94 protein-coding genes and 1 tRNA gene (1 of these 95 cut by a window edge) are annotated in these 115,343 nt (G+C 38.0%); 60 read left to right on the top strand and 35 right to left on the bottom strand.

Translation table 11 applies throughout. The annotated features are described in order from the left end of the window. Positions 1–308: 308 nt before the first annotated feature. The 6 genes from SJY23_RS02220 to SJY23_RS02195 all read left to right on the top strand — a co-directional run bounded on the left by SJY23_RS02220 (position 309) and on the right by SJY23_RS02195 (position 3,630). Positions 309–527 carry a YgjV family protein gene (locus SJY23_RS02220; RefSeq protein WP_013751230.1) on the top strand — a complete coding sequence of 73 codons (219 nt, stop codon included), beginning with the start codon at positions 309–311 and terminating at the stop codon, positions 525–527. A 159-nt stretch (positions 528–686) separates the two neighbouring features. Continuing rightward, complete coding sequence (locus SJY23_RS02215; protein ID WP_013751231.1) at positions 687–911, top strand: hypothetical protein; 225 nt, start codon at positions 687–689, stop codon at positions 909–911. Positions 912–973: 62 nt separating this feature from the next. Continuing rightward, a complete protein-coding gene (locus SJY23_RS02210; RefSeq protein ID WP_396597286.1) occupies positions 974–1,435 on the top strand; it encodes an RNA methyltransferase in 462 nt (153 codons plus the stop codon). 139 nt (positions 1,436–1,574) lie between these two features. After that, positions 1,575–2,459 carry a GTPase Era gene (era, locus tag SJY23_RS02205; protein ID WP_035335803.1) on the top strand — a complete coding sequence of 295 codons (885 nt, stop codon included), beginning with the start codon at positions 1,575–1,577 and terminating at the stop codon, positions 2,457–2,459. A 61-nt stretch (positions 2,460–2,520) separates the two neighbouring features. Then, positions 2,521–3,057, top strand: coding sequence for an RNA methyltransferase (locus SJY23_RS02200; RefSeq protein WP_396597285.1), 537 nt, complete (start codon positions 2,521–2,523; stop codon positions 3,055–3,057). A gap of 84 nt (positions 3,058–3,141) precedes the next feature. Beyond that, positions 3,142–3,630, top strand: a complete 489-nt coding sequence (locus tag SJY23_RS02195) for a DUF4199 domain-containing protein (RefSeq protein WP_035335805.1) — start codon at positions 3,142–3,144, stop codon at positions 3,628–3,630. Between the two features lie 71 nt (positions 3,631–3,701). Here the strand turns inward: SJY23_RS02195 and SJY23_RS02190 are convergent, their stop codons facing one another. Beyond that, positions 3,702–4,265 carry a hypothetical protein gene (locus SJY23_RS02190; protein ID WP_396597284.1) on the bottom strand — a complete coding sequence of 188 codons (564 nt, stop codon included), beginning with the start codon at positions 4,263–4,265 and terminating at the stop codon, positions 3,702–3,704. A 322-nt stretch (positions 4,266–4,587) separates the two neighbouring features. Here SJY23_RS02190 and rplU point away from each other — a divergent pair, with 322 nt between their 5' ends. The 3 genes from rplU (at position 4,588) to SJY23_RS02175 (ending at position 6,239) form a co-directional block, all read left to right on the top strand. Next, entirely contained in the window at positions 4,588–5,250 is a 663-nt protein-coding gene (gene rplU / locus SJY23_RS02185) for a 50S ribosomal protein L21 (RefSeq protein ID WP_396597283.1), read from the top strand. Between the two features lie 40 nt (positions 5,251–5,290). Next, on the top strand, positions 5,291–5,551 hold the full coding sequence (gene rpmA, locus SJY23_RS02180; RefSeq protein WP_013751238.1) for a 50S ribosomal protein L27: 261 nt from the start codon (positions 5,291–5,293) through the stop codon (positions 5,549–5,551). 133 nt (positions 5,552–5,684) lie between these two features. Further along, positions 5,685–6,239 (top strand): hypothetical protein, encoded by a 555-nt coding sequence (locus SJY23_RS02175; protein ID WP_396597282.1) that lies wholly within the window; start codon positions 5,685–5,687, stop codon positions 6,237–6,239. Here SJY23_RS02175 and SJY23_RS02170 read toward each other — a convergent pair whose 3' ends face one another. Further along, positions 6,240–6,938, bottom strand: a complete 699-nt coding sequence (locus SJY23_RS02170; RefSeq protein ID WP_396597281.1) for a DUF6503 family protein — start codon at positions 6,936–6,938, stop codon at positions 6,240–6,242. It lies immediately after the preceding gene. Between the two features lie 85 nt (positions 6,939–7,023). Between SJY23_RS02170 and SJY23_RS02165 the strand changes: the two genes are divergently transcribed. Next, positions 7,024–7,656 (top strand): hypothetical protein, encoded by a 633-nt coding sequence (locus SJY23_RS02165; RefSeq protein WP_396597280.1) that lies wholly within the window; start codon positions 7,024–7,026, stop codon positions 7,654–7,656. A 73-nt stretch (positions 7,657–7,729) separates the two neighbouring features. Here SJY23_RS02165 and SJY23_RS02160 read toward each other — a convergent pair whose 3' ends face one another. The 3 genes from SJY23_RS02160 to SJY23_RS02150 form a co-directional block, all read right to left on the bottom strand. Further along, positions 7,730–9,250, bottom strand: coding sequence for a GH3 auxin-responsive promoter family protein (locus SJY23_RS02160; RefSeq protein ID WP_396597279.1), 1,521 nt, complete (start codon positions 9,248–9,250; stop codon positions 7,730–7,732). A gap of 150 nt (positions 9,251–9,400) precedes the next feature. After that, entirely contained in the window at positions 9,401–10,561 is a 1,161-nt protein-coding gene (locus SJY23_RS02155) for a M12 family metallopeptidase (protein ID WP_396597278.1), read from the bottom strand. Positions 10,562–10,821: 260 nt separating this feature from the next. Continuing rightward, a complete protein-coding gene (locus SJY23_RS02150; RefSeq protein ID WP_396597277.1) occupies positions 10,822–11,259 on the bottom strand; it encodes a retropepsin-like aspartic protease in 438 nt (145 codons plus the stop codon). 121 nt (positions 11,260–11,380) lie between these two features. On the opposite strand from SJY23_RS02150, the gene SJY23_RS02145 reads away from it, so the two are divergent. The 12 genes from SJY23_RS02145 (at position 11,381) to SJY23_RS02090 (ending at position 38,349) form a co-directional block, all read left to right on the top strand. Further along, positions 11,381–12,157, top strand: coding sequence for a TatD family hydrolase (locus SJY23_RS02145; RefSeq protein ID WP_396597276.1), 777 nt, complete (start codon positions 11,381–11,383; stop codon positions 12,155–12,157). A 70-nt stretch (positions 12,158–12,227) separates the two neighbouring features. After that, the gene (locus SJY23_RS02140; protein WP_396597275.1) at positions 12,228–13,349 is read left to right on the top strand and encodes a 1-acyl-sn-glycerol-3-phosphate acyltransferase; all 1,122 of its coding nucleotides are present in this window, start codon (positions 12,228–12,230) and stop codon (positions 13,347–13,349) included. Continuing rightward, a complete protein-coding gene (locus SJY23_RS02135) occupies positions 13,346–14,368 on the top strand; it encodes an asparaginase (RefSeq protein WP_396597274.1) in 1,023 nt (340 codons plus the stop codon). Before SJY23_RS02140 ends, SJY23_RS02135 begins: the two co-directional genes overlap by 4 nt. A gap of 166 nt (positions 14,369–14,534) precedes the next feature. After that, positions 14,535–14,619: transfer RNA gene (locus SJY23_RS02130), tRNA-Ser, on the top strand. 496 nt (positions 14,620–15,115) lie between these two features. Further along, on the top strand, positions 15,116–31,810 hold the full coding sequence (locus SJY23_RS02125) for an Ig-like domain-containing protein (protein WP_396597273.1): 16,695 nt from the start codon (positions 15,116–15,118) through the stop codon (positions 31,808–31,810). Between the two features lie 32 nt (positions 31,811–31,842). Beyond that, the gene (locus tag SJY23_RS02120; protein WP_396597272.1) at positions 31,843–32,757 is read left to right on the top strand and encodes a type IX secretion system membrane protein PorP/SprF; all 915 of its coding nucleotides are present in this window, start codon (positions 31,843–31,845) and stop codon (positions 32,755–32,757) included. 10 nt (positions 32,758–32,767) lie between these two features. Continuing rightward, on the top strand, positions 32,768–34,726 hold the full coding sequence (locus tag SJY23_RS02115; RefSeq protein ID WP_396597271.1) for an OmpA family protein: 1,959 nt from the start codon (positions 32,768–32,770) through the stop codon (positions 34,724–34,726). A gap of 441 nt (positions 34,727–35,167) precedes the next feature. Then, on the top strand, positions 35,168–35,962 hold the full coding sequence (locus SJY23_RS02110; RefSeq protein ID WP_396597270.1) for a MotA/TolQ/ExbB proton channel family protein: 795 nt from the start codon (positions 35,168–35,170) through the stop codon (positions 35,960–35,962). A 31-nt stretch (positions 35,963–35,993) separates the two neighbouring features. Beyond that, positions 35,994–36,428, top strand: coding sequence for a hypothetical protein (locus SJY23_RS02105; protein WP_035335830.1), 435 nt, complete (start codon positions 35,994–35,996; stop codon positions 36,426–36,428). Between the two features lie 2 nt (positions 36,429–36,430). After that, on the top strand, positions 36,431–37,045 hold the full coding sequence (locus tag SJY23_RS02100; protein WP_035335831.1) for a biopolymer transporter ExbD: 615 nt from the start codon (positions 36,431–36,433) through the stop codon (positions 37,043–37,045). A 24-nt stretch (positions 37,046–37,069) separates the two neighbouring features. Next, the gene (locus tag SJY23_RS02095; RefSeq protein ID WP_035335832.1) at positions 37,070–37,543 is read left to right on the top strand and encodes a biopolymer transporter ExbD; all 474 of its coding nucleotides are present in this window, start codon (positions 37,070–37,072) and stop codon (positions 37,541–37,543) included. 122 nt (positions 37,544–37,665) lie between these two features. Next, complete coding sequence (locus SJY23_RS02090) at positions 37,666–38,349, top strand: porin family protein (RefSeq protein WP_396597269.1); 684 nt, start codon at positions 37,666–37,668, stop codon at positions 38,347–38,349. Between the two features lie 35 nt (positions 38,350–38,384). Here the strand turns inward: SJY23_RS02090 and SJY23_RS02085 are convergent, their stop codons facing one another. From SJY23_RS02085 to SJY23_RS02070, 4 genes are all read right to left on the bottom strand, one after another. Continuing rightward, on the bottom strand, positions 38,385–38,990 hold the full coding sequence (locus tag SJY23_RS02085; protein ID WP_396597268.1) for a hypothetical protein: 606 nt from the start codon (positions 38,988–38,990) through the stop codon (positions 38,385–38,387). Continuing rightward, positions 38,990–40,435, bottom strand: a complete 1,446-nt coding sequence (gene rpoN, locus SJY23_RS02080; protein WP_035335836.1) for an RNA polymerase factor sigma-54 — start codon at positions 40,433–40,435, stop codon at positions 38,990–38,992. Before rpoN ends, SJY23_RS02085 begins: the two co-directional genes overlap by 1 nt. A gap of 134 nt (positions 40,436–40,569) precedes the next feature. Then, on the bottom strand, positions 40,570–41,388 hold the full coding sequence (gene kdsA, locus SJY23_RS02075) for a 3-deoxy-8-phosphooctulonate synthase (RefSeq protein WP_035335839.1): 819 nt from the start codon (positions 41,386–41,388) through the stop codon (positions 40,570–40,572). Positions 41,389–41,469: 81 nt separating this feature from the next. Then, positions 41,470–42,117, bottom strand: coding sequence for a flavin reductase family protein (locus SJY23_RS02070; RefSeq protein WP_396597267.1), 648 nt, complete (start codon positions 42,115–42,117; stop codon positions 41,470–41,472). Positions 42,118–42,137: 20 nt separating this feature from the next. Here SJY23_RS02070 and SJY23_RS02065 point away from each other — a divergent pair, with 20 nt between their 5' ends. Next, positions 42,138–42,941 carry a class I SAM-dependent methyltransferase gene (locus SJY23_RS02065; RefSeq protein ID WP_396597266.1) on the top strand — a complete coding sequence of 268 codons (804 nt, stop codon included), beginning with the start codon at positions 42,138–42,140 and terminating at the stop codon, positions 42,939–42,941. Here SJY23_RS02065 and msrA read toward each other — a convergent pair. From msrA to SJY23_RS02050, 3 genes are all read right to left on the bottom strand, one after another. After that, positions 42,938–43,594: a peptide-methionine (S)-S-oxide reductase MsrA gene (gene msrA / locus SJY23_RS02060; protein WP_396597265.1), complete on the bottom strand. Its 657-nt coding sequence runs from the start codon at positions 43,592–43,594 to the stop codon at positions 42,938–42,940. The genes SJY23_RS02065 and msrA overlap by 4 nt on opposite strands. A gap of 209 nt (positions 43,595–43,803) precedes the next feature. Further along, a complete protein-coding gene (locus SJY23_RS02055) occupies positions 43,804–44,583 on the bottom strand; it encodes a zinc ribbon domain-containing protein (RefSeq protein ID WP_035335847.1) in 780 nt (259 codons plus the stop codon). 3 nt (positions 44,584–44,586) lie between these two features. Then, positions 44,587–45,681: a Nif3-like dinuclear metal center hexameric protein gene (locus SJY23_RS02050; protein ID WP_396597264.1), complete on the bottom strand. Its 1,095-nt coding sequence runs from the start codon at positions 45,679–45,681 to the stop codon at positions 44,587–44,589. Positions 45,682–45,714: 33 nt separating this feature from the next. Between SJY23_RS02050 and lpxK the strand changes: the two genes are divergently transcribed. After that, positions 45,715–46,725, top strand: coding sequence for a tetraacyldisaccharide 4'-kinase (lpxK, locus tag SJY23_RS02045; protein WP_396597263.1), 1,011 nt, complete (start codon positions 45,715–45,717; stop codon positions 46,723–46,725). Between the two features lie 27 nt (positions 46,726–46,752). On the opposite strand, the gene SJY23_RS02040 is transcribed toward lpxK, so the two are convergent. The 4 genes from SJY23_RS02040 to SJY23_RS02025 all read right to left on the bottom strand — a co-directional run bounded on the left by SJY23_RS02040 (position 46,753) and on the right by SJY23_RS02025 (position 51,694). Further along, positions 46,753–48,975 (bottom strand): response regulator, encoded by a 2,223-nt coding sequence (locus SJY23_RS02040; RefSeq protein WP_396597262.1) that lies wholly within the window; start codon positions 48,973–48,975, stop codon positions 46,753–46,755. 32 nt (positions 48,976–49,007) lie between these two features. Continuing rightward, positions 49,008–50,009, bottom strand: coding sequence for a type I glyceraldehyde-3-phosphate dehydrogenase (gene gap / locus SJY23_RS02035; RefSeq protein WP_396597261.1), 1,002 nt, complete (start codon positions 50,007–50,009; stop codon positions 49,008–49,010). Between the two features lie 4 nt (positions 50,010–50,013). Further along, entirely contained in the window at positions 50,014–50,889 is an 876-nt protein-coding gene (lipA, locus tag SJY23_RS02030) for a lipoyl synthase (RefSeq protein ID WP_051583839.1), read from the bottom strand. A 73-nt stretch (positions 50,890–50,962) separates the two neighbouring features. After that, entirely contained in the window at positions 50,963–51,694 is a 732-nt protein-coding gene (locus SJY23_RS02025) for a biotin--[acetyl-CoA-carboxylase] ligase (protein WP_396597260.1), read from the bottom strand. A gap of 83 nt (positions 51,695–51,777) precedes the next feature. On the opposite strand from SJY23_RS02025, the gene rsfS reads away from it, so the two are divergent. The 6 genes from rsfS (at position 51,778) to SJY23_RS01995 (ending at position 56,571) form a co-directional block, all read left to right on the top strand. Next, the gene (gene rsfS, locus SJY23_RS02020) at positions 51,778–52,149 is read left to right on the top strand and encodes a ribosome silencing factor (protein WP_035335856.1); all 372 of its coding nucleotides are present in this window, start codon (positions 51,778–51,780) and stop codon (positions 52,147–52,149) included. 13 nt (positions 52,150–52,162) lie between these two features. Next, the gene (ftsH, locus tag SJY23_RS02015; RefSeq protein ID WP_396597259.1) at positions 52,163–54,139 is read left to right on the top strand and encodes an ATP-dependent zinc metalloprotease FtsH; all 1,977 of its coding nucleotides are present in this window, start codon (positions 52,163–52,165) and stop codon (positions 54,137–54,139) included. 112 nt (positions 54,140–54,251) lie between these two features. Then, positions 54,252–54,866: an LUD domain-containing protein gene (locus tag SJY23_RS02010; RefSeq protein WP_035335858.1), complete on the top strand. Its 615-nt coding sequence runs from the start codon at positions 54,252–54,254 to the stop codon at positions 54,864–54,866. A 1-nt stretch (position 54,867) separates the two neighbouring features. Beyond that, entirely contained in the window at positions 54,868–55,671 is an 804-nt protein-coding gene (locus SJY23_RS02005; RefSeq protein ID WP_396597258.1) for a phosphatidate cytidylyltransferase, read from the top strand. Further along, positions 55,661–56,311, top strand: a complete 651-nt coding sequence (locus tag SJY23_RS02000) for a phosphatidylserine decarboxylase family protein (protein ID WP_396597257.1) — start codon at positions 55,661–55,663, stop codon at positions 56,309–56,311. Before SJY23_RS02005 ends, SJY23_RS02000 begins: the two co-directional genes overlap by 11 nt. Then, positions 56,311–56,571, top strand: coding sequence for an acyl-CoA-binding protein (locus SJY23_RS01995; RefSeq protein ID WP_035335863.1), 261 nt, complete (start codon positions 56,311–56,313; stop codon positions 56,569–56,571). The genes SJY23_RS02000 and SJY23_RS01995 overlap by 1 nt, the downstream gene beginning before the upstream one ends. A 75-nt stretch (positions 56,572–56,646) precedes the next feature. Here the strand turns inward: SJY23_RS01995 and SJY23_RS01990 are convergent, their stop codons facing one another. After that, positions 56,647–59,280 carry a valine--tRNA ligase gene (locus tag SJY23_RS01990; protein ID WP_396597256.1) on the bottom strand — a complete coding sequence of 878 codons (2,634 nt, stop codon included), beginning with the start codon at positions 59,278–59,280 and terminating at the stop codon, positions 56,647–56,649. A 180-nt stretch (positions 59,281–59,460) separates the two neighbouring features. Between SJY23_RS01990 and SJY23_RS01985 the strand changes: the two genes are divergently transcribed. The 3 genes from SJY23_RS01985 to murB all read left to right on the top strand — a co-directional run bounded on the left by SJY23_RS01985 (position 59,461) and on the right by murB (position 62,191). Next, entirely contained in the window at positions 59,461–59,847 is a 387-nt protein-coding gene (locus SJY23_RS01985) for a DUF1573 domain-containing protein (protein ID WP_298347708.1), read from the top strand. Between the two features lie 134 nt (positions 59,848–59,981). Next, entirely contained in the window at positions 59,982–61,172 is a 1,191-nt protein-coding gene (locus tag SJY23_RS01980) for a pyridoxal phosphate-dependent aminotransferase (RefSeq protein WP_038597271.1), read from the top strand. Next, on the top strand, positions 61,172–62,191 hold the full coding sequence (gene murB / locus SJY23_RS01975) for a UDP-N-acetylmuramate dehydrogenase (protein WP_396597255.1): 1,020 nt from the start codon (positions 61,172–61,174) through the stop codon (positions 62,189–62,191). The genes SJY23_RS01980 and murB overlap by 1 nt, the downstream gene beginning before the upstream one ends. A gap of 63 nt (positions 62,192–62,254) precedes the next feature. Here the strand turns inward: murB and SJY23_RS01970 are convergent, their stop codons facing one another. Further along, positions 62,255–62,767, bottom strand: a complete 513-nt coding sequence (locus SJY23_RS01970; protein ID WP_396597254.1) for a fasciclin domain-containing protein — start codon at positions 62,765–62,767, stop codon at positions 62,255–62,257. Between the two features lie 123 nt (positions 62,768–62,890). Between SJY23_RS01970 and SJY23_RS01965 the strand changes: the two genes are divergently transcribed. The 14 genes from SJY23_RS01965 (at position 62,891) to SJY23_RS01900 (ending at position 77,255) form a co-directional block, all read left to right on the top strand. Then, positions 62,891–63,445, top strand: coding sequence for an RNA polymerase sigma factor (locus SJY23_RS01965; RefSeq protein WP_396597253.1), 555 nt, complete (start codon positions 62,891–62,893; stop codon positions 63,443–63,445). Continuing rightward, positions 63,442–64,209 (top strand): anti-sigma factor domain-containing protein, encoded by a 768-nt coding sequence (locus tag SJY23_RS01960; RefSeq protein WP_396597252.1) that lies wholly within the window; start codon positions 63,442–63,444, stop codon positions 64,207–64,209. The genes SJY23_RS01965 and SJY23_RS01960 overlap by 4 nt, the downstream gene beginning before the upstream one ends. A 70-nt stretch (positions 64,210–64,279) precedes the next feature. Next, positions 64,280–64,477, top strand: coding sequence for a hypothetical protein (locus SJY23_RS01955; protein WP_035335877.1), 198 nt, complete (start codon positions 64,280–64,282; stop codon positions 64,475–64,477). A 12-nt stretch (positions 64,478–64,489) separates the two neighbouring features. Next, positions 64,490–65,605: a glycosyltransferase gene (locus SJY23_RS01950; protein WP_396597251.1), complete on the top strand. Its 1,116-nt coding sequence runs from the start codon at positions 64,490–64,492 to the stop codon at positions 65,603–65,605. Further along, positions 65,596–66,165, top strand: coding sequence for an RNA polymerase sigma factor (locus tag SJY23_RS01945; protein ID WP_035335879.1), 570 nt, complete (start codon positions 65,596–65,598; stop codon positions 66,163–66,165). Before SJY23_RS01950 ends, SJY23_RS01945 begins: the two co-directional genes overlap by 10 nt. Next, positions 66,162–67,397 (top strand): Nramp family divalent metal transporter, encoded by a 1,236-nt coding sequence (locus SJY23_RS01940; protein WP_396597250.1) that lies wholly within the window; start codon positions 66,162–66,164, stop codon positions 67,395–67,397. The genes SJY23_RS01945 and SJY23_RS01940 overlap by 4 nt, the downstream gene beginning before the upstream one ends. 78 nt (positions 67,398–67,475) lie before the next feature. Further along, positions 67,476–68,606, top strand: coding sequence for a tRNA guanosine(34) transglycosylase Tgt (gene tgt / locus SJY23_RS01935; protein WP_035335881.1), 1,131 nt, complete (start codon positions 67,476–67,478; stop codon positions 68,604–68,606). After that, complete coding sequence (locus SJY23_RS01930) at positions 68,607–69,683, top strand: LptF/LptG family permease (protein WP_035335883.1); 1,077 nt, start codon at positions 68,607–68,609, stop codon at positions 69,681–69,683. Continuing rightward, entirely contained in the window at positions 69,670–70,575 is a 906-nt protein-coding gene (locus SJY23_RS01925) for a DMT family transporter (protein WP_396597249.1), read from the top strand. Before SJY23_RS01930 ends, SJY23_RS01925 begins: the two co-directional genes overlap by 14 nt. Positions 70,576–70,655: 80 nt before the next feature. Then, positions 70,656–71,609, top strand: coding sequence for an acetyl-CoA carboxylase carboxyltransferase subunit alpha (locus tag SJY23_RS01920; protein WP_035335887.1), 954 nt, complete (start codon positions 70,656–70,658; stop codon positions 71,607–71,609). A gap of 167 nt (positions 71,610–71,776) precedes the next feature. Continuing rightward, on the top strand, positions 71,777–73,333 hold the full coding sequence (gene dnaB, locus SJY23_RS01915) for a replicative DNA helicase (RefSeq protein WP_396597248.1): 1,557 nt from the start codon (positions 71,777–71,779) through the stop codon (positions 73,331–73,333). 288 nt (positions 73,334–73,621) lie between these two features. After that, on the top strand, positions 73,622–75,364 hold the full coding sequence (locus tag SJY23_RS01910; RefSeq protein ID WP_396597247.1) for an alkaline phosphatase D family protein: 1,743 nt from the start codon (positions 73,622–73,624) through the stop codon (positions 75,362–75,364). A 95-nt stretch (positions 75,365–75,459) separates the two neighbouring features. Further along, a complete protein-coding gene (locus SJY23_RS01905; protein ID WP_396597246.1) occupies positions 75,460–76,719 on the top strand; it encodes an asparagine synthetase B in 1,260 nt (419 codons plus the stop codon). A 5-nt stretch (positions 76,720–76,724) separates the two neighbouring features. Continuing rightward, positions 76,725–77,255, top strand: coding sequence for a hypothetical protein (locus SJY23_RS01900; RefSeq protein ID WP_035335893.1), 531 nt, complete (start codon positions 76,725–76,727; stop codon positions 77,253–77,255). Positions 77,256–77,344: 89 nt separating this feature from the next. On the opposite strand, the gene SJY23_RS01895 is transcribed toward SJY23_RS01900, so the two are convergent. After that, positions 77,345–77,881 carry a DUF2911 domain-containing protein gene (locus SJY23_RS01895; protein ID WP_035335895.1) on the bottom strand — a complete coding sequence of 179 codons (537 nt, stop codon included), beginning with the start codon at positions 77,879–77,881 and terminating at the stop codon, positions 77,345–77,347. Between the two features lie 257 nt (positions 77,882–78,138). Here SJY23_RS01895 and asnB point away from each other — a divergent pair, with 257 nt between their 5' ends. After that, positions 78,139–79,806, top strand: a complete 1,668-nt coding sequence (gene asnB, locus SJY23_RS01890) for an asparagine synthase B (protein WP_396597245.1) — start codon at positions 78,139–78,141, stop codon at positions 79,804–79,806. Between the two features lie 85 nt (positions 79,807–79,891). Here asnB and SJY23_RS01885 read toward each other — a convergent pair whose 3' ends face one another. The 3 genes from SJY23_RS01885 to SJY23_RS01875 form a co-directional block, all read right to left on the bottom strand. Beyond that, positions 79,892–80,962 carry an L-dopachrome tautomerase-related protein gene (locus tag SJY23_RS01885; protein WP_396597244.1) on the bottom strand — a complete coding sequence of 357 codons (1,071 nt, stop codon included), beginning with the start codon at positions 80,960–80,962 and terminating at the stop codon, positions 79,892–79,894. A 117-nt stretch (positions 80,963–81,079) separates the two neighbouring features. Next, entirely contained in the window at positions 81,080–82,243 is a 1,164-nt protein-coding gene (locus SJY23_RS01880) for an ATP-grasp domain-containing protein (protein WP_396597243.1), read from the bottom strand. 30 nt (positions 82,244–82,273) lie between these two features. Further along, entirely contained in the window at positions 82,274–82,891 is a 618-nt protein-coding gene (locus SJY23_RS01875; protein WP_035335900.1) for a MarC family protein, read from the bottom strand. A 192-nt stretch (positions 82,892–83,083) separates the two neighbouring features. Between SJY23_RS01875 and radC the strand changes: the two genes are divergently transcribed. The 6 genes from radC to SJY23_RS01845 all read left to right on the top strand — a co-directional run bounded on the left by radC (position 83,084) and on the right by SJY23_RS01845 (position 88,623). Beyond that, entirely contained in the window at positions 83,084–83,797 is a 714-nt protein-coding gene (gene radC / locus SJY23_RS01870; protein ID WP_051583841.1) for a DNA repair protein RadC, read from the top strand. Between the two features lie 14 nt (positions 83,798–83,811). Continuing rightward, positions 83,812–85,095: a polysaccharide deacetylase family protein gene (locus SJY23_RS01865; RefSeq protein WP_035335901.1), complete on the top strand. Its 1,284-nt coding sequence runs from the start codon at positions 83,812–83,814 to the stop codon at positions 85,093–85,095. Continuing rightward, positions 85,088–85,771, top strand: a complete 684-nt coding sequence (locus tag SJY23_RS01860) for a YjjG family noncanonical pyrimidine nucleotidase (RefSeq protein ID WP_035335902.1) — start codon at positions 85,088–85,090, stop codon at positions 85,769–85,771. Before SJY23_RS01865 ends, SJY23_RS01860 begins: the two co-directional genes overlap by 8 nt. Positions 85,772–85,876: 105 nt before the next feature. Continuing rightward, entirely contained in the window at positions 85,877–86,386 is a 510-nt protein-coding gene (locus tag SJY23_RS01855) for a hypothetical protein (protein WP_396597242.1), read from the top strand. Position 86,387: 1 nt separating this feature from the next. Continuing rightward, positions 86,388–87,794, top strand: coding sequence for a DUF5723 family protein (locus SJY23_RS01850; RefSeq protein ID WP_396597241.1), 1,407 nt, complete (start codon positions 86,388–86,390; stop codon positions 87,792–87,794). Positions 87,795–87,801: 7 nt separating this feature from the next. Then, positions 87,802–88,623, top strand: a complete 822-nt coding sequence (locus SJY23_RS01845; RefSeq protein ID WP_396597240.1) for a hypothetical protein — start codon at positions 87,802–87,804, stop codon at positions 88,621–88,623. Positions 88,624–88,630: 7 nt separating this feature from the next. Here the strand turns inward: SJY23_RS01845 and SJY23_RS01840 are convergent, their stop codons facing one another. Then, complete coding sequence (locus tag SJY23_RS01840; protein ID WP_035335907.1) at positions 88,631–89,908, bottom strand: replication-associated recombination protein A; 1,278 nt, start codon at positions 89,906–89,908, stop codon at positions 88,631–88,633. Between the two features lie 99 nt (positions 89,909–90,007). On the opposite strand from SJY23_RS01840, the gene SJY23_RS01835 reads away from it, so the two are divergent. Beyond that, a complete protein-coding gene (locus SJY23_RS01835) occupies positions 90,008–90,763 on the top strand; it encodes a rhomboid family intramembrane serine protease (RefSeq protein WP_396597239.1) in 756 nt (251 codons plus the stop codon). Here the strand turns inward: SJY23_RS01835 and rlmB are convergent. The 12 genes from rlmB to SJY23_RS01775 form a co-directional block, all read right to left on the bottom strand. Beyond that, complete coding sequence (gene rlmB, locus SJY23_RS01830; protein WP_396597238.1) at positions 90,758–91,504, bottom strand: 23S rRNA (guanosine(2251)-2'-O)-methyltransferase RlmB; 747 nt, start codon at positions 91,502–91,504, stop codon at positions 90,758–90,760. The two genes, SJY23_RS01835 and rlmB, sit on opposite strands and share 6 nt — an antisense overlap. Beyond that, the gene (locus SJY23_RS01825; protein ID WP_396597237.1) at positions 91,488–91,811 is read right to left on the bottom strand and encodes a hypothetical protein; all 324 of its coding nucleotides are present in this window, start codon (positions 91,809–91,811) and stop codon (positions 91,488–91,490) included. Before SJY23_RS01825 ends, rlmB begins: the two co-directional genes overlap by 17 nt. A 34-nt stretch (positions 91,812–91,845) precedes the next feature. Next, positions 91,846–92,679 carry a hypothetical protein gene (locus tag SJY23_RS01820; RefSeq protein WP_396597236.1) on the bottom strand — a complete coding sequence of 278 codons (834 nt, stop codon included), beginning with the start codon at positions 92,677–92,679 and terminating at the stop codon, positions 91,846–91,848. 57 nt (positions 92,680–92,736) lie between these two features. After that, positions 92,737–93,648: a hypothetical protein gene (locus SJY23_RS01815; RefSeq protein ID WP_396597235.1), complete on the bottom strand. Its 912-nt coding sequence runs from the start codon at positions 93,646–93,648 to the stop codon at positions 92,737–92,739. 7 nt (positions 93,649–93,655) lie between these two features. Beyond that, positions 93,656–95,347 (bottom strand): SusD/RagB family nutrient-binding outer membrane lipoprotein, encoded by a 1,692-nt coding sequence (locus SJY23_RS01810; RefSeq protein ID WP_396597234.1) that lies wholly within the window; start codon positions 95,345–95,347, stop codon positions 93,656–93,658. 12 nt (positions 95,348–95,359) lie between these two features. Next, positions 95,360–98,554 (bottom strand): SusC/RagA family TonB-linked outer membrane protein, encoded by a 3,195-nt coding sequence (locus tag SJY23_RS01805; protein ID WP_396597233.1) that lies wholly within the window; start codon positions 98,552–98,554, stop codon positions 95,360–95,362. Positions 98,555–98,880: 326 nt separating this feature from the next. Next, positions 98,881–100,485, bottom strand: coding sequence for a SusD/RagB family nutrient-binding outer membrane lipoprotein (locus SJY23_RS01800; RefSeq protein ID WP_396597232.1), 1,605 nt, complete (start codon positions 100,483–100,485; stop codon positions 98,881–98,883). Between the two features lie 4 nt (positions 100,486–100,489). Beyond that, positions 100,490–103,696, bottom strand: coding sequence for a SusC/RagA family TonB-linked outer membrane protein (locus SJY23_RS01795; RefSeq protein WP_396597231.1), 3,207 nt, complete (start codon positions 103,694–103,696; stop codon positions 100,490–100,492). A gap of 478 nt (positions 103,697–104,174) precedes the next feature. Further along, positions 104,175–105,026 (bottom strand): DUF1735 domain-containing protein, encoded by an 852-nt coding sequence (locus tag SJY23_RS01790; RefSeq protein ID WP_396597230.1) that lies wholly within the window; start codon positions 105,024–105,026, stop codon positions 104,175–104,177. A gap of 18 nt (positions 105,027–105,044) precedes the next feature. Further along, the gene (locus SJY23_RS01785) at positions 105,045–106,496 is read right to left on the bottom strand and encodes a RagB/SusD family nutrient uptake outer membrane protein (protein WP_396597229.1); all 1,452 of its coding nucleotides are present in this window, start codon (positions 106,494–106,496) and stop codon (positions 105,045–105,047) included. A 13-nt stretch (positions 106,497–106,509) separates the two neighbouring features. Further along, positions 106,510–109,539, bottom strand: a complete 3,030-nt coding sequence (locus SJY23_RS01780; RefSeq protein ID WP_396597228.1) for a SusC/RagA family TonB-linked outer membrane protein — start codon at positions 109,537–109,539, stop codon at positions 106,510–106,512. A 198-nt stretch (positions 109,540–109,737) separates the two neighbouring features. Next, positions 109,738–111,429 (bottom strand): POTRA domain-containing protein, encoded by a 1,692-nt coding sequence (locus SJY23_RS01775; RefSeq protein ID WP_396597227.1) that lies wholly within the window; start codon positions 111,427–111,429, stop codon positions 109,738–109,740. Between the two features lie 184 nt (positions 111,430–111,613). Here SJY23_RS01775 and rpsL point away from each other — a divergent pair, with 184 nt between their 5' ends. The 5 genes from rpsL to rplC form a co-directional block, all read left to right on the top strand. Next, the gene (gene rpsL / locus SJY23_RS01770) at positions 111,614–111,988 is read left to right on the top strand and encodes a 30S ribosomal protein S12 (RefSeq protein WP_013751318.1); all 375 of its coding nucleotides are present in this window, start codon (positions 111,614–111,616) and stop codon (positions 111,986–111,988) included. Between the two features lie 25 nt (positions 111,989–112,013). Next, positions 112,014–112,490 carry a 30S ribosomal protein S7 gene (gene rpsG, locus SJY23_RS01765; protein WP_013751319.1) on the top strand — a complete coding sequence of 159 codons (477 nt, stop codon included), beginning with the start codon at positions 112,014–112,016 and terminating at the stop codon, positions 112,488–112,490. Positions 112,491–112,493: 3 nt separating this feature from the next. Beyond that, positions 112,494–114,620: an elongation factor G gene (gene fusA, locus SJY23_RS01760; RefSeq protein WP_396597226.1), complete on the top strand. Its 2,127-nt coding sequence runs from the start codon at positions 112,494–112,496 to the stop codon at positions 114,618–114,620. 11 nt (positions 114,621–114,631) lie between these two features. Continuing rightward, positions 114,632–114,937 carry a 30S ribosomal protein S10 gene (gene rpsJ, locus SJY23_RS01755; RefSeq protein ID WP_013073266.1) on the top strand — a complete coding sequence of 102 codons (306 nt, stop codon included), beginning with the start codon at positions 114,632–114,634 and terminating at the stop codon, positions 114,935–114,937. A 155-nt stretch (positions 114,938–115,092) separates the two neighbouring features. Continuing rightward, on the top strand, positions 115,093–115,343 hold the beginning of the coding sequence (rplC, locus tag SJY23_RS01750; RefSeq protein ID WP_035335925.1) for a 50S ribosomal protein L3. It continues 361 nt past the right edge of the window; the window shows 251 of its 612 coding nt (coding positions 1–251); it begins with the start codon at positions 115,093–115,095; the stop codon falls past the right edge of the window.

The raw sequence follows: 115,343 nt of genomic DNA, 5'->3' as shown, positions 1-115,343 counted from the left end.
CTATCGATTTACCCATATATAATTCAATTTTATGTAAAATTAATAGTATTAAAATATGCTCACAGTAACTTATGTTACAAAGCGAAATCAAAAAATGTAATTACAAAATGCCAAACCGAATGTAACTGGCAAATTTTAAAGGTGTTTCTAGGTGTAATGGTATGATTGTCTATCAATTAGTTTTAGTCAAGGTGTTTGATAGGTGTAGTGAAAAGAAGTAGCCTTTTTAAATTTGTGACGGACGAGATTGTAAAGTATCTTCGCGCGTTCATGTCAGTACGCGTTACGTGCTAAAACAATAAAAAATAATGGAAATCAATCCTACAGAAATTGTCGGTTATCTAGCAAGTCTTTTTGTATTGCTATCATTTTTAAATAAAGATTTACGCAAGTTGCGTATTGTAAACTCTATAGGCTGTGCATTATTTGTAACGTATGGAGTGTTATTAGGTAGTATTCCTATCATTATTACTAATCTTGCAATACTATTTGTAAACGGATATTATCTCTTTGTAAAGAAGGATTAATGTATCTCTCTGTTTTACAGTGCTTATCGTGAGTGAGGAGAGCCATAGTTTAATTTATGCTTTTTGATTCTACAAATGAATATTGCTAAACATAAATTTGCATAAATCCTTGTAAATTAGTATGAGTTCGCTTATATTCGCCAAAATTTGAAATACTGTATGAAATTAATGGAAGAAGCGGTGGCTTTTGAAAATGCTTCAATGAGCAATATGTCCACCAGTGATCGCGTTGCTGCTTCAAGAGAGGCAAAACGACTCATTCTTGCACTGAATGAGATTTTTAAAGAGACAAAAGACTCTGAAATAATGGATGCTATGAAGCGTCTCACCGAAAAGAAAAAAAAGATAGAAAAACGCTTGAAGGGTAGACCTGATAGTATGTAAAATAAAAGAGGCCTCACTTGTGACGGTCTCTTTTTTATTGAACCCCTTTTAAGCGTGTGGCTATGCAACCAGACAACTTTACAAACGAATTTTTTGGGATTGGGATACAGAATGGTAAGACACCAGAAAACTTGGGTGTTTTGTGGCGCTCTGCTCAAAACCTAGGAGCCAGTTTTATTTTTACCATCGGTAATCGATATGCTAAGCAGGCGAGCGATACTCACAATGCTGTAAAGTCGATGCCGTATTATCATTACGATACTTTTGAGGATTTTTTTAAACACCTTCCTAAGGGTGTGCGTATTGTAGGTGTAGAGCTAGATGATCGTGCTGAGATGCTTGAAACCTTTCATCACCCGCGGCGTTGTGTTTACTTACTTGGTGCCGAAGACAATGGTCTTACTAACGAGGCAATTGCAAAGTCGCATTTTCTTATAAAATTCCCTTCTACCTTAAGTCTCAATGTTGCAGTGGCGGGAAGTATCGTACTTTACGATAGGACTAGGATAAAGCCTAGATCTTGATGCATTACGCTTTCGCGAAAGCGTACTTAAGCAATTTTCAAAACTCTTATCCTATAATTATTAATCTATAACCGCAGTTCTCGCTTGGTAGCGAGTGCAGCGAGGCAAATTAAAGTATCTTTGCCTAAAATAAAGTATTATGTCTCATAAAGCAGGATTTGTAAACATCATCGGTAACCCTAATGTGGGTAAAAGTACGCTTATGAATGCCTTCGTAGGCGAGCGTCTTAGTATCATTACTTCAAAAGCACAAACTACGCGTCACCGTATTCTAGGTATTGTAAACGGTGAAGATTTTCAGATGTTATTAAGTGATACACCTGGTATTATCAAACCGGCATATGAGTTGCAGGCGTCTATGATGGACTTTGTAAAAAGTGCCTTTGAAGATGCAGATGTGCTTTTATATATCGTCGAGCTCGGTGAAAAAGAGCTTAAAGATGAGGCATTCTTTAATAAAATACGAGGCTCAAAAATCCCTGTTTTATTGCTTATTAATAAGATAGATAAAGGAAATGAGGAGCTACTAGGAGAGGCATTAAAGTTATGGTCTGAAAAGGTTCCTAATGCTGAGGTATTTGCCATTTCTGCCCTAGAGAGCTTTGGAGTGCCGCAGGTGTTTAATAGAATTATTGAGCTTTTACCAGAGTCCCCACCTTTTTACCCTAAGGATCAACTTACAGATAAGCCTGAGCGCTTTTTTGTAAACGAGATCATCCGTGAGAAAATCTTAATGCACTATAAAAAGGAAATCCCTTATGCGGTAGAGATTGATACCGAAGATTTCTTTGAAGAGGATGAAATTATACGCATGCGATCTGTAATTATGGTAGAGCGTGACAGTCAGAAAGGTATTATTATTGGTCATAAAGGTAGTGCGCTTAAGAGAATAGGTGTAGAGGCTAGAAAGGATTTACAGAAATTCTTTGGTAAGCAAGTACATATAGAGCTCTACGTAAAAGTAAATAAGAACTGGAGGAGTAACTCTAACCAGCTTAAACGTTTTGGTTATAACCAGAAATAATATAAGTGCGCTTTCGCGAAAGCGTAAGTTTATAAAGTATTACGGCTACACCAACTGACACATGAATAGGAAACTTAAAAATAGCGAACTCAACCGAAAATCTGTTGCCGACTTTAAGGAAGCAGAAAAGACGCCTATAATTATTGTACTTGATAATATACGTAGTCTTAATAACGTGGGGTCTGTATTCCGAACTGCAGATGCTTTTTTGATAGAGAAAATATATCTCTGTGGTATTACTGCAACGCCACCGCATCGAGATATACAAAAGACAGCGCTAGGAGCTACCGATACTGTTACTTGGGAGTATGCCGAAGATAGCGTTGCTCTTGTACAACAATTAAAGAAAGACGGTGTTCATGTCTGTGCGATAGAGCAAGCAGAGGGAGCAGTGATGCTTGATAAATTTATGCCTATTACAGGCGAGAAGTATGCCGTTGTTTTTGGTAATGAAGTAAAGGGTGTTCAGCAAGAAATCGTGTCCTTAAGTGACACGGTAATTGAAATTCCGCAAGTGGGAACTAAGCATTCTCTTAATATTTCTGTGAGTGCTGGAGTAGTTATCTGGGACTTGTTCAGCAAGTTAGGTGTTTCTTAATGGTTTGTTAAGCTGTTATTTAACAGTGAGTTAAGATTGTGTCTTTTTATTTTGTTTATCTTTATTAAATAAAAACTAAACAAGATGTCAAAATTCACAATGCCAATCAGATTTGCTTTTGCAATGAGCGGAGGCCTCATAGCGTACTTCTTAGTACTTTCTCTTTTTAACTTACATACTAATATTTTATTCTCGCTTTTTAATGGAGTGATTGTAGGTTTTGGTATTTACGAGGTTATAAAATACACGAAGATTAAAAACGAATCAAAGTTTACCTACTCGCAGGGTCTTACTAATGGGGTGGTCTCAGGATTTGTAGCCACTATATTATTTACAGGATTTTTTGCGCTATATGCGGGTAATATAAATCCAGAATTTTTAGATGGATTGATAGGCCCATGGGAGCAAACATATAATACAAGTATAGGCTCTGTTGTGTTTACAGTAGCGATTGCAGGTTTTGCAACTGCAGTGTGCTTGTCACTTTGCTTCATGCAATTATTTAAACCAAGCTGGAATACAGAAGGAACTAAGAAAGTTCTAAAAGATAGAGGTAACTCTGTAAGAGCTTAATTTACGCCCATGCAATAAAATAACAAAAACCGCCAATTGGCGGTTTTTTTATGGTTCTATGCTAGAAGGCTCTAGTTTACTCTAGCGTAGGTTTGTACTACGTTTATTGTATAAGACAGTCCGTCTACTCCTAAATTTTGTTCCTCATTAAATCTTAGCTCTAACGTTGTTTCGTTCAGAGTTTCAATAGTAAAAGAAGGTTCTATGTCTGCTTGGATAATTTGAAGATCTCCAGCTGCAATGAGTTGTTCTCCTTCAAAAGTAAGTTGATCACCGTCTAAAGTCCATTCAGCCTGTTCGTCGTTAGTTGTAATAGTTTGGGTTTCTGTAGACACATTCCCATTTATATCTGATGTAATTGTTTCATCGTAAGTTCCATTTGCAGAAAATGTATTGTCGTTATTAAATACAACGGTAAAGTCAAAGTTAGATCCAGTTGATGTGATTGTTGCATCTACTTCATTGCCTTGTGCACTACCACTAAAGCTGATTTCTTGAGATGTTGCTGTAAGTGACCAGGTGCCTATCAGATTTTCTTCACTTACATTGTTGCTTCCACCATCATCATCTGTAGAACAAGATGCGAGGGTGAATGTTATTACGATTAATGTGATGATTGATTTTAAATGTTTCATTTTTAATTGATTAGTTAAGTGGGCGAAAATATATCTACAATAGTTAAGAGGCAAGCAATTACATTAAAACATTCGATATTTATAGATTTATGAAGTTTATGACGTTTTCTAGGGTCAATAAATTGATTTTTTATTGCTCAGTTTTGAAGGTGTTGTAGGTTGTGTTTTAATATTTTGTAATAATTTCTAGAGAGGACTGGTATTATTATGTAAAAACAAATGATGCTTATTGTAAATCTGAAGATAAGTAGTATATTTGCACCCGCTTAAACTGAGAGGTTTGGGCTATTATTAGTGTAATAACAATATTTAATTAATCGCTATGTACGCAATTGTAGAGATAGCAGGGCAGCAATTTAAAGTTGCAAAAGACCAAAAAGTCTTTGTTAACCGCCTATCTACCGAAGAAGGAAAAAAAGTCGATTTCGACAAAGTACTTTTGGTAGGAGACGGATCTAACATCACTTTAGGCGCCCCAGCTATAGACGGAGCTCTAGTAGGAGCAAAAGTCTTAAGACACCTTAAGGGTGACAAAGTAATCGTTTTCAAGAAGAAAAGACGTAAAGGATACCGTGTAAAAAACGGACACCGCCAGTCACTTACTGAAATCGTAATTGAAAGTATCGCTACTTCTGGAGCTAAGAAAGCTGCTCCAAAGAAAGAAGAGAAAAAAGCTGAGCCTAAAGCTGCTGCTCCTGCAAAGGAAGCTGCTCCTAAAGCTACTGCAAAAAAATCTTCTAAAGCAGACGATCTTAAGAAAGTAGAAGGAATCGGACCAAAAATCGCATCAACTCTTGTTGAAGCTGGTATCGATACATTCGAAAAACTTGCAAAAACTGACGCTGCTAAGATTTCTGAAATCATCGCAGGTGTACGTGGAAACCACGTAACTGACACATGGCCAGCACAAGCACAAATGGCTGCAGATGGTAAGTGGGATGAGCTTAAGAAATGGCAAGACGAATTAGACGGTGGTAAAGCTTAATTGCTATACTATCAAGTATAACTTATAAAACCGAAACAAGATGGCTCACAAAAAAGGAGTTGGTAGTTCTAAAAACGGTCGTGAATCAGAATCGAAACGCTTAGGTGTTAAGATCTTTGGAGGACAAGCTGCAATCGCAGGGAACATCATCGTACGTCAAAGAGGTAATACGCATCACCCAGGTGAGAACGTATACGGAGGGAAAGATCACACACTACACGCAAGAGTAGATGGTGTTGTAAAATTCCAGAAGAAAAGAGACAACAAATCTTACGTTTCTATCGTGCCTTTTGAGGCATAATAAACGAGGATAATTTCTCAATTATTATATGAAACCCTTACCGAAATTCGGTAAGGGTTTTTGTGCTTGCACCTATCTTAATGGGAGCGGGGTTTTTGGTATATTGTTTGATGTTTTGTCTAAAACACATGAAATGAGGTATTTGTTAGGGTTACTCTGTTTAGTTATTTTACAATCTTGCTTTCCAGTAGCAATAGCTCCTGATTTGAGTAATGGATCCATTAAAAAAGCAAAAAAGTTCAATAAAAAGCTACCTAAAAGATATTCGTACATTTTTACAGACCCAAAAGCTGCCGATGAGTTTTATACCTACGTAAATACAAAGTATGACCTAAAGCACAATTACGTAGAAGATAATGTCCCAGTAGTCCTGGATGGAAATAATTATTACGTCTCGTTTTATGAAGTAAGTAAAAACACTAAAACTGTTAACTTACTTAGGCCTATGGCTAATAAAATCATGGAAGAAAACGGAGTTCCAGCCATATTTAATGATGATCCTGTAAGAGATTATGGCGATACGTGGTATATCGCTTTACTTATCTCAGACGAGGAGTTTAATGATGGTCTTAATCCATCTTATGCAAATTTTGCAAGGGTAGAAGAGTTTGCTTCCTCATTGCACAAAGAATATTATAGTATGCGCAACTATAAGCAGGCTATTTTGACCGTGCAAAAGGATAAGTGATTAATCTTTTATAAGTATATCTGTTCCTAAGTATCCATCATCCTTGTTGTAATACCAAGCTCGATTTTTCGGCATTTTAATTCCTTCTATGACTGCTATGTCATTAAGAAGAATATACTCGCCTGTAGTCTCATCTGTGCCTTTGAAAAATTGATATACTTCTAGAGCATACGTAGATGGGTTAAAGTAAAATTGCCAAACATCTGAACCTACAGCTTCGTCATAGGTCACTTTTACCACGATGTACTTTTTTCCCTTGAAAGTGATGTTTTTAACCGTAGGATCTATCTGAGTACCTGGATCATTAAGCTTCATAGCAAGCCCGTATAAGTAGGAGTAGTAATCCCGATACATTCTTGTTCTCTCGCACTCATCGCTATCGGTGGTAGTGGTGATGACTTCTTCAGCTTCAGCTGTATATTTACAGGTATCATTACTTATCTCTCTAAATGATGTGTCACCATCTTGTTCTGTGGTGAGATTAAAATATTCATTTGGAATGTCTAGTGTAATGACACTTTTTCTAGCAGCCTTTTCAGGCATTTCAAGTGACAAGGTGAATTCTCCTTTAAATGTTTGCCAGTGACCATTTGGATCGTGGTATGCTATAGACTTTTTAATGATTTCAGTACCTGTGACTGGTCTTAATGATTGTGCGTGTGCTAAGTCCGCTTTCGCGAAAGCGAGACAAAAAAACAATACTCGTTATTAATAATTTTTTCATACCTATGTTTTGAAGATGAAGATATACATTGCTTTTTGGATTATCCTAACTAACTTTAGTATGCTCTTAACAGCACAGGGAGAAGATAAACCTTACTTTAAAAGCATGATAGAGAAAGATGTAATACCTACTGAAGATGCGGTTCTCAATCTTGAGAATAAAGTAATCCCCAAAGAAATATATGATGAAGCCATTCTTGCTTTAGAACACTATCCAGAGTTGTGGAATACTGCAATTACTTTTCAATTTAAAGATAACATAAAGAAATCTACCATGCAGGCGCAACCGCGATGGGCAAGCTTCTTGAAGTCTCGTAAAAAGCGTGAGTATATCATTCTTATATCAAGAACAATACAAATTGACCAAGATGAACTTAATTTTTCTGAAGTGCCCAGTGATGTGGTTACTGGATGGCTAGGGCATGAGCTTGGTCATGTGATGGATTATAGAGAACGTTCTGGGTTTGCGATGTTGGTTTTTGGGCTGAAGTATTTGTATTCTGGCGCTCATATTAAAGAAGTAGAGCGCACGGCAGATGTATATGCCATTACTCATGGAATGGGTACTTATATCTTAAAAACTAAAAACTTTATTCTAGATCACGCAAATATCTCTGAGGCTTACAAAGAACGTCTGCGTAGTCTATATATGTCTCCAGAGGAAGTGATGCATTTATTAGAAGAGCAGCATTAAGCTTTAGTCTAAGTATATGAGAAACGGCTATAACTTTAAAGTTATAGCCGTTTCTTAGTTTGTAAAGTTGTAGTTATTGTTTTGACACAAAGTCTTCAAAGGCTTTAAACTTCTCTTCATCCATCACTTTTTCCATTTTTACCTGGCCTCCTTTTTTCTTGTTTTGACCACTCCATTCGTGGAAAATATTAGGGTTCATTGTGGTGACTTTTACTCCTTTAAGAGATTTTCCTCTTGCGACTTTGTAATTCTTATTTGCTTCTTTTAAACTTTTATCTAGAGCTTCTGCAAGTTTGCTTTCATTTGTAGTCGCCGTAGTGCCTAGATACCAACAGTGATAAAACTCTCCGTCTATCTTTTTTGCACTTAATGTGAACTCAGGTATTTTAATATCAAATTGTTCTTCAAGTTCTCTTAAGGCTGTTTCCATTTTATTCACAGAAAGTTGAGAGCCTACTACATTTAAGAAAAACTTAGTACGTCCTGTTATTTTGATCTCTGCTCTTTCAACATCAGTAAATGCGATGGTGTCGCCTATGAGATATCTCCATGCGCCAGAGACCGTACTTATTATAAGCACATAATCTACGTCTGTTTCTACTTCTTTTAATGTAAGAGATGGTGCATCTTGTGATAGTGAGCCATCATTATTAATATACTCAGGTGTAAAGGGTACAAATTCAAAGTAAATACCAGCATTTGTAGAAAGCTTCATGGCAGTTGTCTCTGGCCTGCTCTGGTAAGCCATAAATCCTTCTGATGCAAGGTAAGTGTCGATTACAGTAATATCTCTACCTAGGAGCTGTCTAAAGCTCTTCTCATAAGGCTTGAAAGCAACGCCTCCACTCGTGAAAACTCGTAGGTTAGGCCAGATCTCATGTATATTATTTACACCATGGTATGCGATAACTTCTTTAAGCATAAGTTCCATCCACGATGGGATACCACTTAGTGCGCCTATGTCCCATGTTTTTGCTCTCTCTGCAATAGTTTTTACACGTTCGTCCCAGTTTTCTATTTTAGCAATATCTTCTCCAGGCTTGTAGAATCCTTTAAACCAAAACGGAATATTACTAGCTGTAATACCACTTATTTCGCCTTCTAAGAATTCATCATTTTCATTAAGATCTGTAGAGCTTCCCAATGCCATTACTTCCTTGTCAAAAAAATCTGTTGGTAGGTTATAATGCGCTAGGGCAGATACTTGAGCAAGACTGGTGCTTCTTATGGCAGCAATCATTTCTTCAGTGACTGGAATTCTTTTGCTCGTTTTTCCAGTAGTACCACTAGAAAGTGCAAAGTAGTGAGGTTTTCCAGGCCATGTTATATCTTCTAATCCATGTTTTATGCGATCCCACCACATACTGTCCATCTGGTTATAATCGTGGTAAGGAACCATTTTTGAAAATGCAGCTGCTTGATCTTCTTCTTCTAGTAGTTGAGAAAACCCATAATACTTTCCAAAGGCAGTATCCTTTGCAGTATTCAGAATATCTGCTAGAACCTGTTCCTGCTCTTGAATAGGATTAATGTCTGAGGATAATGTATCCTTTAAGTCAATTGCACTTTTTATTATAGATCCTAGAATTGCCATGGTTGTGGTTGTTTTTACAAATATGTTAAATCTCACTATAAAGTTAATATAGATTGTAGCAAGTTTAACCCGATGTTAAGGAAGAATTGTGAAAAGAAATAGCCACTCTTTGCAGAGTGGCTATTGATGTTGTTAGATATTTATGAAAGCCTAACCACAGTCACCTATACGATCCCAGCTAGTTGATAAACGTTCATAAAGTCCGCCTTGGTAGGTCACAAAATCACCTACACTATAACTTTGATTACCATTGTATGCTGGCACACCTTCGCATATATCTGCTGGCGGTTGATTGCTTCCGCAAGGACCTAGGTTTGTCCAACCTCCATTTACACGTTCATAAAGATTGCCTTGGTAAGTCACTTGATTGCCTATAGTATAATTTGTGTTGCTATTGTATGCAGCTACACCATCGCAAATGTCTCCACTATTGCCTCCGTCGCCACCATCACCTGGGTACATGATATTGATGCCAGTAATATCTCCATTAGAGAGTGCTGTGCGGTTTGTAGTATATGTGGAACCATCTTTTTTTGTGATGGTAGGTTGGCCATTTTTGCTAAAAGCAAAAGAGCTATAAAGCATTACAGAATTAAAGTCAAGCTGGGCTGTATATTCTGTTCCATCTTGTCCTTGTGCAACATATGTTAGAAAGTTATAATCCACTCCATCTTGTACATTGTTTAGGTTGATGGTGAGGTAGTCGTCACGATCTGCGCGACTTTGTTCGTGCCATAAACCTACGGCGTGACCTATTTCATGAATGGTGCTACCCGTAGAGCAAGCGCTTGCAAGTGTAATGTCTTGGCGACCGCCTATTCTTCCTACATATGAAGAACAACCGCTACCAGGAGTGAAATACACGTAGTCCGATTGGTTTGTGCGTTGTACAAAACGTACAGAAGTGCTCGCTTCCCAGTTTGCTATGGCATTTGTAACACGAGCTTGATTAGGAAGACTAGGATTTATAGCATAATACACGGTGTTGTTTGCCCATCTACCTCCAGTGCGTCCAGTGCTACGAGTAGCATCCGTGCTTTCTTGTAGTTGATTTTTTGAGAAGATTATATCTCCTTCAAAGACATAGGTGTCGTTTATAGTCGCGACTTCTAGACTATGTAATCCGTAAAATAGATTTTGTGATTGTCCTTTTTGACCTGGGAAAGCTTCTTCTGCTTTCTCAATGTCATTTGATTGGATTTCTACAGTGGTGTTTTCTGCTTCGCTGATTTCATTAATGTCTTCTTTCTCACAAGAATTAAAAAGACATAATGATAAGGCACAGGCGACTGCTAGATGAAAATTTTTCATAATTGGATTTTAAATTAAAAAGGTTAATTCCAAAATCACTTATCGCGGCCGCAGAAAGTTGTCTTGAATGTTTGTATGAATACAGTAAAAAAATACTGTAATGGTTACAAATATTTAAACGTGAGAAAATTCTTATTGGATTATATGAATTTTGTTAAAAAATATAGATTGCTGATTAACAATTATTTAAAGTACATAATCGTTAAAGTTTTAACATTTAACGTGGATTTACGAGAAGATGTAATGCTTAAAATGTGCACTTATTTTAAATACAAGCAATTATATTGATAATCAATAATCCCTTTTCCTGCATTGAGTACATCTGCTCCTAGAATTCCGTGTACGGGTTCGGCATCGTGGTTTCTCAGTGCTGTATTTACATGTGACATATCAAAGAGGACGATGTCTAATTTTTTATACTCCCATTTTTGAATGGTAATGGTATTTTTTCGCGAAAGCTTAGTAATCATATCAGTTGCGCCAGCACCTGCAGCTAGGACTTCACTGTCTTCAGAAAGTAGCCCAAACAACGCTGTAAATTCAAAGTCTATGCACGAACTAGAGGCTCCTGTATCAAGTATAAAGGAACCTTCTACACCATTAATTTTTGCTTTCATTTCAAGATGATTAGTCACGGTAGGGAAGAGGCGTGAACGGCAATATTTTTTTGAAAGTAGAAACTCGCGTAATGACGGCATATTTATTAGTGTATTACTCAAAAATACTACAATCCTATAGACTTGTAGCTTTGTGAAGCATTGCTCAAGTTTATGTGTTTTCCCTTCTCTCTTTTCTATGCGCTAGCTATTTTTGTGGTCTATGAATTTTACAGATACCCATACCCATTTATACAGCGAGTCTTTTGATGAAGATCAAGACGTGATCATACAACGAGCAATTGATGCTGGTGTAAATAGATTTTTTATTCCTGCGATAGACTCTGAGTATACAGAGCGTATGTATGCGTTAGAAAAAAACTATCCAGATCATATGTTTTTAATGGCGGGTCTACATCCTACGCATGTTAAGGAGAATTACGAAGATGAGCTGGCGCATGTGGAGGCGCAATTTGCCGCTCGTGATTTTTATGCAGTAGGAGAGATAGGGATAGATTTGTATTGGGATAAGTCTACTTTAGAAATTCAGCGAGATGCTTTCAAACGACAAATACAATTGGCCAAAAAGTATCAAAAACCTATCGTCATACACTGTCGAGAAGCATTTGACGAAGTTTTTGAAGTGCTAGAAAGTGAGAAAGGAGATGATCTCTTTGGGATTTTTCACTGCTTTTCTGGAACTAAAGAACAAGCAGAGCAGGCCATCAGTTACAACATGAAGCTTGGGATAGGTGGCGTAGCAACTTTTAAAAATGGTAAAATAGATCAATTCCTAGCAGAGATACCATTATCCCATATTGTACTAGAAACAGATGCACCCTATTTAAGCCCAGTGCCGTATCGTGGTAAACGCAATGAGAGCAGCTACGTAGTTTTGGTAGCCGAAAAGCTGGCTACAATCTATCAAAAACCTTTAGATGAAATCGCGGCAATAACTACTAGTAATGCAGATGAAGTATTTTTTACAAAGCGTGCATAGTATCTTCTCGTAAATAGTAGATGAAGACTCAAAATATTTTGTTCTTTTGTGACAAACAATCCAGACTATTTTGAATAGATTCGATCATATACGCCCTTATAATGATAATGAAGTAAACCAGGCATTACTTCAGGCAGCAAGACATCCTATGTTTAGGATTTTACTGCAATTTACATTTCCAGATAAAACACAAGAAGAAATTGAAGAGGTTCTGAGTACCTGTTTTTCAATAGCCGACTTTCAAGAAAAAGTCATCTATAAATCGGTAACAAATTTACTTGATAAAAGCGCCGAAGATTTTACGTGTAGTGGGTTTGATACGCTTTCGCGAAAGCGGTCTTATCTATACCTGTCAAATCATCGTGATATTGTACTTGACACGTCATTACTTAATATGACGCTTATAGATCATGGTCTTGTAACAACAGCCTCTGCAATAGGGGACAACCTTGTGCAAAAAGATTTTTTAATGGAGCTGTCTAAGCTTAATAGAAATTTCTTGGTGCTAAGAGGACAGTCACCACGTGAGATGTTAATGAGCTCAAAGCTACTGTCGGAATATATAAAACACTTACTAGTATCAAATAGGTCTGTGTGGGTAGCACAGCGAGAAGGAAGAACAAAAGACGGACTTGATAAAACACAGCAAGGCGTACTCAAGATGATCACCATTGCTCGTGGCAAGACGCCACTAATGGAGTATCTCAAAGAGCTCAACATAGTAGGAGTTGCCATCTCTTATGAGTATGATCCTACAGATATTTTAAAGGTGCCAGAGGTTGTGGCAAAACAAGAGAATGTACCTTACATAAAAACAGCAAACGAAGATTTTAATAGCATCCTTAAAGGTGCGCTAGGAAATAAAAGAAATATACATATTGCTGCGGCACCAATGCCAGAGGAGATTTATGATCAAATTGCTCAGGATTATGCAAGTGATAATGATAAGCTACAAGCATTTGCCAGCGCTTTAGATACTATAATATGGAAGCATTATAAGTTGTGGCCGTCTAATTATATTGCATATGATCTATACCATAAAAGCAATAAGTACAGCGCTCATTATGATGAGAAAGAATTACGTCATTTTGAACGTAGGTTAGAAGTGCGAGTAGATAAAGAAAAGCAGATAGAGGTAGACAGTTTCTTATTAATGTATGCAAACCCAGTAGTACAATCAGAAAAAGTATGAGCAAGGCTAAAATTCTCTTAATATATACAGGTGGTACTATAGGTATGATCAAAGATTATGAAACGGGAGCTTTAAAAGCTTTTAACTTTGATGAATTACTTGAAAAAATCCCAGAGCTTAGATTGCTAGATTGTGAGATAAGCACCGCCTCATTTGATACCGTGATTGATTCGTCAAACATGAACCCTACCTATTGGAACGAGCTTTGTGATTTTATTAAAGAGGGTTACGATATCTATGATGGTTTTGTAGTGCTGCACGGTAGCGATACCATGAGTTATAGCGCATCTGCCATAAGCTTTATGCTAGAAAATCTATCTAAGCCTGTGGTGTTTACGGGATCACAGCTTCCTATAGGAGATTTGCGCACAGATGCAAAAGAAAATTTAATTACTGCAGTTCAAGTAGCTGCTTTGAGAAAACGTAATAAACCACTTATAACTGAAGTGTGTCTCTACTTTGAGTACAAGCTATACAGAGCAAATCGCACCTCAAAAATAAGTGCCGAAAATTTTGAAGCGTTTACTTCTCCTAATTATCCAGAACTCCTCACCTCAGGAGTACATCTCACTATTAATGAAGATGCACTCTGGAAACCGAATAAAAAAGCACTTAAAGTTCACAGAACCTTAGTTACAGAGATTCTATTACTTAAGATTTATCCTGGTATTTCGCAGTGCTTAGTAGAGGCAATGCTTAATATTCCTTGTACGCGTGGCGTGGTGCTAGAAACCTTCGGGGCAGGAAACACCTCTACGCAACCGTGGTTTGTAGATGCGCTTAAAGCAACTATCAAGCGAGGAGTCCCTATCGTAAATATCACGCAGTGTATCTCTGGCAGTGTGCACATGGGTAATTATGAAACTAGTGTCGCTTTAAAGAAAATGGGTGTTATCAATGGAGGCGATATGACTACAGAAGCCGCTACTACAAAAATGATGTATTTACTAGGGCAGGAGCTCGGGCCTAAAGTGTTTAAAACCGTCTTTGAAACTTCTTTACGAGGAGAGCTCACATAAAGTGTGTAACTCTTGAATGAGTTATTATTTTTTTGTTATTTCGCAATCCTTTAGAAAGAGTATGATTTATACGCTTTCGCGAAAATTTGAAACACCTACAACAGTGAGTTGTAATCAGATGTCGTTAAGGATAAATATATGTAGAGCACTCGCTTTACAATAAAATAGAGAGGTGGCCGAGTGGCTTAAGGCGCACGCCTGGAAAGCGTGTATACGGCAACGTATCGAGGGTTCGAATCCCTTCCTCTCTGCTGTAAGTGCTATACTTTAAAGTGTAGCACTTTTTTTTTGACATGTATATTATATGTTTAGATCTGTAATATAGATGATAGTATCTAGGATCTTACCAATCACACTCTAAAGTAGCTTCTTGAGCTGGTGGTAAGTACGTGTGGGATATGTGAGTCTTAATTGAAGAATTTTCTTCAAAACAATTAGTTGTCAATTTTGCAAAATGAGTATTGAATTTGACCATCGTGTAAATCATCTTCTGAAATAAAAGAAAGTAATTCTTAATTGCTAAAATTTTAATTGTAATTTATGTGTAACTATCATGAATGCGTCATTTAATCTATTGAAATCGATTTTTTGTCGCAATTGTCAGATTGACTGTTGATAACTTCTAATAATTTTTTGTAATGATTTAGAAGTTGTTTATCTTTCTCCCTTGAAAAAAAATCTAGTGTCAAAACATTGAATACTAGTTCACAGTTCTAACTGACCCAAATCCTTTTAAAATCATCACGTATGATTCATAAAACTACCCATTCAAAATTTCTATCGTTCTTGTTTCTTTTCACAGCTCTTTTTGTGTGTGGATTGAATGCTTATGCACAAACTCAGACTTTAGCTGAAATTCAATCTAAGCCAGGTTGTGCGACAATAACTCAAGCAATTGTTAATGAATTTTATAGTCCTATTCCTGCTGGAGGCGCAAATCCAGGAGATGCAGGTATCGTTGTGGATATAGATATTACAAATGAAACACCTGCTGGAGCAGCTACTTCAGGTAACTATGAAGCGGTAACTGCTGGAAATTTAACAGATGCTCAATATTGTCAAGTAGGAACAGAGGGGCCTGATTTTCTATATAATTTTTCAGTTCCAGCAACGGAAACAGTTACTTGCTCAAGTGCAACTACGGTAATTAGTACCCAAGGTGACTTTAATAGTGGTACAGAGTGGATTGTGGTCATAGATGAAAACAATGAAATAATAGGTGGGATACCTCCAAGTGGGTTGGGCGAATGTACGGGTACTGTAAGTACAATTACTATAGAATTAATAGGTGATGACATATCAGCGCTAGCAGTTGATGGTATTGTAAGTTTAGAATTGAGGTCAAAAGGTGGTACAATTGGAAACAGCGCAAGTGAAACTGACGGTCCCTGTGCTTCACCAGGAAATTGTGCACGTATTGATAGTATTACGTGGGACGTACTTTCTGAGCCAATTTTAAATAATCCTCTTGGGTCAACAGATTTATGCCCAGGAGAATCTACCACAGTTACTGCAGATTCATCTGGAGATAGACCTATAATATATTCATGGTCAGTAGGTCAAGGTGATATTACACTCACGAATACAAATCAACAAACTGTCACCGTTACCGCTGGTACTACGTCAGGTATTTATGAACTCCTTTTAGAGATGACATATGCGGGAGAACCCGGATGTACAGAAACTTTTTCAGATTCTGCAACAGCGAGAGTGTTGCCGCAGCCTACAGTTAGCTCTACGACTATAGAAGAGTGTCAGCAATCACCAACCCAAACCCTTGATGCCAATTTTTATCTCTCACTACAACCTGGAGAGAGCGTAACTTGGTATGATGCTCCTACTGCAGGTGTTATTATTCCAAATCCAATTCAGGACTCAGTTGGCTCTTCTACTTATTATGGAGAAATAACAAATAGTGATGGTTGTTCAAACCCAATTCGTTCAGACGTCACTTTAACAATTTTTCAAGCTCCATCTAGTACAGACGCTTCAGATGCAGTCTGTTCTGATGAGTTCTATTCGAGAGATCTTACTACGCTTTCTACAGGAAATAGCTTTACGTATAGTGCAACATCTTCAAACCCTGGAGTAATTCCGGCTCCTGCAAATGGTTCTGGAAATGTTATTTCAGGAACATTTACTAATGAAAGTTTAGCTCCTATAACTCTTACATATACAATTACTCCTACAGGTCCTGCACCTAATAACTGTCCAGGAGAAACTTTTGAGCTTGCAGTTACAGTAAATCGGCAACCGCAGCTCACTTCTTCACAGGATTTAACAGTTTGTACTGCTACAGACCCTCCTCCTCCAGCAGATTACTTGAGAGCAAATGATGCAATTGTAGTAGCCGCAGGGACGACGGTTACTTGGTATGATGCGTCAACTGGTGGGAATGCAATTCCCGGAAATGATCCAGAACTTACCACTATAGGCTCCATTTCTTATTTTGCTGAGATTAGTGATACAGGAACTGGATGTGTTAATCCTATTAGAGAAGAGGTGAACCTTCAGATTGCTACACCACCATTTCCAGCCTTATCAGAAACTGTATGTTCAGGAGAGGAATTAAATATAGGCTTGAATACTTTTGATACCACTTATACTGTTTCTTCTTCAGATCAGGGTAATGTTCCTGCAGGAGCAGATCGTACAACCCCAGTGACAGACAATATTACAGATACGTATATAAATACAACGGCAAATGTTGTTACTATTATATATACCGTTACCTATGAAGATCCAGGAGCATGTAACGGAAATGTCTTTGAAATAGCAGTCACCGTTAATCCTGAACCAGTTGTGTCTAATTTGCTCGACACAACGGTATGTAGCGATATACCTATCGGTGTAAATCTTGATGTACGAACCACAAGTGTCGCAGCTGAATCGTGGAGGCTCGTTAGTGTAACTCCACAAGCGGGATTAATTCCTGCAAGTTCTAATGCATCAGTCGCACCAGTTTTATTTTCGAACGCAATTGCTAATGATGTATTTACAAATACAACAGCAGGAGATTTGACGGTAGAGTATGTAGTCCAAGCAACCTCAAATTCTGGATGTGAAGGAGAAACGGAAACAATTACCGTAACTATTGCGCCTGCACCAGAAGTGGATGCTGGTCCAGCCTCAGCGGTCATCTGTTATGACGAGATATATACAGTAACTGGAAGCACATCTAGTAATGGAACGATAATATGGAGCAGTAGTGGATCTGGTTCATTCTCAGATAATACAATTGATAATCCAGTATATACTGCGAGCACCTTAGACGTGGATGCTGGTGTAGTGACTTTAACTAAAACAGTAACTGGTGAGGATTCTTGTTCTACAACTAAGGTCTCAGATACTGTTACTTTAACAATCAGTGAAGAGCCAACAGTAGAAGCTGGAGCAGCTACTTCTTTATGTTCTGATAATGGCGCGTATACTTTAAGTGATGCTACCATCGGTGGTGGAGCAACTACGGGAACTTGGGCACTAACTACAAGTCCTGCAAGTGGTGATGGAGCATTAAGCTCAACAGCCGCAACAGCTACTCCAGAAACAGTAACTTTTACAGCAACGGTACCTGGAGATTATGTATTAACATTAACAAGTGACTCTACAGCACCTTGTGTCGCTGCAACGGATATGGTAACTATCACTGTAGTAGATCAACCTACGTCTAATATAGGTACAGAAAATACAGCAACTATTTGCTCTAGTGCAATGTATTCTTTTTCAGATGGAACATCATCAGGTGGTGACATTTCGTGGACGACTAGCGGTACAGGGGTATTTAGCAATGCCTCTATAGAAAACCCAACATATACACCAAGTGATGCAGATGCATCTGCTGGGATGATTACTTTAACAAAAACAGTAAGCGGTAACGGAGTATGCTCTGGAAGCACGGCTACCGCAGATTTTGATTTGACTATTGTTCAAGAGGTTGAAGCAGGCACACTTTCTGGTGATGCTGAAATATGTTCAACGGGAAGCACAACTATTATTAGTGATGGTGATATAGGCGGGACATTTACAAGTTCGCTGCCAAGTGTTGCGACAGTAGATGCGAGTTCAGGTCTTGTAACAGGAGTAGCCGTTGGAACGACAACAATCACCTACACGGTAACGGGAGCTGGTGGCTGTCCAGATGACAGTGCTATATTTGATGTAACGGTAACTACAGCTGCAGATGCAGGGACATTATCAGGAACTACAGACATATGTTCAACAGGTACAACCACGATTGCGAGTGATGGTGATGGTGGAGGAATATTCACAAGTTCAAACACCGCTGTTGCTATAGTAGATGCAAATACAGGTTTAGTTACTGGAGTTGCAGCAGGAACAACTTCTATCATGTATACAATTACTGGAACAGGAGGCTGTCCAGATGATGTTTCAAGTATTGATGTAACGGTAACAGATGCAGTTGAGGCAGGCACACTTTCCGGTGATGCTGAGATGTGTTCAACGGGAAGTACAACTATTATTAGTGATGGTGATATAGGCGGGACATTTACAAGTTCGCTTCCAGGTGTTGCGACAGTAGATGCAAGTTCAGGCCTTGTAACAGGAGTAGCTGTTGGAACGACAACAATCACCTACACGGTAACGGGAGCTGGTGGCTGTCCGGATGACAGTGCTACATTTAATGTAACGGTAACTACAGCTGCAGATGCAGGTACATTATCAGGAATTACGGACATATGTTCAACAGGTACAACCACGATTGCGAGCGATGGTGATGGTGGAGGAATATTTACAAGTTCAAACACCGCAGTAGCTATAGTAGATGCAAACACAGGTTTAGTTACTGGAGTTGCAGCAGGAACAACTTCTATCATGTATACAATTACTGGAACAGGAGGCTGTCCAGATGATGTTTCAAGTATTGATGTAACGGTAACAGATGCAGTTGAAGCAGGCACACTTTCTGGTGATGCTGAGATATGTTCAACGGGAAGTACCACCATTATGAGTGACGGTGATACAGGCGGAACATTTACAAGTTCGCTGCCAAGTGTTGCGACAGTAGATGCAAGTTCAGGTCTTGTAACAGGAGTAGCCTTTGGAACGACAACAATCACCTACACGGTAACGGGAACTGGTGGCTGTCCGGATGACAGTGCTACATTTGATGTAACGGTAACTACAGCTGCAGATGCAGGGACATTATCAGGGATTACGGACATATGTTCAACAGGTACAACCACGATTGCGAGCGATGGTGATGGTGGAGGAATATTTACAAGTTCAAACACCGCTGTTGCTATAGTAGATGCAAACACAGGTTTAGTTACTGGAGTTGCAGCAGGAACAACTTCTATTATGTATACAATTACTGGAACAGGAGGCTGTCCAGATGATGTTTCAAGTATTGATGTAACGGTAACAGATGCAGTTGAAGCAGGCACACTTTCCGGTGATGCTGAGATATGTTCAACGGGAAGTACAACCATAATGAGTGACGGTGATACAGGCGGGACATTTACAAGTTCGCTTCCAAGTGTTGCGACAGTAGATGCGAGTTCAGGCCTTGTAACAGGAGTAGCTGTTGGAACGACAACAATCACCTATACGGTAACGGGAGCTGGTGGCTGTCCGGATGACAGTGCTACATTTAATGTAACGGTAACTACAGCTGCAGATGCAGGGACATTATCAGGGATTACGGACATATGTTCAACAGGTACAACCACGATCGCAAGCGATGGTGATGGTGGAGGAATATTTACAAGTTCAAACACCGCAGTTGCTATAGTAGATGCAAACACAGGTTTAGTTACTGGAGTTGCAGCAGGAACAACTTCTATTATGTATACAATTACTGGAACAGGAGGCTGTCCAGATGATGTTTCAAGTATTGATGTAACGGTAACAGATGCAGTTGAAGCAGGCACACTTTCTGGTGATGCTGAGATATGTTCAACGGGAAGTACCACCATTATGAGTGACGGTGATACAGGCGGAACATTTACAAGTTCGCTGCCAAGTGTTGCGACAGTAGATGCAAGTTCAGGTCTTGTAACAGGAGTAGCCTTTGGAACGACAACAATCACCTACACGGTAACGGGAACTGGTGGCTGTCCAGATGACAGTGCTACATTTGATGTAACGGTAACTACAGCTGCAGATGCAGGGACATTATCAGGGATTACGGACATATGTTCAACAGGTACAACCACGATTGCGAGCGATGGTGATGGTGGAGGAATATTTACAAGTTCAAACACCGCTGTTGCTATAGTAGATGCAAACACAGGTTTAGTTACTGGAGTTGCAGCAGGAACAACTTCTATTATGTATACAATTACTGGAACAGGAGGCTGTCCAGATGATGTTTCAAGTATTGATGTAACGGTAACAGATGCAGTTGATGCAGGCACACTTTCTGGTGATGCTGAGATATGTTCAACGGGAATTAGCACCATTATTAGTGATGGTGATACAGGCGGAACATTTACAAGTTCGCTTCCAGGTGTTGCGACAGTAGATGCAAGTTCAGGCCTTGTAACAGGAGTCGCCGTTGGAACGACAACAATCACCTACACAGTAACGGGAGCTGGTGGCTGTCCGGATGACAGTGCTACATTTAATGTAACGGTAACTACAGCTGCAGATGCAGGGACATTATCAGGAATTACAGACATATGTTCAACAGGTACAACCACGATTGCGAGCGATGGTGATGGTGGAGGAATATTTACAAGTTCAAACACCGCAGTAGCTATAGTAGATGCAAACACAGGTTTAGTTACTGGAGTTGCAGCAGGAACAACTTCTATCATGTATACAATTACTGGAACAGGAGGCTGTCCAGATGATGTTTCAAGTATTGATGTAACGGTAACAGATGCAGTTGAAGCAGGCACACTTTCCGGTGATGCTGAGATATGTTCAACGGGAAGTACAACCATAATGAGTGACGGTGATACAGGCGGGACATTTACAAGTTCGCTTCCAAGTGTTGCGACAGTAGATGCGAGTTCAGGCCTTGTAACAGGAGTAGCTGTTGGAACGACAACAATCACCTATACGGTAACGGGAGCTGGTGGCTGTCCGGATGACAGTGCTACATTTAATGTAACGGTAACTACAGCTGCAGATGCAGGGACATTATCAGGGATTACGGACATATGTTCAACAGGTACAACCACGATCGCAAGCGATGGTGATGGTGGAGGAATATTTACAAGTTCAAACACCGCAGTTGCTATAGTAGATGCAAACACAGGTTTAGTTACTGGAGTTGCAGCAGGAACAACTTCTATTATGTATACAATTACTGGAACAGGAGGCTGTCCAGATGATGTTTCAAGTATTGATGTAACGGTAACAGATGCAGTTGAAGCAGGCACACTTTCTGGTGATGCTGAGATATGTTCAACGGGAAGTACAACCATAATGAGTGACGGTGATACAGGCGGGACATTTACAAGTTCGCTTCCAAGTGTTGCGACAGTAGATGCGAGTTCAGGTCTTGTAACAGGAGTAGCCGTTGGAACGACAACAATCACCTATACGGTAACGGGAGCTGGTGGCTGTCCGGATGACAGTGCTACATTTAATGTAACGGTAACTACAGCTGCAGATGCAGGGACATTATCAGGGATTACGGACATATGTTCAACAGGTACAACCACGATTGCGAGCGATGGTGATGGTGGAGGAATATTTACAAGTTCAAACACCGCTGTTGCTATAGTAGATGCAAACACAGGTTTGCTTACTGGAGTTGCAGCAGGAACAACTTCTATTATGTATACAATTACTGGAACAGGAGGCTGTCCAGATGATGTTTCAAGTATTGATGTAACGGTCAATGCATTACCAATGGCACCAGTATCTGATGGTGATGTTACCGAATGTGAAACAGATCCAACTCAGACGTTAACTGCATCTGCAACTTTAATAGATGGGGATACTATTACTTGGTATACTGCAAATGTGGGAGGAACGATTGTTAGTCCGCCAACACTAAATACGGTAGGAACAATAACCTATTATGCCGAAGCTAGAAATAGTGTGACAGGTTGTATTTCGGACGAAAGAACAGCAGTTACTCTAAGTATATTGGATGCGCCCGAAGCGCCTGTAAGTTCAGGTAACGTTGTTGAGTGTGAAGAAAGTCCAATCCAAACATTAGATGCCAATGATGCAATTACAACTGCCTTAGGTACAACGACTGTTTGGTTTGATGCGGCTACTGGAGGAAATTTGGTTAACAATCCTATATTGGATATGGTTGGAACTGTAACTTATTTCGCGGAAGCAATTTCTAAAGATAATAATTGTTCAAGCTTGACAAGAACAGAAGTTGTATTGACAATTAACGCTGCGCCAAATAACATTGCTGACCAAACAGATAATATTTGTTCTGACGAAGTCTTAGATTTCGATTTATCGGTATTAGCACCCGGAGGTGAATTTACATATACTGTAACATCTTCAGATGAAGCGAACGTGCCAGCAGGAACAAACAGAACAATTGGAAGTGCAGCTAATATTACAGATACATATAATAATATAACACCAAATTCGGTGACTATTACTTATACGGTTACTCCAACCGGGGGAGCTCCAGGAGTTTGTGAAGGAGTGCCTTTTGACGTTGTAGTCACTGTCAATCCAGAACCAGTAGTTGCAAACATATTAGACACTACTGTTTGTAGTGATGAAAGTATTGGTGTTAATTTGGCGGTTGCCTCAACAAGTACGGCAGCTTCAGACTGGGAATTAGTTGCTGTGACAGTAGAATCAGGTTTAATTGCTGATGGAGGAAACGCCACTCCAGCTATGGGAATACCGTCTAATGCTATAGCAAATGATAGTTTTACAAATGCAACAGGCAGTTCATTGACCGTGACCTATGAAGTTATCCCAACATCATTAGCGGGTTGTCAAGGAAATTCTCAAATATTTATAGTGACTATTGATCCTACTCCAGAGGTGAGTGCGGGTTCTGATGAGTCTATATGTGCAGACGGGGGAAGCTTTGACTTAGCTACATCAACAGTTCCTCCAAGTGCGACTTCGGGAACGATACAATGGTCGACAAATGGAGATGGAACTTTTGATGATGCTTCTACTGAAACTCCAGTATACTCTTTAGGTAATGATGATCAGTTAGCCACTTTGGTTCAATTGACGATGACAGTTACGGGTGTCGGTACTTGTGATACAGAAGTGTCTGATACAATGAATTTAATTATAGATCCCTTACCAAACCCTACAATTACAGCACCTACTAATGTTTGTACAGGAGAGTCAGCACTAGATCTGACTACTGTAGTTTCTCCTGCTTTTGCGACTGGAGGTGTAGGAACAACTATTACCATAGATGGTGTAGCAAATACAACCTTTGATCCAGCGATTGAAACTCCTGGTCCACACACAATAGAATATACTTTCGTAGACGCTGTTACTGGATGTACAAATTCAGTTACAACTACGATTATTGCTTGTGCACCATCACTCGACCTTGTGAAAACAAGTGCTTATGCAGATACCAATGGTGATGGTGTGGTAAGCCCTGGAGATATGATTGCTTATACCTTTGTGGTGACAAACACGGGTAATGTGACAGTAACATCGATTGATGTAACAGATACTAATTTGACACCAAGTTTAGTCGGTACAATTGCGAGTCTAGCTCCAATGGCTAACCAAACACTTACGGCTAGTTATACCATTACTCAGGCAGATGTAAATGCAGGAGAGGTAATCAATGAGGCAGTTGCTTCTGGTGAGGATCCAAATGGAAATACGGTAAGTGATGATTCTGATTCTGGTAACCCAGCAGATGATTCTGGAGCTGGTGATGATGATACGGTAACACCGCTACCATCTTCTTCAGAGCTTACACTTGTTAAGAGTTCAACTTTTGATGCGGCGACTAATAGTATTACCTATACATATACTGTTGAGAATACAGGTAACACTACCGTAAATGACATTACGATTGCAGAGACTACATTTACGGGTACAGGCACAACACCAACGCCAGTTTATTCGGCTGGAGGTTTTGATTTGGATGGTGATGCAGATGCTTTTGATGCAAGTCCTGGAGATGTGCTACAGTTTACTGCTACCTATGTATTGACTCAAGCAGATATTGATGCTGGAGTTGTAGATAATGAAGCTCTTGCCAGCGGAACAGATCCAGCAGGAACAACAGTAACAGATGCTTCTGATTCTGGAAATGCTGCAGATGATACTGGAGCGGGAGATGATACGACGAGTACTCCAATCCCTGCAATGCCAATGATTGAGCTTGTAAAATCAAGTACGTATGTAGATAATGCACCTGCCGGACTTACAGTAGGAGATCAAATCGATTATATATACACTGTTGAAAATACAGGAAACGTAACTGCTAGTGATGTGACGGTAGCTGAAACTAGCTTCTCGGGAACTGGAACAACACCTACACCATTATACCAAATGGGTGGTGGAGATCTTGATGGTGACAGTGATGCATTTGATGCAGCACCTGGCGATGTACTCACATTTACTGCGAGCTATATCTTAACACAAGATGACATCAATGCAGGAACGGTAGTGAACGAAGCAACAGCTTCGGCAACAGATCCAAGTGGTAACCCAGTAACAGATGCTTCAGATTCTGGTAACGCTGCTGACGATACTGGAGCGGATGATGATGCTACTGTGACGCCACTTCCTGTGGAGAGTGAGATAGCTTTCGCGAAAGCGGTATCGGCACTTACAGATACCAACGGCGATGGTTTATTAGGAGCAGGAGATCAAGTGACTTATAGCTTTACAGTAACAAATACTGGAAGTACAACAGTTAGTAATCTTACTGTAAACGATGCAACGATAGGACTTAGTAATGCGGTGGTAACGCCATCTACATTACAACCTACGGAGATGGGAAGTGTAACAGCCGACTATACCTTAACTCAAGCCGATGTAAATGCTGGAAATGTAGAAAACACAGCAACGGCAACAGGAACGGATCCAAATGGAGCTGCTGTAACCGATGTGTCTGATAGTACAAATCCTAATGATGACGAAGGTCAACCAGGAAACTCAGATGCAGATGCAGATGATACGAATGATCCAACGAACTTACCAATACCTGCAACACCTGCACTCGACCTTGTAAAAACAAGTGCTTATGCAGATACGAATGGAGATGGAGTGGTAAGTCCTGGAGATATGATTGCTTACACTTTTGTGGTAACAAACACAGGTAATGTGACAGTGACATCGATTGATGTAACAGATACTAATTTGACACCAAGTTTAGTCGGTACGATTGCGAGTCTAGCTCCAATGGCTAACCAAACACTAACGGCTAGTTATACCATTACTCAGGCAGATGTAAATGCAGGAGAGGTGATCAATGAAGCAGTTGCTTCTGGTGAGGATCCAAATGGAAATACGGTAAGTGATGATTCTGATTCTGGTAACCCAGCAGATGATTCTGGAGCTGGTGATGATGACACGGTAACACCGCTACCATCTTCTTCAGAGCTTACACTTGTTAAGAGTTCATCTTTTGATGCGGCTACTAATAGTATTACCTATACTTATACTGTTGAGAATACTGGTAACACTACAGTAAATGATATCACAATTGCAGAGACTACATTTACGGGTACAGGAACAACGCCAACGCCTATGTATTCTGCTGGAGGTTTTGACTTGGATGGTGATGCAGATGCTTTTGATGCAAGTCCTGGAGATGTGTTACAGTTTACTGCTACTTATGTATTAACTCAAGCAGATATTGACGCTGGAGTTGTAGATAATGAAGCCCTTGCTAGCGGAACAAATCCAGCAGGAGCGACAGTAACAGATGCTTCGGATTCTGGAAATGCTGCAGATGATACTGGAGCGGGAGATGATACGACCAGTACTCCAATCCCTGCAATGCCAATGATTGAGCTTATAAAATCAAGTACGTATGTAGATAATGCACCTGCTGGACTTACGGTAGGAGATCAAATCGATTACATATACACTGTTGAAAACACTGGAAATGTAACTGCCAATGATGTTGCTGTAACAGAGACTAGCTTCTCGGGAACTGGAACAACACCTACACCATTATACCAAATGGGCGGCGGTGATTTTGATGGTGACGGTGATGCGTTTGATGCAGCACCTGGCGATGTACTTACATTTACTGCGAGCTACATCTTAACACAAGATGACATCAATGCTGGAACGGTAGTAAACGAAGCAACAGCTTCGGCAACAGATCCAAGTGGTAATCCAGTAACAGATGCTTCTGATTCTGGTAACGCTGCAGATGATACTGGAGCTGATGATGATGCTACTGTGACGCCACTTCCTGTGGAGAGTGAGATAGCTTTCGCGAAAGCGGTATCGGCACTTACAGATACCAACGGCGATGGTTTATTAGGAGCAGGAGATCAAGTGACTTATACCTTTACAGTAACAAATACTGGGAGTAGTACAGTTAGTAATCTTACTGTAAACGATGCGACGATAGGTCTTAGTAATGCAGTGATAACGCCATCTACATTACAACCTACGGAGATGGGAAGTGTAACAGCCAACTATATCTTAACTCAGGCCGATGTAAATGCTGGGAATGTAGAAAATACAGCAACGGCAACAGGAATAGATCCAAATGGAGCTGCTGTAACCGATGTGTCTGATAGTACAAATCCTAATGATGACGAAGGTCAACCAGGAAACTCAGATGCAGATGCAGATGATACGAATGATCCAACGAACTTATCAATACCTGCAACACCTGCACTCGCTCTTGTAAAAACAAGTGCTTATTCAGATACTAATGGAGATGGTGTGGTAAGCCCTGGAGATATGATTGCTTATACCTTTGTGGTGACAAACACGGGTAATGTGACAGTAACATCGATTGATGTAACAGATACTAATTTGACACCAAGTTTAGTCGGTACAATTGCGAGTCTAGCTCCAATGGCTAACCAAACACTAACGGCTAGTTACATCATTACTCAGGCAGATGTAAATGCAGGAGAGGTAATCAATGAAGCAGTTGCTTCTGGTGAGGATCCAAATGGAAATACGGTAAGTGATGATTCTGATTCTGGTAACCCAGCAGATGATTCTGGGGCTGGTGATGATGATACGGTAACTCCGCTACCATCTTCTTCAGAGCTTACACTTGTTAAGAGTTCAACTTTTGATGCGGCGACTAATAGTATTACCTATACCTATACTGTTGAGAATACAGGTAACACTACAGTAAATGATATCACAATTGCAGAGACTACATTTACGGGTACAGGAACAACACCAACGCCAGTTTATTCTGCTGGAGGTTTTGATCTAGATGGTGATGCAGATGCTTTTGATGCAAGTCCTGGAGATGTGCTACAGTTTACTGCTACCTATGTATTGACTCAAGCAGATATTGATGCTGGAGTTGTAGATAATGAAGCGCTTGCCAGCGGAACAGATCCAGCAGGAGCGACAGTAACAGATGCTTCGGATTCTGGAAATGCTGGAGATGATACTGGAGCGGGAGATGATACGACGAGTACTCCAATCCCTGCAATGCCAATGATTGAGCTTGTAAAATCAAGTACGTATGTAGATAATGCACCTGCTGGACTTACGGTAGGAGATCAAATCGATTATATTTACACTGTTGAAAATACAGGAAACGTAACTGCCAGTGATGTGACGGTAGCTGAGACTAGCTTCTCGGGAACTGGAACAACACCTACACCATTATACCAAATGGGTGGTGGAGATCTTGACGGTGACGGTGATGCGTTTGATGCAGCACCTGGAGATGTGCTCACATTTACTGCGAGCTATATCTTAACACAAGATGATATCAATGCTGGAACGGTAGTAAACGAAGCAACTGCTTCGGCAACAGATCCTAGTGGTAACCCAGTAACAGATGCTTCTGATTCTGGTAACGCTGCAGATGATACTGGAGCTGATGATGATGCTACGGTAACACCACTTCCTGTGGAGAGTGAGATTGCTTTCGCGAAAGCGGTATCGGCACTTACAGATACCAACGGCGATGGTTTATTAGGAGCAGGAGATCAAGTGACTTATACCTTTACAGTAACAAATACTGGAAGTACAACAGTTAGTAATCTTACTGTAAACGATGCAACGATAGGTCTTAGTAATGCGGTGGTAACGCCATCTACATTGCAACCTACGGAGATGGGAAGTGTAACAGCAAACTATGTCTTAACTCAGGCCGATGTAAATGCTGGAAATGTAGAAAACACAGCAACGGCAACAGGAACGGATCCAAATGGAGCTGCTGTAACCGATGTGTCTGATAGTACAAATCCTAATGATGACGAAGGTCAACCAGGAAACTCAGATGCAGATGCAGATGATACGAATGACCCAACGAACTTACCAATACCTGCAACACCTGCACTCGACCTTGTAAAAACAAGTGCTTATGCAGATACTAATGGTGATGGAGTGGTAAGTCCTGGAGATATGATTGCTTACACTTTTGTGGTGACTAACACAGGTAATGTGACGGTAACATCGATTGATGTAACAGATACTAATTTGACGCCAAGTTTAGTCGGTACAATTGCGAGTCTAGCTCCAATGGCTAACCAAACACTAACGGCTAGTTATACCATTACTCAGGCAGATGTAAATGCAGGAGAGGTAATTAATGAGGCGGTTGCTTCTGGTGAGGATCCAAATGGAAATACGGTAAGTGATGATTCTGATTCTGGTAACCCAGCAGATGATTCTGGAGCTGGTGATGATGACACGGTAACTCCGCTACCATCTTCTTCAGAGCTTACTCTTGTTAAGAGTTCAAGTATAGACATTGCTTCAAATACAATTACTTATACATACACGGTAGAAAATACTGGAAATGTGGCGGTATTTGATATAGTACTGGTTGAAACGGCCTTTTCGGGAACAGGTGTTATTCCAGTCCCTGTTTACACAGGTGGTGGTAGTGATATTGATGGCGATACAGATGCTCCTGATGCAAATCCAGGTGATACGCTTTTATTCACAGCTAGTTACTTATTAACCCAAACTGATATTGATGCAGGTGTGGTTACAAATCAAGCAGAAGTTAATGGAACTGCTCCAAATGGAACCACAGTTTCTGACGAGTCTGACTCTGGTAACGATGGAGATAATACAGGTAATGACAATGACCCTACTAATACATTCATACCTCAAGATGCAAGTATGAATCTCAATAAGATTGGTGTGCTAGACGATGGAGGTGACGGATTACAAGCAGGCGATCTAATCACCTATACATTCACACTAACAAATACGGGAACAACTACTATTGCAAATCCAATTCTTACAGACCAATTATTAGGAGGTGTTATTGCAGGTCCAGATTCTGGAGATGTAAGCAATACAGCTATTCTTGATGTAGAAGAAGAATGGATTTACACAGCGACCTATGCACTTACTCAAGATGACGTAGATGCTGGAATGGTTGTGAATACAGCAACTGTTACTGGAAGCGCTCCTAACGGAGAGCCTATCTCAGACGTTTCGGATGATCCAAATGACGTTTCTAATGTAGATCCAAATGGTGATGGTAATCCAGATGACCCTACTATAGTTGATTTTGGATGTATGCCTAATATATCTTTATTTAAAGAGGATATAGCATTTAGTGGTGACGTTTCAAATCCAGTCCCAGGTGATATCATAACTTTCCAATTTACTGCTGTAAACACAGGAAATATTACTCTTTTAAATGCAGAAATATTTGACGCGCTTTTAGGTGGTTTCGTTGGTGAATTTGAAGAAATATTAGTAGGACAATCACAAACGACTACGCAGACCTATACCATTACACAAGATGATATTGATACAGGTTATGTTTTAAATACTGCGTTTATTGTGGCAGATCCTGTGGGAGCAGACTGTGATGAAGTAAGAGATGTTTCTCATGATAGAGATTTTGCAACAAGTGGTGTTGATTCTGATGGTGATGGTAATGCAGATAATGATCTTTTAATTGATTCTGATGGAGATGGTGAACCTGATAATGATACAGAAGTATTCTTACAACAAAACCCTTTAATAGAGTTGACTAAAACTTTTGTCTACTTAGATACAAATGGTAACGGAGTTATAGATTTAGGTGATCAATTAGAATACAACTTTGTTGTGATGAATAATGGTAATGTTACTATTACCGATATTGTGATCAATGATCCTTTACTTGGAGGTATAGTAGGTGTAGTAGATGTTCTTACTCCATCAGATACAGGAAATGTAATAGCTACTTATAACTTAACTCAAGAGGATATAGATGCAGGAGGTGTTACAAATACAGCAACTGCTATCGGTAATGATCCATTTGATAATGATGTAAACGCTACAGATACCATCATATTTGATATAGATAATATGGGTGGTATAACCTTAGTAAAAGGAGCGCAACTCCAGGATGCAAATAATAGCAACACAGTAGATGTGGGAGATGAAATCTTATATACGTTTACAGTTACTAATACAGGAAACGTTACTGTGTCAAATGTTGAAATAAACGATAGTACAATTGGAGTAAGTAGTCTTCCTGTTGTACCTAGTACATTGCAGCCGGGTGAAAGTGGTGTAGCAATAGCAGCATATGCTCTTACCCTCGATGATATCATGGTGGGGATGATCATAAACACAGCAGAAGCAAGAGCAGTAGATGCAATGGGGCAGCCGCTTACGGACGTATCTGATAGTGCTAATCCTGCAGACGATACTGGAGCCGGAGATGACCCTACGGTAACTATGTTTGAAGTAGCTAATGTCTCTCTGCAGAAAATGGGAGAGTACGTTGATACTAATCTCAATAATATAGTAGATCAAGGTGACCGTATTGATTACATGTTTACAGTGACAAATACTGGTAATACGCCATTATTTGACGTAAGTGTTGAGGATAACTTAGTCACTGTAGAAGGAGGTCCAATTGATCTAGCCATAGGGGAGTCTGATAGTGTTACATTTAGTGCTAGTTATATTCTTACTAATCAAGATGTGGCTAATGGAAGTGTATTAAATACAGCTACTGTTACTGCAAGGACTGCAAATGGAGCCATTGTAACAGATGTTTCGGATGATCCTACAAACCCTACAGATAATGATGAGAATAATGATGGTGAACCAGATGATCCTACTATTACAGTATTAGATGTAGAACAAGATTTGGAAATATTCAATGAAATTTCTCCAAATGGCGATGGTGTGAATGAAACTTTTGTTATTCAAGGATTACAAAATTATCCTAACAACGTTCTTCGCATTTATAATAGATGGGGTAATGTTGTTTTTGAAGAAGCAAACTATCAAAATAACTTTGACGGTACTTCAAACGGTCGAGCAACCGTTGAGAGAGGTGAGAAACTACCAGTAGGTACATATTATTACCTTCTAGACCTCAATGATGGAAGTTCGGGTCGTGCAGGATGGTTATATATAAACAGATAATTTAAGGTGTATAAGCACTAAAAATAAAAAGTATGAATATAAAGCTTAGAGTATTAATAGTAGGTTTAGTAGGTCTATCCTTCCAGACGCTATTTGCGCAACAAGATCCTCAGTTTACACAATATATGTACAACACATTGAGTGTAAATCCAGCATATGCTGGATCTAGAGGTCATGCTTCTGCGATTGGGGTATTGAGATCACAATGGGTTGGTCTAGATGGAGCTCCTAGAACACAGACCTTTTCTTTAGACACTCCAATAGGTGAACATGTAGGTCTTGGTCTAGCAATAGCAAATGATGAACTTGGTCCCTCTAAGGAAACGTATCTAGATCTTAATTTTTCATATACGATAATGACTTCAGACACTCGTAAGCTTTCGTTTGGCTTAAAAGGTGGTGGACGTTTCTTAGATATTGATTTTTCTAAGGGTAATGCTCAAAGTGAAGATGTCCTTTTTCAAAATAATGTGAGCGAATTTTTACCTACTCTAGGAGCAGGTGTCTACTGGCATAATGATCGTAACTATCTTGGATTTTCCATCCCAAATTTATTTACCGATCAAACCTATGACGATATACAGCAAACTGTAGCTGCCGAAAGACTTCACTTATTTATAATAGGAGGTATTGTCACAGATCTTAGTAGTACGACAAAATTTAAACCAGCTTTCCTAGTAAAGAGTGTTACGGGAGCTCCGCTTATTGTGGATTTATCTGCAAGTTTTATGTTTTATGAAAAGCTAAGATTAGGGCTTTCTTATAGATGGGATGATTCTGTAAGTGGTCTTGCTGGATTCCAGATAACACCACAGCTATTGGTAGGGTATTCTTATGATTATACTACTACAGAACTACAGCGATTTAATACTGGAAGCCATGAGATTACAATGAGATTTGATCTTATTTCAAAAACGAAGAAAATTAAATCACCTCGTTTCTTTTAAATTATAAATAATGACAAAGAATATTACGATACTTCTGCTACTTTTTTCTGTTTCTCTCTTTGCGCAGAAAACATACAAAAACGCAGATAAGCTATTTGAACAAATGCGCTATGTTGAAGCGGCAGCTGTTTATGAGAAAGCAATAGATAGAGGAGATAACTCTATGGTACTCCTGCAGAAAGCTGGAGATTCATATTACTTTAATACTAATATGGAGGAGGCTTATAAGTGGTATGATCTGCTTGTTAGTCAATATAGAGATGAAGTCGATGCTGAGTATTTATTTCGATTTGCACACTCACTTCAAGGTATTGGTGATTATAAAGCGGCAAAAAAATGGATGAAAGCTTTCGCGAAAGCGTCATCTAAAAATGATAAACGTATTGATGATTATGCTCAGAAAGAACGTACTTTGGCAGATGTGCTGGCGATTCCTGCGCAATTTGAGCTTAAAAACTTGTCAATAAATACAGCGTATTCAGATTTTGGACCTACATATTATGGATCTAAACTAGTATACTCATCTGCGGTAGATACATCTTATTATATAAAAAGAAGGTACCACTGGAATGATCAACCTTTTTTAGACTTCTATATAGGTCAAATAAATGCCGCCGAAAATGAAGTGAAGCGAGAGGATATCTTTTCGGACGTTATCAATACAAAGTATCATGAAGCCACTATAGCTTTCGCAAAAGATGGAAAACGTATATACTTTACGAGGAATAATTATGATGGTGATTTGAGAAGGGGAGAGGATGGAGTTAGTCATCTCAAATTATATACTGCTAAAAGGAATGATAGTGTAGGAGCCAAAGATGATTGGCAAGATGTGCGCGAGTTACCTTTTAATAGCAGTGAGTATTCTACAGGTCACCCAGCACTTAGTGAAGATGGTACAAAGTTGTATTTTGTTTCAGACATGCCTGGGACTATAGGAGCAACAGATATTTTTGTAGTTGACATCTTGGGTGATAATAATTATTCTGCACCCCAAAACTTAGGTCCTAAAGTAAATACTTCTGGAAGAGAAATGTTTCCTTACATAGAAAATCAAGTAATGTATTTTGCTTCAGATGGACACTTAGGTGTTGGTGGGTTAGATGTTTTTGAGAGTGATATAGAGAACAATACTTTTTCAATTCCACGTAATTTGGGAAAACCACTCAATAGTCAGCTAGATGATTTTGGTTTCATTATTAATGAGAGTGGAGAGCAAGGGTTTGTATGTTCAAACAGAGAAGGAGGAGTGGGTGACGATGATATTTATGCAATACAGCGTATTCCTTTAGAAGATGTTGTAAAGAATTGTAAGCAGCTAGTTAAAGGTTATGTCGTTAATAGCCGTACGCAGGAACGTATAGCGGATGCTACAGTTTCTTTGTATGGGGAGAATGGAGTTAAACTTTCTGAAACCGTAAGTAAAAGTAATGGGGATTATGTTTTTAATTTTGACCTTGACTGTGCTGAGCAATATGATATAAAAGTGAACAAATTAGGATACACTCCTAATTCAAAAAATATTGTTACTTCTAGTATCTCCTCAGAAACTATAGTACCCCTAGATCTTGAGACGTTAAGCGAGCTCATTGTGGAAGATAGCGGTCAACTTAAAATTAAGGTTGGGATTATATTTTTTGACCTCAATAAGGACTACATACGTCCGGACGCTGCTATGGAGCTCAACAAGATTGTAACACTGATGTCTCAGCAGCCATCTATGGAAATTAGAATTGAATCTCATACAGATGCTCGTGCAGATGATAGTTATAATATGGAGCTATCGCAACGAAGAGCAGTCTCAACTAAAAATTACCTGATAAGACAAGGGATAGCAAAAGAGAGAATACTGTCTGCTCAAGGTTTTGGAGAAACAAGATTACTTAATGAATGTTCTAATGGAGTGCAATGTGATGAAGTACAACATCAAATAAATAGAAGGTCTGAGTTTATTATAGAGAAAATGTAATTAATTAAAAACAGACGATTACCTACAAAGTAAAAAAGCTCTCAATCTAGATTGAGAGCTTTTTTATGCTTAATAACTAAATGAGATTTTTGAGATGTACTGGTGTTTTTGAGGCTGAAAAACACGAGATATAGTACTGAAGAATTATTTTTTCACAATAATGAGGTGTTTCTATTAAAAAAGTATCAAGGTAGTAAGAAATTACAGCATACTTTCATATACTTGCTATCTCAAAAGATTTCACAATAACGTGAAGTAATTATTTTGTGATAAAATTAGATGTATTTCATTCAAATTTTGGTGTAAGTACCTTGCTTTATAAATTACATACTAAATTAATTGTAATTAAAATAAGACGATGCTTTTCTATATTTGTTACAGATAATCTAATTAATTACTATATTTAACCCTTTACTAATTTAAACTTTAAGATCAAGAGCAATGAAAAAATTATTCTCTATCATGGCAGTTGCCGCTGTAGTAGTGTTAAGCACATTCACAGCAAACGCCAGTAACGCACAAACAACCCTTCCAGTACAAATCCAACAAATTGTTGCGAATGTAGACGCTGGAGCATCTTTTCAAGATGAAGCTGCCGCAGAAGAGCTTTCTTTTACGCAGGATTTGAAAAAACGATTCATTGAAGGAGGTCCTGGATTCATGGGGATTGTACTTTTATGTCTTATTTTAGGACTTGCAATTGCTATTGAGCGTATTATATATCTTAACCTAGCATCTACTAACACTAAGAAGTTAGCTCAAGATGTTGAAGATGCATTAAATAGTGGTGGTGTTGAAGCTGCAAAAGAAGTATGTCGTAACACTAAGGGCCCTGTTGCTTCTATCTACTACCAAGGTCTTGACCGTGTAGATGAAGGAGTAGAAGCTGCTGAAAAAGCTGTTGTAGCTTATGGTGGTGTTCAAATGGGACAACTTGAAAAGAACGTATCTTGGATTTCATTATTTATCGCACTTGCACCAATGCTTGGTTTCATGGGTACGGTAATCGGTATGATTCAAGCCTTTGATAGAATTGAAGCAGCAGGTGATATGAATCCAGCACTTGTAGCAGGAGGTATTAAAGTAGCACTTCTTACAACAGTATTCGGACTGATTGTGGCTATTATTCTTCAAATATTCTATAACTATATTATTGCAAAAATTGACAGTATCGTAAACGATATGGAAGATGCATCAATCACATTGATGGACATGCTTGTACGTTACAAGAAGTAATATATAGTAATCTTAAAAATTCATACATATTATGGGATTACATAAAATTTTAAAAATCATTGTTGGTATCGTAGGTATCGCAGCACTTGTTGTTGCTGGTATGGTATGGGCAAACAATGAAGCCATCGTAGGTGGTGATTCACAGAACCTTGTTGATATTATGATTCTCCTCGCTTGGATAGTTATAGGTATCGCAATAGTGCTCGTAGCGATTTTTGTTGTCAAAGGTCTATTTTCGGGTAACGCAAAGAATACACTAATAGGTGCTGGAGCATTCTTGTTAGTAGTTGCTATATCTTACTTCGCAGCAAGTGGAGCAGAAGAAGTTGCAATGAAAGACGGAGAAATGCTATCTGCTAGTGGTTCACAATGGGTAAGCGCTGGTATTAATGCATTCTTTATTCTTGCAGCAATTGCAATTGTACTTATGCTAGTATCAGGAGCTAAGAAACTTGTAAATAAATAATTATGGCTAGGAGAAATGCACCAGAAATTAATGCAGGGTCTATGGCAGACATCGCATTCTTACTACTTATCTTCTTCTTGGTAACTACTACCATTGAAAAAGATAGAGGTCTAGTAAGAGCGTTACCGCCAGAGCAACCTGAGAATGTGGAGCCTCCTATCATTAAAGAAAAAAACCTTTTTGTAGTTATCGTAAATAAAAACGATGAGCTTTTGGTTGAAGATAAGCCTATGGAGATCAAAGATCTCCAAGAGGCAGCTATCGCCTTCTTAGATAATGGAGGTGTACCGAAAGGGCAAGAAGGGTATTGTGATTACTGTCAAGGAGAGCGCGACCCTAGTTCGTCAGACTTTCCAGACAAGGCTATTGTAACTGTAAAAAATGACCGTGAGACATCTTACGATACGTACATTACAGTTCAAAATGAGCTAGTAGGAGCATACAATTCTTTACGTGATAGAGAGTCACAACGTTTATACGGTTGGAAATTTACTGAAGTAAAGAAAGCTATAGACGAAGGAGTGTATAAAGGAAACGAAGAGAGTGCAAAAGAAAAACTTGATGTTATCAAGAAAATGTATCCTCAGAAACTTTCTGAAATAGATCCTCAATCATAAGTAGAATTATAAAATAAAAATATTATGTCAAAATTTAAAAAAGGTGGGTCAAAAGAGTTACCAGCGGTAAACACGGCTTCCCTACCAGATATTGTATTTATGTTATTATTCTTCTTCATGGTGGCTACAGTGTTACGTAAAAATGACGTAAAAGTAGCGCAAATTTTACCAGCAGCAGATCAAACAGAGAAGCTACAAAAGGACAGAAGTGTTTACATCTTCGGAGGGAAACCAGGAGAGGGATACAAGCAGTTCGGTACAGAGGGTAAAATTCAAATAGGAGACAAATTCGTAAATATAAACGAAGTACAACCTGCTATTCTTGAAGAGCGTGAAAAGCTTAGAGATGAGCTTAAAGATCGTGTTATGGTTGCCTTTAAAGTTGATAAGGAAACTAATTCAGGTTTAGTATATGATGTGAAGCAGGAGCTTAGACAAGCAAACATGCTTAAAGTAATTTATATTACTACACAAACGGAGGATGCTGTATCGCAATAATCCGATATTAAATTAGTAAAAAAACGTCTTGAGGTAACTCAAGGCGTTTTTTTATTTTTAATACTCATTATCATTTCTCTTATATTTGTTAGAAATTCTTCCACTTGAAATACTACTTGTTTTTGTCCATTTTATTTCTCACTTCTTGCTTACTGGCGCAGGAAGAAGTTGTGCTATATGAGGAAGATGTAGATTCTTTGTATCGAGAAGATCAAGTTTATGTAGGTGTTACTTTTAATTTAATAAGTAATAAGCCAACAGATTTTAAACAAAATGGTCTCAGTGCTGGAATACAAGCTGGAGTTATTAGAGATTTTCCTATTAATAAGAGGCGTAATAAGGCAATAGGTCTAGGAATAGGTCTTGCGGTGGATACCTATAATCAAAACTTGTTTATAGATGAAGCGATTACTGATATGGTGACTAATTATGAAATTCTCGATGACCAGGTTGATGAGGATGTCAATAGATTTACAACATATACCCTTGAGTTTCCAATCGAATATAGGTGGCGCACATCGACCCCAACTAAATACAGCTTTTGGCGTATACATGCCGGCTTAAAGTTGGGTTACTTATTTAGGTTTAAATCCACTTTTCAAGACAATAACCTTAATGTTGTCCGTACTGATTTGCCAGAGGTAAATAGCTTCCAATATGGGCCTTCATTCTCTTTTGGTTATGGGGCCTTTAATTTTCAAGGATATTATGGTTTGAGTACCCTGCTCAATGATGAGGCGCAAATAGATGCTAGTAGCGTTAATCTTCAAGTCATTAGACTGGGATTGGTTTTTTACTTCTTATAAGAGTACGCTTTCGCGAAAGCGTGACAACAATCCTACTACAACCAGTAAGGGTAGACTAGAAATTGTGAAGTAGCTCCCAAAATAAATCCTATTATAAGTTCGATAGGCGTGTGAGCTCTTGCATCTAGCCTAGATGTAGCCGTTGCGCCACAAGCAAAAATTCCAAATGCAATCCAATATAACATATTAGACCCATAGTGAAGGCTGAGTCCCATTATAAAAAATAAGACCCCTGAGAGACCTATCATATGTAGACTAGCCTTAAATTTACAAAGTGATAATAAGAATGCTCCTGAACTAGCTCCAAGAATGCCTATAAAGAAATAGTAAAGTGGTGGTATCTCATAGCCGTCAAATATTAATTTTATTAATACAAACGTAAATACCATTTGCATGAGTAGAGGCCATTTACGCTCTCTTACATCCTTGAGGTGTATGCTTGTGACCAGTTGAAGGTTTTTGAGCATATAGAAGCTTAAAATGGGAATTACGGTGGTCATTATGGCTGCCGCAAAAAGTTTTGAGTATACAAACTCTTTGTTGAAATATCGTGGTAATATGTAGAAGTAGTAGAGTACACCACTCAAAGGCATGAATAGTGGGTGAAAAATATAAGAAAAGCTACGTATGAAAAATTTCATTAAATCTGTTTACGTAATCTCGCTACCGGAAGGTCTAATTGCTCTCGGTATTTAGCAACTGTTCTCCGAGCTATAGGATATCCTTTTTCTTTTAAAATACCTGCAAGTTTATCATCTGTAAGAGGTTTGCGTTTATCCTCCTCGTCTATGACCATTTCTAAGATTTTTTTAATCTCACGTGTAGACACCTCTTCACCTTGGTCATTAGTCATACTTTCAGAAAAGAACTCTTTGATGAGTTTTGTTCCGTAAGGAGTGTCTACATATTTACTATTTGCTACTCGAGAAACTGTGGAAACGTCCATGCCAATTTCTGTGGCGATATCTTTCAATATCATAGGTCTTAAGTTGCGCTCGTCACCCGTCAAGAAGTATTTTTCTTGATAGTGCATGATACTACTCATGGTCACAAAAAGTGTTTGCTGTCGCTGTATAATGGCTTCAATAAACCACTTAGCAGCATCAAGCTTCTGCTTGATAAACATTACTGCATCTTTTTGTGCTTTAGTACGCTCTTTAGATTCTTTATACCCTTTGAGCATATTGCTATAATCTCTAGAGACTTTGAGCTCTGGAGCATTACGGCCATTTAATGAAAGTTCTAACTCACCGTCTACTATGCGTATAGTAAAGTCTGGAACTACATGCTCTACAATTTTTGTATTACTAGAGTATGAACCTCCTGGACGAGGATTAAGGTGTTCTATTTCATTAATGGCATCTTTAAGTTCTTCCTCAGTTATATGAAACTTAGCCATGAGCTTTTTGTAATGCTTCTTGCTAAAGTGGTCAAAAGACTTTTCAAGTATATCAACTGCTAGGGAAATAGATTTTGTGGCAGGCTTTCTGTCCAGTTGTAGCACTAGGCATTCTTGTAAGTTACGAGCGCCTACACCTGCAGGATCAAGGTCTTGTACCTTAAAAAGCATTTTTTCTATAACCTCTTCAGAGGTATAGATATTTTGTGTGAAGGCTAGATCATCCATAAGATCTGCTAGTGGTCGCCTTAGGTATCCTGCTTCATCAAGGGAACCTATGATAAATTCGGCAACTTCACGCTCCTCAGAAGATATTCTTACAGTATTGAGCTGCGTCTTGAGATACTGATTGAACGATGTTCCAGATGCATAAGGGACTTGTTTGTCCTCATCATCTGCACTGTAATTATTTGCACTCAAGCGGTATTCTGGGATTTCATCATCACTTAGATAGTCATCCACATTGATTTCAACCTCTGGTGCTTCATCAAAGTCGTCTGTATTGTCAAACTCTTCAAAATCATCTTTAACTTCCTCCTTACCGCTATCGAGAGCAGGATTTTCTTCGAGCTCTTGTTTGATTTTTTGTTCAAACGCCTGCGTAGGAAGTTGGATAAGCTTCATCAGCTGGATTTGCTGAGGAGAGAGCTTTTGCGAAAGTTTAAAATTAAGTTGTTGTTTTAACATATAAAACGAAGTTACGAAAAAGCAATAAACAGTGATGAGAAATATATGTTAAGCAAACTTTTAATTAATAAAGGTTATACTCGTTTATATTTGAGATTCTAAAGTGTCGTTATATGGTTTAGTATTGCGCTAGCTTATAAGGTGTTTACCACCTTTCTAATTGCAACAAGATTACCTAGTAGTCTTTCAAGATGTGCAAGATCAAGCATATTTGCGCCATCACTTTTTGCATTTGCCGGGTCAAAGTGAGTTTCAATAAATAATCCGTCTACATTATTTACAATACCTGCTCTAGCAATAGTTTCAATCATGTCTGGTCTCCCTCCAGTTACTCCGCTTGATTGGTTGGGTTGTTGTAGCGAGTGAGTAACGTCGAGTACCGTAGGTGCAAATTCTTTCATTGTAGGGATTCCCCTAAAATCAACAATCATATCTTGATAGCCAAACATAGTTCCGCGATCTGTAATCCAAGCATTTTCATTACCTGTGTCGAGTACTTTTTGTACAGCATGTTTCATGGATTCTGGAGACATAAACTGTCCTTTCTTGAGGTTTACTACTTTGCCTGTTTTGGCAGCAGCGACTACAAGAGAAGTTTGTCTTACCAGAAATGCAGGAATCTGAAGTACATCTACATATTGTGCCGCAAGAGCAGCGTCAGAACTTTCGTGAATGTCTGTTACTGTTGGGACATCAAACTCTGCCGAAACCTTAGCTAGAATCTCAAGAGCTTTTTCATCCCCTATGCCGGTAAAGCTATCTACTCTACTACGATTTGCCTTTCTAAAGCTACCTTTAAAAACGTACGGTATTTTTAGAGTATCAGTAATTTTTACAACTTTCTCTGCTATGCGCATTGCCATGTCTTCTCCCTCTATAGCGCACGGTCCGCATAGTAGAAAAAAGTTATTGGCATCTGTATGTTTTATTTTAGGTATGTTAGAAAGTTTCATCGTTTAGATTTTAATTGTTTCCTGGTATTTCTTAGGAATAAATAGGTATTACAAAGATAGCATTAAAAGAGATGAGCAAAATTACTTCTTGATAGAAGTGGGTAGCTTATCAGGTTTTGCATAAGAAAATCTGTCTATAATTTTTGGAAAAGCATAAGCGTCAAGTCCGTTTATGGCTACTCCCATAGATGTTTCTAGATCTATCCATCCATCTTCTTGCAGGCAGTTATCTGGTAAAGTTACTCCCTTGACTGCGCCTATCATTAAGATAGTTTCATTTTCCTCAATTTTGTATTCGTTTACGTATTCGCAGGCGATTTTAATGTGTGCTTGTTTTACAAATGGAGCACTCCAATTGTTTAAATACTCGGTTTCTAAACCTGTAGCATCAAATTCTGATACATTTTCCTCATATGCTGCCGCTGTCTGGTGAGATGGTAAGACGATTTCAGTATTAATATGATTTACGGTAAAACTTCTTGTCGCTTTAATATTTGTATAGGTATGCCTAGGGACTGTGGTAGGTCTCATAATGAAGCCCAACATTGCAGGATTGCTTCCTATATGTGTGATAGAGCTAAAAATCGCTAGATTTTCATGATCATCCTTAGATATGGTACCTATAAGATTTGCGCTTTTGTAACCGGTAACACTATTAATAAAGTTTGCACGGTAGCGCTTATCCATCGCGATTATGGCATCGTCGTCAAAATGTAGTATCTTTTTCATTACTATCAAAAATACGGATTATGAAAGAGCAGTTTCAAGATTACTTTAACACCAACAAGGAAACTTGGGAAAAGAAAGTTTCTGTCCACGCAGAGAGTAGTTTTTATGATATGCCGGGATTTTTGAATGGTAAAAGTTCTCTCAACAACTATGAGTTAGATGCATTGGGAGATGTAAATGGTAAAAGTTTACTCCATCTTCAGTGTCATTTTGGACAAGATACTTTGAGTTGGGCAAGGATGGGTGCTTTGGCTACCGGGGTAGATATTAGTGAGGAGGCGATTACGCTTTCGCGAAAGCTAAACAAGCAACTAGGTTTGTCTGCTGAATTTGTGTGCTGTAATGTTCTAGATACTTCAAACCATATTCATGAGCAATTTGATATTGTTTTTACGAGTTATGGGGTGATAGGGTGGTTGCCAGATTTGAAACCTTGGGCGCTTATGATTGCACAGCGATTAAGAAGTGGAGGAACTTTTTATATAGTAGAGTTTCATCCCATTGTCTGGATGTTTGATTATACAGGAGATAAGCCAGTAATGAAATATGGATATCATCAAGATGAACCAGTTTATGAAGAATATGAGGGGACTTACGCTCAACCTGATGCAGCTATAACAAGTAAAGAGTATGGATGGAATCATGGTTTAGGAGACGTGGTCTCTGCCTTAATAGATGCGGGTCTTAAAATAGAATTTCTAAAAGAACACGATGCCTCTCCTTATGATGTTCTTCCAGATTTAATGAAAAATGAAAATGGCCTTTACGAAAGTAAAGACCATTTATATCCATTAATTTTTGAGATAAAAGCTACTAAAGTTTAGTGCGCATCTTCTTTTAGTAATTCTGGAAACTTCTGTGCAAAACGTTTATACCTAGGTATTGATACATTTTGAATGTATGGGTTATTTGGGTTGTTCTTTTCATAATCCTGGTGGTATGCCTCTGCAATCCAAAATTTCTGAAAAGGTAGTACTTGTGTGCTTATTTTACCATCGTAGGTAGACTCGTTTAAGGCAGCAATAGTCTTATCTATTATTTTCTTTTCGCTATCGTTCTGATAGAAAGCGATAGAGCGATATTGTGGTCCAGCATCTGGTCCTTGACGGTTTTTTGTGGTCGGATTCTGTGATCCAAAAAACACATCAACTAGCTGTTGAAAAGAGATTACCTTCGGATCGTAAATTACTTCTACAGCCTCTGCATGAGTCGTGTTTCCGTAGCTTACTTGTTTGTATGTTGGGTTGTCTTCCTTTCCTCCACTATAGCCACTTATAGCCTCGTCAACTCCTTTTACGCTTTCAAAAATGGCTTCTACACACCAAAAACATCCACTAGCAAAATATGCTCTACTCATCCCATCTTGATATGTTGCTTCTACTGGCTCAAGCATGGCTGTAGGTTCAGTCATAGGCTTGGTATTATGATTGCAAGCCATAAATGTGATAAGTGTAGTGAGGTAGGCAATGATTTTCATACAATATTTTTAAGAGTATAAAATTACTTCATAAGAACTTAGATTGTTGTTATCGTTTTGTTAATCAATTTGAGATGTTATAAAATGAGGTTAGAGCGGATAATGTTGTAGCCTAAAGCCTTAGTACTAAAATTCTGCAAAAATTTTTTAACACAAAAAAAGCCTTCTATAATAAATAGAAGGCTTTAGATATTGTAGAAAAAAAATGATTACAGCTTTTTAAATAGCTTTGTCATTTTTTCATGCTGCTCATTTGCAAGTTCACTATCTATTAAGATACGACCAGAGTGCTCATCTGTGATGATTTTCTTGCGTCCAGCAATCTCAACCTGAACTTGTGGTGGGATTGTAAAGTAAGATCCTCCAGAAGCTCCACGCTCTATAGGTACAATTGCAAGACCGTTGCGTACACTAGAACGGATTCTCTTGTAAGCTTTAACTAAGCGCTCTTCAATGTTAGTTTCATATTCTGCACTTTTAGCTAGAAGTGCTTGTTCCTCTTTTTCTGTTTCAGAAAGGATAGCATCTAGCTCGTTTTTCTTGTGCTTAAGGTGAGTCTCGCGTTCTGCAAGACGTTCCTTAGTTTGCGTGATTACATCTCCCTTTTGTTCAATCTGGGCCTTATACTCACGTATATTTTTCTCTGCAAGTTGAATTTCAAGTTCTTGGAACTCTACTTCTTTGCTTAAAGCATTAAACTCACGATTGTTACGTACGTTCTTTTGCTGCTCAGAGTATTTCTTTATAGATGCTTTTGAGTCATCTATCTGGATTTTTTTAGCCTTGATAGAGTCGTCCACCAATTTTAAATCGTTTTCCAACTTCTCGATGCGCTTGTTAAGACCAGCTACTTCATCTTCAAGGTCTTCAACTTCCAATGGAAGCTCTCCACGTACATTGCGGATCTCGTCCACACGTGAGTCTATAAGTTGTAAATCGTAAAGCGAGCGTAGTTTTTCTTCTACTGTTGCTTCTTTCTTCTTTGCCATACGTTAAAAATAGTTGATAGGATTGGTATTTTCCTCAGATAAAATGATTGCAAAAGTACTAATTTTTTCTGTAAGATAGTCGCATATTAAGTTTTTCGTATATCGTTCACTTTCATAATGCCCTACATCGCATAAAAGAATGCTGCCTTCAGCTTGGTAATAGTCGTGGTATTTTAAATCTGAAGTTACAAGCACATCCGCCCCTTGAGCTTTTGCGCTTTTAATAGCAAAGGCTCCACTTCCTCCCAGTACGGCTATTTTTTTTATAGGTTTTCCTATTAATTGTGAGTGACGTATACCGCCTGTTTTAAATTGCGCTTTCGCGAAAGCTAAAAAATCCACCTCACTCATTTCTTTATCAAGATTACCTATCATCCCCATGCCTACATTTTGCAACGTATTTTCTAGTGAAGTAATCTCATAGGCAACTTCTTCATAAGGGTGATTTTCAAAAAGAGTTTGTAAAATCTTAGACTTAAGGTGCTTTTCAAACGTAAGATGTAATTGTGTTTCTGGTTCAATATGTCTCGAGCCTCTTTGGCCTATTACAGGATTAGAATTGTCATTTCCTTTGAAAGAACCCCTACCTTCAACCTCAAAGCTGCACTCTTCATAATTACCTAAACTTCCTGCTCCCGCCGAAAACAAAGCATCGCTCACACTTTTTGCAGATGCGTGGGGAACGTAAGTGGTGAGTTTGTAAATATGATGCTGTTTAGGGATTAAAATCTTAGTGTTTGATAGATTGAGAGCTTTGCACATTCCAAAGTTAACGCCGTGTTCTACATTATCTAGCGCAGTGTGAATTGCAAAAATGGCAATATCATTTTTAATAGCCTTTTGAACCACTTTTTGCACATAGTTACTTGCTGTGAGCCTTTTTAATCCTGAGAAAATAATAGGATGAAAGCATACAATGAGGTTGCAGTTTTTTGCAACAGCCTCATCAACTACATTTTCAAGTGCGTCATGTGAGACAAGAATATTGGTCACTTCTTGCAGAGGATCCCCTACAAGAAGACCAACGTTATCAAAATCTTCTGCATAGGCAAGTGGTGCCCATTCATTAATTATAGTACTTACATCTTTTACCTTCATAAGGGTAAAGATAAAAAATGATACCTTCGTTTTATGAGAAAACTACGTCTCTTGTTATTTCCCGTTGCGGGAATTTATTATTTAGTTACGCTTACGCGAAATAAGCTCTACGACACTGGAGTGTTTAAGTCAAAAAAATATAATATACCAGTGATATGTGTGGGCAATTTAAGTGTAGGAGGAACTGGAAAATCTCCTATGACTGAGTTTGTAGTTCGGCTTTTACTGGATGATTATCGAGTAGCTACGCTTAGTAGAGGCTACGGCCGTAAAACTAAAGGATATCTCGATGTTAATCCAGCTAATGAAGCAACTACGGTAGGTGATGAGCCATTGCAATTTGCTCAGAAATTTAAAAATATCCAAGTTGCAGTTTGTGAAGATCGACAAACCGGTATCGAAACATTATTGTCAAAAGTTAATGCTCCTGAACTTGTAGTTCTGGATGATGCTTACCAGCATAGAAAGGTAGAAGCTGGGTTTTATATACTATTAACAGCATATAGTGATTTGTATAGTAATGATTTCTTGTTGCCAGCTGGAAATTTAAGAGAACCTCGAGCTGGTGCGGATAGGGCAGACGTTATAGTTGTAACTAAGTGTCCAGAAAATTTAAGTCCAAAAGAGCAGGCATTTATTGTTGCGTCTTTAGATGTAAATAAAACTCAGCAAGTATATTTTTCAACAATCTCATATGATGAGAAGGTGTATTCTGCACTGGGGTCTGTACCGCTAAACCGTCTTAAGGTTAAAAATGTTACGCTAGTGACAGGAATTGCAAATCCTAAGCCGTTTTCGGCCTACTTGGCTAGTCAAGGACTGTCATTTTCTCATGAGGCGTATGGAGATCATCATAATTTTACAAACTCGGAGATTAATGAGCTCGATAAGTTGGATTGCATCCTTACTACAGAAAAAGATTATGTGAGACTTCGTCCGTTACTTAAGATGAAAGATCTCTACTATTTACCAATAAAAGCCCATTTTATTGATGGTGAGGAATTGTTAACTGCAGATATTAAAAACTTTGTTTCAAGCTTTTAACACCAAGTAATTTCTAGGAAATAAGTTCTAGCTAAGTACCTTACTATTTCTAAGACCGTTGTATATTTTTTGAAAAAACTCTTCTACCTTATATGGTTTAGGGATGATGTCATTAAATCCTACGGCATGAAATTCATCAATATTTTCGTCTATAGTGACGGCAGTAAGTGCTAGTATTGGAATGTCTTTATTAAACAAACGTATTTGTTCAGTTGCTTCTATACCACTTATTCCAGGCATATGAATATCCATTAAAATAAGGTCAAATTGCTCTGTGCGAGCTTTCTCAACAGCAATCTCACCATTATCGGCTGTTTCACACGTGATCTTGTTTTTCTCAAGAATCTTACGTGTAATCATCTGGTTGATTTTATTGTCTTCTACTACAAGAATATGACGATTTTCAAGGGCATTATAATCTATTTCGTATGCCATATCGTTTGCATTTGATTCGCCAGGTGCTGTTTTAGATAGATTATAATTAAGGTCAAACTTAAAGGTGGTTCCTTTACCTAGGGTGCTCTCAAGTACAATCTCACTATTTAATAAGTCAAGAAGATTTTTGACAATAGATAAGCCTAGTCCTGTACCTCCAAATTTTCTATTAATTGCTACAGAGCCTTGTGTGAAGTTTTGGAAAATTGTTTTTTGTTTCTTCTTTGAGATTCCTTCTCCATTATCTTCTATCTCAAAGTGAAGTTTGATGTCTGATTCGCCTTGACTAATTTTCTGCACACGAACCCAAACGTCACCATCGCGGGTAAATTTTATTGCATTTCCTACTAGATTTATGAGTACTTGAGAGATCATTAATGGATCTCCTAGGAGTTCTGTAGGAATGTTAGAGTCGAAGTCAATATGTAATTTGTTGCCTTTATCTCGGGCAGATTTGCCAAGAGCAAATAATACGTCTTCAATGCGTTTCTTTATATTAAAGGAAGTTTCTTCAACCTCTACTTTATTTGCTTCTAATTTGTTGAGATCTAGAATGTTGTTTATGAGAGAAAGTAGGTACTCTCCAGAAAACTTTAATGAGTCAAGGTGCTTTTTCTGATCTTCCGTTGGGTTTTCAGAAAGGAGTAAGTGTGTCAGTCCCGTAACGGCATACATTGGTGTCCGCAATTCATGTGTTATTGTAGAGAGGAACTGTGCCTTAACCATAGAAGCCTTTTCTGCGTTATCTCTTGCAATGACAAGTTCGACGTTTTTGGCTTGTAAAAGTTCATTTGCTTTTGCTCTCAGGTTGTTGTTTTTATATAACGATAGCGTGAGCAGTGCAAGAATAGAGCAAAGAGCGATGCTGAGTACAAGTGTTAGTCTCATAGCTCTAGAGTTTCTATCTTCCTCTATTTCAATATTTTGTTTTAATCGTGTCACCATATCATCAAGTTCTGGACTGTCTGATGTGGGTAAGGGTACGCTTGATATTTTATTAAGCGCATGTTGATTTGTAGACTGATAGTATGATGTTAAGTAATCATTTGCTTCTTTATAGTTCCCACGACCTTGAGCTAAAAGATGTTTGACTTTTAATAACGTTGTGCTGATGCTTGGGAAATTATTTGAACTCAATAGCGTTTCGACCTCTAGTAAGGTTTCATCTGCTTCTTCAAGTCTTCCTAATTCTGCAAGGCTTAGCGCTTTATTGGTGAGAGCTTGAGTTTTTAAGTAGTCGCTATTTTCGTTTTTCGCATACTCAATGCCTTTGTTGTAAGATGTTATAGCTTCTAAGTGGCTTTTGTTATCCCTTAAAATGTCGCCTTTTAAAGTGTATAATTGAGCCTTTAGGTCATTTCGTGTGCTATTTTCGAGAGTTGTTACACCATTAGAGATATATTGTAAAGCAGTTGTGGTATCTTTTTTTATGAGCGCGAGTTGGGTTGCAGTAATGTAGCTCTGTCCCAAGAGATCAAAGCTCTTAGTTTCTTTTTGCAAAGCTATTGCGCGCTCATTTTCAACAAGAGCTTTTTCATAATCGTTGAGTTGGAAATATAGTTTGGCAAGGGTTCCAGAGGCAAGACCTACACGCTTCGTGTGGCCTATGTCTGTTGCTAGATCTCTAGAATACTTTAGTATGTCAATGGCATGGTTGTAATTGCGATCGGAAACTGCAATTACAGCTCGCTTGAGAAGCGAGTCTATTTTATCATTGGTAAGCGTTTCCTCTATATTCTCTCTTTCTTGGGCAATACTTATCACAGGATAAGAAAGAAGAAGCGCTAGAAGAAAACGTACTAATAGCAAATTCATAAGAAATTCTGATTATTCAACTGCAATATATATTATTTTGTAGAAATCCGTAGTATTAAGTCAACTAATCTGCTAGAATATCCCATTTCATTATCATACCATCCTATAATTTTCACCATCTTACCTATTACAGATGTCATTTGTGAATCAAAAGTACAAGAGTAGGGGTTTCCTACAATGTCTATTGATACTATATGGTCTTCAGTATACGATACAATACCTTTGTATCTTCCTAATGAGGCTTTGCGCATAGCGTCGTTAATTTCGCTAATGGAGGTGTCTCTTTTTACATTAAAAGTAATGTCTGTAAGAGATCCATTAGGTACTGGCACGCGTATTCCACACCCTCCTATTACATCAGAGAGATGGGGGAAAATGCCTGTTAAAGCTTTTGCTGCTCCAGTAGTAGTAGGTACAATACTTTGTCCTGCTGCTCGTGCTCTTCTTAAATCTCTATGAGGTTGATCATGTAAGCTTTGATCTGTAGTGTAAGAGTGTATTGTAGTGATGTATGCCTGTTCTACACCGCACAAGTTATCTATAATTTGCACCATAGGTGCTGCATTATTTGTAGTACACGACGCATTAGAAATAATAGTGTCAGTTTCTTTTATTTCATGATCATTTACACCCATTACAATCATGGGTATGTCTTCATCAAGTGGAGGTACGCTCAAAATTACCTTTGCCGCTCCAGCATCTATGTGATTTTTAAGGTGCTCTTTTGTTTTAAACTTACCTGTACTTTCTATCACAATATCCGGGGAGGTGTTCTTCCAAGGAATGTTGCCTATTTTACTTTCGTTATATAGTGGGATAGATTTTTCACCAATAATAATTGTATGATCACCATGAGACACCTCTTTTTTTAAAACACCATGAATACTGTCGTATTTGAGAAGGTGTGATAAAGTACGTGCGTCTGCTAGATCGTTAATTGCGACTACTTCCATTGCTGGATGTTCCTCAATAAGTCTAAACACGGTACGACCTATGCGACCAAAACCGTTGATAGCAATCTTAAGTTTAGTCATTCTTTTAAGTAAGGTGTTTCTGTGCTTTGTAAGACGAGCGCACGAGTGCGCCGCTCTCTACATGGCGGAATCCCATCTCTAAACCTATCTTTTCATACTTCTGAAATTGATCAGGAGTGATAAATTGTTTTACAGGTAGGTGTTTTTTAGAAGGCTGTAAGTATTGCCCTATGGTTACGATGTCTAGATTTACAGATCGCAAGTCTTTAAGAGTCTGGATTACTTCCTCTTCAGTCTCACCTAAACCTAGCATGATACCAGATTTTGTACGCTTAATTCCGCTGTCTTTTAGGTATTTTAAGACGCCAAGACTGCGTTCATATTTTGCTTGTATACGTACTTCACGAGTAAGACGTTTTACAGTTTCCATGTTGTGAGACACCACTTCCGGTGCTACAGTTACAATACGATCTAGTAAGTCTTCTCTACCTTGAAAATCAGGAATAAGAGTTTCAAGAGTTGTGTTTGGGTTCATGCGTCGTATAGCTTGTACGGTTTCTGCCCAGATAATAGTCCCCATATCCTTGAGGTCATCACGATCAACAGAAGTAATTACTGCGTGCTTGATGTCCATTAATTTAATAGATCGAGCTACTTTTTCTGGTTCTTCCCAGTCTACTTGCTCTGGGCGTCCCGTTTTTACACCACAAAACCCACAAGAACGTGTACATGTGTTCCCGAGAATCATAAATGTCGCTGTACCTTCACTCCAGCATTCACCCATGTTTGGGCAACTTCCTGAAGTACATATTGTGTTAAGACTGTATTTGTCTACTAGACTACGTAGGTCTTTATATTTCTTACCAGTAGGTAGTTTTACGCGAAGCCATTTTGGCTTTGCCACGCGCTCTGGCTTAGTAATAGTGAGTTCTTCTTGCATAGCATTTTTTATAGCGTTACAAAGATACTAAATAATGAATTGTGGGTGGTTACGCTTTCGCGAAAGCGTACTCTTAATATAACAATTGAAGTTCTTTGAGATCGTACTGGTTTACAATATCATTTTCTTCTAGAAGAAGAAGCTTTCCAGACTCTGAAACGCCTTTTATTATTCCAACAAACTGGCGTCCATCTTCTGAAAGAAACGTAGCTGGCTTGTCCTTTTTAAATAAGTGAACTTCATAGTCATTTTTGATCGTGCTAAACTCTCCTTTGAGTAGTAGTTCTACATAGTGGTGAAATCTTTGAAGTAGTAGCGATAAAATTTCTTCTAACTCAAAGTGAATCCCTGTTCTAGACTTTATTGAAGTAGCGCGAGGTACATTATTCCACTGTGTCTGATTTACATTAAGTCCTACGCCTAAGATCATTGCGTCAAGTTGCCCGCCTTTTATGACACTCTCTATAAGTATGCCGCATATTTTGTCGTTATCTGTCAATATGTCGTTAGGCCATTTGACACGAACATTTTTTATGAGAAGTTTAGATAGTACATCTTTAACTGCTAGAGAAGCGGCCATAAGAGCATAAAATTGTTCATTGATGGTAATACGCTTTACTTTTCTAAATACGCTGAATGTCAGGTTTTTGCCGCTTTCTGCTTGCCACTGAGTGCCCATTTGACCACGTCCCGCAGTTTGTTCTAAAGCCCAGACTACAATGTCCTCCTCTGCATTTTCTTCTTTAGAAATACGTTTGAGATAATCGTTTGTTGAGTCAACGGTATGAAGTTTGTCTATGCGCATATGTAAAACACCCAGCCTAAACTTGTGTTAAGACCGCAGAGTAATGTAAATTTGTAATAACTTTGTGTAAATTAAAGAATTTAATGGTAAATAAGGAAAAGAATACAGATCAATTAATTGCTAAGATTGTCGAGGGAATTGAAGATGTAAAGGGACAGAATATTGATATACTGGATCTTAGAGATATAGAAAATACGGTTTGTGATTATTTTATCATTTGTGATGGAACATCAAACACACAAGTGGGAGCTATCGTAAGTTCTATACAAAAGACTGCTAGTAAAGCCTTGCAAGAAAAAGCATGGCATATAGAGGGGATGGAAAATCAAGAGTGGGTGCTTATGGACTACGTTAATGTGGTAGTGCATGTTTTTCAAAAGCACATACGTGAATTCTATGATATAGAAAGTCTTTGGGGTGATGCAAAGATTACTACGATCCCAACAGATTATTAAAAAAAAAGATTAAATGGCTAAAGAAGAAAAGAATGCAGGCGGAACTCCGCCTAATAAACCTAAGTTTAGTTCTTACTGGATATACGGTTTAATTGTTATAATATTCATTGCAATCAGTATGCTTACTGGTAGTTCTGGTTTAGGTGAAGCACAAAAAACTTCTCTCTATCAGTTTGAAGAATATCTTGAGGCTGGAGATGTTGCTCGTGTAGAGATTGTAAATAAAAACTCTGTAAAGGTTTATCTAACTAAAGAAGCTGAAACAAAAGAGATTCATAATAAAGGACGTGCTACTGGTTTTTTAAAACCATCTGCCGGTGCTCCAGACTATCGTTTTGAAATAGGAGATCTACAGAATTTTGAAAATGATATCAACACAACGATTGATGAAAACAACTTAGACACTAGAGTTTCTTATGAGACGGAAGGTGATATGTGGGGGCTTGTTGCTAGTTTTCTTCCTTTCATACTTATCATAGGACTTTGGATTTTTATCATGAGACGTATGTCTTCTGGTGGAGGAGGAGGTCCTGGAGGGCAGATTTTTAACATTGGTAAGTCAAAGGCTAAATTGTTTGACGAGAAAACAGATGTTAAAACTACATTTAAGGATGTAGCTGGACTTGAAGGCGCAAAAGAAGAAATACAGGAGATTGTAGATTTCCTGAAGAACCCAGAGAAGTATACAAGTTTAGGAGGTAAGATACCTAAAGGTGCATTACTAGTAGGTCAACCAGGTACTGGTAAAACTTTGCTGGCAAAAGCAGTCGCGGGAGAAGCAAAGGTTCCTTTCTTCTCACTATCAGGTTCAGACTTCGTGGAGATGTTTGTGGGTGTTGGAGCATCGCGTGTACGTGATTTGTTCAAACAGGCAAAAGAAAAATCTCCAGCTATAATTTTTATAGATGAGATAGACGCGATAGGTCGTGCTCGTGGAAAAAATAATTTTTCTGGAGGTAATGATGAACGTGAGAACACACTTAACCAACTTCTTACTGAGATGGACGGTTTTGGTACAAATACAAATGTGATTGTTCTTGCAGCAACAAACAGGGCAGATGTGCTTGATAAAGCACTTATGCGTGCAGGTCGTTTTGACCGTCAGATTTATGTAGATCTTCCAGATGTGCGTGAGCGTAAAGAGATTTTTGAAGTGCACCTTCGTCCATTAAAAAAGGTTGATGATGAGCTTGATGTAGATTTCCTTGCAAAGCAAACTCCAGGTTTCTCAGGAGCAGATATTGCAAACATGTGTAACGAAGCTGCTCTTATAGCTGCTCGTAAAGGAAGTAAGGCTGTAGGGAAACAAGATTTCTTAGATGCGGTAGATCGTATTGTGGGAGGACTAGAAAAGAAAAATAAAATCATCACACCAGACGAGAAGCGTGCAATTGCTTTTCATGAAGCTGGTCACGCTACTGTAAGCTGGATGCTAGAATATGCTGCGCCATTGGTTAAGGTGACTATTGTGCCTCGTGGGCAATCATTAGGTGCTGCTTGGTATCTACCAGAAGAAAGACTTATAGTGCGCCCAGAGCAGATGCTAGATGAAATGTGTGCTGCACTAGGAGGTAGAGCTGCCGAGAAGGTAATCTTTAACAAGATTTCAACTGGGGCGTTAAGTGACCTTGAGAAGGTGACTAAACAAGCTAGAATGATGGTAACTGTTTATGGTCTAAATGATAAGGTAGGTAATCTTACATATTACGATTCTTCAGGACAGTCGGATAATGGCTTTACAAAACCTTATAGTGAGCAGACGGCAGAGATAATTGATAAAGAGATATCTAATATTATTGAAGGGCAGTATCAAAGAGCTATTGATTTACTTACTAAAGAAAAAGATAAGCTTACCCAACTAGCAGAATATCTTCTTGATAAAGAAGTGATTTTTAAAGATAACCTAGAGGAAATCTTTGGAAAACGTGCTTTTGGAGAAGTGGAGGCTCAAGAAGCTTCTGAAGATTCTGAAACCAAGCCTATAGTCTAGTTTTAGACTAAGAGATTAAGGGATAGACCCTCAAAAAATCTTGATTGTACCTAAGGTTCAGTCAAGATTTTTTATATTTGAAAAATACACCAAGCGTTGAGCAAATCTATTGATGAGTCTTTTTAGAAAAATCTTTGGAAATACATCTAAATCAGATAGCCCCCATAGCGATAAAGAAGGTGAAGAGCGCAGTAAGTACATGCCGGATATTAACACTCCAGCAGATGAGCGCTTCACCAAAAACTTTATCATAAACGGAGGGCGATTTTTGTATGCTCTTAATCAAGAGGAAATCAATGAAAATTTTGATAACATCTTGTTAGAAAATGATTGGTACGAGAAGAATGTATTCTGTACAGATGATAATCTTAAGGAGATCTTTAAGGGTTATAATCTCACTTTTGGAACAAATACAGAGTCTCCTTTTTTTCTTACTACTTGCGAAAGTCTCGTAGCAAATGATGGTTCTCTGTTGGTGTGTTCAAAACAGTTAAAAGAGCTCAAGCTACATGATCTACCTAAGGATATTATTGTTTTTGGAACAACAAGCCAAATAGTTAATACTATAGGTGAAGGATTGAGACTCATAAAAAATAGAAATTCTGGAAGTATACCTACCAATATTACTACAATAAAGAATTTTGAGTCAAAACAAGATGATAAAGATTTTATGACCTATGGAAGTAGCACAAAGAATCTTTACTTGTTACTGCTAGAAGACTTGTAATATGCGAGAAATAATTATTAGGGGGCTTTCTGGATTGCTCTATGTGACATTATTGTTGCTTGCGATTTTTTCAAAAGAAAATATTTACTTACTTGTTTTTTCAGGCTTAGGCGTTGTAGTGCTTTTTGAGTTTTTAAAGCTTGTGGGTGTCAAATCGCTTTTACCATATTTATTTCTGTTTGCCTGTGTGGCGATTTTCTGTTATTTCAAACTTGACAGACTTGCAACGCTAGTGTTTCTTGCGCTTACAATCACAGTTAATTTGTATTTGATTAAAAATCTCATTCGTCCATCCGAGCGCTATATAACGGTATCTCAAAAATATGCTTATATCATTTTTTATATCGTGGGTGGTGTGGTTTTTACGATACTGCTGCCATCTTACAAAGGAGAGTACACTTCTCTTTTAGTTGCGAGTATACTGGCTTTAATCTGGATAAACGATACCTTTGCATTTATAGTAGGTAAAAGCATAGGGAAGCATAAGCTTCTTGAGCGCATCTCACCCAATAAGACTGTAGAGGGCTTTGTTGGTGGGTTGGTTTTTTGTTGTATTGCAAGTGTGCTGTTCTATTATTTTACAGATCTTCTCAGTCTTCAGCTTTGGTTAACTATTGCAATTGTTACTTCGGTTTTTGGAACATTAGGAGATTTGATACAATCACAGCTTAAGCGTCAGGCTGGAGTGAAGGATAGTGGTCGTATTATGCCTGGCCACGGAGGATTATATGATAGGTTAGATAGTATCATATTTGCAGCACCATTTTTATACTTATTTTTAATTGTACTTGACTATGTTCCATAAAGAAGGATATAAGATTATTGTAATAGCATTAGTGATTTTTACAGGCCTTATCTTGCTTGCAAATAAGTTTCTTGAGAAGAAATGGTTATTTTATGTAGTAGCTTTAGTGCTAGGAGTATTGTTATATCTTATACTTCAGTTTTTTAGAAATCCAGATCGTACAGCGCCTTTAGATTCTAATGTAATCACATCACCAGTAGATGGTAAGGTGGTTGTAATAGAAGAGGTGTATGAAGCAGAATACTTTAAGGATAAACGTCTTCAAGTCTCTGTGTTTATGTCGCCGCTTAATGTGCACGTAACAAGATACCCATCTGGGGGAAAGATTGCATATAGTAAATACCACCCAGGAAAATATCTTGTAGCCTGGCACCCTAAATCTAGTACAGAAAATGAACGTACAACTGTAGTGGTAAGCACAGAAAAATTTGGTGATGTTCTTTATCGTCAGATTGCTGGTGCGCTAGCAAAGCGTATTATTAACTATGCTGAAGAAGGGCAAATGGTACAGCAAGGTGAAGATAGTGGGTTTATACGTTTTGGCTCTCGTGTAGATCTATATTTACCTATTGGGACAAAATTAGACGTAGAGCTTAATCAAGTAGTAAAAGGAGCGCAATCGGTAATAGCATCAATATAATGGGTAAGAAGGTACTTCATAAAGAGTTTGAAGATGCCTTCCGTAGGGTGAGTAATTCTTCTCAAGAATTTCCACCAGATGTATTGCTGCAGTTTTATGCGCTTTACAAACAAGCTACGCAAAAGAACACCTTTAGCCATAATGAAGGTGAACACGAGCTTGTAAGTGCCTTTAAAATCAACGCGCTACTTCAGGTAAAAGGTATGACGGAAGATGAGGCAATGGAGGCTTATGTAGAAGCTGCAAAGAAGTATCTCTAACAAGAAAAATAACATAAATAAAAAGGCGTCTAAATAATTTTAGACGCCTTTTTTTATGTGATATATGTAAGTCTATTAAGACAAACTAGCCAGTCGCTTTTCTAGCGCTTCTATTTTTGCTTCGGCATCTGCCATCTTTTGTTTTTCGATAGCGACCACCTTCTCTGGTGCGTTGCTTACAAAACGCTCATTAGATAACTTTTTTGAAACCGACATTAAGAATCCTTTTGTGTATTTAAGTTCTTCCTCAATTTTTGCAACTTCGGCTTCTAAATCAATAGCTCCCGCAAGAGGTATGAAGTACTCATTAGATTTTACTCTAAAAGATAGTGCTCCGTCTAGTGGCGCTTTCGCGAAAGCGATCTCACTCACATTACCTAGTTTTGAGATGATACTATTGTAATCACTAGAAACTTCTTCATTGCTTAGAACGTGTACTTCTATAGCGTCTTTAAAAGCGATGTTTTTACTTTTTCTAATAGTTCGTATACCTGAAATCACTTGTGAGGCATAATCAAAATCTGCAATGATTTTTTCATTTACCGCACCACCTTCTGGCCATTTATTGATAATCAAAGCCTCTTCTGGAGTACGCGTAGCAATCGTCTGCCAGATCTCTTCAGATGCAAATGGAATAAATGGGTGTAGTATGCGTAGGTTATTTTCAAAAGCTGCGATTACCGCATCGTAGGTCTTACGATCTATAGGTTGCTGGTATGCTGGTTTTATAATCTCTAGTAACCACCCGCAGAAGTCGTTCCATACCACTTTGTAACTCGCCATAAGGGCGTCTGAGATACGGTACTTTGAGAAGTGATCTTCTATCTCTAAAAGTGTTTGGTTAAAACGGTTTGTATACCACTCAATACCTTGCGCGCTATGTGCTGGTTGTGGTATAGTCTCATCTATCTCCCATCCTTGTATGAGGCTAAAAGCGCTCAAGTTTTTCTTGATAAATCCTTTTCCTTGTTTAAGAAGATCTTCGTCAAACATAAGGTCGTTACCGGCAGCACTACTTAATAATAGTCCTACACGCACACCATCTGCTCCATATTCTTTAATAAGTTCTAGCGCATCTGGTGAGTTACCTAGTGACTTAGACATCTTGCGACGCTGCTTGTCACGTACTAAACCTGTGAGGTAAACATTTTGGAAAGGTCTTTTGTCTGTGTACTCATATCCCGCTATGATCATACGCGCTACCCAGAAGAATAAAATATCTGGTCCCGTTACAAGATCATTAGTAGGGTAGTAGTAGTTAAACTCCTCGTTATCTGGATTGCGCACTCCGTCAAAAACACTCATAGGCCATAACCAAGAGCTGAACCAAGTGTCCATAGCATCTTCGTCTTGACGTAAATCTTCGGCAGTGAGGGAATCGTTTCCGGTACGCTTTCGCGAAAGCGTAACAGCATCCTCAATAGATTCGGCAACTACAAAATCTTCCTTTCCTTCTCCATAGAAGTAAGCAGGAATTTGCTGTCCCCACCATAGCTGGCGAGAGATGTTCCAGTCACGTATGTTCTCCATCCAGTGACGGTAGGTATTTTCAAACTTCTTAGGAAATAACTTTACATCTCCTGTCTCAAGTACGGCTTTTATGGCAGGCTTTACAAGCTCTTCCATTTTAAGGAACCACTGGTCAGATAGTCTAGGCTCTATTACTGCCTTTGTACGCTCAGATGTTCCTACTTTATTAATGTGGTTTTCTGTCTTTACTAGAGCACCTAGTTCTTCAAGTTCTTTTTTTATAGCCTTACGCACAACAAAACGATCTTGACCTTCATAGTGAAGCCCAAAACTGTTAAGAGAAGCGTCATCATTAAAGATGTCTATTACTTCTAGCTTATGCTTGTCACCAAGCATCTTGTCATTCTCATCGTGTGCTGGTGTTACCTTAAGGCAACCTGTACCAAACTCAAGATCTACATACTCATCTTCTATAATAGGAATCACGCGACCACTTATAGGTACAATGGCTTTCTTTCCTTTAAGATGTGTGAATCGCTCGTCATTTGGGTTAATACAAATCGCTGTATCGCCAAAAATAGTCTCTGGTCTTGTAGTCGCTATTGTTAATAACTCCTCAGATCCTTCTAGTTTATAATTTATGTAATAGAGTAAGCCTTGTCGCTCTTCGTGTATTACCTCCTCGTCAGAGAGTGTTGTTTTTGCTTCTGGATCCCAGTTTACCATACGGTAACCGCGATATATCAATCCTTTATTATAAAGATCTACAAATGTTTTTATAACAGACTCAGACATTGCTGGATCCATAGTAAAGGCTGTGCGCTCCCAGTCGCAAGAGGCTCCTAGTTTTTTAAGTTGGTCAAGTATAACGCCACCATATTCTTCTTTCCATTCCCAGGCGTGGGCAAGAAATTCATCACGTGTAAGGTCAGATTTTTTGATGCCTTGCTCTTTAAGTCTTGCAACTACCTTTGCCTCTGTAGCAATAGATGCGTGGTCTGTACCAGGTACCCAGCACGCATTTTTACCTAGTAATCTTGCACGACGTATTAATACGTCTTGTATCGTGTTGTTAAGCATATGCCCCATATGTAAGACACCTGTCACGTTAGGAGGTGGGATTACAATGGTGTATGGTTCTCTATCATCTGGTGTAGAATGGAAATAATTATGCTCCATCCAGTAGCTGTACCACTTATCTTCTACCTGTGTAGAATCATATTTTGACGCTATGCTCATAGTTTGGTCTGATTATTGTCTTATAGATGGCAAAAGTAGGGATAACAGTAGGATTAATATATAGTCTACGTGCTATTTTTGGTACATATGTACGTTATCGTCACGTGTTAATGTTAATATCATTTTTTGGCAGGCAGGTATTTTGTGACTACATTTGAATTCCCTCAAATATTTAAAATTATGAAAAAGGTACTATTTTTATTTGTCGCTATGCTTCTAGTAGTAAGCGTTCAAGCACAAGAGAAAAGAGCTGAAATCACTTTTGATTCAGAAGTTATAGATTATGGTGAAATAGACTATGGTGCAGACGGTGTGCGTAAGTTTACATTTACAAATACAGGAGATGATGTGCTTATCGTAGCAAGAGTATATTCTACTTGCGGTTGTACAATACCTAAAAAACCTGAAAGTCCTATTCAGCCAGGAGAAAAAGGTGAGATAGAAGTAAAGTATGACACAAAACGAGAAGGGCCGATTAGAAGAACTATAACAATATATTCTAATGCATCTGAGGTTCCACAAAGTCTTAAGATTAAAGGGACAGTAAAGCCAGAGGCTGGAGAGTAACATTACTTTAAACAAAGCAACTAAAGACCGTTTTATAGCGGTCTTTTTTTATGCGCTTTCGCGAAAGCAAAATACCCTCCTTCTAGTTTTAAAAACCACAATAATTTCCTCATTTTTGTATAAAAAAATATTCAATGCCAGCAATATCAAAGAAGGGGCTCGCAATGCCTCAATCGCCTATACGTAAACTCGTACCTTTTGCAGAAGGAGCAAAGGCTAGAGGAATAAAAATTCACCAACTTAACATCGGTCAGCCAGATATCAAGACGCCACAAGTAGCGCTAGATGCTGTAAAGAATAATGATCTTGAAGTTTTAGCATATAGTCACAGTGCAGGATTTCAGTCTTATAGAGATAAGCTAGCTAGCTATTATAGCAACCATGGTATAGATGTCTCGTCTGAAGATATTATCATATCTACCGGAGGATCTGAAGCCTTATTATTTGCAATGGGATCTGTTACAGACCCAGGAGATGAGATTATAATACCAGAGCCTTTTTATGCAAACTACAACGGTTTTGCAACGGCGAGTGGTGTTAAGGTTGTACCTGTAATATCTACACTAGAAGAGGGATTTGCATTGCCTCCTATATCAGATTTTGAGAAGTTAATCTCAGATAAAACAAAGGCTATCGTTATCTGTAACCCGGGTAACCCTACTGGGTATTTATACTCAGAAGATGAGATACGCCAGCTTGCAGAGCTTGTAAAGAAGCACGACCTATTCCTCATTGCAGATGAGGTATATCGTGAGTTTGCTTACGACGGTCATAAGCATCACTCAGTGATGAAGCAGCGTGATATAGATGCTCATACTATTATGATAGACTCTGTATCAAAACGTTTCTCGATGTGTGGCGCTCGTATAGGATGTATCGTAAGTCGCAATAAAGAACTTATGAGCACAGCGATGAAGTTTGCACAAGCACGTTTAAGTCCTCCTACATTTGCACAAATCGCATCTGAGGCGGCATTAGACACACCTCAATCATACTTTGACGATGTAATAGAAGAGTATGTATCAAGAAGAAATACACTTGTAGCAGGACTAGAGGCAATACCTGGAGTAAAAGTGGCAAAGCCTAAAGGTGCTTTTTACTGTATTGCAGAGCTACCTGTAAAAAATGCAGATGCTTTTGCACAATGGTTACTAGAGTCTTTTGACCTTGATGGAAAAACCATTATGGTTGCACCAGCAGCAGGTTTTTACAGCAGTGATAATGTAGGTCTTAATCAAGTGAGAATTGCCTATGTGCTAGAAGAAAACCATCTTAAAGAAGCAGTTACTATTCTAAAAGCTGCTTTAGAACAATACCAAGATTAATGACAGTACAAGAAAACGTATCGCTTAAGGCATACAATACCTTTGGTATAGATGTAAACGCTCGCTTTTTTGCGAGCGTTTCTTCTGTACAGCAATTGCAAGAGTTGCTGGGAGATGCTAGATATCCTGATCCTTTTGTTATAGGCGGAGGGAGCAATATGTTACTCACACAAGATGTAAATAGACTTGTGATACATCTCGATATTAAAGGGATATTACTTATAGATGATTCGTTTTCAAAAAAGGAAGTACTACTCAAAGTTGCTGGTGGCGAAAACTGGCACGAGTTTGTACTCTATTGTGTGGCACATAATCTGGGAGGTGTAGAAAATCTATCGCTTATCCCTGGTAATGTAGGTACATCACCAGTGCAAAATATAGGTGCCTACGGTGTAGAGCTTAAAGATACTTTTTATGAGTGCGAGGCTGTGCATAGAGACACGCAAGAAGTGAGGGTGTTTTCGCTAGAAGACTGTGCTTTTGGCTATCGTGATTCGGTATTTAAAAATGAGCTTAAAGATGCCTACGTCATTACCTCTGTCACCTTTAAACTCACAAAGAGCAATCATAATATAAATACTGACTACGGTGCTATTTTTGACACGCTTAAAGCGAAAGAAATCACAGCACCTACATTAAAAGACGTGTCAGATGCTGTTATAGCCATCAGGCAGTCTAAGCTTCCAGATCCTAAGAAAATAGGGAATAGCGGTTCCTTCTTTAAGAATCCAGTGATCTCACAAGCGCAGTTTACTCAACTTAGAAAAGTGCATACAGAAATTCCTTTTTATCCCATAGGCAATGAGCAAATCAAGGTGCCTGCTGGGTGGCTTATCGAGCAAGCAGGCTTTAAGGGGAAACGTTTTGGCGATGCTGGTATACACGATAGGCAAGCTCTGGTACTCGTAAATCACGGTAATGCTACAGGTCAAGAAGTGTGGGCAGTTGCAATGAAAGTACAAGCGGCAGTAGAGGAGAAGTTTGGGATAAAGATTGTTCCAGAGGTGAATGTGATATAATTACGCTTTCGCGAAAGCGTAAAAAAAGCCCCACTCGCGTGAGGCCTCCAACTAAACTAAACTTTAGTTGCTAGGTGATAGCACTGTGTCTACCACGTGTATGATGCCGTTTTTCCCATTGATATCGGTCTTAGTGAGAAGCGAAGTGTGACCCGTTGTATCTGTGATTACTATTTTATTATCCTTTAAGGTAGCCACGAGTTGCTGGCCATTTACTGTCAGTAATGTAAAACTGCCATTTTCTACATTTATTTTATTTATTATTTCTGTCTCGGTTAGTGATCCGGCTATGACGTGATAAGACAGAATAGATGCGAGCGTTGCTTTGTTTTCTGGGTTGAGAAGGTTTGCTAGTTGTTTGGGAGGTAGTTTATCAAACGCTTCATTAGTAGGGGCAAATATGGTGTATGGTCCATCTTCTTTAAGTGTTGATACAAGCCCTGCAGCTTTTATGGTCGTAATAAATGTTGTGTGATCTTCAGAGAGTAAGATGATGTCTACCACATCTGATTGTGCATAAGTGGATAACGAAAAGAATGAGATTACTGCAATTAAAATTATATTTTTGGGTTTCATAATAATACGTTGTTTGCAGAGTTTATAGTCAAATCTTTTCCTTTTATAATTATACGCATTAACTTGAGGTGCGGGATGGATTTGTATTCTTAAGATTTTGTTAATTCAAGAAAAACTTACTTTTTGAAGACATTTGTCGAAAAACATATTGTAGAACTCCTTAAGTCTGGAGATGAGCGTGCTATAGGGTTGTTATATGATAACTATGCAGATGCTCTGTATGGTGTAGCGATTAAAGTGACTCATGATGAAGAGCTTGCTCAAGACGTATTACAAGAGTCTTTTGTGAAAATCTGGAAAAACGCACATAAGTATGATGCAGACAAAGCGCGTCTATTTACGTGGCTTTTCAGGGTGGTCCAGAATACGGCTATAGACAAAGTGCGTAGCCGTAAAAGAAAAATGAACAAAGAAGTCCAAACAGACGATTCAAACGTATATCATTTACAGTCTACATCACTAGCTATAGAACATATGGATCTTCAAGAACATGCAGATGGGCTTGAAGATAAATATAGGGTTGTTATTGATGCTTTGTTTTTTCAAGGAATGACTCAGCAAGAAGCGAGTGATGAGTTAAATATCCCGTTAGGTACCGTAAAGTCTAGGTTAAAAATAGGCTTACGAGAACTGCGTAAACTGTTTGGAGTATTATTTTTTATGATCAGTGTGTTATGAGTGATAGAGTTTCACAATTTTTAGAGAGCGATTTATTAGAGCGTTACCTTCTAGGAGCTACCTCACCTATAGAATCTCAGGAAGCTGAGCATTTTATAGCTAAGTATCCAGAGGTGGAGCAGACTTATATAGAATTACAAGAAAACCTTGAGAATTATGCGACATCATATGCTGTAAAAGCGCCTGATGAATTGCGTGCTAGTATAGTAAAAGCAACTAAGACTAAGCCTAAACGTGCTTTGCCTATTCTTGCGATTACGGCATGTATGATTGCAGCATTTTTTGGGCTAGTAGCTATTATGATTTACAACCAAAATCAAGAGTTGTTAGAAGATCGAAGGTTTACATCAAATCTACTTGAAAACTTAAATGATGATATTGTTTCAAATAGGGAGATGTTACAGTCTGTAGAGGAGCAATTTATGATTCTCAATAATACTTCAACTCAGAAATATATTTTACAAGGTAATGTGCGTGCACAGCGACTAGAGGCTGTTGCCTACGTCAACGAGCTAGAGCAGCGTTCATACATACACGTTAATTCGTTGCCAGAGCTTCCAGACGAGCAAGTATACCAGATGTGGGCATCTGTAGATGGTACACTTGTACCTCTAGACATCTTAAAAGTCACAAAAGATAATCTGGTTGAGATTCCATATGAAGAACGCATGGCTAGTATTAATATTACCATAGAGCCTAAAGGTGGGAGCAAGGAAGCTACACAAGCAAATGAAGTTGCGACCATAAATTTTGATAATAATTAAGGCTTTTTCCTTCTTTCAAAAAACTTTTACTTGATAATGCCTTTCTGTATCTTTGTGCAAAATAATTGTCATGGAGTTACTATTAATTACACTAGTCCTTCTTGCACTATCTGTAGCGGGTATTGCAATCAAAATTTGGGCAAAAAAAGATGGTAAATTTGCAGGTACCTGTGCTAGTCAAAGTCCTTTTCTTAATAAAAGTGGCGAGGCTTGTGGTATGTGCGGTAAAATGCCCGAAGAAATGGGTGACTGTTCTGTAGAGAAATAAGACCTCTATCTGTTGGAACAAATCTTTACACTACTTTTTTATATATTTATAGGAGTCACGTTTATTAACGTGACTTTTTATGTTTTCTATTGGTTATTCGCTTTCGCGAAAATATCTAATACCAATACAAGTTCGTTTCCTCCAGTTTCGGTAATTATTTGTGCCAAAAACGAGTCGGCAAATCTCCAGAAAAACATTCCAAAAATACTATCTCAAGACTATCCAGAATTTGAAGTTATTTTTATTAATGACGCATCTTCTGATGATACAGAAGATATTATGGAAGCATTTAAACTGGCCAATGTAAATGTACAGCAAGTAAATGTGGTGAATAATGAGACTTTCTGGGGTAATAAAAAATACGCACTCACCCTTGGTATAAAACGAGCACAGCATAAGCACATGTTATTTACAGATGCAGATTGTGTTCCAGCATCAGACCAATGGTTACAGCACATGGCTTCTACTTTTAATGAGGATAAGGCAATAGTGCTAGGTTACGGTGCTTATGAAAAAATTAAAGGGTCTTGGGTCAATAAGCTTATAAGATTTGAAACATTGATGACTGCTTTACAATATTTTAGTTGGGCAAAAGCAGGAAGACCATACATGGGCGTAGGACGCAATTTAGCATATACGTCTGATATTTTTTATGAGCAAAAAGGATTTATTAACCATATTAAAATTCAAAGTGGTGATGATGACCTGTTTGTAAACGAAGCAAGCACACGTAAGAATACTGCTATCCAGTTTTCTCCAGAATCATTCACAATTTCTACTCCTAAGAAGACCTTTGCGAGCTGGATCACTCAGAAGCGTAGACACATAAGCACTGCGGTACATTATAAGTTTTTAGAGAAATCATTGCTAGCCCTTTTTTATATTAGTCAGTGTTTGTTTTTGGTAGGAACGGTTGCTCTTCTTGTGATTCAGTTTAACTGGGAGTGGGTAGCGCTCATTATTGGTGTACGTTATGTATGTGCATGGATTACCGTAGGTTGTAGTGCTGCGCGTTTACAAGAAAAAGATCTCACCTATTTGTACCCTATTTATGAGATAGCGTTAGTATGTGTGCAAATGAGTATCTTTATCTGTAACCTTATCACAAAACCAACACGGTGGAAGTAACCCCCGAAAAAATTATTCTAGAAATATCCCGAGCAAAAGAAGGAAAGCAAAGTGCTTTCAATTTCTTGCTTAATTCATTTTGGAGTGAAGTTTATGGGTTCCAACTTAAGCGTACTAGGAATGCGTATGATGCAGAGGATATAACTATCCAGACTTTTTCAAAGGCATTTTCAAAAATAGATACTTATAAAGAAGAGTATAGGTTTGCCACTTGGCTAATTACCATTTCAAAAAATATACATATTGACATAATTAGAAAAAAAGAGTCTTCTATAAGATCTCATATTTCTGATCGTGACGATGAGCGAATAAAGAAAGTTGCCGACTTAAATCCCTCCCCAGAAGATGTACTTATCAAAGAGCAGAATTTATCTGAATTACTAGCTTATATTAAAACCTTAAAGCCTCATTATCAGGAAATCATTAATTTGCGTTACTTTCAAGAGATGAGCTATAAGGAAATGGCAGAGTATCTTGAAGAGCCTATGAGCAATGTAAAAGTCAAGCTTCTGCGTGCTCGTAGATTGCTCGCAAATGTTATTAAAACAGAAGATAATTGAAAGCCGTACCCTTTAAAAAGTTAGGCCCAGGATTATTATTTGCTGGTGCGGCTATTGGGGTTTCTCACCTTGTACAAAGCACTAGAGCAGGCGCCGATTTTGGTTTTGGTCTATTGTGGGCTTTAATCCTCGTTAACATTATTAAGTATCCCTTCTTTCAATTTGGTCCTAGGTATGCTTCGGCAACGGGCAATAGTTTACTAGTGGGGTATATGAAACTTGGAAAACCTGTTTTATGGGTGTATTTCTTTTTGACACTGGCTACCATGTTTACCATTCAGACAGCAGTTACTATCGTAACTGCGGGAATTGCTGTTCAGCTGTTTGGAATTACTAGTGATGTAGCGATATGGAGTGTTGCTATCACAATGCTCTGTGCGACTATTTTGGCGATAGGTAAATATAGGATACTCGATAAATTAATGAAAGTGATTATTATCACACTTACTATAAGTACGCTGGTGGCTGTCTTTTTTGCTTTTCGCGAAAGCGTAATTAGTCAAGGAATGGGAACTCCGGCAAACTTGCTCCAAATTATACCAACCGAAGGGGCGGCTGTGGCATTTTTGATTGCTTTTATGGGTTGGATGCCAGCGCCACTTGATATTTCGATATGGCACTCACTGTGGACATTAGAAAAAAGAGATACAGGTAAGGATGGAATGCGCAATTCAATTTTTGATTTTAATGTTGGGTATGCTGGCGCGGTTGTGCTGGGTATTTGTTTTATGACCTTAGGGGCATTAGTCATGTTTGGTAGCGGAGAGACATTTTCTTCCAGGGGAGGTGTTTTTGCTGGACAACTTATCAATATGTATACGGCTAGTCTGGGAGACTGGGCAACCTTGCTTATTGGTGTGGCTGCATTTACAACAATGTTTAGCACCACACTTACTACATTAGATGCGTCTCCTAGAGCGCTTGAGGCTACAACCTCATTATTAGGTTTTGGTTTTAAGAAACGAGGATACTTATTTTATTTAATAATCTTAATTCTTGGAACCTGCGGGATACTATTTTTTTTAATAAGCGAGATGGGAGCTCTCGTAAAACTCGCGACAATTTTATCTTTTCTAACTGCTCCATTTTATGCCATTTGTAACTATTTATCATTGAGAGATGAAACCATTCCCGAAGATGCGAGGCTCTCTAAAGGAATGAATTTGCTCAGTATTGTGAGTATAATTGCTTTGTTAGGCTTCAGTATCTGGTATGTTGTTACATTGATTTAAGATGCAGACGCTTTTAAGCCTTAAAATGACACTGTAACTTTCATTTTAAATTGTATCTAAGTTATATCTTTGCCTCTTATGCAATTTGACTTACTTACAACAGATCCTGCATCTCAAGCGAGAGCAGGAAAACTTACTACAGATCACGGTGTCATTGAGACGCCTATTTTTATGCCCGTAGGTACGGTAGCATCTGTAAAGGGTGTTCACCAGCGCGAGCTTAGAGAAGATATTAATCCAGATATTATATTAGGTAATACCTATCATTTGTACTTACGTCCTAAGATGGACATTATGCAGAAGGCAGGTGGACTACATAAGTTCATGAACTGGGACCGACCTATTCTTACAGATAGTGGAGGGTATCAAGTATACTCTCTTTCTAATAGACGTAAGATTAAGGAAGAAGGGGTGCGTTTTAAGTCACACGTTGATGGGTCTATGCACTTATTTACACCTGAAAATGTGATGGAAATACAGCGCCAGATAGGTGCAGATATTATGATGGCATTTGATGAGTGTACACCATATCCATGTGATTACCGTTATGCAAAGAGGTCTATGCATATGACGCATAGATGGTTGGATCGTTGTATTAATCATTTTAATAAAATTCCAGCATTATACGGTCATGAGCAAGCATTATTTCCTATTGTACAGGGAAGTACGTATAAAGATTTAAGAGCACAATCTGCCGAATACATTGCAAATGCAGGGGCTTTTGGGAATGCTATAGGAGGACTCTCTGTAGGAGAACCAGCCGAAGAAATGTATGGAATGACAGAAGTGGTTACTGCTATATTGCCTAAGGATAAGCCTAGATATTTAATGGGAGTAGGTACTCCTATAAATATTTTAGAAAATATTGCGTTAGGTGTAGATATGTTTGACTGTGTGATGCCTACTCGTAATGCTCGTAACGGTATGTTATTTACTGCCCATGGTAGTATAAACATTAAAAACCTCAAGTGGGAAGAAGACTTTTCACCTATAGACGAAATGGGTCTTACTTGGGTAGATACAGAATATAGTAAAGCTTACCTTCGTCACTTGTTTAAATGCCATGAGCTATTGGGAATGCAAATTGCCACTATTCATAATTTAGGATTTTACATGTGGTTAGTACGTGAAGCTCGCAAGCATATTCTTGCAGGAGACTTTGTAACTTGGAAAGAAATGATGGTTAAACAAATGGATAATCGTTTATAATTGAAGATTCTAGATTGGTATATAGTCAAGCGATACATCGGGACATTTGTCACGATGCTTGTGCTATTTATACCTATAGGTATTATTGTAAATCTTGCTGAGAAGATTGATAAAATCTTAGCAAACGAAGCTCCTTTTGGTGAGGTGGCATTGTATTATCTCAATTTTACAATCTACTTTGCAAATCTTCTTTTTCCATTATTTCTGTTTCTGTCGGTAATTTGGTTTACGTCAAAACTGGCAAACAATACGGAAGTTATTGCCTTCTTGAGTAGTGGGGTATCTTTTTCTAGATTTTTAAGGCCCTATTTGATAGGGGCAACTATAGTATGTGCTGGTGCTTTCTTTTTAGGTACTTATCTTGCTCCACGTGCAAACAAGGGATACAATGAGTTCATTTTTGAGTATTTAAAAAAGAACAAAAAAGATCGAGAAACGCAAAACGTTTATAGACAGATTGATACTGGGGATTATATCTATGTAAGCAGTTTTACTCCACGTACAAAGACTGGGCGTAATTTTACATGGGAACATTTTGAAGGCAATAAAATGACTTACAAAATGAGCGCCATACGTATAAGATATAATGAAGAGGATACTACATATACTTTGAATAGCTTTAAGAAGCGAACGATTACAGAAAATGGTGATATACTAGAAAGTAAGGCAAAATTAGATACAGTCTTTAACTTTGATATTGACGATCTCACCCCAGTAGAATACATAGCAGAGACCCTAAGCACACCAGAATTAAGAAAATTTATTGCAAAAGAAAAATCAAGAGGGTCTTCTTATATAAGTCGCTATGAAGTGACTTTACAAAAACGCTATAGCTTACCTGTTGCTGCATATATTCTCACAATTATTGCAGTAGCTGTGAGCGCTATGAAGCGTCGTGGCGGTATGGGTATTAATCTTGCTTTTGGTATTGTGCTTGCGTTTGTTTTTATATTCTTTGATAAAGTTTTTGGAACGCTTGCAGAACAATCGGATTTCCCACCTTTAGTCGCAGTTTGGACACCTAACATACTTTTTGCTATACTCGCAGTATATCTTCTTCGCAATGCAAAACGATAAGCTCAAAGCATACCTCCATTTTCACCTCATAGTATTTATTTGGGGATTTACAGCAGTACTAGGAGCACTCATCACTATTGACGCTGTGCCGTTAGTTTGGTTCAGAATGGGACTGGCAAGCATATTCATATTTGCATACATAAAGATACGTGGGGTCTCTCTCGCGGTATCACGTAAGACATTAATGGGTTTTGCTATTGCAGGATTAGTAATTGCCGTTCATTGGCTTACATTCTTTGGAGCTATTAAAGAGTCTAATGTTTCCATTACACTTGCGATGATGAGTACCGGAGCATTTTTTACAGCTTTGCTAGAGCCTATATTTTATAAACGTAAGGTGATCTGGTATGAGCTCTTATTTGGAGCAATAGTAGTAGGTGCTCTATATGTTATTTTTGAAGTAGAGACAGCATATCAAACGGGAATATTGCTAGCATTGTTTTCTGCCTTTCTATCGGCAGTGTTTACGTTGATTAATGGGAAATTTATAGAAAATCATCATCCTACAAAAATATCTTTTTACGAGTTGCTCATTGGTAGTTTATGTGTGACGGCTTATCTTGTGATCGCTAGAACAGATACGTTCTTTTCTGCTCAGTTTTTTGCTTTGCCCACCATGGATTGGGTATACATTGGTATATTAGCCTCTGTATGTACGGCATACGCATTTATAGCAGCGGTAGCAGTTATGAAACATTTAAGCCCTTATACAATCATGCTTACTATTAATCTTGAACCCGTATATGGAATATTACTAGCTTTTATTGTGCTAGGAGATGCAGAACAAATGAGTTCAGAGTTTTACTATGGCGCGCTTGTTATTCTCGCCGTAGTTATTGCAAATGGAGTGCTTAAGAATAGTAAAAAATTCAAGGCTGTTAAACAAGCTTGAGTCTCTTAAGAAAACCATTATATTTGTAAACTATACCTAACCGAAAGTAAAGCGCCATTGTGCGTCTTAAAACCTTGAGAATGGAATATTTAGATTTCGAATTACCAATCAAAGAGCTTGAAGAGCAACTGGAAAAATGTGCCTTAATAGGGCAGGAGAGTGATGTAGACGTTACCCAGACTTGTAAGCAAATAGAAAAAAAACTAGCCGCTACCAAAAAGGATATTTATAAAAATCTTACCGCATGGCAGCGTGTTCAATTATCAAGACACCCTAATCGTCCTTATACTTTAGATTACATAAATGCTATCTGTGGTGATACTTTTTTAGAGCTTCACGGAGATCGTAATGTAAAAGACGATAAAGCAATGATAGGTGGCCTAGGAAAGATAGGTGATCAATCATTTATGTTCATAGGACAGCAAAAGGGGTACAACACAAAAACTAGACAGTACCGTAACTTCGGTATGGCAAATCCAGAAGGATATCGTAAGGCATTACGCCTCATGAAAAGTGCTGAAAAGTTTGGAGTGCCTGTAGTTTCTATAGTAGATACACCAGGAGCATATCCAGGTCTAGAAGCAGAAGAACGTGGACAAGGGGAAGCAATTGCACGTAACATCCTTGAGATGACACGCCTTAAAGTGCCTATTATTGTAATGATTATAGGAGAAGGAGCAAGTGGTGGAGCCTTAGGTATAGGTGTAGGTAATAAAGTATTGATGCTTGAGAATACTTGGTACTCTGTAATCTCACCAGAGTCATGCTCTTCAATTTTATGGAGAAGCTGGGAGTATAAAGAGCAAGCAGCAGAGGCTTTAAAGCTTACTGCAACAGATATGAAAAAGCAAAAGCTCATAGACGAAATAATAAAAGAACCATTAGGCGGAGCACATGCAAACCGCCCAGAGACTTTTCTTACTGTAAAGGAGTCTATTTTAAAAGCTTTTGACGAATTTAAGAACTTATCACCAACAGAACTGGTGGAACAAAGGATGAATAAATATTCAGAAATGGGAGTCTTCAAAGGCTAACAAGACCTTTTTCACTTGATGCCATAATCCGCGCTTTTTCAGTGCGGATTTTTTTACCCTTATTAACAATATTTTCTAGTTGTTAACAGTTCAATTGTTAATGACCTGTGAGTACTACGCTTTCGCGAAAGCGTCTCTCGCATAACTATTTATTTACTTTCGTAGCTATGGAACAAACGAAGCCGAAGCCAGCATATAATACTTCTAAAGGTCAAGTAATTAGCCTTGAAAAAGGTAAAATACCACCACAAGCACTTGATCTTGAGGTTGTTGTGCTTGGTGCGCTTATGATTGATAAGAAGGGTGTTGATGAGGTGATTGATATCTTATCACCAGAGGTATTCTATAAGGAGCAGCACAAACATATATTTGAAGCGATAAGAGTTCTCTTTGAAGAAGGCCAGCCTGTCGACTTATTAACTGTTTCTGAGCAACTTAAGAAAATGGGTAAGCTAGTTGAAGCTGGAGGTGATTATTACCTTATTCAACTTACGCAAAAAGTAGCATCTTCTGCTCACATCGAGTATCACGCTCGTATCATTTTACAGAAGTTTATACAGCGCTCTCTCATTAAAATCTCAAACGAAATTATTGAAGAGGCGTATGATGAGACCACAGATGTTTTTGATCTTCTAGATACTGCAGAGACAAAGTTATATGAGGTAACACAGGGAAATGTAAAACGTAGTTCTGAGAGCGCTCAGAACCTTGTTATACAAGCAAAAAAGCGAATTGAAGAGATAGCAAACCAAGAGGGATTATCTGGTATTCCTACTGGTTTTCATAAAGTAGATGAACTTACTTCTGGCTGGCAACCGTCAGATTTAATTATTGTTGCTGCTCGTCCAGGTATGGGTAAAACGGCGATGACGCTTACCATGGCGCGTAACATGGCAGTAGATCAGAATGTACCCGTTGCTTTCTTTTCTCTGGAGATGTCTTCTGTACAGCTTATTACACGTTTGATTTCTTCAGAAACTGGTTTGTCATCAGAGAAGCTGCGTACAGGTAAATTAGAAAAACACGAGTGGGAACAACTCAATGTAAAAGTAAAGAGTCTCGAGAAAGCGCCTTTATTTATAGATGATACACCATCGCTGTCTATTTTTGACTTACGAGCAAAGGCAAGACGTCTAGCATCGCAGTTTGGTATTAAAATAATAATGATTGATTACCTCCAGCTTATGACGGGAGGATCTGCAAATAAAGGAGGAGGTAACCGTGAACAAGAGATATCGATGATTTCTCGTAACCTTAAGGCACTAGCAAAGGAGCTTAGTGTTCCTGTAATTGCACTATCCCAGCTATCGCGTGCGGTGGAAACTCGTGGAGGTAGTAAAAGACCTTTACTTTCTGACCTTCGTGAATCTGGAGCGATCGAGCAGGATGCAGATATTGTATCTTTTATTTACCGTCCAGAATATTACAAAATTGAAGAATGGGATGATGATGAGCGTAGCCCAACCGAGGGACAAGGAGAGTTTATTGTTGCAAAACACCGTAATGGTGGATTAGATAACATACGTCTCAAATTTATTGGACATCTCGGTAAGTTTGACAACTTAGATGACTTCTCGACACCTTATGAGTTTGCGAGTAGCATGAATGCCGCTGCAAATGATGATTCCTTTAATCCTAATGCACTACCTAGTGCAGATGATGCCTTTGGAGGACCACCACCAGGACTTCCAAGTGAAGAAGAAGATGATGGAGTTCCTTTTTAACATATAGAATACATACAGAAAAAGCCTCAATAGCAATACTATTGAGGCTTTTTTTATTGTCCTGATATCATTTTCTCCTCGAAATGATCATTCCTGTTAGTTATGATTTAGGCGGTCTTTGTCAAGACAAACCTGTAGCTAATGTTTACAGAATTACACCATTAGGTGCTGTATTCTAATGAAAAAATAACATACCACTTGGTTTCATAAAGCTACTTTAACTTTAGAATAACTCAGACTTTAAGGATGAACTTTAATTATGTGTCACAAAATCAAACACATATTTTTATGAGTAATCCATCTAATAAAAGGAGACTTTTTCTACGTAATACATTGCTGGCTACTGGCGGTATAATATTGATTCCTAACTTTATAAGCTGTTCTAATGATGATGATTTAGCGTTAGATAATGCTATCATACCAGAAAACCTTACCACTTCAAATTTTGAACTTGGCGTAGCGAGTTTTGACCCTACGAGTAATCAAGTCATTATCTGGACACATTATACTACAGAAGCAAGTCAAGCAACGATTACATATGAATTGAGTACGGATGTAAATTTTAATACTATTGTAAGAAGTGGCGAGGTAATTACAGATAGTAGCCGTGACTTTACAGTTAGTGTTGAGGTACAAGATCTGGAGGCAGGTCAAAAATTATATTATCGCTTTGCAAATCTAGAAGACAACACTATTTCTGTAATAGGAGAGACTATTACTTTGCCATCGAGCGGCCTTGACGCAGTATCTATGGGAGTGGTTTCTTGTGCAAACTATGCTGCTGGACTTTTTAATGTATATGATGCAATAGGAAATTCTGATGTGGATATTATAGTTCACTTAGGGGATTATATTTACGAGTACGGAGAGAATCAATATGGAACAAATGAAAATACGGTTGCATTAGGTAGAGTCCCTGAGCCTAATTATGAAATCGTAAGTCTTGATGATTATCGCAAGAGATATCGTCAATATCGCAGTGATGCAGGACTACAACTAGCGCATCAAAAAAAACCGTTTATTGCCGTATGGGATGATCACGAAATTACAAATGACACTTATCAAGATGGAGCTCAAAATCATCAAGATGACGAAGGTGATTTTGAAACTCGTAAGCAGGCAGCCCTCCAAGCGTATAGCGAGTATTTACCAGCAATGACAAATGATGTAAACATCATTTATAGAAGTTTTAAAATAGGAGATCTTGCAGATTTAATTATGCTTGATACTCGATTAGTAGGTCGTGATAAGCAACTAGATTTTAATAACTACTTTGGGAGTACTGGTAGTTTTGATTTTACTGCATTTGGCGAAGATCTAGTAGATCCTAACCGTAGTATGTTAGGCGTACAACAAAAGAGCTGGTTCCAGAGTGCCCTAGCAAATAGTTCTTCAAAGTATCAAGTGATAGGGCAGCAGGTGCTTATGGGAAAAATGTTTATACCAGCAGAGCTTATCATTACAATAGGAACTATTTTAGGAGAAATAGGAGCAACAGGATCGGTGTCTGCCGGAACTACGGCTTTCTTTCAAGCGCAGCTTACCGAGCTGGTAGAGCTCAAACTACGTGTACAAGCAAATGATCCAACGCTTACTGCCCAAGAGATAGGGCGAGTGTCTAATACAATTCCTTACAATCTTGACGCTTGGGATGGATACTTAGTAGAACGAGAAGAGTTAATGAGTAGCTTTGTAGGGAAAGATGTGGTTGTTCTTGCGGGCGATACACATAATGCGTGGTATAATGATCTTACACTTCAAGATGGAACTGCTGTGGGTAAGGAGCTTGCAACAGCTTCTGTTAGTTCGCCAGGATTTGAAGGTATTTTAGGAGGTGATGCAGCTACAATTACAGGGTTCCAACAAGCAATGACCATTCTTATAGATGGACTTAATTACTTTAATGCAACAGAGCGTGGCTATCTTAAAGTAACTTTAAGTGGTTCTGGAGTGCAGTCTGATTGGATTTTTATTGATACGATTGCTTCTTCAAACTATACGACGCATACAGGTCACTCTGAGAGTTTCTAGTGAAACAGAAGTAAATCAATGATTAGAACCCTTATTCTTACATAAGGGTTTTTTTTGTGCACGATTTTTGTAATTTCAACGTTATAAAATTGACAATGAAGAAACTACTTATATTATCCTTTTTGATAATGAATTTCGCTTTCGCGAAAGCGTCATATATCCTCATTCCTATGGATGTAGAGTCACAAAGGGAGCATCTTAAAGCTTATGGAATCACGTACTGGTCACTTGATAAAAACCAAAAAGTAAAATGGTTGCTTAACTATAGAGGCGGCTCTTTCTTGCTGCCAGATACCGAAGAGGTACGCCGCGAGTGTACCATACGTGGTGTCTCTTATGAAGTATTATCAGACGGACAAACGGAGCAAATTCTAACAGAAATAGCAAGTCCATCTCAGAATATGGAAGCAATTGTATTAGAAAAAGCACCAAAAATTGCTGTTTACACACCAGACAGTAAGGTGCCTTGGGATGATGCCGTAACCATGGTGCTTACCTATGCAGAGATACCTTATACTACGATTTACGATACAGAAGTACTGAGTGATCAACTTATTTTATATGACTGGTTGCACTTGCATCACGAGGATTTTACTGGGCAGTTTGGAAAATTTTATGGTTCTTATCGTGCCTCGCCTTGGTACATAGAAGAGAAAAAAGCTGCCGAAGCACTTGCGGCCCAATTAGGTTACAATAAGGTCTCAAAGGAAAAAGGAGATGTAGCTCTGAAGATACGTGACTATGTTGTGGGTGGAGGTTTTATGTTTGCCATGTGTAGTGCAACAGATAGCTTTGATATTGCCCTCTCTGCCGAGGGAGTAGATATTTGCGAACCAATGTTTGACGGAGATCCTAGCGAACCAGGATATACTTCAAAAATAGATTTTCAAAAAACATTTGCTTTTAAAAATTATACGCTAGAACGTTCTCCTACTACCTATGAGTTTTCGTCTATTGATATGACACGCAAGCGTAAGATTCCTTTTCAAACAGACTATTTTACCTTAAAAGATTATAGTGCAAAATGGGATCCTATCCCTACGATGCTTTGTCAAAATCATACGGCACTTGTAAAAGGGTTTATGGGACAGACTACGAGTTATGATCCTGAGACTATAAAATCTAATGTGCTAGTCATGGGAGAAAATCTCACAAATGGTGAAGCGAGATACATTCACGGGATTAAAGGAAAAGGATTTTTTACCTTTTATGGAGGGCACGATCCAGAAGATTATCAGCATAGAGTAGGTGATCCTAAGACAGAGTTAGAACTACATCCTAACTCACCTGGTTATCGTTTGATTTTAAATAACGTACTGTTTCCAGCAGCACGCAAGAAGAAACAAAAAACCTAATAGCATTGAGTAGAGTATTAATCATATTATTTGCAATAGCCTTAGTGTCTGTCTCTGATGCTCCAGAAAGACTTGCTTGGAATAGTAACCGAGTATTGCAATGGTCAGATTTTAAAGGAACACCAGATTCGCTAGAGAGATGGGCAGCTAGTTCAAGTACGGGGATTAGTCAAGGATATGCAGCAGATGGTGATGGGTACATAGACAAAGAAAGTCTAACAGTTACTGCTCATTTCTATCCAGAGTATTCATGGGTGCGACACCAAGAAAAGAGTAAGCATCTCCTAGCTCATGAGCAAACACATTTTAATATTACTGAGGTATATGCCCGTAAACTTAAAGATAAAGTAGCCGCGTTTGCATTTACATCAAATAGTCTTGAAGAAATAAAAATGCTTTATAAAGAAGTAGAGGAGGAGCGCATTGCTACCCAGCAATTATTTGATAAAGAAACAAACCACTCTATCGATCATATGAAAGAAGTACAGTGGGAACTTAAAGTAGCTAGGTGGCTCGATGGTAATTTTGAAGAATAGTGCACTAAATACCCATTCTAACACATAAAAAAAACTGGATTCTCAAGAATGAGAATCCAGTTTTCTGTTTTTTAGCCTAAGGCCTATGTTTAGTTATAGAAAGGTACTTCTACGCGAGCATTACCCCACGCCATGTGAAGGTGAGCTCCTTGATCTACAGGTAAGAATTCCATCCCAAAATACTCAATAGACTCATCTGCTTGTGTTACTGGTACCGTGATACGAGCTACATCATTTGCTTCTTTGTAAAAGTAAGATCCCCATACATTGAGATCAGAGCTTAAAATAATGGTCCACTCGGCTCCATTAGGCATTGCATACATTGTGTACGTTCCTGCTTTTACTGGAGTAGTACCTAATTTCATATCCTTGTAAAGTGTAATCTCTGCTGCTTCATTTGCACCTAATCTCCATACTTTTCCGTCTGGAGCAAGTTTAGAAAGCTCACGCTCCTTAAGTTGAGGGCGGCTATATGTTACTTTTACTTGTTTATTTGATTCCTTGTAATTAGATGGAAAAGCCGCTTGATCCATTGGGCTTTTGTCTACTTTAAAATCTTGTGCAGTTACAGATGGTGCAGCAACAAACGCTAGTGCAACCATAGCAGTCATAAAAAACTTTTTCATAATAGTAATTGTGTTTAAGAGTTAATTAGTCTTGAAATACCTCTCAAGGCTTCTTCAAAGTTATGTTGTAAGTCTTACAAAAGTGCTAAAACTTTCAAAATGTTTTAGAAGTACGCTTTCGCGAAAGCGTATACCTTCATATTAATACGTTTAATTGATATTTAGTTATAATATGTAACTGTATGTTGTATAAACGTTTTATTAAATGAAGTATAATCGCATATTTGACTTATCAATAACAATAAATATTTAAAATCATGTGTGGAATTGTATGCGCCTTTGATCTCAAGGAGAAAGCCGAAGATTTACGCCCCCAATTATTAGAAATGTCAAAAAAAATTCGCCATAGAGGGCCGGATTGGAATGGCGTGTTTAATAATGATAAAGCGATCATGACACATGAACGTCTGTCTATAGTAGATCCAGCTTCTGGAAAACAACCATTATTTTCAAAAGATAAGAGTCTAGTACTTGCGGCAAATGGCGAGATATATAATCATAAAGAATTGCGTGAGACTATAACAGGTGATTATGAGTTTCAAACAGCATCAGACTGTGAGATCATACTAGCACTTTATAAAGAATACGGTCACGACTTTTGCGATAAACTTAATGGGATTTTTGGATTTGCGCTATATGACGTAGCAAAAGATGAATATTTTGTGGCCCGTGATCACATGGGAATTATTCCGCTATACATGGGATGGGATCAGCATGGGACTTTTTATGTGGCTTCTGAGTTGAAGGCACTAGAAGGTGTTTGCTCTAAGATAGAATTATTTCCTCCAGGACATTACTACTCTAGTGTAACAGGAGAGCTCACACGCTGGTATTCTCGCGAGTGGATGGAATTTGATAACGTAAAAGATAACGAGTCAAGTATAGAAGAGTTGCACGATGCACTAGCGGCATCTATAAAACGCCAACTTATGAGTGATGTGCCTTATGGGGTATTGCTTTCTGGAGGTTTAGATTCTTCAATCACCAGTGCAGTTGCAAAGCTATATGCAGAAAAGCGTATAGAATCTGGTGATGAGCAAGCTGCATGGTGGCCACAGTTACATTCTTTTAGTATAGGACTCAAAGGTTCTCCAGATCTTGCAGCTGCTCAGGTAGTTGCAGATCATATAGGGACAGTACATCATCCTATTGAGTTTACGATACAAGAAGGACTAGATGCTATACGTGATGTAATCTACCATCTAGAAACGTATGATATCACCACGATAAGAGCGAGTACGCCTATGTACTTAATGGCACGTGTGATTAAATCTATGGGAGTAAAAATGGTACTCTCTGGAGAAGGGGCAGATGAGATTTTTGGAGGATATCTATATTTTCATAAGGCGCCTAATGCCAAAGAGTTTCATGAGGAAACCGTGCGTAAACTAGATAAGTTACACATGTATGACTGTCTACGGGCAAATAAATCACTTGCAGCCTGGGGAATAGAAGGACGTGTTCCTTTCTTAGATAAAGAATTTATGGATGTCGCTATGCGTCTTAACCCTCAAGATAAAATGATTACTAAGGAGCGTAAGATGGAAAAATGGATCTTGCGTAAAGCCTTTGAAAAGTATTTACCTGAAAGCGTAGCCTGGAGACAGAAAGAGCAGTTCTCAGACGGTGTAGGTTACTCATGGATTGATAGTCTTAAGGACATAGTAGATGAAGCCGTGAGTGCAACTCAAATGGAAAATGCACATCATAGATTCCCTATACATACGCCTCAAAATAAAGAAGAGTTTTACTACCGTACTATTTTTGAAGAGCACTTCCCAAGTGATGCTGCAGCACGCTGTGTGCCTTCTGTGCCAAGTGTAGCTTGTAGTACACCTACAGCACTAGAATGGGATGAAGCTTTTAAAAACATGAATGATCCATCAGGTAGAGCTGTTGCTTTTGTACATGATGATGCTTATTAAGAATATGTAAATTGTTAAATAGAAAAACCGCTTTATCTTAAAGGATAAAGCGGTTTTTTAATACCTGAAGTTAAAAGGCTTTTATTTAATCAATACTCACTTTATTGATAGTAAATTTCATATCTCCTAGAGGACCTGTAATTTCATTTATTCTAGAGTTGGTGTAATATAAATCGCCTTTGTAAATACTAAAGGTATCTGCCCAGCGTACTTGGTCACCTTCAATAAGTGTAGAAACTTCTTTAGTGTTAGCATCCATTTTCATCACCTTGTTATTCTCTAAGTCGGCGAAGTATAGGTTACCAGCATCATCAAGTATCATCCCATCTGGTGCGCTTGTTTTTTTAACTAGCGATACGCTATTTTCTATTTCTTCTTGTGTGCCTTTAATAAGTGTTGCCGTTGGGATAGCGTATAAGTTATAACCGCTCAGTGCGTGGTAATATAAAATGTCATTATTTACATCTAATGCAATACCATCAGAATGTACTGTGTTCTCCCAAGTACTGCCATCAGGAAAAGTAAGTTGGCTTACTTCAGCTAGTGTTGAGGTGTGTTCATTTAAAACTCTTTTAGATGCTCCAGACTCAAGGTCTAAAACTACAAGTCCTGCATGTCCAGAGTCTGTAAAGTAAGCTTTGTTGTTTTTTGCGTCTATACGCACATCGTTTATGTATGAGTCTTTATGAATGCTAGTTTCATCAATAGTGTAAGTGCGTTTTAATGAGTTTGTAGTTAAGTCAAATACAAAGATTTTTGGGTTGTCAATCACACCACCAAATAATGGATTACGTGTATCCACTACATATAAGTCATTATTGAAAGCGACTACAGATTGTACCGCTTCAAAAAGCGAATCATTAACTTCTTTTCCATCTTCCCATGTATTCCACTGTTCGTTAGGGAATGCAGCTGACTCATTATTTTCTAATACTTCAACTACAGAGTTTTCTACACCTTTTCTCCATCTTGGAAAATTAGCAAATATTCTACCTTCATTACTTACCGTAACACCTGTTACCTGTTGTCCTGTAAAGGTAGCTACTTCAGTAATTACTGGGCTTTCTTGAGTTTTTTGTACTTCTTTTGTTTCTGTAGTGTTCTTGCAGCTTATAATAGAAAATACAACAAGCAGCGATAGTATTGTTTTATTCATAATATGAGTTTTATAATATATGGTACTTCTTAGAGGCTGTAAAGATAGTACGGCGATTTACGCCCAGCGAATAGAAAGTGTTAGTCTTATTATAAAATTCAAGCAACGCTATTGAGATTATATAGTAACGTATTCCTTTAAATCAGAAGTTAAGATATCTGTGAGTTCGCGCTCATTACCAGAGCTCGTCTCTGTAAAAATAAATCCAAATACAGGATAGCTATGTATATCCAGAGGTCTTACTAGTACTGGTTTTTCAAACTTTGTAGCTATCTTTTTGTAGTCAAAACTTTTGATGCTTTCGGCAGGGATACCCGTACTATTGTCTAGTATAATTATGCTAAAGACTTTATCCTCCTTGCCTTTAAATATGTGGTCCCAGTTAGGTTTTTTGCTTTCGCGAAAGCATACATAAGAATTAAAATCTAAGGTAACACCAAGTGAGTCACCCGTAGTACAAAATCCACCAAAACGCAGTGGATTAATCTCAATAGGAGTGATTTTTCCAGAAGCATGGATGCGTATCTCTGCATGCGCAGGAAAATTCTTGAGTTGTAATTCTTGTCCTAATGCACTTAAGAATTCATGTATGGCAGCACTATGTGTGGTGATAGTATCTTTTGAGGTGCAATAAACGCGATCGCTAGTATCTTTGCCAGAAGAGAATAGGTGGTGTAAAATGTTTAAAATTACAACCTCACCATTTGCATTGTGATAGTAATCTATAGCAAATTCTTCTCCTTGAATAAATTCTTCAATAATAAAATATGTGGTGTCCAGCACATTTTTAGGAAAGATGCTTTTGAGCTTCTCTGGGTGTAATTCCTTCTTTGCCTGTTTCCAATCATGTTGATCGTGGATGATATGAACTCCTATGCTGAAAAAGCCAACACTAGGTTTAATAACAAAGGGGAATTTTAATGTTTCGACATCTAGAAGATGGACATCAGTTAGAGAAAGCTTTTGAAAATAAAAGTCTGGAAACAAGCTTTTAGTAAGCTCTCTAAATTGGACTTTGTCTTTTAAAATATTTATTTGACGAGCAAGTGTGCTATCTCCTAGGTGCTCTTCTATCCATACCAGCGCGTTTTCTGAGTTTGAATATAATGCTGTTTCTGGATTATCGTTATAGATAGCTACCGCATCCTGCTCCTCTATCCAGTTGAGCGTGTCATCTTGAATAATGGACTTTGCAATTGGAGTGGCAATAATGGGGTAGTTATTTTCTTTTATAGTTGCAATAAGAAAATCTGAAGCAAAGGGCTTGTCTATTAAAAACATGATGATGATTATGAGGTCTTGAAATAAATTTTAAGCGATACCTGTCCCAAAATAAGAGCTTATCCCGCTCAAAATACTTTGTACAGCATACGCGGCTAAGATGAGTCCCATTATTTTACTAATAACAGTAATCCCGTAGTTACCTATGCGATCTTGAAGTTTATTTGCTCCAAGTAAAATCAAACAAGTAAGTCCTATCACAAACAGCACGAGTGCTGTAGCTATAAACTGTTCCTGTATAGAGTAAATATGGTTATCTGTCATTAAAACCACAGCCATAATTGCTCCAGGAGAAGCAATAGACGGTATTGCAATGGGGAATATGGTAACGTGTTTATAATCTGTAATTTTATTTTTTTCGTCTTCTGGTTTACCATCGCCAAAAATCATAGTAAGCGCAAATAGAAATAGTATTACACCTCCAGAAATCTGGAAGGCATTCAAGGATACAGACATTCCTTCAAGAATGAGCTGTCCTATCACTATAAAAAATAAGAGTATTAAAAATGCTATCACAGAAGCTCTAACGGCAATTTTCTTTTTGTGACGTAAATCAAATTCTTTTGTAGCCTCTAGATATACAGGGATAGATCCTATGGGGTCGATCACTGCAAAAATGAAGAAAATGGAAGTGATGATTTCTGACATATATAGCTTTTAGATGTAAATGTACCATTTTCTCATTCTTCATATCCTTAAATAGGAAGACACCTTTTATATACTAAGCGTTGCGGTATTACCTAGTGCACTCTTTGTAGTTATAGTTTTAGCAATATGCACTAAAGTCAATTGCATAGCTAAAGTGCAGATATTCAGACTAAAGCATTATATTTAAGGCTTATGGCTATAAAATCATCTACAGACGCTGCTTCCTATATTTCTATAAAAAATTGGTCTGAAGATGATAGGCCACGAGAGAAACTAATGGTCAAGGGACGTTCTGTATTATCTGATGCAGAGTTAATCGCTATTTTAATAAGTTCTGGTTCTAGAGAGGAAAGCGCAGTCTCACTAAGTAAGCGCATTCTCTCACAAGCCGAGAATAATCTTTCGGAGCTGGGTAAGTTTTCGGTAAAAGATTTAATGAAATTTAAAGGAATAGGAGAGGCAAAGGCCGTTACTATCGCTGCTGCGCTAGAACTAGGGAGAAGGAGAAGTGGTGGAGAGACGCTTTCGCGAAAGCGTATTTCTTCCTCAAAAGATGCTTATCAAATTTTACAACCCATCATAGGAGAGTTAGGGCACGAGGAATTCTGGGTGCTTTTTCTAAACAATTCAAACAAGGTACTACGCAAAGAGCAAGTGAGTAAAGGCGGACTCACGGGAACACTAGTAGATGTAAGGCTGGTAATGAAAACAGCCATAGAACTCAGTGCTGTGGGAATGATTTTAGGGCACAATCACCCTTCTGGAACCCTTAAACCATCACAAGCAGATAAGCTACTTACTGCCAAACTGAAAACGGCTGCGCAGAGTCTAGATATCCAAGTCTTAGACCATATTATTGTGACCGAAAAACAGTATTTTAGCTTTGCCGATGACGGCATTCTATAATCACTGCCTGCCTCATGTTACTTGTTTATACGCATAAAATCACACCTCGTGTTTCATATACATTCAAACATATATGTACGCGTATTTTAGGCGTGCCTGTGCAATTTACTAGCAAGTTAGAAGCTTTTATTGCTCACGAGGGACCTAAACTTTCTTATACTAACAAAAAATTAGGTAACGAACTTCACATAAGAAGCACAGACTTGCTCTTTGATCAAGGAGTACTTTCTATGGATATAAGCGTACAAGACTGGGATGGAGTTCCTTGTTTTTTTCAAATAAGAGAAGCAACAACTGAGATTCCCTATGATATTTTTGCCGCAACATTTTATTTATTAAGTAGGTATGAAGAGTATTTACCACATGTAAAGGATGACTTGGGACGCTTTCCCGCTTCAGAAAGTCTAGGGGGAATACATGATTTTTTACAGCAGCCAGTCATTGATATATGGATACATCGTTTTGCAGCAGTACTAGTTAATAGTTTTCCAGCAATTGAGTTGAAAGAAAGCACCTATCATACACATATGATGGTTACGGTGCCTCAGGCTTTCAAATACAGAAAGCTAGGCGTGTTACGCATGCTAGGAGGTTATGTGAGAGATATAAGTAAATTACGCTTGCGCGAAATTTTACGACGCACACAAGTATTAGTAGGTGCACGTAAAGATCCTTACGACACCTTCGGCTGGCTTACTAATGTGCAGAAAAATGAAAAATGCCTCTTTCAAGTATTTTTTCAAGTGGGAGATTATGGTAAGGATGGTAAGAATATTAAACATTCTAAGCGTAGCTTTCAAACTACCATAAAAATGGTGGGTGATTATTGCAAAGTAGGTCTGTTAGTATCGCCACAAGCTGCACGTGACAAGGTTTCCTTAGGTCTAGAACGAAAGCGTCTAGAAGAAATAGAACATAGACCCTTGCGTAGCATACACATCTCAAATTTTAAATTGAATTTACCGCACGTGTATCGCGATGCTTTAGATCAAGAGATTCAACAAGATTTTACTATGGGCTATGACGGTATTATAGGTTTTAGAGCAGGTACATCACAATCATTCTTGTATTACGATCTTGATTATGAAATCCAGACTCCACTAGTCGTAAACCCAGTTTGCATGCAGTCTGATGCAATTATAAATTATAAAAACCATACCATTGATTTTGTACTTCTCAAGGAGTTACAAGACCGCCTTAAGAACGTGGGAGGCGTATTTAGAATTTCTTTTTCTAATGCCTCCTTTGATGATATTTACAGCAAAAAACTCTTTAGACACTTACTAGCAAATGGCTAATATTACAGATATATTTTTTGACCTTGATCACACATTATGGGACTTTGACCGTAATAGTGGTTTGGCTTTCGCCAAAATTTTTGAACTCAACAATCTCTCTATTAATTATGACGAGTTCTTAGAAGTTTATAGTCCTATAAATTTCCAGCAATGGAAATGGTATAGAGAAGAACGTATCACGAAAGCACAGCTGCGCTACGGAAGATTTAAAAAGACCTTTGACAAGATGGGGATTTCTGTTACAGATGATATTATTGATAGACTCTCTGATGATTACATTAATCACTTGCCACAGAATAACTTTCTATTTGATGGTACTATCGAGTTATTAGATTATCTAGCGCCTAATTATAAGATGCACATTATTACTAATGGCTTTCAAGAAGTGCAAACTACCAAAATGAAGAAGTCAGGACTTACCCCTTATTTTCAAACTATGACCACTAGTGAGTCTGCCAATGTTAAGAAACCAAATCCTAAAATTTTTCATGTAGCTATGGAAAAAGCAGGAGCTACTGCTAGTACTAGCCTCATGATAGGGGATACGTATGAGGCAGATATTGTAGGGGCTATAAATGTAGGAATGGATGCAATATGTTTCAATTACCATAAATTGAAATTACCATCAGGCATTAAAGAAGTCAAGAGTATACCACAACTCAAAGAGTATCTTTAACAATAAGGCTAAACCTGCATCGTTTTAATACGGTACTACGTAACAATCAAGTGACATATGATTTCTTATAGACGTTTTTTTTATTTTTTCGCTTTAAGCTTACTAGTGTTAACAACATCCTGCGTTAGTGATATTGATACAGACCGTGTAGATGAGGTAGTCTTGAGCCCTAGAGTGGATGCAGATTTAGTTTTTTTTACACTTAATGCAGCAAACTTTCAGGCGGCGCCTAATGTGGGTTCTCAAATTGTTATAAGAGACACAACTAGGCTTGAGTTTATAAATGATGCAATTGTTCAAGAATCATTAAAGGAGTTGTCGTTTATGTATCAAAGTGAGAGTACATTATCTCAGAATGTAGTAAATAAATCACTTTTTCTTGATCAATCAGGTCGTGTGCAATATGAATTAAATTACCCGATAAATGGCTCGTTAGATGGTGAGGTTGTTAGAAATTCTTTTGACGTTATTCTTTCTGAAGAAGATATAGCACGCATTAAGAATTCAATTCAAGTTGTTAATGAGATAACGCTATTTTTAAATGGACAACCTATTAATGGGCAATATTCATTACAAAGTAAAGCTATATACGCTTTAGAAATATCAGATTTTTAGTATGAAATATATACTTGGTTTTCTTTTTCTGGTATTAACCTATACCGTTTCAGCACAGAATAAACAGCTATTGTACAATGTGCAAGAGTTGCCTCAGTCACTGTTAAGTAATCCAGCAAGTGTTATTAATTTTGACAAGCATATAGGAATCCCTTTTTTATCTGGATTTTCTGTAGAGGGTGGCTCATCTGGAGTTAGTGCTTACGACCTCTTTAGGTCAGATAGAGATATTAATACCTCTATTGATATTGCGATCGCTGAGCTTGATAGTAAAGATTACTTTGGTGTAAATCAGCAACTAGAGATTTTGTCTTTTGGATGGAGGTCAAGGAAGTCAGAAGTTTATTACTCTGGAGGTTTGTATCATGAGATAGATGCACTTGTCTACTTCCCAAAAGACATCGCAGTACTGGCCTATAGAGGTAATGCAGATTATATTGATAGGGCGTTTGACTTTTCTGATCTTTCGTTTACTGCAGAGTCTCTCTCTGTATATCACTTTGGATTGCAGAAGCAAGTAAACGACTCTTGGCAATTAGGGGTGCGAGCTAAAGTATATATGAGTGTTGCAAATATTAATAGTACTGATAATACTGGGACTTTTGTAACGAGAACTACACCGGAGGGGCCCAATTTTTATAGTCATCAACTACGTAATGTAAGTCTAGGAGTAAACACTTCTGGTATTGCATCATTGTTTGAAGAAGAAGAGTCTACAGAAGTAAATGAAATTGTTAGTAATGCTTTTCTTAGTGATAATGCTGGATTTGGTTTAGATGTAGGGTTCACACATTTTATTAATGATCAATGGCTAGTCACTGGAAGTCTTATCGATATTGGTTTTGTGAGGCATAAAGCAGATGTGAAGAATTTTAGTGCTAGAGGTGATTATGAGACTAGTGGTATTGAGCTTGAATTTCCAGGCGCTATACAGGGAGTCGAGACTACTTCATACTGGCAGGAACTAGAAGATGAGTTTGAAGATGCCGTAACTCTTGAAGATAGTTTATCTAGCCCTTATATTAGTTGGCGTCCTTTAAAAATAAATGGCTCTGTACAGTATTCTTTTGGTGAGGATAGGGGAGAGGGGTGTAATTGTAGATCCAAATCAAAAAGAATTTATAAAAATCGAGTGGGTGCACATTTATATAGCATAAAGAGGCCTAGAGGTTTTCAAACTGCATTGACGGGTTACTATGAAAAACAGTGGGGGAATAAATTACTCTCGCGTGTTACGTATACTTATGACAAACGTTCAAGTAAGAATATTGGGCTTTTAATGAGTGCAAAAATTGATAAATTTAATCTCTATCTTGCTGCAGATAACTTACTAGAATATTCAAATCTTGCAAAGGCTAGAGGAGCGAGTTTACAACTTGGAATGCAACTAGTATTCAATAACAAATAATTCTACCATGAAATTAGTACTTAGTTTATTACTTACAGTCGTTATAAGTTCTTCATTAATATCTCAATCTGTTAATGATTATAAATATGTGATTGTTCCTGAAAAATTTGATTTTTTGAATGAACAAGACCAGTATCAAATGAATAGCTTAACAACTTTTCTTTTTAATAAATATGGGTTTGAGGCTTACTTGGAAAAGGCAAGTAATCTTCCGTTAGATTACAAACGTAATGGGTGTAACAACCTTCGTGCAGATATTGTAGAATCTTCAGGAATGCTTAGAACTAAATTGCGCGTGAAATTACTAGACTGTAATGATGCTGTAATATTCTTATCAGAAGAAGGAACTAGCAAGCTTAAAGATTATAAGAAGAGTTATCATGAGGCTCTAAGGAGAGCTTTTGTATCTATCGAAGAGCTTAATTATGCGTATCAAGAAAGTGGTGCCGTGGTGGTTGAAGAAAAACCTACTATGACTGAGAAACCTTTAGTAGATAATTCTCAAAAGGAGGAGAACATAGTGGAGTCTACTGTCTCTAGTCAAGAGCGAGTAGGTAATGAGTCACTTTCTGGAAATAATGTGTTAGCGGTACAATCTTATGTAAGTACAGATGGCGCTTATGAAGCGCTTACTGCTGGTTCATCCATTCAGTTTTTTGAAAATTCTCAAAAAATAGGAGAGGTCACTAATGTAAAATTAGGTGCGCGCTTTCAAGTAACAACAACTCAGTTTAAAGGAAAAGGATATTTAAAAGAGGGACGTCTTATTGTGGAGCGTGTGATTAAGGGAATTGCAGATCCTATCGAGATGATTTTTATTAAGAAATAATAGTCTTTTAATATCCGTATTTAGAACCCCATTTTTCTTTTAAACTTTCGCGTAAAGCTTTTTCGCGCGCGTTATTAGTGGGTTCGTAAAATCTAGTGCCACTTATTTCGGGTGGCATAAATTCTTGCTTTACAAAACTACCTGGGAAGTCATGTGAATACTTGTAATCATCACCATACCCTATTTCTTTCATCAACTTCGTTGGCGCATTGCGTAACGGGAGTGGTACAGATAAGTCTCCTGTTTGTTTTACTAGTTGTTGCGCTTTGCCTATTGCAAGGTATGATGCATTACTTTTTGGAGAAGTGGCAAGGTAAGTCACGCACTGACTAAGTATAATGCGCGCTTCAGGATACCCAATAGTTGTCACGGCTTGAAAACAATTATTAGCAATTACCAATGCCGTCGGATTTGCATTCCCAATATCTTCAGAAGCAGCAATAATAAGACGACGAGCAATAAACTTCACATCCTCCCCGCCTTCTATCATACGTGCAAGCCAGTAAACAGCTGCATTAGGGTCACTTCCTCGTATTGATTTGATGAAAGCAGAAATTATATCGTAATGCTGCTCTCCAGTCTTATCATATCGTACAATATTTTGTTGCACTTTAGATTGCACCATATCATTAGTAACAATTACCTCTTTTTGAGACTCTGTAGTTACTATAAGTTCAAATATATTGAGTAGTTTACGTGCATCTCCACCACTTAGGCGGAGCAATGCTTCTGTTTCTTTGAGTGTGATATCTTTCTTCTGGAGAATACTATCTTCTGTAATTGCCCTATGAAGTAATAATTCTAAATCCTTCTTTTCAAAGGGTTTTAGGATATATACTTGACAACGTGAGAGCAGTGCGGGAATAACCTCAAAACTTGGGTTTTCGGTAGTAGCACCTACCAAGGTTACCCAACCTCGTTCTACTGCTCCTAGTAGAGAGTCTTGCTGCGATTTTGAAAATCTATGAATCTCGTCTATAAAAAGGATAGGATTTTTTTGTGTAAAAAGCCCCCCGCTTTGCTTTGCTTTATCAATAACGTCACGTATATCTTTAACTCCGCTGTTTATAGCGCTCAACGTGTAGAAAGGTCTGTTGGACTCTTCGGAGATAATAGTTGCAAGAGTCGTTTTTCCTATACCTGGAGGTCCCCACAAAATAAGCGACGGTATTATACCCGCCTTTAACGCCTGTTGTAGTGATCCGTTAGGGCCTACAAGGTGCTGCTGGCTGAGGTAATCTTCTAATTTTTTTGGGCGTAACCTTTCTGCAAGAGGAGTATTCATAGTACAAAAATAGCTATTTTGTTAAGGTCTTAAGTGACAATATTACATCTACTTCGACTATGGGCGTTAATTTGTAGTTAAAGAGATAAGCACATTCTTATGAACAAAGAAGCAGATTATTTTAAGTTTTATAATGGGGTAGTAGTATTCCCATTATTATTTGTGCTCTTAATGTGGGGAGTATTCTGGGTAGAGATAAAGTTTGGGTTAGACTTTACTAGGTGGGGAGTGAGACCACGTACGGCAACGGGAATAAAAGGTGTGATTTTCTCACCATTTATTCATTCTGGAATCAAACATTTATGGCACAATACCGTACCATTACTCGTGCTTAGTGCCGCCTTGTTCTATTTTTATAGGAAAATTTCTTGGCGTGTTCTTTTACTTCTTGTCATATTGAGCGGCACAGGTACTTGGCTAATAGGTCGGGACTCATACCATATCGGAATGAGCGGAGTGATATATGCGCTAGTTTCTTTTCTCTTCTTTAAAGGGATCCTAGCAAAGCACTTTCGACTTATTGCACTATCATTAATAGTTGTCTTTCTTTATGGTAGTCTCATATGGGGAACACTTCCCACTAGTGAGACTATATCTTGGGAAGGGCATTTATCTGGATTTATAGCTGGAGGATTGATTGCGTTATGCTTTCGCGAAAGAGTACCAAAACCAGTCACATATAATTGGGAGCAACCTGATTATTCTTCAGATGATGATCCATTCATGCAGCAGTTTGATGAAAATGGAAACTTCTTTGAACTGCCTCCAGAAATTGATCAAGATGAAGGAGCGGAAACTATTGTGATAAGTTATGAGTACAAAGATCCTAAAACACCGGAAAAAGGTGGTTTATGAGCGTTGTCTAACTATTTCATATAAGAAAGCTCCACAAGCAACCGAAACATTTAATGAAGCAATAGAGCCTTTAAGAGGAAGTTTTGCTTGTTTATCTACAATTTTGAGAACGCCAGGAGATACACCACTGTCTTCACGACCCATTACTATAGCCGTAGGTGGTGTAAGGTCTGTTTCAAATAAAGTAGTATCAGTTTTTTCTGTTGCCGCTACCACTTGCACTCCTGATCCTTGTAGGTAATAAATGGCATCTTTAATATGGTCAACCTTGGCAATAGGAATGTTAAAAGCAGCTCCGGCCGAAGTTTTTATAGCCACACCATTTACTGGAGCGCCACCTTTTTTAGGGATAATGATACCATGCACGCCTGTGCATTCTGCAGTACGTATAATGGCACCAAAATTTCTTACATCAGATAATTGATCTAATAATATAAATAAGGGAGCAGCTTCGGTTTCTACAACAGCATTTACAAGCTCTTCAAAATCATAAAATGAGATCGCGCTTACTACGGCAATGGCACCTTGGTGATTTTGCTGTGTTAGTTTGTTTAGTTTTTCAATAGGTACATGTGAAGTTTGTACACCATTTTTTTTGATGAGTGTATTGAGTTCGCTCAATAAAGGGTTATGAAGCCCTTTTTGAAGAAAAACTTTATCTATTTCTTTACCAGCTTGTATAGCTTCTATGATGGCACGAGTACCAAAGATTTGTAGGTCTTTTTTAGTTGATTCCACCATCGCAGTCTAGTTGTTGTATTCTTTGTTCATATTGAGGATTTGCAGGACAATTACTGTCTACATAATCTGCTAGTAGATTTCTTAATCTTCTACAGTTAAACATAGATGCATCTGACGTATATGCAGCATCAGCTTCATCAATTTGGCTCAATGATAATCCGCAATCAAATGGGACTTCATTATTAGCATCGTCATCAGTGTTACCACAAGCTATCAAGGCGAACATAATGACAACAGGAAGTATGTAGTTAAGTGTTTTTTTCATAAGAATTTTGTAAAAGAAAAGGGCTACCATGTCTTTCGACAAAGGTAGCCCTTTTTAATTATAATATTAGTTTTGCTTATAAATAAGAAACAGTGAAAGATGGATTTCCATCTGCATCACTCACTTTAGTAATAGTAGCAAAGTTGACTGCTCCAGCTGCAACTTCTGCATCTGTGAACGTTTGTTGACCATTGTATTCTACAGTAGCACCATCTTCTAGTCTGATGAATACATTGTAATCTATTGGAGTGTCATTAGCAAAAAAGAATTGCAACTGCACTGTGTAATCCCCGTCAGGAAGATCGCTTGATAATACAAGTTCTTCGTATCTATCTCCAGTGAAACCTGTTAATGTTCCGCCATCACCAAAAATCACCAAATCAAGATCATTTGCATCTGGATTAGTCCAATCAAATAAAACAGTTGCAGCATCAAAGTTTGCCTCAGGAAGTCTATCAAACACGTCAAGTTGAACATCGTTAGAGTTAACTAATATTTGTTGTCCTTCAATATTACTGTCTAATCCAATAACTTCTAAATCGATAAGGTCGTTTATAGACCCTATTCCACTTGCTGAGAATCCATTTCCGCCTGGCGTAAATACAGTACCTGAAAGAGATGTAGCGCCAGCTGGAAGATCAAAATAGGTGTTTATAAATGAAGTGTCATCAGCTCTTGCTTCTATACCTACAGATGATAAACTATCTACGGATTGACTAAACATAACCGTAAAAGGAATCAAGTCACCTGGAGCTGTAAAGTCTCTTGTAGATGAAATTGTAGCTTCTATAACTACATCGTTTGCACTGTTTTCAAGTACTTTGACATCTCCGTCGTCATTATAACAAGAGGTAAGTAAAGAAGCAGCGAAACCACTCATAAGGAGTATATTCTTAAAATTTGCTTTCATATTAATGAGTTAAGTAAAGTGTAGGAGGGTTTTGAAATCTCTCCTACACAATATGTTTTATAATTTCGTTAAAGTAATTTGTACTTCTCCTGCAGGAACTCCACCACAACCAACACTATCTTCTGTAAAGTTGATTACGAATGATGAATCATCATCTTCAGAGTATGGTAATGCATTTGCAGACGAGTTAAGTCTAAGACCTCCACCGGCACATCCTAGATTAGTACCCATTCCATCACGGCCGGTTTGTACGCCACATAAAAAGTTGATGGTAAAAGTCATGTCAGGTTGACCAATACCGAACTGTTCAAGATAATTAGCTTGGAAGCTTCTCTGGTAAACTGAGGCTGATGATAACGTAACTGTTTGAGGTAGGAATATGTCTCCAAAGAAACCACCAACGGTAGTTTCAACGGCATAATCTCCTGTAGCATAGCCATCTGGAAGTGGGCATACTATGAGGGTAGATAAACCAAAACCTTGCATTTGACCGCCCTCAGATTGTAAGTCAGCATCTAGGTCATCAAATTCAACAATTTCACCTTGAGTACCAGTAGCTACATTTCTAAATACAAACGTATCACCAAGACCTAGTTCATCAACAGTTAATCCAAAAGCGCTAGCTAAGTCTCCGGTTGTAATTACAACATCTGACGGGAATGTAGTAACCGTTTTGATAAGTGCAAACTCGCTCTGCTCACTTAATGGAGCTGGCGTTCTACGTTGCGCTATGATATCAAAAGAGGCAACATTGTTATTAGGTGCACCTACTGTGAAGGCAAATACTCCGTTAGGCACATCGTTACCATCTATAACAGCTGTAGTAATATCTGCGGTAACAAACACTCCAGCTCGTCCTTCTACAGCACCTGGCTCGCCAAATGGAAGAAGTCTCTTGTCTTCATCTTCACACGCTGTCAAAAAAGCCAGTGCACAAACAAAAAGAGATAAAAATTTAATCTTTTTCATAATAATACTAGTTTAAAGGTATTGATGAGTCTGCCCAGAAAACTGACTGATTTAAGTCTGGTTTTTGTTGTACAGATAAATTTAAGTTTGCAGTTCCTCCTACATAAAATAACGATCTAGGGAAATCTCCTGCAGCTCCAAGTTGAAGGTGTGGTTGTAAGTTATTAGGAAATCCAGTTCTACGGTAAAAATTGTAAAACTCATTTCCACTTTGATAACAAGAAATCCAAAACTGAGTTCCTAATATTTGAAGTTGCTCATCTACAGAACCTGCAGCGTCAAAATCTGCTATTACATTTGAAGCAAAAGCTATTCCGTTATCATCAGTATCTGGGTTTCTATCAAAGGCTGTAACAAAAGATACTGATTTTTCAATAGCTCTTTGTAACAAAACATTAGGAGCAAGATCTGCAGTTCCTAAACGTAACGCTGCTTCTGCTCTCATCATGTCGACTTGCCACGCCATTAATAAAGGAGATATTCCTTCTCCATTAATACCATCGCCATCGCTTACTCCGCCACCGTCGCCAGTATCCACATTTCCTCCAATAGGGTATGATCCGAAAGTTGTTCTCAAGCTATTATCTGGAGGAATACCTCCGGAATCTCCGTGATCACGACCCCAATAGGCTGCTGGACTATCATCGGTTAAATCAAATGCACAAAATACGAATTCTGGAGTGTAAGGTGAAGGGTCATCAAAACATGGAAGTGCATCCCCTATCGATGGATTTGTTATTCCTGTAGGGAATTCAGTAGTTTGGCGATAAAAATAGTGAGCAGCACGTGGATCTTCACCGAAATACTGATTATTAATATCTACCATTCTATACATCAGACTGTTTGATATATAAATCTCAGGATTTCCATCACCGTATTCCAGAACATAAATTGGATTTCTAGATTCAGGATTAGTACTTGTTCCATATTGAAGTGCAACACTATCCTCATTATCTTCAATCAAATTTCCACTGGCAATAAGAGTATTTAACTCAGCCACATTGCCAAGGTTTAAATGATATTTGAATTGTAGCGTAGTTGCAAATTTCTTCCAGTTCTCACTTTTGTTTGCTTGTGATCCAATATCGTCACCAGCAAAATATAAGTTTAAAGGAATATCTCCCCCTACAATGCTTCCTGTAATAATATCGGGATCTAAATCTCTATCAAACGCCGCAATTGCCAGATCTAATTCTGCTAAAGCTGCAGCATATACTTGATCTCCAGGTGTAAGAGCAGGGTTGAAATTTTCAAGACCTAATGCAGCCTCATCGAAAGGAACATCTCCCCAAAGATCCACGAGGGTCATCAATGCATAAGCTTTTATAGTACGTGCTATTCCTTCTTCATAAGCAGCGTCAAGCTCTACTAATTGTGGAATGATCACATTTGAGTCTAAAAGAATTCCTGCATATGCAGCATTCCAAGCTCCTGCCCCTGAACCAGGACTAAATGCATTTTGATATGTAGTACCAAACATATGTGACAAACGAGTAGCATCGGTAGAAACACCTGAAGCACTTCTAAATACGTTATTCATTTGAAATTGTAGACCATCAATACCTGAGGCAAGATTAATCTGTTCTGGTCTTAGCTGATTGGGATTATCCAATAAGCCTTCGAGCTCAGTAGTTTCACAAGAGGTAAATAAACCAAGTGCGGCCACTAAACCAAATCCTATTTTTGTTCTTAGTTTCATGTTTATTTTTTTTTAAAAAGTTACCTTAACACTTGCTCCATATCTTCTAGAATTCCAAGATGTAAGGAAATCAAATCCAAATCCATTACCAACTCCAACAGAGTTCACGTCTGGATCGAAATTAACGCCCTCAGGAGTGTTTACTGCCTCAACAAAAAGGTTGTAACCTTGAGCTGTAAGAGATACTGAACCAAATGGAGTGTTTTCTAATAGTTCAGCAGGGAAGCTGTATCCTATAGCAAGTTCTCTTAAGCGGATATTAGTAACATCATAAACGTTAAATTCATCTGCACCAAAACCATAGTTATCAAAGTACGCTTCTGTAGGAGCAAGTTGAACTGTATTAGGTTGTCCAGTATTTTGATTAACTCCGTTAAGGATGAATGTTTGTGTTCTGTCAAAGTCTGTATCAGTAGTTAATCCACGTGCAGCTAACGTGTTTACCGTTCTTAGGAACATGTCTCCACCGTGTTGGTATTCAATCTGAGCAGTCAAATTCCAGTTTTTATAACTGAAACCATTCACTAGACTCATTGTCCAGTCTGGATTAGGATCTGCGATTATACCAATATTACTATCAGTTACATAGAATCCTGTGTCATCAACAAGTAGGTTACCATTCTCATCTCTAGCCACTCTTGAACCTTGTATTATACCAAAAGCCTCACCTTCAATTGCATAGTTTCCTAAGTCATTACCAAATCCAGCGATTTGAACTGTTTGGCCATCAGTGTCTGTTACAATGTTTTCATTAACGTTGTAGTTTCCATCAACGCTCCATACAAAGTCTTCAGTTTTCACAGGTATTACTCTAAAACCGAGTTCGATACCTTTATTGTTTACATTACCGAAGTTGTCTGCAAATGATGTAAATCCGCTTTCTGCAGGTAAAGGTCTGTTAATGATTTGATCTTCAGTATCCTTGTTGTAGTAAGTAAAATCAAAGCTTAATCTGTTGCTGAAAAGTCTAGCTTCCATACCAACTTCAAATTCTTTTGAAAGTTCTGGTCTTAAATCTGGATTAGGTAGGAAGTTTTGTACACTGTTGATAGCGATATTGTTACCACCTAAATTGAAAGCTTGACTGTCGATTCCTAAGTTTGGACGAGTACTATATGGTGATGCAAATCCTGGAGCTTGTCCATAACCAGCACGTACTTTAAGATAATCAATAAATGTATTTTTGATTGATGGAATAGCACCAGTTACGTCTACAGACATACTTCCACCATATGAAAATACAGATCTGTTTTCTTCTTCAAATACAGAAGACCAGTCATTACGAGCAGAAAGGTTTAAGAATGCCCAGTTACCGTAGTCTAGAGTAGCATTACCGTAAACCGCGTTGTTATTTAGTTCAGATGTGAAGTTTCCACTAGAAGCGAGTCTATTTTCAAATACGCTGTGTCTAAATAATCCAAAAGCATTTGCTAATTGTCTATCACTCTGAACCGATACTTGACTAAACTCATTTCTTCTAAGGTTTAATGCACCTGTAAAAGTTAAGCGTAAATCATCCTCAATAATGTCTTTGTCTAAGTTGAATAAGACAGAGTGGTCATGAATAGTATTTTGATTTGTAATAGTGCTTAAATATCCAAAAGGTCTTGAACCGTCATTTGCCCCTGCGTTAATAGCTCTAAATTGATCTTCGGCATAGTAATCTAAACCGTAACGGTAAGTTAAGCTGATATCATCTGTAAATTTGTAAGTAACATTTGTGTTACCAAATAAACGGTTAGTCGTGTTATTATCTCTTGTATTATCAACAACCCATAATGGATTTGTTCTGTCGTTACCTGCACGGTACCAAATAGACTCACCTGTATCAGGAAGTGATGATGGAGATCCAAATAAGTCAACAGATCGTGGTATGTAAAGTACATTCCATATAGATGCGATTCCTGCACCAAAAACGTCACTACCAAACGAAGCGTCTGTCATAGGAGAAGTTTTATCGAATTTTGCATATGATAACTTACCTGAAATAGAGAAGTTGTTACTCAATTCTGCAGCACCACCTAAACTAAAGTTATTACGTCTAACCGTGTTTCCTGGTACAAAAGATTGATCTTCGAGGTGAGAATAGTTCAAACTGAAATTTGAAGCTCTCCCGTCTTTTGACATTGACGACCCTGCTAAGTTAATAGAAGTATTGCTAATTACTCCAGTTCTGAAAAATTGTTCTTGACTGTCATAAGGCCTGTATTCTACTGTTGATGCATCTAAATCTGTTCTACCTGGAAAAACTTCAGAAGGTAATACACCTTCAAAACGATCAATATTTTGAAAAGCTCCTAGAAATGCATTAGGTATTGTTTCTTGGCTAGTAAAAGCAGATCCCCAGTTAGAGAAAAAAGGTCCGTAATCTTGAAAAAATCCACCTCCGTAAGTATCTTGATAATCTGGAAGTCTAATTTCATTAAAGAATAATGAAGAAGAAACAGTAACTTCTGTTTTATTCTTACGATTAGCTCCACTCTTAGTAGTAATCAGGATTACACCATTTTTACCCTCTTCACCATATAGCGCAGTTGCAGATAAGCCCTTCAGAACACTCATGCTTTCAATGTTGTTTGGATCTAAATCTCCAAATCTTGAAGCAGTATTTGAACTTGTTATGAAACTTCCTGATTGGTTAGTGTCAGATGAAAATGGTACTCCATCAACAATAAAAAGTGGTTGGTTGCTACCACTAATTGATGAGTAACCTCTAATAATAATGTTTGTTCCTGATCCTGCAACACCTCCAGTAGAAGTAATACGCACACCAGGAGCCTTTCCTTGAAGAAGTCTACCAACATCACCTACAGGTTTGTTTTCTATTTCTTCAGTTGAAATTGAAGTAACTGCATAACCTAGAGCTTTCTTTTCTCTTTTAATTCCTTGTGCAGTAACAATTACTTCATCTAATGCGTTGTCTGCTGCGAGACTTACATTGATTGAAGTTCGATTTCCTACTATAACTTCTTTGTTGGTATATCCTACAAAACTAAAGACAAGGACATCTGTTGGACTTGCTTGAATCGAGTAATTACCATCAAAATCTGTTTGAGTACCGGTAGATGTTCCTTTAATAATGACATTTGCACCAGGCAAAGGACCATTTTCTTCGGTAACAGTTCCGGAAACTGTTGTCTGTGCAAGGGAAACTTGCACTACAAACGCTAGTAATAGCGTTAAAATTCCACTAAACTTTGTTTTCATTTTTATAAATTATTTGAATTAGCCGTGGCTAAAATAACATTTTATATATAAAAATTAATATTTCTTTAACGAAATTAAGCTTGAAAATGAGTTGAGTAGGGTGTTTTGTTAACTTATTATTAATATTTATAGTCTTAATAGTCACAAAAACAGAGGGTTGTATTGAAATGACATATTGTTAAGAAAGATTAAAAATTATTGTAAAACCTTTATGATTTTAACATTTTATAGTTCACGAGATTTTATTGTTTACTATAACTAATCTGTTAGGTTACAAAAAAAGCCACTCATGGATGAGTGGCTTTTTAGATATTAATTACAAAAGTTTAGTTAACGTCCCAAAATAGTTTACTGATTATTAAATCACCATTTGACAAGTTGGCTGCCGCAGCGTCTCTGTTTGCTCCGTTTAAATTCTGTAATATCTGAGGGTATCTTAACCTAAATGGTATATCAGACACCGAGGGATCTACTGGTCCAGCTTCAAAAACGTATGTCTCAACCCTATTGTCGGGAGCAAGTCCATCAATTTGCTGTTGAGGAAGTGCAACGGTTTCATCTATTTGAACTAAAGTATTAGGAAATCCTGTTCTTCTATACTCAGTGTATGCTTGATGTGCTTGCATATATAGAGCAATATATTTTTGATTTAATACATTAGCTTGATTTGCTAGTGGCAAGTTTGCTACAAATGTCGAGATGTCTTCTTCGGGAACTCCCCACTTTTCCATACTTGCTGTCACACCGTTTTCATAGTTTGCTTGCGCGAAACCATTTCTCTCAGAAATTAAAAACTCGACTTCTGCATACTCCATAAATACTTCACGATAATCTGGTTTTATTACATTACTACTTGGGTATGAATACGTGTTTCTATTTAAGAAGTTCGTATTTCTAAAAGCGTAAGGTACACCTAAATAATCTCCGTAGTCTAATGTGTCTAAGTCTGCTACGTATCCAGCTTTTACTTCATTTATGCTGGCCGCAATAGGTACAGCCATCTGAAATAAACGTGGATCTGGATTAAAGTTTCCTCTTTCTCCTTTGAGAAGTTCAACAAATGGGGCTGCGACAGCAAAATCTTCTCGAGTTAGATATGCCGTCCATAATGGAGAGGCACTCACATCAATTGTGTCATACTCTTGAGATGCATTATCGTCATTTGATGTCATTACTCCACTAGTGATAGCCGTATCAAACGCCGTTTCGTATGCTTCTGTATCAACACCCTTTATAGTTGTCGCAACTCTTAAAATAAGTGAGTTAGCAAATTTTTTCCACTTTAATGCGTCGCCATTAAATATATTGTCTCCGTTTGTAAAAACAATTTCATCTTCGTTAATCATATCTGCGGATTCTCTAAGCTCTTTGAGGATATCAGTGTAGATATCTTGCTGAGCAGCAAATACAGGGGTGAAGTTTCCAGCTTCTAATTGTCCCGCTTGGAATGTTTCATTGTCTGACCCGTATGAATAATATGGAACATTACCGAAGAAGTTAGTCAACTCGTAAAACATATAAGATAACATAATTCTAGATGCCGCAATTTGATTATCGTTATCACCGTACAATGCCGCAGTCTCTTTAGTCTCTTCGTTTGTGTTTAAATCCAAAATAGCCTTGAAATCTCTCATCGTCAAATACGTATTAGTGTAAATTGATTCGGCGGTAGTTTCACGATAAAGAAATCTGTCTTCGTCCGCATAGGCAGTTTGACTCCAATACTGCATCCAAGGTAATGTTAATCGCCCTTCGTTGAATCCATCTCTAGAAAAATCAATAAACTCCTTAGTTGCACTAGTAAAAATATTGGCAGTAGGTGCAATCTCAGGTTCATTTGGATTGATATTTAGTTCTACTAAGTCATCTGTGCATGATAAAAATGCAGTAGAGATAACTAGTAACATCATTATAAAAAATTTAGTTTTCATTTTTTTAGAATTTTAATTGTACGTTAAATCCATAGCTTTTAGTTGATGGAAGTGATCCTCCTTCTGAGCCTTGAATATTTCCACTTCCTGAAGTCGCTACCTCTGGGTCAAAGTTGTCGTTATCTAGCCCCCAAACACCTAAGTTTCTACCGAACGCTGAGAGCATAACATCGGATACTCCTAGATTTTTAATCCAATCTGTGGGTAGCCTATAGCTTAGAGACACTTCTCTTAGTTTAATATAATCTGCGTCAAATACGTTTGCTGCATCTGGTCCAAAGAAGTAATCTGTACCTTCTTGTTGTGCAGAAATAACTTGTGTGTTAGTTGCAGTGTCAGTCACTGTATAATCACCATTACCATCGTATGTTATTGTACCAGTTACACCTTCCAATACGGTTCCTACTTCTCGTTTATTATCTGTTGCAGTCTGTTCAAGAATACCAGAGTAATTACCCCATATGTTAGTTAATGATCTGTATTTGCCACCTTCTTGTATATCAACAAGAAAGCCTAAGCTAAGGTTTTTGTAACGAAATGTGTTTCTAATTCCCAAATTGAAGTCTGGTAATATAGACCCAAGATTTTCTTGGTCTTGAGTTTCAGCAAAACTTCCATTTGAGTTTACCACTTTATTGCCTTCATTATCAAAAACAAAGTTTGTTCCTCTGATGATTCCGTAAGATTCACCTACAACAGCATTTAATGTTACGGAGTTGAATGGGAAACTTGCTATTTGTAATGATTGTACACCGTCTATAAGTTCAAGTAACTCATTATTGTTCTTTGAGAAGTTAAGTGTCGTATCCCAAGAAAAATCTTCAGTTTGAATTACTGTAGCATTAACTAGAGCTTCAATACCTCTATTTCTTAACGTCCCACCATTAGTAAATGTAGAAGTGAATCCACTACCAGGGTCAACCTGAACAGGTGTTATTAAGTTTGATGTTTCCTCATTATAATAAGTAAGATCTAAGCTAAGTCTATTTTGAAAGAATGCCATTTCCAAACCAACTTCATATGTGTTTTTAAATTCTGGTTGGAGATCAGGGTTTAGTTTAGTGTTTGAAAAACTAAATGGTAAATCACCTAAAAACTGATTTGCTGGTCTAAAGGTTGTTATTAAAGAGTAAGCATCTGTATCACTTCCTACTTCTGCATATCCACCACGTATTTTTCCAAACGAAAGCCAGTCTGCTTCAATGAATTTTGAGAAAACAAAACTACCGTTTATACTTGGATAGAAAAATGAAGCATTTTCAGCAGAAAGAGTGGAAGACCAATCATTTCTTCCAGTAATTGTAAGATAGGCAAAGTTGTCATATCCTATAGAAGCAGAACCAAAAACACTGTTGACACGCTTTCTAGAATCAAATTCACTCGCGATAGATGGGTCTTTTGAATTAGCGATGGTATATAGTCCTGGAACAACAAGACCTCCAGATGTTGTAGCGGAAAGCCTGTGAAATTCGGCATCTCTTCTATTTACACCTGCAAACGAATTTAGGCTTATTTTGCTATCGAGGAGTTTCTTGTCAAAGTGCACGCGAGTTTCGTAGTTTATCTCCTCAAAATCACGATCAGATTCACTGTACCTACTCACTCCTTGAGATCCTAAAGCGATCCTTTCGTTTATTCTAAAGTCATACGTGTCAGCATACACTTTACCTACTACATATAAATTATCTGTAAAATTGTACGTAGCTCCTATGTTACCATACCAGCGAGTACGTTTGTCCTTTGAAGTGTTTTCATAGAGTGTCCAGTATGGGTTATCAGAATAACGAGGATCTCCATCAAGGGCAGATATCCTATTCCACGGTCTCTGAGATCCATCTGATTCAAGTTTGTAATTCTTTAAGCGGTCATAATCAAGTGATGTTTGACCAAATTGATATAATTGTTGTACAACACCCGCACCAGTATATCCAGAGGCAGGTCTATTAAATCCTTCTGTGATTGTTAAATTTACAATAGCGTCAACCTTGAGTTTATCAGATATCTGACTGCTCGCATTAAAATTAACTGAATTCTTTCTCAAATTAGAATTCGGTACAATACCATCGGTTCTAGTGTTGTTTGCGCTTAAACGTATTGTTGACTTATCAGTTCCTTGTGAGAATGAAACTCCATTGTTGTAAGAAACACCAGTGTCCCAGAATGAATCTACATTATTTTTAGGTGCAGACCATGCGCGAGTTTGTAGAAAATCATCTTCAAATTCAGGGTCGAATGCATCCCAGTGTAAAACTTGTTGTCCTTCAAATTTTGGTCCCCAAGACTCATCAGTGCCATAATCTACCACATCATAAGTAGTTCCGTTTATGGTTGCTTGATTAAAGCCTGCTTGACCTATAGTACTAGCATCTCCAGCACCACCGCCGTATAGTTTTTGAATTTTAGGAAGAATGTTTACCGTTTCAAAAGTAATTCCGGAGTTCACTGTAACTTCTGCTTTTCCTTTTTTACCTGATTTTGTTGTGATAAGAATTACACCATTGAGAGCCCTAGATCCATATAATGCTGCCGCAGGACCTCCTTTAAGAACATTCATAGTGGCAATATCGTCAGGGTTGATATCAAACCCAGCATCGCCATAATCTCTACCGCCACCACCTGACTGGGTTGAAGTGGAGTTGTAGTTGGTGTTGTCTAATGGAATACCATCTACAACAATAAGAGGTCTGTTTTCACCTGTAATAGATGATGCACCACGAATTACTACTCGTGTTGATCCTCCTAAATTACCCGTAGCATTAGAAATTTGAACACCAGCTACTTTTCCTGATATTGAGTTAAGTGCATTTGGGTTTCTAGTTTCCGCAATTTCTTCGCCGGAAACTTCTTGAGTTGAGTATCCTAGTGATTTTTTCTCTCTAGAAATACCTAAGGCTGTAATTACCACCTCGTCTAGCGCATCTCCAGCAGCTAGCGTTACATTGATAGTTGTAGAAGTGCCAACTACTATAGTTTGGTCTGTAAAGCCTACATACGTAAAGACAAGCGATTGTCCTTGCTCTGCTTCTATTGAGTAATTACCGTCAAAATCTGTTTGTGTGCCTGTGTTTGTTCCTTTTAAAAGAACATTTGCTCCTGGAAGGGGTACACCGGTGTCGTCTTTCACCGTTCCAGTTACTATTAACTGTGCAAACGAAACTTGCACTACAAACGCTAGTAGTAGCGTTAAAATTCCACTAAAATTTGTTTTCATTTTTATAAATTATTTGAATTAGCCGTTTCAAATAAAGTCATAAAGAAGTCTAATTAGTGTTTTTTTAACGAAATTGGCAGAGCCTTAACAAAATGACTTATTTTGATCAAATTGTTTAACACTTTAATACTTAATAAACTGTTAATGAGAAATTTCAAATCACAAAATTTAACAATTATTAAATTATTAATAAGTTTTGTTTAACGTTGGGTTTTATGTTTATTTTATTTTTTGAGTCTTATATTCAATGGAGGGGTGACTTAAGAATTGATGTCTGATGTTTAAAAATTTTACGCTCATCTATCTAATACTAGTATACATAATACCTATTTAATGTGTTGTTGAGTTGCCAATGCATTTCATTTTCTGCTTTCGCGAAAGCGATTTGCTAAGAATAAAAAAAAGGCTATCTAAATATTTAGATAGCCTTATAATTTTTAACTCTTAATTTTGATTAAGAAGTTTTATAATATGAGAATTATGGTTGAACCTGTAATTTTAATCTCAAGGAATTAAATGGTGGTCCAAAGTTATCATTATCAACATTTATAATAATTTGATTAATACAGGTTAGGACTCTTCCTGAAATTTTAGTGGTAGGTATTGGTGTACCTCCATTTACGAAAGAAACCCCGCCGTCACTTGATTGGTCTGATATTACAAATCCAGTGTCAAGATCAATAGTGAGAACTGTATCAGTTCCACCAACATCTTGCGAAATTCCTCCTAGAATAGTAATCTGATTATCTTCTGGTCCAGCTATTACAGTTCTAAGGTCTGAAAAGGTAGCTGGGACACCGAAAGCTTCAAGAAGAGGGTTTTCTAATGTTACAGCAGAGCCAACAACTTGAGAAAGATCTACTGTAGGACATTCTATTGCTAAACCTAAAGTTAATCTATCTTCACTATCGTTTAGTATCTCAGCACCTTCCACAGACTCTAAGTTTAAAACTATTACATCTGTCACCGCAGGTAGATTAGGTGAACCTAAGGTAGTTACTGTAAAATCTACAGTAAATGAACCTGCTGGTATAACAGGGTTCAAAGTGCTTATTGAATATAATTCTTCTGCTAATGTAGATGCATCTGTATCGATAGACAATTGTGCTGTTCTGTCTGATGAAGATAATGTTGAAACTCCAACTGTAAATGTAGTAGTTGTTTCTGCTTCAGGATTAAACACAACAGTACGATTAGTTGTTGCTCCGTTGAAACCAGCTATGGCCCTTCCGTTTTCAGCATCAACTTGAGGGATTTCTGCATCCTCACATGAAGTAAGAGTCATAAATCCTACTAGTAAACTAGCTGCGATATATTTTAATTTATTCATAATAAAAATGTTTTAAGATTAGTAACCCTCGTTTTGAGTGTAATTTGGATTTACATTGATCTCAGCTTGAGGAATTGGTAACTGGAATCTAAAGTTTCCAGCTTCTAAAGTTTGTGTTGTGTTTGGAGTTCCAGTTCCATCTGCTAAATCTCCAAAAGTTCCTCTTTCGATAGCTTCACCACGTCTTTTTAAGTCATAAAAACGGTGACCTTCAAAAGCAAGTTCAATTCTTCTATTTGTTTGAATGGCATCCTCAAGGTCCTGCCCAGTTTCAGTTCCAATGGTGAATGGTGAGAATCTCTGTGCTCTTAATTGATCTAAAGTTGCAAGAGCATCGCCTTCAAGACCTAATTCAAATTGAGCTTCAGCTTTGTTTAAAATAGCTTCTGCTACTCTTAAAGCTTTGATATCAACACGACCGTTCACTTGATCAGTTTCTCCAATAAACTTATTTATTGCGTTGTAATTATTCCCTTCATTTTCAGCTGCAAATGTTATAATATTCGTACGAACATCAGAAAATTGTAAAGAATTAAAGAGTCCAAAATCAACAGCAAATTCTGAAACTGTTGAACCACTAATCGTTTGACTATAAATTACACCAACGTTGTTAAAACCACTTTCAGAAGCTGTGTTTACAGCAAATTCTACAAGAAGTCCTGCATCATTTGAGTCAGTGTAAACACCTGGTAGTTCAGTTCTAGTAGCTAGAGGAGCTGTAATTTCATCAACAATATCAATAACTGCTTGGTAATCGCCAGTGTATAAATATGCTCTACTTAACATACCTCTTACAGAGTTTTTATTAAAAACTCCTTCTACTTTGTCTTCACTAGCAAGAGTAGTCTCGTCAATAAGTGCTAGTGCATCAGTAAGGTCTGTAATTATGTTTTCATAGTTACTAGCCACCGTTTCTCTAGATAATTGACTTAAAGCATCTACAGGTTCTTTTATGTAAGTAATACCAAGTGATGCATTTGCATCTGCACTCTGAGTAGGTATTTTTCCATATGTACGTACTAGGTCTAAGTGAGCGAAAGCTCTACCTGCAAGGGCTTGTCCAAGAATATTGTCTCTTTCAGCCTCTCCATCAATATTATCAATCTGAGATATCATCAAGTTTGCTCTACGAATAGTAGTATATGCACCGTTGAAAACGTTTGTGATGTACCCACCATTATTTGCTCCGTAAGTGAAGTCAGAATACACTTGATTTGATCCCCTTCCTGTTCTTGCTATAATTGCGTTATCCGAAAGAATGTCTGGAAGTCCTTGAACTCCAGATCCATTTGAATAGTATCCAAAGAATGAACTATACATTCCATTAAGGGCAATCTCAAAGTTGTTCACACTATTATAGAAAGTGTCTGCGTCCCCTTGAACAAAAGGCGCGATGTCCAATTCATCATCACAAGACGTAAGTCCTACGGTCATGATGAAAAGCGTAATTAAAGTTTTTATTGTTTTCATATTCTATTTTATTTTAAAATCCGATGTCAACACCAAATGTAAGTGACTTAGTTTGTGGGTAGCTAAAAAGAGAGAACTGTCCAGCTACAAATCCAGCATTACCAGGCGCGCTAGTTTCACCAGAACCAATTCCAATTTCAGGATCTCCTTCATAGTCAGTAAATGTTAATAAGTTTTGTCCAGTACCATAAATTCTTACTGACGAAAGGCCAGTTTTATCAAGAAGTTGACTTGGAATGTCATAAGAAAGAGTTAACGTTCTTAGTCTCACATAATCCCCTTTTTCCAAAAATCTTGTAGAAGTTTGATCTGCTGTTGCTTCATAAAGTGGGTTAGGTAGAACATTTTGATCTCCTGGTTGTTGCCAGTAGTTGAATGCTTCAAGTCTTTGGTTAGAATCAATATTGCCAATATTTACACCCGCAGATCTTTGGAAGTTTTGGATGTAGTTTCCAGCTTTGAAAACAAAATCTCCACGAAGACCAAAGCCTTTGTAACGAACATTTCCGTAAAAACCACCTTCTATGTTTGCAAGCGGGGATTTACCTTCTAGAGCTTTAGCAAAGTCAGCACTATATTGGTTTGTTACATCACCATCTGCTGTTAAATATAGTGGTTCACCGTTACCTGGATTAACTCCAGCATATTCAACTAAAAAGAAAGTGTTGATTTCTTCACCTACACGTAAAATTGTATTTCCATTGTTGATGTCTTCACCATCTACAAGTTCTTTAACTTCATTATCAAGGAAGGCAATATTTCCTCCTAGTGATACTCTCCAATCTTCTGTTTTGATGGCGTCAACATTTAAGGCAACTTCTAATCCAGAGTTTTCAATTTTACCAATGTTAGATAAAATTCCATTGTTACCATCTCCTACAAGTCCTGAAATAGGTCTGTTTAAAAGAAGGTCTTCAGAAGTCTTTACGTAGTAATCTACAACACCACTTATACGGTTGTTGAATAAACCGAATTCAACACCTACATCTGCAAGAAATTGTTGTTCCCACTTAATATCTGGGTTTGCTATACCTCCTGGTACTGCAGAGCTGTTTCCATTGTACGTTCCAAAACCAATAAGGTTAACAAATTGGTTGTTACCTATATTTTGGTTACCTGAACTACCATAAGAGGCTCTAAGCTTAAGATCGTTGAAAATACTTCCTTCCATAAAATCCTCTCTAGAAATATTCCATGCTGCACTTCCACTGTAGAAAATCGCATTTTGATTTTCAGGACCAAAACGTGATGATGCATCATTTCTTACCGAAGCAGAAACAAGGTATTTACCGTCATAATCATAATCTACAAATAGTCCTTGCGAGAATAAGCTATTGCGAACCTCAGTCGATCCACCGTTACTGAAATCAGCGGCTACATCTAAGAAAGGTATGTCAGATGTTGGAAATCCTCTACCTGCTACGTTTGTACGAGTAAAGATTCTTTCATTGTATTCTAAAAGTACATCTGCGCTTATGTTATGCTTTTCTCCAAACGTGTCTCTGTATCCAAAAACATTACTCACATTATATTGGAAGTCTACATTCATAGATTCTCTTTGAGTACCAGGAAAATTTGAATCACCTACAATAGGGTCTAGCGTTCCGCCAGCAATAGATCTAGCTACTGTTCTACCTCTGTTGGTAGTTGTACCTACTGCAAATCTGTTTGAAAATTTATCAGAAAACTTTACATCGGCAAAAATATTTCCTATCAGTAAAAAATTTGTGTTAGTTTCAGGTTCGGTCTGTAGTGCTTGTGCTACAGGAAACCCTGAAGTTGTAGGGTTGAATTGAGGTTTACCATCTGCATTTGTTACTATCTCATTATTTGCATCTCTTAAGAATAAAGTTTCATAAGGATTTGCGTCATATAAAAATCTGAACGGATTCTGAACATTATTTCGGTCCCTTGGCAAGTCAGTAGTGCTTCTAGAAGCAGAAATGTTAGTTCCCACTGTCAGCCAATCTCTAGCCTCATAAGTAGTATTCAAACGTGCAGAGATTCTCTCAAAACCATCAATACGATCGATGATACCAGTATTTTTATCGTAACCAAGAGATAAGAAATAGTTAATTTTCTCATCAGCTCCAGATATAGCAAGAGAGTTAGATTGGATATAACCCTTTCTTAAAAGTGCGTCTTCCCAATTGGTGTCATTTCCAATTAATCTAGCTAATTCTTCAGGCGATGATGTTGCTCCTGGAAGTCCTTGAGCCTGAGGCACACCTAGTGCAGCATATTGTCTCTCAAGTTCTAACTTTTGAGATGCATTCATTAAATCAAATGGATCTGCAATTCTTTCACTAGTTCCAATAGAAGATCTAAATACAAACTTAGCGTCTTTACTTCTACCTCTTTTTGTTGTTATTAAAACAACTCCATTGGCACCTCTAGAACCATATTTAGATACTGTAGCGGCATCTTTAAGTATAGTTAAAGTTTCAATATCGTTAGGGTTAATGTTATTTACAAAATCAGCCTCAATTGGCGCTCCATCAATAACATACAGTGGAGTGGTTGCAGCGTTTATAGAGCCTATACCACGAATCTGAACAAAGGCAGTTTGACCTGGTTGTCCATTTGCAGCAGTTACCTGTACTCCGGCAGCCTTACCTTGAAGTATGTTATCTACACTCGTAGATGGCACAAAATCTTCAATTGATCCAGCACTTACTGTTGTTGTAGCTGCCGTAGATAAATCTCTAGAACGACTTCCGTAACCAGTAATAACAACCTCTGCTAGAGAGTTGTCGGCTTCAAGGGTAGCGTTGATTGAGTTTTGATTACCAACTTGAATATCTAAAGTTTTGAATCCAACGTAACTAAAAGAAAGAACATCACTTGATGCCGCCTCAATAGAAAAGTTTCCGTCAAAATCAGTTTGAGTACCTGTAGAGGTACCTTTAATTACCACAGTCGCACCTGGAAGTGGTCCATTAGCCTCAGTTACCGTACCTGTAATGATACGACCCTGTGCGAAGAGGGCTGAGGCACTTAAAATAGTACATAGAACAAGTACTTTTTGTAAAAGTGTTTTCATAAAAAAATTTGTTTATTTCTAGCAAAAATCTACAATATGGTTATTTGATTCATAGCTATAAGTGTTAAAAAAATTAGGATAATTTAACTTTAACTTATCGTTAACTTTTTTTTGTGATAACCCCTTGTCAAATTTAACTTTTGAGGTTTTGATTAGAATACTGATTTGCATAAATGGCAGCTGATTTTTGGGCTTTTTTTAAAAATTCACCTCAAGAATTACATGAAGTTTAGTGTCTGAAAACGTAAAGGTCTGATTTTCAAATGTGCCATTTGCAATGTTTAATTTTAATATTCCTGCTTTCGTCTGAATCCCAGTCCCTAAGCCAAAACTGTAGAGTTTTTGTTTTGATTTCTCTATGTTATTTTCAAGGTATCCTAGGTCTAAAATTGAGTTTACGTAAATGCTTTTGTTGAGTTTATATCGATATTCCGTATTTAGAGTGTTGTAAAAGTTTGCGAGCAGACTATTTTCTTCAAATCCTCTCAAAGTTAATATACCACCAAAGCGGTAGAGTTCATTTGTTAAAAATTGATCTGATATCAAAAATTGCGTGGTGTTTTTTGCAAATATTGAGTGTTTGTCATTTAATGTAAATTCATTTTCTAGTATTCCAGTAAAGGATATTTGTCTGTCAACGTTTTCTGTAACTACTCTATTTCCAAATGAAGCTCTAATGTGAAGGCGCCTTTTTGTTGGGAAAAATGTATCTGACGATAGTTTTTGGTGGGTAAATGAAGCAGTAAATCTTTTGAAGTTATAATCTTTAAGATTTGTTGTGGTAGTGGTATTCTCAACTAGGTTTTCTGATTGTTCAGATATCAGTCCTATTGTGAGTTGGTTTTTTAAGTTTAGTTGATAGACTAGGTCTAAAGACTGCTGTGTTGTAGAAAATGTGCTGTCTTTTCTAAAGAGGTTCAGGGATGCCTCAATACCTAACGGAGTCTTGAGAATATAGGGGAGTTTTGTTTTTAGGTGTAATTGTGATTGGTCTCTTCCGTCTGCTTTGTAATTTAAAATGAAAGTTTCGCCGTAGTTAAAGTTATTCGTAAGCAATAGATCTAGATATCCATTCAGCTCTATAGAATTGTCTTCTTGGTTTGTGAATCCCAAAAAGCCATCAAATTTGTTCTGGTTTTTGCGTTCTAAATATAGATAGACTGTTGTGCTATCAGGTGTGAAAAGAACTTGCGGGGCTTTTGTTTGACTTACAAAAGGGATGGATGCGATTTTCAAATTCTGCTCGTTGAGTTTGTCGCGGTTGAAAAGATCTCCTTCCTTTAATTTGATGCTATGTTTAATGAAACTCTTAGGTATGTTGGTGTACCCTTCAATTTTTATTTTGTCAATGGTTCTGTTTTTCTTTAACTCAAGAATGAGATTTCCGTTGAGGTGGTGTTGATCTGTTTTGGTGATGTTTTTTATTTGAAAGGTAGCAAAAGGGTATCCATTATTTGAAGCTATTGAACTTAATCGTTTAAGGTACGCTTTCGCGAAAGCGGTCTCTATCTTTATGCTGTCTTCAGTGATTTTGTATCCAGTCTGGGTGATATACTGCTGTAGTACTTCTTTTTGGTCAATTTTTAGATGTAAGAAAGGGTAGTGGGTGTTGAGATGGAAGACAGCTAGATATAATGAGTCGTTTGTAGTAGTTAGGTTATAAGTGTTGTCTAGGTATCCTAATTCCTTTAACTGGTTGCTTAGATGCTGAAGTTCTTGTGAAGCAGATAGTTTGTCCTTAAATATAGTTTTGTATTTCAGGTCGGATAGAATGTTTGATTCTGATGCGAGCTCAGTAATTACTTGTAATTGTATCCCTGCTTCATTTTTTTGTGCAGACATATGCTGTCCAAATAGAGATGCAATAATAAATAGGTATATTAATTTCAAGTAGATTTGTTTGTCTTGATTTTTAAACGGTTTTAATGTAGCGAAAGTATGTTAGTTTTTTGGTATTCAGAACTTTTTCTGAATTTTAATCAAAGTAGGTTTGATGTTAAGTAAAATATTCTTACTTTTGCAAACCCTAAAATTGGGTAGATTAAGAAAATTAATAATTAGGTAGAAAGAAATTATGCCAACAATTTCACAATTAGTACGTAAAGGAAGAACCAAGATTACCAAGAAGAGTAAATCTGCTGCCCTTGAATCGTGCCCACAACGACGTGGCGTATGTACTCGTGTTTACACGACTACACCTAAAAAACCAAACTCGGCTATGCGTAAAGTTGCGCGTGTTCGTTTAACAAATGGTAAAGAGGTGAATGCATACATCGGTGGTGAAGGACACAATTTACAAGAGCACTCGATAGTATTGGTAAGAGGTGGAAGGGTAAAGGATTTGCCAGGAGTTAGATATCACATTGTACGTGGAGCCTTAGACACCGCTGGTGTTGCAGGAAGAACGCAATCGAGATCTAAGTATGGTGCAAAACGCCCTAAGAAGTAAATCAACAACACTTTAAGAAGAAGTAATGAGAAAAAAACAGGCCAAGAAGAGACCAATTCTTCCAGATCCAAAATTTAACGATCAGTTAGTGACTCGTTTCGTTAACATGATGATGTGGAGTGGTAAGAAGTCTACTGCATTCAAAGTTTTTTATGATGCAATTGATATCGTAGAAGAAAAAAACACAAATGAAGAGAAAACAGCTCTTGAATTGTGGAAAGATGCTTTGTCTAATGTGATGCCTCACGTAGAAGTGCGTAGTCGTCGTGTAGGAGGGGCAACATACCAGATCCCAAACCAAATTCGCCCAGATCGTAAGATCTCTACGGCAATGAAGTGGTTAATTAGCTTTTCTCGTAAGAGAAATGAGAAGTCAATGGCTGCAAAACTTGCGGCAGAAATTCTTGCTGCTGCAAAGGAGGAAGGGGCTGCTGTAAAGAAGCGTGTTGATACACATAAAATGGCAGAAGCAAACAAAGCATTCTCACACTTTAGATTCTAAGAAATGGCAAGAGACTTAAAATTTACTAGAAATATTGGTATTGCAGCTCACATTGACGCTGGAAAAACTACGACAACAGAGCGTATCCTTTATTATACAGGTGTAAGTCACAAAATTGGTGAAGTACACGATGGTGCTGCAACAATGGACTGGATGGAGCAAGAGCAGGAGCGTGGTATTACAATTACCTCTGCTGCTACTACTTGTACTTGGAAGTTCCCAATGGAGAACGCACAAACACTTCCTGATACTAAGGATTATCATTTTAATATTATTGATACTCCTGGTCACGTTGATTTTACTGTTGAGGTAAATCGTTCTTTGCGTGTGCTTGATGGTTTAGTATTCTTGTTTAGTGCTGTTGATGGTGTTGAGCCACAATCAGAAACTAACTGGAGACTTGCAGATAATTATAAAGTTCCACGTATTGGATTTGTAAATAAAATGGATCGTCAAGGTTCAAACTTCTTAGAGGTTTGTACGCAGGTTAAAGAAATGTTAGGTTCAAATGCTGTGCCTATCGTTCTTAACATTGGTGACGAGGAAGATTTTAAAGGTATCGTAGATCTTGTTAAGAATCGTGCTATTGTATGGCATGAGGAAGGAATGGGAGCAACATTTGATGTCGTTGATATTCCAGATAACCTTAAAGAAGAAGCAAGAATGCTTCGTGGTAAACTTATTGAAGAAGTTGCTGCGTATGACGAGGACTTGCTAGAAAAATACATGGAAGATGAGGATTCAATTACAGAAGATGAAGTGCATGCTGCTCTTCGTGCTGCTGTAATGGATATGTCTATCATTCCTATGATCTGTGGATCTGCATTTAAGAACAAGGGTGTTCAATTCCTTCTTGATGCAGTATGTCGTTACTTACCTTCTCCAATGGATAAGGAAGGTATCGTGGGTGTTAATCCAAACACAGAGAAAGAAGAATTACGTAAGCCAGATGTAAAAGAGCCTTTTGCTGCGCTTGCATTTAAAATTGCAACAGACCCTTTTGTAGGGCGTCTTGCATTTTTTAGAGCGTACTCAGGTCGTTTAGATGCTGGATCTTATGTTTTGAATAACCGTTCAGGTAAGAAAGAACGTATCTCTCGTATATATCAAATGCATGCTAATAAGCAAAATGCAATCGATTATATTGAGGCTGGAGATATTGGTGCTGCTGTAGGGTTTAAGTCTATAAAGACTGGTGATACTCTATCAGACCAAGAACATCCAATAGTACTTGAGTCTATGGACTTCCCTGATCCAGTAATTGGTATCGCGGTAGAGCCAAAGACGAAGGCAGATGTAGATAAGCTTGGAATGGGATTAGCAAAACTTGCTGAAGAAGATCCAACATTTACAGTGCGTTCTGATGAGGCTTCAGGTCAAACAATTATATCAGGAATGGGTGAGCTTCACTTAGATGTAATTGTAGATCGTCTTAAGAGAGAATTTAAAGTAGAGGTAAGCCAAGGTCAACCTCAGGTTGAGTATAAAGAGGCTATTACTCGTGCAGCAGATCACAGAGAGACTTATAAAAAGCAATCTGGTGGACGTGGTAAATTTGCAGATATTGTATTTACAATTGAGCCAGCAGACGAAGGTGTTGTTGGATTGCAATTTGAATCTGTTATTAAAGGTGGTAACGTTCCTAAGGAATTTATACCTTCTATCGAGAAAGGATTCAAAATGGCAATGCAGAATGGACCTCTTGCTGGTTACGAAGTAGATGCTATTAAAGTAACATTGAAGGATGGGTCGTACCACGATGTGGATTCGGATCAACTTTCTTTTGAACTTGCTGCTAAACTTGGATTTAAAAACTCTGCTAAAGCTGCCAAAGCTGTTATAATGGAGCCTATTATGAAACTTGAGGTGATTACACCAGAGGAGAATATGGGTGATATCGTAGGAGATTTGAACCGTCGTCGTGGTCAAATGGCAAGTATGGGTGACCGTGCTGGTGCAAAGACTATTAAGGCAACAGTGCCACTTTCTGAGATGTTTGGTTATGTAACTACATTACGTACGCTATCATCTGGACGTGCAACTTCTACTATGGAATTTTCTCACTATGAGGAAACACCAGCAAATATTGCGGCAGAAGTTATCGCAGCATCTAAAGGTACAAACGATTAATTACTAAGGAAATGAGTCAAAAAATTAGAATTAAACTAAAATCTTACGATCACAACTTAGTAGATAAAAGTGCTGAGAAGATTGTTAAGACTGTGAAGACAACAGGAGCTGTAGTGACAGGGCCGATTCCTCTTCCAACACATAAAAAAATCTTTACTGTATTACGTTCTCCACACGTAAACAAAAAATCTCGTGAGCAGTTTGAGCTTAGCTCTTACAAGCGTTTACTTGATATTTATTCTTCTTCATCAAAGACTATTGATGCTTTAATGAAGTTGGAATTACCATCTGGAGTAGAGGTAGAGATAAAAGTGTGATAGGTTTTTACGCTTTCGCGAAAGCGTAATTAGTAACCGCACTAACTTGTCCTGAGCTGCGAGCGAGGGAAAAACGGATAACACACATTCAAGGTCGAACGTGTTCGGCCTTGTTTTTTTTAGAATAGAATTTTTAATAACAAATATTTATAATTATGTCTGGGTTAATCGGAAAGAAAGTAGGTATGACTAGCATCTTTGACGAGAACGGAAAGAATATTCCTTGTACCGTTATTGAAGCAGGTCCCTGCGTTATCACCCAAGTCAGAACCAAAGAAGCTGACGGGTATGAAGCCCTTCAACTTGGTTTCGATGACGCTAAGAAGGCAAACAAAGCTGCTGCTGGCCACGCCAAAAAAGCAGGAACTGTTGCTAAGCGTAAAGTTGTCGAGTTCCAAGGATTTGA

The sequence above is a fragment of the Dokdonia sp. R86516 genome (assembly GCF_044596715.1).
Taxonomy (GTDB): Bacteria; Bacteroidota; Bacteroidia; order Flavobacteriales; family Flavobacteriaceae; genus Dokdonia.
Note: the sequence above shows the minus strand (reverse complement) of the source record. Positions and strands in the feature narration are given on the sequence as shown.

Excerpts from the sequence above, each read along its gene's own strand:
- SJY23_RS02220 (WP_013751230.1), top strand. The coding sequence starts at position 309 with ATGGAAATCAATCCTACAGAAATTGTCGGTTATCTAGCAAGTCTTTTT.
- SJY23_RS02215 (WP_013751231.1), top strand. The coding sequence starts at position 687 with ATGAAATTAATGGAAGAAGCGGTGGCTTTTGAAAATGCTTCAATGAGC.
- SJY23_RS02210 (WP_396597286.1), top strand. The coding sequence starts at position 974 with ATGCAACCAGACAACTTTACAAACGAATTTTTTGGGATTGGGATACAG.
- era (WP_035335803.1), top strand. The coding sequence starts at position 1,575 with ATGTCTCATAAAGCAGGATTTGTAAACATCATCGGTAACCCTAATGTG.
- SJY23_RS02200 (WP_396597285.1), top strand. The coding sequence starts at position 2,521 with ATGAATAGGAAACTTAAAAATAGCGAACTCAACCGAAAATCTGTTGCC.
- SJY23_RS02195 (WP_035335805.1), top strand. The coding sequence starts at position 3,142 with ATGTCAAAATTCACAATGCCAATCAGATTTGCTTTTGCAATGAGCGGA.
- SJY23_RS02190 (WP_396597284.1), bottom strand. The coding sequence starts at position 4,265 with ATGAAACATTTAAAATCAATCATCACATTAATCGTAATAACATTCACC.
- rplU (WP_396597283.1), top strand. The coding sequence starts at position 4,588 with ATGTACGCAATTGTAGAGATAGCAGGGCAGCAATTTAAAGTTGCAAAA.
- rpmA (WP_013751238.1), top strand. The coding sequence starts at position 5,291 with ATGGCTCACAAAAAAGGAGTTGGTAGTTCTAAAAACGGTCGTGAATCA.
- SJY23_RS02175 (WP_396597282.1), top strand. The coding sequence starts at position 5,685 with ATGAGGTATTTGTTAGGGTTACTCTGTTTAGTTATTTTACAATCTTGC.
- SJY23_RS02165 (WP_396597280.1), top strand. The coding sequence starts at position 7,024 with ATGCTCTTAACAGCACAGGGAGAAGATAAACCTTACTTTAAAAGCATG.
- SJY23_RS02160 (WP_396597279.1), bottom strand. The coding sequence starts at position 9,250 with ATGGCAATTCTAGGATCTATAATAAAAAGTGCAATTGACTTAAAGGAT.
- SJY23_RS02155 (WP_396597278.1), bottom strand. The coding sequence starts at position 10,561 with ATGAAAAATTTTCATCTAGCAGTCGCCTGTGCCTTATCATTATGTCTT.
- SJY23_RS02150 (WP_396597277.1), bottom strand. The coding sequence starts at position 11,259 with ATGCCGTCATTACGCGAGTTTCTACTTTCAAAAAAATATTGCCGTTCA.
- SJY23_RS02145 (WP_396597276.1), top strand. The coding sequence starts at position 11,381 with ATGAATTTTACAGATACCCATACCCATTTATACAGCGAGTCTTTTGAT.
- SJY23_RS02135 (WP_396597274.1), top strand. The coding sequence starts at position 13,346 with ATGAGCAAGGCTAAAATTCTCTTAATATATACAGGTGGTACTATAGGT.
- SJY23_RS02125 (WP_396597273.1), top strand. The coding sequence starts at position 15,116 with ATGATTCATAAAACTACCCATTCAAAATTTCTATCGTTCTTGTTTCTT.
- SJY23_RS02120 (WP_396597272.1), top strand. The coding sequence starts at position 31,843 with ATGAATATAAAGCTTAGAGTATTAATAGTAGGTTTAGTAGGTCTATCC.
- SJY23_RS02115 (WP_396597271.1), top strand. The coding sequence starts at position 32,768 with ATGACAAAGAATATTACGATACTTCTGCTACTTTTTTCTGTTTCTCTC.
- SJY23_RS02110 (WP_396597270.1), top strand. The coding sequence starts at position 35,168 with ATGAAAAAATTATTCTCTATCATGGCAGTTGCCGCTGTAGTAGTGTTA.
- SJY23_RS02105 (WP_035335830.1), top strand. The coding sequence starts at position 35,994 with ATGGGATTACATAAAATTTTAAAAATCATTGTTGGTATCGTAGGTATC.
- SJY23_RS02100 (WP_035335831.1), top strand. The coding sequence starts at position 36,431 with ATGGCTAGGAGAAATGCACCAGAAATTAATGCAGGGTCTATGGCAGAC.
- SJY23_RS02095 (WP_035335832.1), top strand. The coding sequence starts at position 37,070 with ATGTCAAAATTTAAAAAAGGTGGGTCAAAAGAGTTACCAGCGGTAAAC.
- SJY23_RS02085 (WP_396597268.1), bottom strand. The coding sequence starts at position 38,990 with ATGAAATTTTTCATACGTAGCTTTTCTTATATTTTTCACCCACTATTC.
- rpoN (WP_035335836.1), bottom strand. The coding sequence starts at position 40,435 with ATGTTAAAACAACAACTTAATTTTAAACTTTCGCAAAAGCTCTCTCCT.
- kdsA (WP_035335839.1), bottom strand. The coding sequence starts at position 41,388 with ATGAAACTTTCTAACATACCTAAAATAAAACATACAGATGCCAATAAC.
- SJY23_RS02070 (WP_396597267.1), bottom strand. The coding sequence starts at position 42,117 with ATGAAAAAGATACTACATTTTGACGACGATGCCATAATCGCGATGGAT.
- SJY23_RS02065 (WP_396597266.1), top strand. The coding sequence starts at position 42,138 with ATGAAAGAGCAGTTTCAAGATTACTTTAACACCAACAAGGAAACTTGG.
- msrA (WP_396597265.1), bottom strand. The coding sequence starts at position 43,594 with ATGAAAATCATTGCCTACCTCACTACACTTATCACATTTATGGCTTGC.
- SJY23_RS02055 (WP_035335847.1), bottom strand. The coding sequence starts at position 44,583 with ATGGCAAAGAAGAAAGAAGCAACAGTAGAAGAAAAACTACGCTCGCTT.
- SJY23_RS02050 (WP_396597264.1), bottom strand. The coding sequence starts at position 45,681 with ATGAAGGTAAAAGATGTAAGTACTATAATTAATGAATGGGCACCACTT.
- lpxK (WP_396597263.1), top strand. The coding sequence starts at position 45,715 with ATGAGAAAACTACGTCTCTTGTTATTTCCCGTTGCGGGAATTTATTAT.
- SJY23_RS02040 (WP_396597262.1), bottom strand. The coding sequence starts at position 48,975 with ATGAATTTGCTATTAGTACGTTTTCTTCTAGCGCTTCTTCTTTCTTAT.
- gap (WP_396597261.1), bottom strand. The coding sequence starts at position 50,009 with ATGACTAAACTTAAGATTGCTATCAACGGTTTTGGTCGCATAGGTCGT.
- lipA (WP_051583839.1), bottom strand. The coding sequence starts at position 50,889 with ATGCAAGAAGAACTCACTATTACTAAGCCAGAGCGCGTGGCAAAGCCA.
- SJY23_RS02025 (WP_396597260.1), bottom strand. The coding sequence starts at position 51,694 with ATGCGCATAGACAAACTTCATACCGTTGACTCAACAAACGATTATCTC.
- rsfS (WP_035335856.1), top strand. The coding sequence starts at position 51,778 with ATGGTAAATAAGGAAAAGAATACAGATCAATTAATTGCTAAGATTGTC.
- ftsH (WP_396597259.1), top strand. The coding sequence starts at position 52,163 with ATGGCTAAAGAAGAAAAGAATGCAGGCGGAACTCCGCCTAATAAACCT.
- SJY23_RS02010 (WP_035335858.1), top strand. The coding sequence starts at position 54,252 with ATGAGTCTTTTTAGAAAAATCTTTGGAAATACATCTAAATCAGATAGC.
- SJY23_RS02005 (WP_396597258.1), top strand. The coding sequence starts at position 54,868 with ATGCGAGAAATAATTATTAGGGGGCTTTCTGGATTGCTCTATGTGACA.
- SJY23_RS02000 (WP_396597257.1), top strand. The coding sequence starts at position 55,661 with ATGTTCCATAAAGAAGGATATAAGATTATTGTAATAGCATTAGTGATT.
- SJY23_RS01995 (WP_035335863.1), top strand. The coding sequence starts at position 56,311 with ATGGGTAAGAAGGTACTTCATAAAGAGTTTGAAGATGCCTTCCGTAGG.
- SJY23_RS01990 (WP_396597256.1), bottom strand. The coding sequence starts at position 59,280 with ATGAGCATAGCGTCAAAATATGATTCTACACAGGTAGAAGATAAGTGG.
- SJY23_RS01985 (WP_298347708.1), top strand. The coding sequence starts at position 59,461 with ATGAAAAAGGTACTATTTTTATTTGTCGCTATGCTTCTAGTAGTAAGC.
- SJY23_RS01980 (WP_038597271.1), top strand. The coding sequence starts at position 59,982 with ATGCCAGCAATATCAAAGAAGGGGCTCGCAATGCCTCAATCGCCTATA.
- murB (WP_396597255.1), top strand. The coding sequence starts at position 61,172 with ATGACAGTACAAGAAAACGTATCGCTTAAGGCATACAATACCTTTGGT.
- SJY23_RS01970 (WP_396597254.1), bottom strand. The coding sequence starts at position 62,767 with ATGAAACCCAAAAATATAATTTTAATTGCAGTAATCTCATTCTTTTCG.
- SJY23_RS01960 (WP_396597252.1), top strand. The coding sequence starts at position 63,442 with ATGAGTGATAGAGTTTCACAATTTTTAGAGAGCGATTTATTAGAGCGT.
- SJY23_RS01955 (WP_035335877.1), top strand. The coding sequence starts at position 64,280 with ATGGAGTTACTATTAATTACACTAGTCCTTCTTGCACTATCTGTAGCG.
- tgt (WP_035335881.1), top strand. The coding sequence starts at position 67,476 with ATGCAATTTGACTTACTTACAACAGATCCTGCATCTCAAGCGAGAGCA.
- SJY23_RS01925 (WP_396597249.1), top strand. The coding sequence starts at position 69,670 with ATGCAAAACGATAAGCTCAAAGCATACCTCCATTTTCACCTCATAGTA.
- SJY23_RS01920 (WP_035335887.1), top strand. The coding sequence starts at position 70,656 with ATGGAATATTTAGATTTCGAATTACCAATCAAAGAGCTTGAAGAGCAA.
- dnaB (WP_396597248.1), top strand. The coding sequence starts at position 71,777 with ATGGAACAAACGAAGCCGAAGCCAGCATATAATACTTCTAAAGGTCAA.
- SJY23_RS01910 (WP_396597247.1), top strand. The coding sequence starts at position 73,622 with ATGAGTAATCCATCTAATAAAAGGAGACTTTTTCTACGTAATACATTG.
- SJY23_RS01905 (WP_396597246.1), top strand. The coding sequence starts at position 75,460 with ATGAAGAAACTACTTATATTATCCTTTTTGATAATGAATTTCGCTTTC.
- SJY23_RS01895 (WP_035335895.1), bottom strand. The coding sequence starts at position 77,881 with ATGAAAAAGTTTTTTATGACTGCTATGGTTGCACTAGCGTTTGTTGCT.
- asnB (WP_396597245.1), top strand. The coding sequence starts at position 78,139 with ATGTGTGGAATTGTATGCGCCTTTGATCTCAAGGAGAAAGCCGAAGAT.
- SJY23_RS01885 (WP_396597244.1), bottom strand. The coding sequence starts at position 80,962 with ATGAATAAAACAATACTATCGCTGCTTGTTGTATTTTCTATTATAAGC.
- SJY23_RS01880 (WP_396597243.1), bottom strand. The coding sequence starts at position 82,243 with ATGTTTTTAATAGACAAGCCCTTTGCTTCAGATTTTCTTATTGCAACT.
- SJY23_RS01875 (WP_035335900.1), bottom strand. The coding sequence starts at position 82,891 with ATGTCAGAAATCATCACTTCCATTTTCTTCATTTTTGCAGTGATCGAC.
- radC (WP_051583841.1), top strand. The coding sequence starts at position 83,084 with ATGGCTATAAAATCATCTACAGACGCTGCTTCCTATATTTCTATAAAA.
- SJY23_RS01865 (WP_035335901.1), top strand. The coding sequence starts at position 83,812 with ATGTTACTTGTTTATACGCATAAAATCACACCTCGTGTTTCATATACA.
- SJY23_RS01860 (WP_035335902.1), top strand. The coding sequence starts at position 85,088 with ATGGCTAATATTACAGATATATTTTTTGACCTTGATCACACATTATGG.
- SJY23_RS01850 (WP_396597241.1), top strand. The coding sequence starts at position 86,388 with ATGAAATATATACTTGGTTTTCTTTTTCTGGTATTAACCTATACCGTT.
- SJY23_RS01845 (WP_396597240.1), top strand. The coding sequence starts at position 87,802 with ATGAAATTAGTACTTAGTTTATTACTTACAGTCGTTATAAGTTCTTCA.
- SJY23_RS01840 (WP_035335907.1), bottom strand. The coding sequence starts at position 89,908 with ATGAATACTCCTCTTGCAGAAAGGTTACGCCCAAAAAAATTAGAAGAT.
- SJY23_RS01835 (WP_396597239.1), top strand. The coding sequence starts at position 90,008 with ATGAACAAAGAAGCAGATTATTTTAAGTTTTATAATGGGGTAGTAGTA.
- rlmB (WP_396597238.1), bottom strand. The coding sequence starts at position 91,504 with ATGGTGGAATCAACTAAAAAAGACCTACAAATCTTTGGTACTCGTGCC.
- SJY23_RS01820 (WP_396597236.1), bottom strand. The coding sequence starts at position 92,679 with ATGAAAGCAAATTTTAAGAATATACTCCTTATGAGTGGTTTCGCTGCT.
- SJY23_RS01815 (WP_396597235.1), bottom strand. The coding sequence starts at position 93,648 with ATGAAAAAGATTAAATTTTTATCTCTTTTTGTTTGTGCACTGGCTTTT.
- SJY23_RS01810 (WP_396597234.1), bottom strand. The coding sequence starts at position 95,347 with ATGAAACTAAGAACAAAAATAGGATTTGGTTTAGTGGCCGCACTTGGT.
- SJY23_RS01805 (WP_396597233.1), bottom strand. The coding sequence starts at position 98,554 with ATGAAAACAAAGTTTAGTGGAATTTTAACGCTATTACTAGCGTTTGTA.
- SJY23_RS01800 (WP_396597232.1), bottom strand. The coding sequence starts at position 100,485 with ATGAAAACTAAATTTTTTATAATGATGTTACTAGTTATCTCTACTGCA.
- SJY23_RS01795 (WP_396597231.1), bottom strand. The coding sequence starts at position 103,696 with ATGAAAACAAATTTTAGTGGAATTTTAACGCTACTACTAGCGTTTGTA.
- SJY23_RS01790 (WP_396597230.1), bottom strand. The coding sequence starts at position 105,026 with ATGAATAAATTAAAATATATCGCAGCTAGTTTACTAGTAGGATTTATG.
- SJY23_RS01785 (WP_396597229.1), bottom strand. The coding sequence starts at position 106,496 with ATGAAAACAATAAAAACTTTAATTACGCTTTTCATCATGACCGTAGGA.
- SJY23_RS01780 (WP_396597228.1), bottom strand. The coding sequence starts at position 109,539 with ATGAAAACACTTTTACAAAAAGTACTTGTTCTATGTACTATTTTAAGT.
- rpsL (WP_013751318.1), top strand. The coding sequence starts at position 111,614 with ATGCCAACAATTTCACAATTAGTACGTAAAGGAAGAACCAAGATTACC.
- rpsG (WP_013751319.1), top strand. The coding sequence starts at position 112,014 with ATGAGAAAAAAACAGGCCAAGAAGAGACCAATTCTTCCAGATCCAAAA.
- fusA (WP_396597226.1), top strand. The coding sequence starts at position 112,494 with ATGGCAAGAGACTTAAAATTTACTAGAAATATTGGTATTGCAGCTCAC.
- rpsJ (WP_013073266.1), top strand. The coding sequence starts at position 114,632 with ATGAGTCAAAAAATTAGAATTAAACTAAAATCTTACGATCACAACTTA.